The sequence below is a fragment of the Kitasatospora sp. NPDC049285 genome, from assembly GCF_040678815.1.
Classification (GTDB): domain Bacteria; phylum Actinomycetota; class Actinomycetes; order Streptomycetales; family Streptomycetaceae; genus Kitasatospora.
Genome location: NZ_JBFAQR010000026.1, coordinates 1 through 90,698 on the forward strand (window position 1 = coordinate 1; position 90,698 = coordinate 90,698).

General features: G+C 72.6%; 82 protein-coding genes, 2 tRNA genes, 1 other RNA gene, 1 pseudogene and 1 riboswitch. Of the genes and pseudogenes, 21 read left to right on the forward strand and 65 right to left on the reverse strand.

The window, feature by feature from the left end:
- The 5 genes from AB0K51_RS18340 to AB0K51_RS18360 form a co-directional block, all read right to left on the reverse strand.
- Positions 1-485: ATP-binding cassette domain-containing protein (locus AB0K51_RS18340; RefSeq protein ID WP_363456115.1), on the reverse strand; the 485-nt coding region annotated here is incomplete at its 3' end.
- Between the two features lie 30 nt (positions 486-515).
- A complete protein-coding gene (locus AB0K51_RS18345) occupies positions 516-1,343 on the reverse strand; it encodes an ABC-2 family transporter protein (RefSeq protein WP_363456118.1) in 828 nt (275 codons plus the stop codon).
- Positions 1,336-2,142, reverse strand: a complete 807-nt coding sequence (locus AB0K51_RS18350) for an ABC-2 family transporter protein (protein WP_363456120.1) — start codon at positions 2,140-2,142, stop codon at positions 1,336-1,338. Before AB0K51_RS18350 ends, AB0K51_RS18345 begins: the two co-directional genes overlap by 8 nt.
- Before the next feature lie 171 nt (positions 2,143-2,313).
- Positions 2,314-2,616, reverse strand: coding sequence for a co-chaperone GroES (locus AB0K51_RS18355; protein WP_363456325.1), 303 nt, complete (start codon positions 2,614-2,616; stop codon positions 2,314-2,316).
- Positions 2,617-2,791: 175 nt separating this feature from the next.
- Positions 2,792-3,142 carry a DUF3618 domain-containing protein gene (locus tag AB0K51_RS18360; RefSeq protein WP_363456123.1) on the reverse strand — a complete coding sequence of 117 codons (351 nt, stop codon included), beginning with the start codon at positions 3,140-3,142 and terminating at the stop codon, positions 2,792-2,794.
- 138 nt (positions 3,143-3,280) lie between these two features.
- Between AB0K51_RS18360 and bcp the strand changes: the two genes are divergently transcribed.
- On the forward strand, positions 3,281-3,754 hold the full coding sequence (gene bcp / locus AB0K51_RS18365; RefSeq protein ID WP_363456126.1) for a thioredoxin-dependent thiol peroxidase: 474 nt from the start codon (positions 3,281-3,283) through the stop codon (positions 3,752-3,754).
- A gap of 73 nt (positions 3,755-3,827) precedes the next feature.
- Here the strand turns inward: bcp and AB0K51_RS18370 are convergent, their stop codons facing one another.
- Together AB0K51_RS18370 and AB0K51_RS18375 are read right to left on the reverse strand one after the other, a co-directional pair.
- Positions 3,828-6,242 carry a chitinase C-terminal domain-containing protein gene (locus AB0K51_RS18370; protein ID WP_363456328.1) on the reverse strand — a complete coding sequence of 805 codons (2,415 nt, stop codon included), beginning with the start codon at positions 6,240-6,242 and terminating at the stop codon, positions 3,828-3,830.
- A 256-nt stretch (positions 6,243-6,498) separates the two neighbouring features.
- Positions 6,499-8,844: a glycosyl hydrolase family 18 protein gene (locus tag AB0K51_RS18375; protein WP_363456129.1), complete on the reverse strand. Its 2,346-nt coding sequence runs from the start codon at positions 8,842-8,844 to the stop codon at positions 6,499-6,501.
- Between the two features lie 215 nt (positions 8,845-9,059).
- Here AB0K51_RS18375 and AB0K51_RS18380 point away from each other — a divergent pair.
- A tRNA-Leu gene (locus tag AB0K51_RS18380) sits at positions 9,060-9,143 on the forward strand.
- Between the two features lie 71 nt (positions 9,144-9,214).
- On the opposite strand, the gene rdgB is transcribed toward AB0K51_RS18380, so the two are convergent.
- From rdgB to AB0K51_RS18400, 4 genes are all read right to left on the reverse strand, one after another.
- Positions 9,215-9,820 carry an RdgB/HAM1 family non-canonical purine NTP pyrophosphatase gene (gene rdgB / locus AB0K51_RS18385; RefSeq protein ID WP_363456131.1) on the reverse strand — a complete coding sequence of 202 codons (606 nt, stop codon included), beginning with the start codon at positions 9,818-9,820 and terminating at the stop codon, positions 9,215-9,217.
- Between the two features lie 62 nt (positions 9,821-9,882).
- Positions 9,883-10,278 carry a hypothetical protein gene (locus AB0K51_RS18390; RefSeq protein WP_363456134.1) on the reverse strand — a complete coding sequence of 132 codons (396 nt, stop codon included), beginning with the start codon at positions 10,276-10,278 and terminating at the stop codon, positions 9,883-9,885.
- A gap of 133 nt (positions 10,279-10,411) precedes the next feature.
- Complete coding sequence (gene rph, locus AB0K51_RS18395) at positions 10,412-11,137, reverse strand: ribonuclease PH (RefSeq protein ID WP_363456137.1); 726 nt, start codon at positions 11,135-11,137, stop codon at positions 10,412-10,414.
- Positions 11,138-11,229: 92 nt separating this feature from the next.
- On the reverse strand, positions 11,230-11,463 hold the full coding sequence (locus AB0K51_RS18400; RefSeq protein ID WP_363456140.1) for a PTS glucose/sucrose transporter subunit IIB: 234 nt from the start codon (positions 11,461-11,463) through the stop codon (positions 11,230-11,232).
- A 370-nt stretch (positions 11,464-11,833) separates the two neighbouring features.
- Here AB0K51_RS18400 and AB0K51_RS18405 point away from each other — a divergent pair, with 370 nt between their 5' ends.
- The gene (locus AB0K51_RS18405) at positions 11,834-13,126 is read left to right on the forward strand and encodes a PTS transporter subunit EIIC (RefSeq protein ID WP_363456142.1); all 1,293 of its coding nucleotides are present in this window, start codon (positions 11,834-11,836) and stop codon (positions 13,124-13,126) included.
- Positions 13,127-13,372: 246 nt separating this feature from the next.
- Positions 13,373-14,620, forward strand: a complete 1,248-nt coding sequence (locus AB0K51_RS18410) for a PTS transporter subunit EIIC (RefSeq protein ID WP_363456145.1) — start codon at positions 13,373-13,375, stop codon at positions 14,618-14,620.
- A gap of 7 nt (positions 14,621-14,627) precedes the next feature.
- Here AB0K51_RS18410 and AB0K51_RS18415 read toward each other — a convergent pair whose 3' ends face one another.
- Positions 14,628-15,575, reverse strand: coding sequence for a helix-turn-helix transcriptional regulator (locus tag AB0K51_RS18415; RefSeq protein WP_363456148.1), 948 nt, complete (start codon positions 15,573-15,575; stop codon positions 14,628-14,630).
- 140 nt (positions 15,576-15,715) lie between these two features.
- On the opposite strand from AB0K51_RS18415, the gene AB0K51_RS18420 reads away from it, so the two are divergent.
- Complete coding sequence (locus AB0K51_RS18420; protein WP_363456151.1) at positions 15,716-16,630, forward strand: branched-chain amino acid transaminase; 915 nt, start codon at positions 15,716-15,718, stop codon at positions 16,628-16,630.
- Here AB0K51_RS18420 and AB0K51_RS18425 read toward each other — a convergent pair.
- The 9 genes from AB0K51_RS18425 to clpS all read right to left on the reverse strand — a co-directional run bounded on the left by AB0K51_RS18425 (position 16,618) and on the right by clpS (position 22,519).
- Positions 16,618-17,370, reverse strand: coding sequence for an MBL fold metallo-hydrolase (locus AB0K51_RS18425; protein ID WP_363456153.1), 753 nt, complete (start codon positions 17,368-17,370; stop codon positions 16,618-16,620). The two genes, AB0K51_RS18420 and AB0K51_RS18425, sit on opposite strands and share 13 nt — an antisense overlap.
- A gap of 162 nt (positions 17,371-17,532) precedes the next feature.
- The gene (locus AB0K51_RS18430) at positions 17,533-17,721 is read right to left on the reverse strand and encodes a MerR family transcriptional regulator (RefSeq protein ID WP_363456156.1); all 189 of its coding nucleotides are present in this window, start codon (positions 17,719-17,721) and stop codon (positions 17,533-17,535) included.
- Positions 17,722-17,960: 239 nt separating this feature from the next.
- Entirely contained in the window at positions 17,961-18,929 is a 969-nt protein-coding gene (locus AB0K51_RS18435) for a cysteine synthase (protein ID WP_363456159.1), read from the reverse strand.
- Positions 18,929-19,207 carry a MoaD/ThiS family protein gene (locus AB0K51_RS18440; protein WP_363456162.1) on the reverse strand — a complete coding sequence of 93 codons (279 nt, stop codon included), beginning with the start codon at positions 19,205-19,207 and terminating at the stop codon, positions 18,929-18,931. Before AB0K51_RS18440 ends, AB0K51_RS18435 begins: the two co-directional genes overlap by 1 nt.
- Positions 19,208-19,313: 106 nt before the next feature.
- Positions 19,314-19,427 (reverse strand): putative leader peptide, encoded by a 114-nt coding sequence (locus AB0K51_RS18445; RefSeq protein ID WP_324606789.1) that lies wholly within the window; start codon positions 19,425-19,427, stop codon positions 19,314-19,316.
- Positions 19,428-19,568: 141 nt separating this feature from the next.
- The gene (locus AB0K51_RS18450) at positions 19,569-20,000 is read right to left on the reverse strand and encodes a M67 family metallopeptidase (RefSeq protein WP_363456165.1); all 432 of its coding nucleotides are present in this window, start codon (positions 19,998-20,000) and stop codon (positions 19,569-19,571) included.
- A gap of 21 nt (positions 20,001-20,021) precedes the next feature.
- Positions 20,022-21,479: an amino acid permease gene (locus AB0K51_RS18455; protein ID WP_363456168.1), complete on the reverse strand. Its 1,458-nt coding sequence runs from the start codon at positions 21,477-21,479 to the stop codon at positions 20,022-20,024.
- A 127-nt stretch (positions 21,480-21,606) separates the two neighbouring features.
- On the reverse strand, positions 21,607-22,182 hold the full coding sequence (locus tag AB0K51_RS18460) for a DUF2017 domain-containing protein (RefSeq protein ID WP_363456170.1): 576 nt from the start codon (positions 22,180-22,182) through the stop codon (positions 21,607-21,609).
- Positions 22,183-22,225: 43 nt separating this feature from the next.
- Complete coding sequence (gene clpS, locus AB0K51_RS18465) at positions 22,226-22,519, reverse strand: ATP-dependent Clp protease adapter ClpS (RefSeq protein WP_363456173.1); 294 nt, start codon at positions 22,517-22,519, stop codon at positions 22,226-22,228.
- A 128-nt stretch (positions 22,520-22,647) separates the two neighbouring features.
- Here clpS and AB0K51_RS18470 point away from each other — a divergent pair, with 128 nt between their 5' ends.
- Positions 22,648-23,961 carry a nicotinate phosphoribosyltransferase gene (locus AB0K51_RS18470; RefSeq protein ID WP_363456176.1) on the forward strand — a complete coding sequence of 438 codons (1,314 nt, stop codon included), beginning with the start codon at positions 22,648-22,650 and terminating at the stop codon, positions 23,959-23,961.
- A 139-nt stretch (positions 23,962-24,100) separates the two neighbouring features.
- Positions 24,101-24,697, forward strand: a complete 597-nt coding sequence (locus AB0K51_RS18475; protein ID WP_363456179.1) for an isochorismatase family protein — start codon at positions 24,101-24,103, stop codon at positions 24,695-24,697.
- Positions 24,698-24,740: 43 nt separating this feature from the next.
- Here AB0K51_RS18475 and AB0K51_RS18480 read toward each other — a convergent pair whose 3' ends face one another.
- A complete protein-coding gene (locus AB0K51_RS18480) occupies positions 24,741-25,766 on the reverse strand; it encodes a type IV toxin-antitoxin system AbiEi family antitoxin domain-containing protein (protein WP_363456181.1) in 1,026 nt (341 codons plus the stop codon).
- A gap of 317 nt (positions 25,767-26,083) precedes the next feature.
- Here AB0K51_RS18480 and AB0K51_RS18485 point away from each other — a divergent pair, with 317 nt between their 5' ends.
- The gene (locus AB0K51_RS18485; protein ID WP_363456184.1) at positions 26,084-26,593 is read left to right on the forward strand and encodes a hypothetical protein; all 510 of its coding nucleotides are present in this window, start codon (positions 26,084-26,086) and stop codon (positions 26,591-26,593) included.
- Positions 26,594-26,645: 52 nt separating this feature from the next.
- Here AB0K51_RS18485 and AB0K51_RS18490 read toward each other — a convergent pair whose 3' ends face one another.
- On the reverse strand, positions 26,646-27,926 hold the full coding sequence (locus AB0K51_RS18490; protein WP_363456187.1) for a cation diffusion facilitator family transporter: 1,281 nt from the start codon (positions 27,924-27,926) through the stop codon (positions 26,646-26,648).
- A gap of 240 nt (positions 27,927-28,166) precedes the next feature.
- Between AB0K51_RS18490 and AB0K51_RS18495 the strand changes: the two genes are divergently transcribed.
- Positions 28,167-28,616, forward strand: a complete 450-nt coding sequence (locus AB0K51_RS18495; RefSeq protein ID WP_363456190.1) for a hypothetical protein — start codon at positions 28,167-28,169, stop codon at positions 28,614-28,616.
- Between the two features lie 306 nt (positions 28,617-28,922).
- Positions 28,923-30,017, forward strand: coding sequence for a DUF2332 domain-containing protein (locus AB0K51_RS18500; RefSeq protein ID WP_363456193.1), 1,095 nt, complete (start codon positions 28,923-28,925; stop codon positions 30,015-30,017).
- Positions 30,018-30,024: 7 nt separating this feature from the next.
- Here the strand turns inward: AB0K51_RS18500 and AB0K51_RS18505 are convergent, their stop codons facing one another.
- From AB0K51_RS18505 to AB0K51_RS18535, 7 genes are all read right to left on the reverse strand, one after another.
- A complete protein-coding gene (locus tag AB0K51_RS18505) occupies positions 30,025-30,573 on the reverse strand; it encodes a DinB family protein (RefSeq protein WP_363456196.1) in 549 nt (182 codons plus the stop codon).
- Positions 30,574-30,602: 29 nt separating this feature from the next.
- Positions 30,603-30,917 (reverse strand): hypothetical protein, encoded by a 315-nt coding sequence (locus AB0K51_RS18510; RefSeq protein WP_363456199.1) that lies wholly within the window; start codon positions 30,915-30,917, stop codon positions 30,603-30,605.
- A gap of 277 nt (positions 30,918-31,194) precedes the next feature.
- On the reverse strand, positions 31,195-32,565 hold the full coding sequence (mycP, locus tag AB0K51_RS18515) for a type VII secretion-associated serine protease mycosin (RefSeq protein WP_363456202.1): 1,371 nt from the start codon (positions 32,563-32,565) through the stop codon (positions 31,195-31,197).
- A 201-nt stretch (positions 32,566-32,766) separates the two neighbouring features.
- Positions 32,767-34,173 carry a S8 family serine peptidase gene (locus AB0K51_RS18520; RefSeq protein WP_363456205.1) on the reverse strand — a complete coding sequence of 469 codons (1,407 nt, stop codon included), beginning with the start codon at positions 34,171-34,173 and terminating at the stop codon, positions 32,767-32,769.
- Positions 34,174-34,264: 91 nt separating this feature from the next.
- Positions 34,265-35,695 (reverse strand): hypothetical protein, encoded by a 1,431-nt coding sequence (locus tag AB0K51_RS18525; protein ID WP_363456208.1) that lies wholly within the window; start codon positions 35,693-35,695, stop codon positions 34,265-34,267.
- 64 nt (positions 35,696-35,759) lie between these two features.
- A complete protein-coding gene (locus AB0K51_RS18530) occupies positions 35,760-36,233 on the reverse strand; it encodes a hypothetical protein (protein WP_363456211.1) in 474 nt (157 codons plus the stop codon).
- 125 nt (positions 36,234-36,358) lie between these two features.
- Entirely contained in the window at positions 36,359-37,048 is a 690-nt protein-coding gene (locus AB0K51_RS18535) for an endonuclease V (RefSeq protein ID WP_363456214.1), read from the reverse strand.
- A gap of 371 nt (positions 37,049-37,419) precedes the next feature.
- Between AB0K51_RS18535 and AB0K51_RS18540 the strand changes: the two genes are divergently transcribed.
- The gene (locus AB0K51_RS18540; protein WP_363456217.1) at positions 37,420-37,779 is read left to right on the forward strand and encodes a hypothetical protein; all 360 of its coding nucleotides are present in this window, start codon (positions 37,420-37,422) and stop codon (positions 37,777-37,779) included.
- Between the two features lie 185 nt (positions 37,780-37,964).
- Here the strand turns inward: AB0K51_RS18540 and AB0K51_RS18545 are convergent, their stop codons facing one another.
- Both AB0K51_RS18545 and AB0K51_RS18550 read right to left on the reverse strand, forming a co-directional pair.
- Complete coding sequence (locus AB0K51_RS18545) at positions 37,965-38,642, reverse strand: RDD family protein (protein ID WP_363456220.1); 678 nt, start codon at positions 38,640-38,642, stop codon at positions 37,965-37,967.
- Between the two features lie 121 nt (positions 38,643-38,763).
- Positions 38,764-40,698, reverse strand: coding sequence for an RDD family protein (locus tag AB0K51_RS18550; RefSeq protein ID WP_363456223.1), 1,935 nt, complete (start codon positions 40,696-40,698; stop codon positions 38,764-38,766).
- A 311-nt stretch (positions 40,699-41,009) separates the two neighbouring features.
- Between AB0K51_RS18550 and AB0K51_RS18555 the strand changes: the two genes are divergently transcribed.
- Entirely contained in the window at positions 41,010-41,429 is a 420-nt protein-coding gene (locus tag AB0K51_RS18555) for an SsgA family sporulation/cell division regulator (RefSeq protein WP_363456226.1), read from the forward strand.
- Between the two features lie 37 nt (positions 41,430-41,466).
- Here AB0K51_RS18555 and AB0K51_RS18560 read toward each other — a convergent pair whose 3' ends face one another.
- The 4 genes from AB0K51_RS18560 to AB0K51_RS18575 all read right to left on the reverse strand — a co-directional run bounded on the left by AB0K51_RS18560 (position 41,467) and on the right by AB0K51_RS18575 (position 46,855).
- Positions 41,467-42,879 (reverse strand): glycosyltransferase 87 family protein, encoded by a 1,413-nt coding sequence (locus AB0K51_RS18560; RefSeq protein WP_363456229.1) that lies wholly within the window; start codon positions 42,877-42,879, stop codon positions 41,467-41,469.
- A gap of 144 nt (positions 42,880-43,023) precedes the next feature.
- Entirely contained in the window at positions 43,024-44,571 is a 1,548-nt protein-coding gene (locus tag AB0K51_RS18565; RefSeq protein ID WP_363456232.1) for a cellulose binding domain-containing protein, read from the reverse strand.
- Between the two features lie 188 nt (positions 44,572-44,759).
- Positions 44,760-46,133, reverse strand: coding sequence for a HAMP domain-containing sensor histidine kinase (locus AB0K51_RS18570; RefSeq protein ID WP_363456330.1), 1,374 nt, complete (start codon positions 46,131-46,133; stop codon positions 44,760-44,762).
- 17 nt (positions 46,134-46,150) lie between these two features.
- The gene (locus tag AB0K51_RS18575) at positions 46,151-46,855 is read right to left on the reverse strand and encodes a response regulator transcription factor (protein ID WP_363456235.1); all 705 of its coding nucleotides are present in this window, start codon (positions 46,853-46,855) and stop codon (positions 46,151-46,153) included.
- A 178-nt stretch (positions 46,856-47,033) separates the two neighbouring features.
- Here AB0K51_RS18575 and AB0K51_RS18580 point away from each other — a divergent pair, with 178 nt between their 5' ends.
- From AB0K51_RS18580 to AB0K51_RS18590, 3 genes are all read left to right on the forward strand, one after another.
- Positions 47,034-47,555, forward strand: a complete 522-nt coding sequence (locus tag AB0K51_RS18580; protein WP_363456238.1) for a hypothetical protein — start codon at positions 47,034-47,036, stop codon at positions 47,553-47,555.
- 63 nt (positions 47,556-47,618) lie between these two features.
- Entirely contained in the window at positions 47,619-48,101 is a 483-nt protein-coding gene (locus tag AB0K51_RS18585; protein ID WP_363456241.1) for an Lrp/AsnC family transcriptional regulator, read from the forward strand.
- Positions 48,102-48,288: 187 nt separating this feature from the next.
- The gene (locus AB0K51_RS18590; RefSeq protein ID WP_363456244.1) at positions 48,289-49,047 is read left to right on the forward strand and encodes a helix-turn-helix domain-containing protein; all 759 of its coding nucleotides are present in this window, start codon (positions 48,289-48,291) and stop codon (positions 49,045-49,047) included.
- A gap of 113 nt (positions 49,048-49,160) precedes the next feature.
- On the opposite strand, the gene AB0K51_RS18595 is transcribed toward AB0K51_RS18590, so the two are convergent.
- From AB0K51_RS18595 to AB0K51_RS18605, 3 genes are all read right to left on the reverse strand, one after another.
- Positions 49,161-49,985, reverse strand: a complete 825-nt coding sequence (locus AB0K51_RS18595) for a hypothetical protein (protein ID WP_363456247.1) — start codon at positions 49,983-49,985, stop codon at positions 49,161-49,163.
- Positions 49,986-50,033: 48 nt separating this feature from the next.
- Entirely contained in the window at positions 50,034-50,684 is a 651-nt protein-coding gene (locus AB0K51_RS18600; protein ID WP_363456250.1) for a helix-turn-helix domain-containing protein, read from the reverse strand.
- Between the two features lie 384 nt (positions 50,685-51,068).
- Complete coding sequence (locus AB0K51_RS18605; protein WP_363456333.1) at positions 51,069-52,892, reverse strand: DEAD/DEAH box helicase; 1,824 nt, start codon at positions 52,890-52,892, stop codon at positions 51,069-51,071.
- 418 nt (positions 52,893-53,310) lie between these two features.
- On the opposite strand from AB0K51_RS18605, the gene AB0K51_RS18610 reads away from it, so the two are divergent.
- The gene (locus tag AB0K51_RS18610; protein ID WP_363456253.1) at positions 53,311-53,805 is read left to right on the forward strand and encodes an SsgA family sporulation/cell division regulator; all 495 of its coding nucleotides are present in this window, start codon (positions 53,311-53,313) and stop codon (positions 53,803-53,805) included.
- 21 nt (positions 53,806-53,826) lie between these two features.
- Here AB0K51_RS18610 and AB0K51_RS18615 read toward each other — a convergent pair whose 3' ends face one another.
- Both AB0K51_RS18615 and AB0K51_RS18620 read right to left on the reverse strand, forming a co-directional pair.
- The gene (locus AB0K51_RS18615; protein ID WP_363456336.1) at positions 53,827-54,441 is read right to left on the reverse strand and encodes a class F sortase; all 615 of its coding nucleotides are present in this window, start codon (positions 54,439-54,441) and stop codon (positions 53,827-53,829) included.
- Between the two features lie 231 nt (positions 54,442-54,672).
- Positions 54,673-57,243: a phosphatidylglycerol lysyltransferase domain-containing protein gene (locus AB0K51_RS18620; RefSeq protein WP_363456256.1), complete on the reverse strand. Its 2,571-nt coding sequence runs from the start codon at positions 57,241-57,243 to the stop codon at positions 54,673-54,675.
- Between the two features lie 303 nt (positions 57,244-57,546).
- On the opposite strand from AB0K51_RS18620, the gene AB0K51_RS18625 reads away from it, so the two are divergent.
- Positions 57,547-58,839 (forward strand): hypothetical protein, encoded by a 1,293-nt coding sequence (locus tag AB0K51_RS18625; RefSeq protein ID WP_363456259.1) that lies wholly within the window; start codon positions 57,547-57,549, stop codon positions 58,837-58,839.
- A gap of 7 nt (positions 58,840-58,846) precedes the next feature.
- Here the strand turns inward: AB0K51_RS18625 and AB0K51_RS18630 are convergent, their stop codons facing one another.
- Complete coding sequence (locus AB0K51_RS18630; protein ID WP_363456262.1) at positions 58,847-60,334, reverse strand: MFS transporter; 1,488 nt, start codon at positions 60,332-60,334, stop codon at positions 58,847-58,849.
- A gap of 95 nt (positions 60,335-60,429) precedes the next feature.
- Entirely contained in the window at positions 60,430-60,744 is a 315-nt protein-coding gene (locus AB0K51_RS18635; RefSeq protein ID WP_363456265.1) for an SMR family transporter, read from the reverse strand.
- A 34-nt stretch (positions 60,745-60,778) separates the two neighbouring features.
- Positions 60,779-60,844, reverse strand: a riboswitch (guanidine-III (ykkC-III) riboswitch).
- A 256-nt stretch (positions 60,845-61,100) separates the two neighbouring features.
- On the opposite strand from AB0K51_RS18635, the gene AB0K51_RS18640 reads away from it, so the two are divergent.
- Positions 61,101-61,172, forward strand: a tRNA-Cys gene (locus AB0K51_RS18640).
- Positions 61,173-61,343: 171 nt separating this feature from the next.
- A complete protein-coding gene (locus tag AB0K51_RS18645) occupies positions 61,344-62,093 on the forward strand; it encodes a DUF427 domain-containing protein (protein WP_363456268.1) in 750 nt (249 codons plus the stop codon).
- A gap of 114 nt (positions 62,094-62,207) precedes the next feature.
- On the opposite strand, the gene AB0K51_RS18650 is transcribed toward AB0K51_RS18645, so the two are convergent.
- From AB0K51_RS18650 to AB0K51_RS18690, 9 genes and pseudogenes are all read right to left on the reverse strand, one after another.
- Entirely contained in the window at positions 62,208-63,701 is a 1,494-nt protein-coding gene (locus AB0K51_RS18650) for a WXG100 family type VII secretion target (protein ID WP_363456271.1), read from the reverse strand.
- Between the two features lie 10 nt (positions 63,702-63,711).
- Positions 63,712-64,032 (reverse strand): hypothetical protein, encoded by a 321-nt coding sequence (locus AB0K51_RS18655; protein ID WP_363456274.1) that lies wholly within the window; start codon positions 64,030-64,032, stop codon positions 63,712-63,714.
- A 117-nt stretch (positions 64,033-64,149) separates the two neighbouring features.
- Complete coding sequence (locus AB0K51_RS18660) at positions 64,150-65,532, reverse strand: S8 family serine peptidase (RefSeq protein WP_363456277.1); 1,383 nt, start codon at positions 65,530-65,532, stop codon at positions 64,150-64,152.
- A gap of 158 nt (positions 65,533-65,690) precedes the next feature.
- Positions 65,691-68,015, reverse strand: a complete 2,325-nt coding sequence (locus AB0K51_RS18665) for a xanthine dehydrogenase family protein molybdopterin-binding subunit (RefSeq protein ID WP_363456279.1) — start codon at positions 68,013-68,015, stop codon at positions 65,691-65,693.
- Positions 68,016-68,626: 611 nt separating this feature from the next.
- Positions 68,627-69,091 (reverse strand): annotated as a pseudogene (locus tag AB0K51_RS18670) ((2Fe-2S)-binding protein); the annotation flags it as partial.
- A gap of 53 nt (positions 69,092-69,144) precedes the next feature.
- Entirely contained in the window at positions 69,145-70,041 is an 897-nt protein-coding gene (locus tag AB0K51_RS18675) for an FAD binding domain-containing protein (RefSeq protein WP_363456282.1), read from the reverse strand.
- Positions 70,042-70,259: 218 nt separating this feature from the next.
- Positions 70,260-71,897 carry a beta-N-acetylhexosaminidase gene (locus tag AB0K51_RS18680; protein ID WP_363456285.1) on the reverse strand — a complete coding sequence of 546 codons (1,638 nt, stop codon included), beginning with the start codon at positions 71,895-71,897 and terminating at the stop codon, positions 70,260-70,262.
- A gap of 71 nt (positions 71,898-71,968) precedes the next feature.
- The gene (locus AB0K51_RS18685) at positions 71,969-72,244 is read right to left on the reverse strand and encodes a DUF3039 domain-containing protein (RefSeq protein ID WP_363456287.1); all 276 of its coding nucleotides are present in this window, start codon (positions 72,242-72,244) and stop codon (positions 71,969-71,971) included.
- 71 nt (positions 72,245-72,315) lie between these two features.
- On the reverse strand, positions 72,316-72,894 hold the full coding sequence (locus tag AB0K51_RS18690; protein ID WP_363456338.1) for a YqgE/AlgH family protein: 579 nt from the start codon (positions 72,892-72,894) through the stop codon (positions 72,316-72,318).
- Positions 72,895-73,111: 217 nt separating this feature from the next.
- On the opposite strand from AB0K51_RS18690, the gene murA reads away from it, so the two are divergent.
- Complete coding sequence (gene murA / locus AB0K51_RS18695; RefSeq protein ID WP_363456290.1) at positions 73,112-74,467, forward strand: UDP-N-acetylglucosamine 1-carboxyvinyltransferase; 1,356 nt, start codon at positions 73,112-73,114, stop codon at positions 74,465-74,467.
- 72 nt (positions 74,468-74,539) lie between these two features.
- Here the strand turns inward: murA and AB0K51_RS18700 are convergent, their stop codons facing one another.
- The 11 genes from AB0K51_RS18700 to ftsE all read right to left on the reverse strand — a co-directional run bounded on the left by AB0K51_RS18700 (position 74,540) and on the right by ftsE (position 87,683).
- The gene (locus AB0K51_RS18700) at positions 74,540-74,821 is read right to left on the reverse strand and encodes an HU family DNA-binding protein (RefSeq protein ID WP_014136004.1); all 282 of its coding nucleotides are present in this window, start codon (positions 74,819-74,821) and stop codon (positions 74,540-74,542) included.
- Between the two features lie 443 nt (positions 74,822-75,264).
- Positions 75,265-76,740 carry an NAD-dependent malic enzyme gene (locus tag AB0K51_RS18705; RefSeq protein WP_363456293.1) on the reverse strand — a complete coding sequence of 492 codons (1,476 nt, stop codon included), beginning with the start codon at positions 76,738-76,740 and terminating at the stop codon, positions 75,265-75,267.
- A 325-nt stretch (positions 76,741-77,065) separates the two neighbouring features.
- Entirely contained in the window at positions 77,066-79,372 is a 2,307-nt protein-coding gene (locus AB0K51_RS18710; protein ID WP_363456296.1) for a UvrD-helicase domain-containing protein, read from the reverse strand.
- A 224-nt stretch (positions 79,373-79,596) separates the two neighbouring features.
- Positions 79,597-80,754, reverse strand: coding sequence for a uroporphyrinogen-III synthase (locus AB0K51_RS18715; protein ID WP_363456299.1), 1,158 nt, complete (start codon positions 80,752-80,754; stop codon positions 79,597-79,599).
- Between the two features lie 213 nt (positions 80,755-80,967).
- Entirely contained in the window at positions 80,968-82,338 is a 1,371-nt protein-coding gene (locus tag AB0K51_RS18720) for a nitrate/nitrite transporter (RefSeq protein ID WP_363456302.1), read from the reverse strand.
- A gap of 187 nt (positions 82,339-82,525) precedes the next feature.
- Positions 82,526-82,908: a transfer-messenger RNA gene (gene ssrA, locus AB0K51_RS18725) on the reverse strand.
- 103 nt (positions 82,909-83,011) lie between these two features.
- Positions 83,012-84,274, reverse strand: coding sequence for an alpha/beta hydrolase-fold protein (locus AB0K51_RS18730; RefSeq protein WP_363456305.1), 1,263 nt, complete (start codon positions 84,272-84,274; stop codon positions 83,012-83,014).
- Positions 84,275-84,353: 79 nt separating this feature from the next.
- Positions 84,354-84,830 carry an SsrA-binding protein SmpB gene (gene smpB / locus AB0K51_RS18735; RefSeq protein WP_363456308.1) on the reverse strand — a complete coding sequence of 159 codons (477 nt, stop codon included), beginning with the start codon at positions 84,828-84,830 and terminating at the stop codon, positions 84,354-84,356.
- Positions 84,831-84,918: 88 nt separating this feature from the next.
- Positions 84,919-86,022, reverse strand: coding sequence for a S41 family peptidase (locus AB0K51_RS18740; RefSeq protein WP_363456311.1), 1,104 nt, complete (start codon positions 86,020-86,022; stop codon positions 84,919-84,921).
- A 51-nt stretch (positions 86,023-86,073) separates the two neighbouring features.
- A complete protein-coding gene (ftsX, locus tag AB0K51_RS18745; RefSeq protein ID WP_363456314.1) occupies positions 86,074-86,982 on the reverse strand; it encodes a permease-like cell division protein FtsX in 909 nt (302 codons plus the stop codon).
- An 11-nt stretch (positions 86,983-86,993) separates the two neighbouring features.
- The gene (gene ftsE, locus AB0K51_RS18750; RefSeq protein WP_363456316.1) at positions 86,994-87,683 is read right to left on the reverse strand and encodes a cell division ATP-binding protein FtsE; all 690 of its coding nucleotides are present in this window, start codon (positions 87,681-87,683) and stop codon (positions 86,994-86,996) included.
- A 263-nt stretch (positions 87,684-87,946) separates the two neighbouring features.
- Between ftsE and AB0K51_RS18755 the strand changes: the two genes are divergently transcribed.
- Positions 87,947-88,135, forward strand: a complete 189-nt coding sequence (locus AB0K51_RS18755; protein ID WP_363456319.1) for a hypothetical protein — start codon at positions 87,947-87,949, stop codon at positions 88,133-88,135.
- A 161-nt stretch (positions 88,136-88,296) separates the two neighbouring features.
- Here the strand turns inward: AB0K51_RS18755 and prfB are convergent, their stop codons facing one another.
- Positions 88,297-89,400, reverse strand: coding sequence for a peptide chain release factor 2 (gene prfB, locus AB0K51_RS18760; protein WP_363456322.1), 1,104 nt, complete (start codon positions 89,398-89,400; stop codon positions 88,297-88,299).
- A gap of 34 nt (positions 89,401-89,434) precedes the next feature.
- Positions 89,435-90,691: a serine/threonine-protein kinase gene (locus tag AB0K51_RS18765; protein WP_363456341.1), complete on the reverse strand. Its 1,257-nt coding sequence runs from the start codon at positions 90,689-90,691 to the stop codon at positions 89,435-89,437.
- Positions 90,692-90,698: the final 7 nt, after the last annotated feature.

The window sequence follows — 90,698 nt, forward strand, 5'->3', positions numbered from 1 at the left end:
GCCGCGGCCAGGTCGCCGCGCATCCGCTGGCCGAGCGAGAGCTGCCGCACCGGGGTGTCCAACAGGTGCCCCAGGTCGAGCAGTTCGACGCACCGGTCGAGGTTGGCCCGGTACCGGGCGTCCGGCACCCGGTAGATCCGCCTGGCCAGTTCGTAGCTGTCGCGCAGTGGCAGGTCCCACCACAGGGTGGTGCGCTGCCCGAAGACCACGCCGATCCGCCGGGCCAGCGCGGCCCGCTTCGCCGCCGGGTCGACCCCGGCGACCCGCAGCCGACCGCCGCTGGGCACCAGGATGCCGGTGAGCATCTTCACCGTGGTGGACTTGCCCGCGCCGTTGGGCCCGATGTAGCCGACGCACTCGCCTTCCTCGACCCGGAAGCTGAGCCCGTCGACGGCCCGCACCTCGCGCTTCTCCCGCCGCCAGCGCCCGGCCCTGGCCCGCACCGTGAAGGTGCGCCGGACGTCCTCGACCTCGATCACCGCCATGGCAGTTCCCTTCTGACGATCCGTCACTTCTCAGCTTCCGGTGGAGCGGTAGGCGCGCAGCCCGGTCCGCCAGGCCAGGCCGGCGGCGAGCACGCAGACCAGCGCGGCCAGCGGCGAGGCGTACTGGAACGCCGCGGGCAGGCCGAGCGGGTCGGGGCGGCCCAGCACGTGCAGCGCGGGCAGCCAGTTGACGAAGGCCAACGGGATGCCGAACACGGTGCCGGCCACCAGTTCGCGGGTGAACACGGTCGGCGGGTACTGCAGCATCGTCGCCCCGCCGTAGGTGACGGAGTTCTGCAGTTCAGCGGCGTCGCCCCACCAGAACTGCACGGTGGAGCAGCCGACGATCACCGCCGAGAGGATCACCGAGCCGCACAGCAGCATCGCCGGCACCATCAGCACCCGGTCCCAGGTCCACCGGACGTCCAGCGCGGCGAGCGACCAGCCGAGTACCGCGAGGGCCTGCACCAGTCGGCCGATCCGGCGCAACGAGAAGCGCTCGGCCGCGAGTTGGGCCAGCGCGGGGGCGGGCCGGATCAGCACCGTGTCCAGCATCCCGGTGCGCACCCGCTCGCCGAGCGCACCGACCGAGCCGACCACGGTGTTGGCCACCCCGAGCGCGGTGCACGAGGTGCCGTACAGGAAGGCGGTCTCCGGCAGGCTCCAGCCCGCGAGTTGGCGGGTCTGGTGGAACATCAGCAGCAGGACGGCGAAGTCCAGGAAGGTGATCAGCGCGTTGGCCGCCAGCGTCAGCGCGAACGAGGTCCGGTAGGCGAGCGCGGCGCGGGCCCACATCGCGGCGATCAGCCACCACGAGCGGACCGCCCAACCGGCGCGCCCGGCGAAGGAGTCAGCCACCCTGCACCACCACCCGGCGCACCGCCAGCGCCTGTACCGCCCGTCCGAGCGCCAGCAGCGCGACCGCCCAGGCCAGTTGGAACCCGTACAGGCCGAGCAGGGCGACCCCCGTACGCCGCTCCTGCAGCACGTCGGCAGGCAGCTGCACCAGCGCGGCGAACGGCAGTACCCGCGCCAACTCGCCCAGCAGGCCGGGGAAGAGCGCGAGCGGCAGCAGCGTGCCGGAGAAGAACATCGCCGCCACCATCATCGCCGCCCGCACCCCCTCGGCGTCGTGCAGCCAGAAGCCGGTCAGCGACACCAGGAACCGCAGCCCGAAACTCACCACCACCGCCAGCAGCACCGACAGCAGGAACTCCGCCCACACCAGCGGCCGCTGCGGCAGCCGCAGGTCGAACAGCGCCGTCCCGGCGAGCAGCGGCACCGCCCCGCGGGTCACCAGTTGGAACCCGGCCCGCCCCAGGTCCGAGGCCAGCCACCAGCCCTGGAAGTCCACCGGCCGGTACAGGTCGATCGCGATGTCCCCGCTGCGGAACCGCGCCTGCACGTCGTCCTGGAACCCGCCGCCCCACACCGCCACCGTCACCAGCAGCCCCTGGCTGATCCAGATGTACGTCACCGCCTGCCCCGCGTCGTACCCGCCCAGGCCCGGTCTGGCCTGCCACAACGCGAGGAACGTGAACGTCAGGATCACCCCGAACACCGAGTTGGTGACCACCCCCGCCACCGTCGCCGCCCGATACGTCGAATACCGCCGAAACGCCCCCCGGGCCACCGCCCCGTACACCCCGCCGCCCATGCATTGTCTCCTTGTCGACAATCCTCAGGGCACACGCCGACAGCCCCGACCCCCAGCACCCCGGGGGGTACCGGGCCGAGGCCCTCGATCCGCATGCAGTTGTCCCCCCAAGGTATTCCCGCGCCCCGGGGCCCCGCACCCCCTTTTGCCGCGGACCCCGGACCGGTCCCGCTACAGGTACAGCCCGGTCGACCCCTCCAGGTCGCCGAACCGGCCCGCCGCCACCGCGTGCAGGTCGCGTTCGCGCAGCAGCACGTACGTCGCCCCGCGCACCTCGACCTCCAGCTTGTCCTCCGGGTCGTAGAGCACCCGGTCGCCGGGCTCCACGGAGCGGACGCTCTGCCCGACGGCGACCGCCTCCGCCCAGGTGCAGCGGCGGGAGAGTTCGGCGGTGGCGGGGATCAGGATGCCGCCGGTGGAGCGGCGCTCGCCCTCACCCGCCTCGGTCTTCACCAGGACCCGGTCGTGCAGCATCCGAATCGGAAGCTTCTCCCCGAGCCGGTCGTGCCGCCGCGCGCCCTCGTCGTTGGCGTCTGCCGTGCCCTGCTTCTCGTTCTCACTCACTCCTCGACCGTACCGGGCGCAGCCCCGTACACGACGAACGGGGCCCTGGGCGACACACCCGGACCCCGTGGCCGTCGCGCACGCCTCAGCGCCGGCGCCGCCGCGCGGAGGCGACCAGCAGCACCACGCCGACCCCGACCAGCGCGACCGGCACGATCCGCTCGGGCCGCGGCCGCCCCTTCTCGTCGACGAACCGCGACTTCACCTGCTCGACGGCCCCGCTCGCGGCGACGTACGCCTGCCCGGCCTTCTGCTCGACCGAGGCGAGCAGCCTGGCCTTGGTCTGGGCGGCGACGGTCGCCGGGTGGACGCGCATGGCGAGCTCGTCGAGGGTGCCCGCGAGCCGCTCCCTGGTGCCGGCGATGTCCGCCTCGATCTGGGCCGCCGTCCGCGCCGACGTGTCCCTGCTGCTCGCTGCCACTTGAGGCCACCCCATCTCTGTTACCGCCAGGTACTTCTTCTTCGACCGACAGTCTGTCAGCTCGGCGCCGAGCGCGCGCAGTACCACCCACCAACGGAGGTAGGTTGGCAGGGAGCACGACCACCCGCACCGGCCACGAGGAGAAGCACCACCGTGAGCGACCGCCTGCAGGCGGGCGACACCGCCCCCGCCTTCACCCTGCCCGACGCCGACGGCAACGAGGTGTCGCTCGCCGACCACCTCGGCCGCAAGGTGATCGTCTACTTCTACCCGGCGGCGCTGACCCCGGGCTGCACCAAGCAGGCCTGCGACTTCACCGACAACCTGGAGGTGTTCGCGGGCGCCGGCTACGACGTGATCGGCATCTCGCCGGACAAGCCGGAGAAGCTGGGCAAGTTCCGCGAGACCGAGCACCTGAAGGTGACGCTGCTCTCCGACCCGGACCACAAGGCGCTGGAGGCGTACGGCGCGTTCGGCGAGAAGACCAACTACGGCCGCACCTACCAGGGCGTGATCCGCTCCACGGTGATCGTGGACGAGCAGGGCAAGGTCGAGCGGGCGCTGTACAACGTCCGCGCCACCGGCCACGTCGCGAAGCTGCTGAAGGACCTGAAGGTCGGTCAGTAGTACGGGCGCGACGCAGCGGTGGCGGCCGACCCCCCGACCGGGTCGACCGCCACCGCCGTCTATGGCCTCAGGGTCAGCAGGCCCCGAGGTCGGACCACACGCCCCACGCGCCGCTCAGCGACGGGTCCTCGTTGGTGGTCCACCACTTGTTCTGCCAGTAGTGGCCCTTCCAGGACACCTTGGTGGTGGTGGCGTACACCGCGGAGGCGCTCCAGCTCGGCGCACCCGAGCAGCTGCCGGTCGAGGCCGACGCGGACGGCGAGGCCGACTGCGAGACCGAGCCCGACGGCGACGCGGACTGCGAGGGCGAGGCGGAGGTGGACGCCGACGCGGACGGCGAGGCCGACTGCGACGGGGACGCGGAGGTGGACGCGGACACCGACGCGGACGGCGAGGCGGTGCCCGCGGTGGTGCCGCGGGTGAAGTCGCCGGTGATGCCGTACAGCGTGCCGCCGACGTTCACGGTCCAGTTGGACGGGGTCGACACCGGCAGGTAGTAGACGAAGTCGACGTCCACCGCGGCGCCCGGCGCCAGCGACTGCCAGGACGGCAGCTTCAGCGAGACGCGGTTGTAGGTGCCCTTCAGGCCGCCGACGTTCGAACCGGTGTTGTCCGAGCGGACGATGGAGGAGTTGAAGCCCGACTGGTCGTGCGCGTTGTTGGGCGCGGAGACCGAGTAGTCGAACTGGAACTCGCTGCCGCCCGGCAGGGTCACCGTCGAGTTGTTGACGATGTGGATCTTCGGGTTGATCGGGTAGTTGTTGTCGCCCAGCTGGAAGTTGGTGAACGACACGTCGATCGGCAGGGTCTGGGCCGGCAGCGCGATGGTGGAGCGGGTCGCACCGTAGGCCGAGGCCGACTTGAACTTGTCGTACAGCAGCGAGGTCATGGTGTTGCCCGGGACGTACTCGCCCTTGCCGCCGTTGGCGGTGGCGTCCCACTTGTAGTCGCCGGCCAGCTCCCAGATCATCGCGCCGCCGACGCCCTGGTTGACCAGGTAGTCCGCCTTGGCCGCGATGGACTGGTCGTCCTCGGTGGAGAGGAAGACCTTCTTGTTCGCGTTCCACAGCCACGACGCGACCAGCGAGGAGCTGTAGTTGTGGCTGTAGCTGCCGTTCAGCGCGGTGTCGGTGACGCCGTACTTGCCCAGGTAGTCCGGCAGGACGCCGGCCTCCAGGTTCTTGGCGTGCCACATCGGGTTGGAGCCGGCGGGCGACTCCTTGCCGTTGGTGTCCAGGTCGTGCCACAGGTTGTCGATGCCGACGGCGCCGTCACCGCAGGTGGTGAGGCCGGAGCCGGCCGGGCAGCTGGTCGTGGAGGCGGTGCCCCACAGGCCGTTGGTGCCGCCGGTGACGTTCTTGAAGCCGCGGGAGTAGTACGGCACGCCGAGGTTGATCCGGCCGGCCGGCATCGCGCCGCGGAAGTAGTGGTACGCCCAGTCGCCGTTCAGGTAGCCGATCCCGCCGTACTGCGAGGTGCCGTACACGTTGGCGGCCTTGAGCTCGGCGTCGTTGCCGTCGTCGAACAGCGAGGCGTTCGGGCCGACGTACTGGTTCCACGCGCCGTGCAGGTCGTACGACATGATGTTGACGTAGTCCAGGTACTGGGTGACCTGGAAGGTCTCCATGCCGCGCAGCAGGTAGCCCGAGGACGGGGCGGCGACCGACAGCAGGTAGTACTTGCCGTCGGCGGCGGAGGCCCGGTCGAGCTTCTCGCGCATGGTCTTCATCAGCGCCGCGTAGCCCTTCATCAGCGAGCCGCGCTTGGCGTTGCTGATGGAGTAGTCGAGCGGGTTGCCCGCGTCCTTCATCGAGGTCGGGTACTCGTAGTCGAGGTCGACGCCGTTGAAGCCGTACTTCTTGATGAAGGTGACGGCCGAGTCCGCGAAGGTGTTGATGCCGGCCTGGTTGACCGAGCCGTCCGCGTTCACGGTCATCGAGTAGAAGCCGCCCGAGCCGACCCGGCTGCCCGAGTCGTCGAAGTAGCCGCCGGTCTCGGCCCAACCGCCCACAGAGACCATGGTCTTGACGTTCGGGTACTGCTTCTTGAACTTGCTCAGCAGGTTGAAGTGGCCCTTGTAGGAGAACGAGGGGTCCATCTCCGCGCCGGCCACGCCGGGGAAGGTCATCCCGGTGGCGGCGTTGTCCGCGCTGTCGGTGCCCACCGAGATGGTGTTGTCACCGGCGACGTGCGCGAACGCGTAGTTGAGGTGGGTGACCTTGTCCCAGGGGATGTTGTTCACCAGGTAGGCGGGCGTGCCGTCCTTGCCGGTGCGCCAGCCGGTGAAGTAGCCGATGACGCGCCGCTGGTGGTCGGCGCCCATCTGCTCGCGGCCCGCGGCGTCGTAGACGTTGCAGTACGGCACGTCGACGCCGGGCGTGGTGTACATCCCGTCGGGGCGACAGGCCTGGTTGTCGACGGCGGCGGCGGACGGCGCGACACCCAGGGTGCCCATCAGCAGGCCCGCCAGGCCCGCCGCGGCCGTCACCGCGAACGCCGCCTTGCGGGCGGTCCTCGGACGGCGCGCAGCGGTGGGACGCTGCTCCGTCGTGGTTCGGATCAACACTCGGTCCTCCGGGAGAGAGTGTCGTGCGCATGCCTGTGGGGGGCTCACGCATGTGGGGGAAGTTGCGCCGAACTTAGAAGGTCTGGACCATTGCCGTCAACAGGTCTGTACCAACTGAATGGCGAAGGCCGAGCCGTCCGCACTCGGACGACCCGGCCTTCCCTAGCGGAATCTGACGCTACTTCATGCTTGCGGTCATCGCGTTGACCAGCGTGCCGGACGGGTCGTCGGCCTCCAGCGAGTAGGCGAAGATGCCGCCGAGGCCCTTGCCGGTGGCGTAGGAGCCGCGGGCCGCGATCGCCTGCGGGGTGTCACCGGTCCACAGGGTGGTGCCGTCGTAGATCCACGAGCTCTGCGTGGTGGCGTCCCAGTGCACCGAGGCGCCGCTGGTCTTGCCGGCCGCCGCCAGCTCCTTCCAGAACGCCACGCCGGCGGTCTGGCTGGTGCCCTGCGCGGCGGAGGGGCCGGTCGCGCTCTGGTACAGGCCGTTGGTCGATCCGGCCGGCACCCCGGTCCAGCCGCGCAGGTAGAACGGCACGCCCACGACCAGCTTGGACGCCGGGAAGCCGCCCTTGATGCCGTACGCCGCCGCGCCGTTGAGGTAGGCGTTCACCGCGTTGTCGACCGTGTACTTCTGGGTGCCGGGGGCGACGACCTTGCTCGGGTCGTTCGGGCTGTCGTACAGCGGGTCCTGCAGGTTCGTCGGACCGGTGGCGTCCCACGCGCCGTGCATGTCGTAGGACATCACGTTGCCGTAGTCCAGGTACTTGCCGATCTGGTCGGTCTGCAGCAGCGCGATCTTGTCCTGGCCGCTCGGCAGCGCCGAGGTGAGCAGGTACTTCTTGCCCAGGGTGGCGCCGTAGGCGTCCAGCTGGTTGCGGAACTCGGCCAGCAGCGCGGTGTAGTTGGCGGTGTCGGCGGCCGAGGTGTGGTTGCCGGTGTGCCCGCCGGCCGAGGCCGGGTACTCCCAGTCGATGTCGATGCCGTCGAAGATGCCCGCGGCCGAGCCGACCCCGCCGGCCGCGTCGCCCTGGACGCTGGGCAGGTTGCCCTTGATGAACATGTCCAGGCAGGAGGAGACCAGCTTCTTGCGCGAGGCGTCGGTGGCCGCCGCGTCGGAGAAGTACTTGGAGTAGGTCCAGCCGCCCAGCGACATGGTGATCTTCAGGTTCGGGTACTTCGCCTTCAGCTCGCGGAGCTGGTTGAAGTTGCCCTTCAGCGGCTGGGTCCAGGCGTCGGTGGTGCCGTCCACCGCGATGTCGGCGGTGTAGCCCTTCTGGTAGTCCGCGAAGGCGTCGCCCGCGCCGTCGCCGGCGTTCGGGTTGTTGTCGTTGGTGTCCGCGGCCTTGATGGTCTCGAAGCAGGTCAGGTTGGCCGGGTCGATGTTGGCGAAGGCGTAGGTCATGGTGTTCAGCCCGGCCGCCGCGCCGGAGGCCGCCATGCTGGACGGGTAGTACTTGTTCCCGTAGATGCCCCACTGCGAGAAGTACGCCGACTTCAGCGCCCCGGTGCGGGCCGCCCCGGTGGTCACCGTGACCGGCGCGGACAGCCCGCTGCTGTGCCCGTCCTTGTCGTAGCCCTGCACCGCGAAGGTGTACGCGGTGTTCGGCAGCAGCGAGGAGACGGTCACCGAGGTGCCCATCGAGGTCGCGGTCTGGTTGGCGCCCGAGAAGATCCGGTAGACCGCGCTGTTGCCGTTCTGCGCGTTGTCGGCGGAGGCGTTCCACTTCAGCGTGACCGCGGTGCCCGAGACGGTCGCGGTCAGCCCCGTCGGGGTGGTCACCACGCCGTCCCCGCCCGGGGTCGGCGAACCGCTGGCGCTGGCCGTCGGCGAGGCGCTGGTGCTCGGGCTCGCGGAGGCGGACGTCGAGGGCGAGGCGGAGGCGGACGGCGAGGCGGAGGCGGTGGCCGAGGCCGAGGGGCTCGCGGAGGTCGAACTCGCGCTCGCGGACGGGCTGCTGGAAGTCGCGCCGCCGGGCCCGGTGAGCGTGAGGTCGTCCGCGTAGTAGGTGCCCTGCCCGTACCAGCCGTGGGTGTAGACGGTCACCGAGGTGGTCGAGGCGCCGGTGGTGAAGGTGGTGCCGAGGCTCGCCCAGTTGGCGTTGGAGCCCCAGGTCGAGGTGTCGGTGGTCCCGGTGCCGGTGACGCCCAGGTAGGTGTAGTTGCCCTTCAGCCAACCGCTCAGGCTGTACGTGGTGTTGGGGCTGACCGCGACGGTCTGCGAGCACTGCGCGGTGTCGGACGCCGAGGCCGCCGCCTGCAGCGCCTTGCTGCCGCCGTGCGGGGCGGTGGCGGTGATCGAGCCGAGGCCGCCGGAGCAGTTCCAGCCGGCCAGCGTGCCGGTCTCGAAGTCGCCGTTGCCCAGCAGGTTGACGGTGGCGGCGGAGGAGGCGCCGCCGATCACGGTGACCAGTCCGGCGGCGCCCGCCACCAGGGCGGTCGCGGTGGCCAGCGCGGTGCCGGCCCGCAGCGGTCGGCGGCCGGATCGGGCGACGGGGTGCGCGGCTGTGGCGCGTTCGGGCATGGGTCGCTCCAGGGTGCTCCGCGCCCGGCAGGGGGACCGGGCGACGTGGGGGAACGCGGATCGGCGCGAAGTTATGTGGTCTGAACCACATGCGTCAATAGGTCTGTACCAATCCTTGACCAAGCCCCGGTGCACCCCGCCGGCCGCCCGACGCCGCCCGAAAGAGTGGTGCAACGGCGCACGGGGGCCAAGTAGCATGACGGGAGTCGGTGCCGGCGGTCTTGGCGGAATTGGCAGACGCCCGGGTTTTAGGTGCCCGTGAGAGAAATCTCGTGAGGGTTCGAGTCCCTCAGGCCGCACCTGGTACGAACGCCGCAGGGCCCGCCCGGGAGTCATCCCGGGCGGGCCCTGCGGCGTTCCTGACGGCGGCTCAGCCGAGCAGCTCGGCCACCACCGGGGCGAGCGCCCGGAACGCCTGGCCGCGGTGGCTGATCGCGTTCTTCTCGGCGGCGGTCAACTCGGCGCAGGTCCGGCTCTCGCCGAGCGGCTGCAGGATCGGGTCGTAGCCGAAGCCGCCGTCCCCGGCGGGCGCGGTGCGCAGCGTTCCGGGCAGCCGGCCCTCCACCACCCGCTCGGTGCCGTCCGGCAGCGCGAGCGCCGCGGCGCAGGCGAAGGAGGCGGCGCGGTGCTCGGGGGCGATGTCGCCGAGCTGGGCGAGCAGCAGCTCCAGGTTGGCCCGGTCGTCGCCGTGCTTGCCGGCCCAGCGCGCGGAGAAGATGCCCGGCGCCCCGCCGAGCACGTCCACGCACAGCCCGGAGTCGTCGGCGACGGCGGGCAGTCCGGTGGCGCGGGCCAGCGCGTGCGCCTTGAGCAGCGCGTTCTCGGCGAAGGTCACCCCGGTCTCGGGCACGTCCGGCACCTCGGGAAAGGCGTCCGCCCCGACCAGCTCGACCTCCAGTCCGGCCGCGCCGAGGATGTCGCGCAGCTCGGCGACCTTGTGCTGGTTGCGGGTGGCGAGAACGAGTCGCTTGGTCATGGCCCCAGCCTAGTGACCCGCCGGCCCGCCGACCGACCTGCCGGGACCGGCGACCCGTCAGGTCAGCCGGTGCACAGCTTGCTCAGCCGCCCGGCGGCGCTGCCCAGCGGTCCGAGGTCGGGCACCTGGTTGTTGTCGATGGCGGTCTGCACCTTGGCGACCTGGCTCTGCATGTCGCCGACCGCCTTGGTCAGGTCGGCGTCCGAGGAGTTGCGCCCGAGCTGGTCCAGGTCGGTCTTCAGCTGCTGCAGCGCCCGCCCGGCCGCGGCCGGGTCCTGCTGGGCGTTGTTGTAGGCCGACCCGACCTGGGTGATGTCCGAGGAGATCCGCACCGCCGTGTTGGCGCAGTCCACCGCCTTCTGCGCGGCGGAGCAGCTGACCGCACTCAGTGGCAGGACCAGCACCAGCGCCGCGGCGGCGAGCGCGGTGGAGCGGTGGATGCTGAGCGCCTGGTGCATCGGCGAATCCTCCGGGAGGGGGTGCGGGTTCTCAGCGAACGTTAAGGTCTGCCCGTACGCCCTGTACAGCACGTACGGGCATCCCTTTGGACAACTGACGGCCGTTCAGCCCATCCCGGTTCCCGCCCTGGCGTTACGCCTCCAGCGCCTTGCGCTGGATCTCGTCGAGCTCGGCGCAGCCCAGGGTGCCGAGGTCGAGCAGCTGGTTGAGCAGGTCGCGGTCGAAGGGGGCGCCCTCGGCGGTGCCCTGGACCTCGACGAAGCGCCCGTCGGAGGTGCAGACGATGTTCATGTCGGTCTCGGCGCGGACGTCCTCCTCGTACTGGAGGTCGAGCATCGGCACGCCGCCGATGATGCCCACGCTGACCGCGCTGACGCCGCCGGTGATCGGCTGGCCCTTGGCCCGCAGCAGCTTCTTCTCGCGCGCCCAGGAGACCGCGTCGACCAGCGCCACGTAGGCGCCGGTGATCGCCGCGGTGCGGGTGCCGCCGTCGGCCTGCAGCACGTCGCAGTCGAGCACGATGGTGTTCTCGGCGAGCGCCCGGTGGTCGACCACGGCGCGCAGCGAACGGCCGATCAGCCGGCTGATCTCGTGGGTGCGGCCGCCGATCTTGCCGCGCACCGACTCGCGGTCGCCGCGGGTGTTGGTGGAACGCGGGAGCATGGCGTACTCGGCGGTCACCCAGCCCTCGCCGCTGCCCTTGCGCCAGCGCGGGACGCCCTCGGTGACGCTCGCGGTGCAGAGCACCTTGGTGTCGCCGTAGGAGACCAGGACGGAGCCTTCGGCGTGCTTGCTCCACCCGCGTTCGATGGTGACGGGGCGGAGCTGGTCGGGGGTGCGGCCGTCGATGCGTGACATGCGACCGAGCGTATCGGGTCCCCGACGTGCCGCGGCCCGCCTCCCGCGGGTGCGGGGGCGGGCCGGGCGGTACGGCGAGCCGGCGACTCAGCTCACATCATGTCCTCGATCTCGGCGGCGATCGGGTCGGCGTCGGTGCCGATGACGACCTGGATCGCCGTGCCCATCTTCACCACACCGTGGGCACCCGCCGCCTTCAGAGCGGCCTCGTCCACCTTGCTGGCGTCATGGACCTCGGTGCGCAGCCGGGTGATGCAGCCCTCCACCTCGTCGATGTTCTCGATTCCGCCGAGACCGGCGACGATCTTCTCTGCCTTGGTGGCCATGGTGTTTCTCCCTCTGTCTCGGCGCTTCGGCGGTCGGTCGCCTGGTGCCGTACTGCGGTGTGCGGTGGTACCGGCCGGAGGTGACACGGCATCAGTCTGCCGCGCCGTCCGACGGCGCGACCAGCATCACCCGTTTCCGACCGATATGCCACGTTAGTCCACTTTCGGACCAGCTCCGCGCGCGGCCGCCGTCCCGCCACCCGGAGGATGACGATCATCGGGATCTCGAACCGGCGGCTCCGCATTCGCCCGGAAGTGGTCTACACCAATTCTAGGTGTACCCGCACAACGCGGCGCGGTCCGCCGTTGTTCCTGGCCGACGCACGGACGAACCCCTAAGACCGACGGGCACGGCAGCGGAGGGCCGACGATGAGTTCACCAGGCGCCACGGCGCATCAGTCCACGTGGTGGCACACCTTCTACGGCGGCCTGCAGAAGATGGGCCGCAGCCTCCAGCTGCCGGTCGCCGTCCTGCCCGCCGCCGGCCTCCTGACCCGCTTCGGCCAGGACGACATCTTCGGCAAGGACGGCCTCGGCTGGAACAAGGTCGCCGCAGCGATCGCCGCCGCCGGCGGCGCGCTGCTCAACCCGGCGCTCGGCCTGCCGCTGCTGTTCTGCATCGGCGTGGCGATCGGCATGGCCAAGAAGGCCGACGGCTCCACCGCGCTCGCCGCGGTGGCCGGCTTCCTGGTCTACTACGGCGTCCTGCACGCCTTCCCGAAGGCCTGCCCGCCCCCCTCGGTCCTCGAGGGCACGGCCTGCGTCGACTTCACCGCCAAGACGGTGGAGTCGGCCGCCTTCCAGAATCCCGGCGTACTCGGCGGCATCTCGATGGGCCTCTTCTCGGCCTGGCTGTGGGTGCGCTACCACCGGGTCAAGCTGGTCGACTGGCTGGGCTTCTTCAACGGCCGCCGCCTGGTCCCGATGATCACCGCACTGGTCGGCCTGCTGTTCGGCTCGCTGATGGTGTGGATCTGGCAGCCCATCGGCGACGGGCTGGAGCACTTCTCCAAGTCGCTCTCCGACCTGGGCTCCCTCGGCTCCGGCATCTTCGGCGTCGCCAACCGTGCCCTGCTGCTGATCGGCATGCACCAGCTGCTGAACACCTTCGTCTGGTTCCAGTTCGGCACCTACACCAACGCCGCCACCGGCAAGACCGCCACCGGCGACATCGGCCGCTTCCTGGCCGGCGACCCGACGGCCGGCCAGTTCCTCTCCGGCTTCTTCCCGATCATGATGTTCGCGCTCCCCGCCGCCGCCATGGCCATCGCGGCCTGCGCCAAGCCGCACCGGCGCAAGGAGATCTACGGCCTGATGACCTCGGTCGCCCTGACCTCCTTCGTCACCGGCGTCACCGAACCCGTCGAGTACTCCTTCGCCTACGTGGCCCCCCTGCTGTACGGGATCCACGCCCTGCTCACCGGCGCCTCGATGGCGATCACCTGGGGGCTCGGCGTCCACGACGGCTTCAGTTTCTCGGCCGGTCTGATCGACTACGTCATCAACTGGAACCTGGCCACGAAACCCTGGCTGATCATCCCGATCGGCCTGTGTTTCGCGGTGGTCTACTACGTGCTCTTCCGCTTCGTCATCGTCAAATTCGACCTGAAGACACCGGGTCGCGAGGACGACGACGAGGTCGAGGACGTCACCAAGGCCTGAGCCCGCAGCTCAGCGGTGCCGCACCCCCCGCGCCGGGGGGTGCGGCATTTGTTGCTCCGGATGGCGAAAGGCGGGTCCACGGCGTTAATTGAGGGATCGTCAACCGGGCCAAGGTTTCGATTCCGTAGCGCTTGTCCCCGGCGAACCTTAAGAGGGTTCCGGTGGCTGTTCGACGCGTGCTAGAAAAACTCACGAGGCCATCAGTGGTCTAGACCAGGATCGCGCTGCCGTGAGGACCCACCCCGAATGAGTACGACTGCGCAGGCACCCGTCGCGGCACCGGGCGGACGGGAGTGGCGCTCCCGGGTCTTCCAGCCACTGCAGAAGGTCGGGCGCAGCCTGCAGCTCCCGATCGCCGTGCTGCCCGCGGCCGGCATCCTGCTGCGGCTCGGCCAGGACGACGTCTTCGGCTCCGAGGGCCTGGGCTGGACCAAGGTCGCCGAGGTGTTCGCCGCCTCCGGGCACGCGGTCTTCGACTGGATGCCGCTGCTGTTCTGCGTCGGCATCGCGATCGGCTTCGCGAAGAAGGCCGACGGCTCCACCGCGCTGGCCGCGCTGGTCGGCTTCCTGACGTACCACCAGGTGCTCACCGCCTTCCCCAAGACGCCCTACCAGGTGCTGCCCGGCCACGACGTGGAGGCCACCTACCAGGACCCGGGCGTGCTCGGCGGGCTGGTGGTCGGGCTGCTGGCCGCCGTGCTGTGGCAGCGCCTGCACCGCACCCGGCTGGTGGACTGGCTGGGCTTCTTCAACGGGCGGCGGCTGGTGCCGATCGTCATGGCCTTCGTCGGCACCGGGCTGGGCATCTTCTTCGGGCTGTGCTGGGGTCCGATCGGCTCGGCCGTGGACGGCTTCAGCAACTGGGTGATCGGGCTCGGCGCGCTCGGCTCCGGGATCTTCGGGCTGGCCAACCGGGCCCTGCTGCCGTTCGGCATGCACCAGTTCGTCAACACCTTCTTCTGGCAGCAGGCCGGCAGCTTCACCGACTCGGCCGGCAAGCTGGTCCACGGCGACCAGAACCGCTTCTTCCAACTCGACCCCAGCGCGGGCCAGTTCATGTCCGGCTTCTTCCCGGTCATGATGTTCGGCCTGCCCGCCGCGGCCCTCGCCATCGCCCACTGCGCCCGCCCGGAACGGCGCCGCGCCGTGCTCGGCATGATGTTCTCCCTCGCCCTCACCTCCTTCGCCACCGGCATCACCGAACCGATCGAGTTCGCCTTCCTCTTCATCGCCCCGGTCCTGTACGGCATCCACGCCCTGCTGACCGCCGCCTCCATGGTGGTCACCTGGGCGCTCGGCGTGCACCACGGCTTCACCTTCTCCGCCGGCGTGATCGACTACGTCCTCAACTGGCGCTACGCGACGCACCCCTGGCTGATCATCCCGATCGGCCTGGTGTTCGCGGCGGTCTACTACACGGTGTTCAGATTCGTGATCATCCGCTTCGACCTGAAGACACCGGGCCGCGAGGAGGACGGGTTCGAGGACGGCTGAGCGCTCCTCAGATCCAGCCCAGCCTGGTGGCGTGGACGCCCGCCTGGAAGCGGGACTGGGCGCCGAGGGCGGTGGTGAGGTCGGCGACCAGGCGGCGGACGGTGCGGTCGGAGATCTCGAGCTTGCGGCCGATGGCCTGGTCGGTGAGGCCGGCGGCGAGCAGGCGGAGCACCTCGCGGTGGCGGTCGTCGGGGGTGGTGCGGCCGAGCAGCTCCGGGGGGACCCAGGACGCGGCCCAGAAGTGCTCGAAGAGCTCGCGGACTACGCTCACCACGGCGCGGTCGCGGACCACCACCGCCGCTGTGCCCAGCGGCTCGCCGGGCGCGGGCAGCACCGCGAGGCCGGCGTCGACCACGATCAGCCACAGCGGCAGCGTGTGCGCGACCCGGATGCTGGCGCCGGCCGCGGTGAGCTGCTGGACGTGGGCGAGTACCGCGGCCTGGTGCAGCGCGGCGGCCGGGTAGATGGTGCGCAGCGCGACCCGGTGGGCCAGGGCGATCCGCTCGCGGGCGAGCTTCTCGGCCAGGCCGCTCTCGGACTGGTCCTGGCCGGGCCGCAGCGAGAGCGCCTCGCTGCGGGCGGCGCGGGCGGCGTCCTCCAGCAGTGCGGCGATCCGGTCGGCGCCGCGGACCAGCTCGTGGGCGGTGCCGGTGTGCAGCGGCAGGTAGCGGGTGTGCAGCCGCTCGATCCGGTCGCGGGTGCTGCGGGCCTCGCCGAGCAGCGTGTCGATGCGGTGGTCGGAGTCGGCGAGCAGGTGGCGGACGGCGGTGTCGACCGAGACGGGCGCCACGCCGCTCGCGGTGCGGGTGGTCTGCTGGAGCAGTCCGAGGGTCCGCAGCTCGCCCAGCGCTTCGGTGAACTCCCGCTCTCCGCAGCCGAGTTCCTCACGCAGGGAGTCCAGCGCGCGGCCGGGATCGGCGAGCAGGCGGGCATACAGGGCGGTGCTGGTCTCCACGGCGGCGACCCTATGCCCGCGCCCGGGGGTCGGACGGCGGTTTCCAGCATCCGAGACGGGTGCTCCGGTGGCGGCCATGGCCTGATCCGGCGCCGCCGGGGCCCTTCGCCGGGCGGACCCGGCTGCGCAGGATGGGCGGCATGGCGATTCCCGAGGCTTCCGTGATCTGGTTCGACGGCGCGCTGGTGCCCTGGCACGAGGCGCGCGTCCACGTGCTCACCCATGGACTGCACTACGGCACCGGGGTGTTGGAAGGCACCCGGGTGTTCGAGACCGCCGACGGGCCGGCGGTGTTCCGACTCGCGGAGCACATGCTCCGGATGGCCCGCAGCGCCCGCATGCTGCGCATCGAACTGCCGTACTCCGTCGATGAGTTGTGCGCGGCGACGGTGGCACTGGTGCGGGCCAACGGCCACCGGGCGTGCTACCTGCGGCACCTGGCGTTCCTGGGCTACGGGTCGATGGGGCTGGACATGCGCCACTCCCCCACCAGCGTGGCCATCACCTCCTGGGAGTGGCCGGACTACCTGGGCGGGCGCGGGCTGCGACTGATGACCAGCAGTTGGCGGCGCAACGACCCCAACTCGGTCCCCCCGGCGGCGAAGGGCACCGGCCCGTACCTCAACTCGGCGCTGGCCCGGCGGGAGGCCACCGACGCGGGCTACGACGAGGCGCTGCTGCTGGCCACCGACGGCTCGGTCAGCGAGTGCAGCTCGGAGAACGTCTTCGCGGTGCGCGACGGCGTGCTGCGCACGCCCCCGGCGAGCGCGGGCGCGCTGGAGGGGATCACCCAGTCCACGGTGCTGACGCTGGCCCGGGACCTGGGCGTGGAGGTGCGGGTGGAGAGCCTGCTGCGCTCGGACCTGTACGCGGCGGACGAGGTGTTCATCTCCGGCACGGCCGCCGGGGTGGTCCCGGTCGCCTCCCTGGACGACCGTGAACTACCGTCGGCGGAGGGCGAGTTGACCAGGAAGCTGGCGGAGGCGTACCGGGCCGCGGTGAGCGGGGAGGACGTGCGGTACCGGCACTGGCTGACGCCGGTTCACAGCTCGTAGACGGCTCCGGCGACCGCCAGGTCCACCGGTCCGGGGAACGCCTCGGCGGCGTCCTCGCGGTTGCGCTGCCGGTCGGTCCACGGCGGGATGTGGGTGAGCACCAGGTGCTTGGCCCCGGCCGCGGCGGCGTGCTCGCCGGCCTGCCGGCCGTTGAGGTGGATCGAGTCGAAGCTCTCCTTGCCCTCGGTGTAAGCCGCCTCGCAGAGGAACAGGTCGGTGCCGCGGGCGAGTTCGACCAGGTCCGGGCAGATCCCGGTGTCCCCGGAGTAGACCAGGCTGCGGCCGCCGTGCTCGATCCGGAAGCCGTACGCCTCGCAGTCCAGGTGGTTGACCCGGACGGCGGTGACGGTCAGCGGGCCGAGTTTCAGGCGGGCGCCGTCGGCGAGGTCGCGGAAGTCGAAGACCTCGGTCATCCCGGGTTCCGCGGGCATGTCGTAGGCGCGGGCGAGGCGCTCGGCGGTGCCGGTCGGGCCGTACACCGGCACCGGATCGGGGCAGCCCTCGACCCGGTAGTTGCGGGCCACCCAGTAGGCGCACAGGTCGATGCAGTGGTCCGCGTGCAGGTGGCTGAGCAGGACCGCGTCCACGTCGTACAGCCCGGTGTACTTCTGCAGCGCGCCGAGCGCGCCGTTGCCGAGGTCGACCACCAGGCGGTAGCCGTCCGCCTCCACCAGATAGCTGGAGCAGGGGGAGTCCACGGACGGGAAGCTCCCCGAGCACCCCACCACGGTCAGTTTCATGCCGAGCCCTTCCCGCCCCGTCGGGCCATCGTCCGCGGCCGTCCGCGCCGCCGGCGGGGCGGAGCGGGGTCTTTGACTGTCGAGGGTAAGGGCCGGGCGGCACTTTGCCCCCTCTCCCGTGCCGGGCTGTGGGCGGAATCACCAGGACGGGGCGGGCCCCCGTCAGCGGCGGCCGGGGCGGCCGCGGGCCCACTCCCGGATGGTGTCGGCGTACCAGCGCGGGTGCCCGGCGGAGTCCACCCGGTCCGGTTCGGGCAGCAGTCCGTGCCGCTTGTAGTTGCGGACGGTCTCGGCCTGCACGTTGATGTGCCGGGCGATCTCGACGTACGACCAGAGCTCTCGGCCGGGCATGCGCCCACCTCCGGGATGACGGCGAACCAGTGGAGCGCTGCCAGCCTCGCCCGGCCGCCCGCGGCGGTCGGCACCCGACCGGGGTCGGTGGCCGATCGGTGACGAAGCGGTCACCGGGAACGGACAAAGACCGGAGTGTCACACCGGGCCGATGATCCGACCATCATGGCGCTGAGCTGCCGAAACGACGGCGGCGCGGCACCCCGGGTGGGGTGCCGCGCCGCCGTGTCGACGGACCGTCAGGCCCAGAGCTGGCCGTGCAGGGCCTCGACCGCCGCCTCGGTGGACTCGGCGGTGTAGATGCCGGTGGACAGGTACTTCCAGCCGCCGTCGGCGACCACGAAGACCACGTCCGCCCGCTCGCCGGCCTGGGCGGCCTTGCGGCCCACCCCGATCGCGGCGTGCAGGATCGCCCCGGTGGAGACGCCCGCGAAGATGCCCTCCTGCTGGAGCAGGTCCCGGGTACGGGTCACCGCGTCGGCCGAGCCGACCGAGAACCGGGTGGTCAGCACCTCGGCGTCGTACAGCTCCGGTACGAAGCCCTCGTCGAGGTTGCGCAGGCCGTACACCAGGTCGTCGTAGCGCGGCTCGGCGGCGACCACCTGCACGCCGGGGACCTTCTCGCGCAGGTAGCGGCCGACGCCCATCAGGGTGCCGGTGGTGCCCAGGCCCGCCACGAAGTGGGTGACGGTGGGCAGGTCGGCGAGGATCTCCGGGCCGGTGGTCGCGTAGTGCGCGCCCGCGTTGTCCGGGTTGCCGTACTGGTAGAGCATCACCCAGTCCGGGTGCTCGGCGGCGATCTCCTTGGCGATCCGCACCGCGGTGTTGGAGCCGCCCGCGGCCGGCGAGGAGATGATCTCCGCGCCCCACATCCGCAGCAGTTCGCGGCGCTCCTCGCTGGTGTTCTCCGGCATCACGCAGACCATCCGGTAGCCCTTGAGCTTGGCCGCCATCGCCAGCGAGATCCCGGTGTTCCCGCTGGTGGGCTCCAGGATGGTGCAACCGGGGGTGAGCCGGCCGGCCGCCTCCGCCCGCTCGATCATGTGCAGCGCCGGCCGGTCCTTGATCGACCCGGTCGGGTTGCGGTCCTCCAGCTTCGCCCAGAGCGAGACCAGGCCGTCCGCGTTGCCGGGGATCGCCGCGGACAGCCGCGGCAGCCGCACCAGCGGGGTGTTGCCGACGGCTTCGAGCGGGCTGTCGTAGCGCATTACTTCATACCGCCGGCCACGGCGGGGAGGATCGTGATGCTGTCGCCGTCGGCCACGGAGGTGGACACGCCGTCCAGGAACCGGACGTCCTCGTCGTTCAGGTAGACGTTGACGAAGCGGCGCAGCTCGCCGCCCTCGAGCAGGCGGGCGGCCAGGCCGGGGTGGCGGGCGTCGAGGTCGGTGAAGAGCTCCCCGAGGTTGGCGCCGGTGCCGTCGACGGCCTTGGCGCCGTCGGTGTAGCTGCGGAGGATGGTCGGGATGCGGACCTCGATGGCCATGACTGCGCTCCTGTGGGAGTGAATTCGGGGGCCGGGCCGGCGTGGGCGCGGCAGGAGGGAACGGCCCCGGGACGCGGGGCCGGAGTTCGGGCGGGTCGTTGCCGCGTCAGCGCGCGGCGGTGCCGGGACAGATCGCGCTGGCGAGCCGGCACAGGTCGACGTGCAGGCGCGCCACGAGGCGGATGCCTGGGGCCTGGTTGCTCACATCGACGGAACGCATGGACGCATCGTATCGATTCCCGCCCCCGCAGTGACAGCTCCGTCTCGCCATCCGGTCGTCTGCGTTCCAGGGAATGAGAAGACGGGCCCGGCCGCCGCGCGGGGCGCGGTGCGGACGGGCCCGTCCCCGGGCGGCTCCGGCTCAGGCCTGGTAGGCCTCGACCACCTCGACGTCTTCCTCCGTGATCACGCCGTCCACGATGCGGAACGAGCGGAACTGGTAGGGGTCGTCCGCGCCGGTGCCCTCGGCGGTGGAGACCAGCACGTAGTGGGCGAACGGCTCGGAGGCGTAGCTCACGTCGGTGCGGGACGGGTACGCCTCGGTGGCGGTGTGCGAGTGGTAGATCACCACCGGCTCCTCGTCCCGGTCGTCCATCTCGCGGTAGAGCTTCAGCAGGTCACCGGAGTCGAACTCGTAGAAGGTGGGCGAGCGGGCCGCGTTGAGCATCGGAACGAACCGCTCGGGCCGGCCGCTGCCGGCCGGTCCGGCGACCACGCCGCACGCCTCGTCGGGGTGGTCCTCGCGGGCGTGGGCGACGATCCGGTCGCGCAGTTCTCGGGTGATGGTCAGCATGCGGGCCAGGATAGCGAGCGGCTATCCGCGGCTTCCGGCGTGGCGGTGCGGGTCCGGGGCGCCGTCCAGGGCGGACGGGGCGCGGCGCTTGAGCACCGCGTAGCCGATCACCAGGCACAGCGCCCAGCCGGGGAAGACGTACAGCGAGATGCGGGCGTTCTCGTCGAAGGCGATCAGGACCGCGACCAGGACCAGGAAGGCCAGCGCCAGCCGGCTGCGCAGCGGGCCGCCGGGGGCGCGGAAGCTCGGGGCCGGCAGGCGTCCGCTGGTCCAGGCGGCGCGGTAGCGCAGCTGGCTGGCCAGGATGACGCCCCAGGTCCACAGGCCGCAAACGGTGGCGATCGAGGTGATGTACTGGAACGCCCGCTCGGGGACGAGGTAGTTGAGCACCACCCCGGCGCCCATCAGCAGGCAGGACAGGGTGATCGCGGCGGCTGGCGTGCGCCGCCCGTTGAGGCGGGTGAGCCGGCCGGGGGCCTGGCCGCGCAGGGCCAGGTCGCGCAGCATCCGGCCGGTGGAGTACATCCCGGAGTTGCAGGAGGAGAGCGCCGCGGTGAGCACCACGAAGTTGATGATCCCGGCCGCGGCGGGGATGCCGATCTTGCCGAATGCGGCGACGAACGGGCTGACCCCGGGCTGGAACTCGGTCCACGGCACCAGCGACAGGATGATCACCAGCGCGCCGACGTAGAACAGCGCGATCCGCAGCGGCAGGGTGTTGATCGCCCGCGGCAGGGTCTTCTCCGGGTTCTCGCTCTCGCCGGCGGTGACGCCCACCAACTCCACGCCCAGGTAGGCGAACATGACGATCTGAAGGGTCATCACGGTGGCGCCGACGCCCTGCGGGAAGAAGCCGCCCCGGTCCCACAGGTGGCTGACCGAGGCGGTGTCCCCGGCGTCCGAGAAGCCCAGGGTGAGCACGCCGACGCCGATCAGGATCATCCCGATGATCGCGGTGACCTTGACCATGGAGAACCAGAACTCGATCTCGCCGAACAGCTTCACCGAGATCAGGTTGGCCGCGTACAGCAGCACCAGGAACACCAGCGCGGTCAGCCACTGCGGGATGTCCGGCGCCCAGAACCGCACGTAGACCGCGGCGGCGGTGGTCTCGGCCATGCCGGTGACCACCCAGAAGAGCCAGTACGTCCAGCCGGTGACGAACCCGGCGAACGGGCCGAGGAACTCCCGGGCGTACTCGGCGAAGCTGCCGGAGACCGGCCGGTAGGTGAGCAGTTCGCCGAGCGCCCGCATGATCACGAAGATCACCACGCCGGCCACCGCGTAACTGAGGATCAGGCTCGGCCCGGCCTTGGAGATCGCGGTCCCCGCGCCCAGGAACAGGCCGGTGCCGATCGCGCCGCCGATCGCGATCATCTGGATCTGACGGCTGCCCAGACCGCGCTGGTAGCCCTCCTCCTGCGCGTTCCCGACCGCGGTGGTCGCCTCGTCGTACGCCCGCTCTGTCTGTTCTGCCATCGCCCTCGCCTCACTGTCCGGCCAAGGGCAGCAGTGAACCACGCACACCGGAGATAACGGGGCGAATCTGAGCGTTCTCTGAGGAAACGGACAATATGAACGCGGGCGGCGGAGGGCCGGGCCGGCGTCAGTCCGTCATCGACTCCAGCAGGCTCTCCTGCATCGCGCCGAGCCACAGGTAGGCGATCACCAGCGGCTTGCGCGGGTCCTCCTCGGGCAGCTGGTACAGGCCCTCCTCGTCGTCCTCGGCGACCTCCAGCCGGGAGCCGAGGGTGAGCCGCAGGTCGTTGAGCGCGCCCAGCCAGCGCGGGCACTGCGCCGGCTCCAGCTTGACCACGCCGCCCTCGCCGGCCAGCCCGTCCAGCGACCGGACCACGGCCAGCGCGTCCTCGCGCTTGCGGGCCCGCAGGTCGAGCTCGGTGTAGCGGCGGAACTCTGCGGACATCTCGGCGGTCTGCGCGTCCTCGGCGGCGCCGGGGCCGCCGTACGCGTCCGGGAACAGCCGGAGCAGGGCGGGGTCGGCGGGCGCCTCGCTGGGGCCCTCGGCGAACAGCGCGGCCAGCGGGTCGGTGCTCTCCCCGCCCGGCGGCGGGCCGATCAGCTCCAGCATCTGCACCTCGAGCGAGCGCAGGATGGAGCACTCCACCTCGTCCAGCGCGATCGCCGCGCCGCCGCTTCCGGTGCTTTCGAACAAACCGGCCATGGGTTTCGGATCAGTCCCTCGTGGATCGGTGGATGACGGGCCGTCAGTCGTGCTGGAGGGTGGCCCACAGGCCGTAGCCGTGCATCGCCTGCACGTCCCGCTCCATCTCCTCGCGGGTGCCGCTGGAGACCACCGCCCGCCCCTTGGTGTGCACGTCCATCATGAGCTTGCGGGCCTTGTCCTTCGGGTACCCGAAGTACGCCTGGAAGACGTGCTGCACGTAACTCATCAGGTTGACCGGGTCGTTGTGGACGATGGTCACCCACGGAGTGTCCGGCTCGGTGACCGGGACCCCCTCCGTCTCCGGGCGCTCGATCTCCACCGGCGCGACACTCACAGGCTGCCTCTCCTCGTCGACTCGGTTTCCCTCCCCATGCTTCCATCCGAGGGACGGCGGAGCGAATCAGGGTCGACCCGGCGCGAGAAATCGTCAAACTGACGCTAAGTGGTAGTAGCATCATCCCCATGGACGCCATCACCGCGCACCGCAGCTCCGCGCTGCTCACCGACCGCTACGAGCTCACCATGCTGCAGGCCGCGCTGCGCAGCGGCGCCGCCCATCGCCGATCGGTCTTCGAGGTCTTCACCCGCCGCCTGCCCGACGGGCGCCGCTACGGCGTGGTCGCGGGCACCGGCCGGGTGCTGGACGCCATCGAGGACTTCCGCTTCACCACCCCGCAACTCGACTGGCTGGCCGACCAGAAGGTGGTGGAGGACGACACCCTGCGCTTCCTCGCCGACTACCGGTTCACCGGCGACGTCCACGGCTACCCCGAGGGCGAGGTGTACTTCCCCGGCTCGCCGCTGCTCACCGTGGAGGGCAGCTTCGCCGAGGCGGTGATCCTGGAGACGGTGATCCTGTCGATCCTCAACTTCGACTCGGCGATCGCCGCCGCGGCCTCCCGGATGACCGCCGCCGCCGGGGACCGGCCGGTGATCGAGATGGGCGCCCGGCGCGCCCACGAGCAGGCCGCGGTCGCCGCCGCCCGGGCCGCCTACCTGGCGGGCTTCGCCGCCACCTCGGACCTTCAGGCCGGCTTCACCTACGGCATCCCCACCACCGGCACCGCCGCGCACGCCTTCACCCTGCTGCACGACACCGAGAAGGACGCCTTCACCGCCCAGATCGAGTCGATGGGCCGCTCCACCACCCTGCTGGTGGACACCTACGACCTGGCCGAGGCGGTCCGCACCGCGGTCGAGGTGGCCGGCCCCGACCTCGGCGCGGTCCGGATCGACTCCGGCGACCTGACCCTGCTCGCCCACCGGGTGCGCCGCCAGCTCGACGAGCTCGGCGCCACCGGGACGAAGATCATCGTCACCTCGGACCTGGACGAGTACGCCATCGCCGCGCTCGCCGCCGCCCCCGTCGACGGCTACGGGGTGGGCACCAGCCTGGTCACCGGCAGCGGCCACCCGACCTGCGCGATGGTCTACAAGCTGGTCGCCCGCGAGTCGGTGCCCGGCGGCGAGCTGGTGCCGGTCGCCAAGCGCTCGGCCGGCGGCAAGACCAGCGTCGGCGGACGCAAGTGGGCGGCCCGTCGGCCCGACGCGGACGGCGTCGCGGACACCGAGATCGTCGGCACCGGCCCGGTGCCCGCCGAACTGGAGCCGCACCTGGTGCACGTGCCGCTGATCCAGGGCGGCGAGGTGGTCGGCCGCGAACCGCTGGACGCCGCCCGCGAGCGCCACCGCCGGGCCCGCGCCGCGCTCCCGCTGTCGGCCACCCAGCTCTCCCGCGGCGAGCCGGTCCTGACCACCGAGCGTCACACCGGCTGAGCCGCGGCGCGGACCCTTCCGCCGTCGCACGCCACTGCCTAGAGTGCCAAGCGCCACCGCTTCCGGGGCCGGTCCCGGAGCACCACCCGCCGACGCGGCCGCCTCGGGCCGCACCCCATCCCAACGAGAGAAGCCAGCCATGCACCGGGCCCTGATCGTCGTCGACGTGCAGAACGACTTCTGCGAGGGCGGCAGCCTTCCCGTCGCCGGCGGCGCCGAGGTCGCGGCCGCGATCACCGACCTGATCGCCGACTCCGCTCCCGGCTACGCCCACATCGTCGCCACCCGCGACCACCACATCGACCCCGGCCCGCACTTCGCCGCCGAGCCCGACTACGTCTCCAGCTGGCCCGTGCACTGCGTGGCGGGCACCGAGGGCGTGGGCTTCCACCCCAACTTCGCCCCCTCGGTCACCTCCGGCGCCGTCGAGGCGGTCTTCTCCAAGGGCGCGCACGCCGCCGCCTACAGCGGCTTCGAGGGCCTCGACGAGCACGGCGGCACCCTCGCCGCCTGGCTGCGCGAACGCGGCGTCACCGACGTCGACGTGGTGGGCATCGCCACCGACCACTGCGTCCGGGCCACCGCCCTGGACGCCGCCCGCGAGGGCTTCGGCACCCGCGTCCTGCTCGACCTGACCGCCGGCGTCGCGCCCGCCACCACCGCCACCGCCCTGGACGACCTGCGCGCCGCGGGCGTGGAGCTGACCGGCGCCCCGGTGGTCCGCACCACCGGCTGACCCTCCGCCAGGTCCACCTGACCGACCGTCACTCTGTCGGCGGTCAGCGCTCGGTGACCACCAGCTCCACCACGTCCTCGCCGCCGCGCTCGTACGCCTCGGCCAACTCGCCACCGACCACGTCTCGTTCGGCGGCGAGCCGGGCCGAGGAGACGTACACCACGCGCACCCCCAGGTACTCCATCCGGTGCTGGCCGCCGCGCACCCAGGCCGCCTCGCCCTCGCTGACGCAGCGCAGCTCGGAGTCCACCTCGACCGCCACCGCGGCCTCCGGCCAGTACAGGTCGGGCACCGCGATGTACGTGCCGCCGCGCATCCGCAGCTCGGGGCCGGCCAGCGGGGCGGGCAGGCCCTGCTCGGCGGCCAGCCCGGCCAGCTTCGCGAACGCCGACTCCCGCCGCGCGGCGAGGAGTTCGTCCACCGCGGCGCGCACCCGGGGCTCCTCCAGCAGGCCGGCGTCGGCGAGTTCGCCAATCAGCTCGGCGGCCGCGCAGCCGCCCTCCCGCTCCACCGCCTCGCGCAGCACCGCGCGCAGCAGGCCGGGGCCGACCAGTCCGGTCTCGAAGGCACCCTGCTCGGTCCACTCGCGGATCGCGTCGGCCACCGCGCGGGCGACCGGCGCGCAGGCCAGGCCGTGCACCGACCGGGCCACCAACTCCCGTTCGGTGCGCCGGATCCGCACCGGCCCGGAGTCCCGCAGCCGGCGCTGCCGGGGCACCAGCACCTCGACCCCGAGCACCGCGGGCAGCCGCGGCATCGACACGAAGCCGTACAGCGCCAGGGCCGCCGCGCCGGTGATCACCGCGCCCTCCCGGCCGCCCTCCTCCCGGCCGTTCTGCGCCGCGTACAGCAGCGCCGCCCACATCCGCTGCTCCGGGGTGGGTGAGCCGTCCTGCAGCAGGTAGACCCGTGGCAGCAGCCGCTGCCACGGACCGCCGCTCCGGCAGTGTTCGCTCACCATGCGGGCCGGCACGCCCCGGGCGCGCAACTGACTGGCCGTCACCACGTTCTGCTGGCGGCGGGCGAGTTCCTCGAGCGAGGCGGGTTGCGGGGGAATCTGGTAGTTCATGCCGTCAACACTCCCCCGCACCACCGACAGTCGACTCCTGACCTGACGAGCTGTTACCCAACCGTCGTCAAACCGGGACTGCTCCGCACTAAAGTCCCCATATCCTCACCCATTCGGCGGATAGGACGTTCACTCCGTTGCCGGATTAGATCGGACTTGTTTTCTACTATCCGATTTTCATTGGATCGCCACAGCATCACGACTCTTCCCACACCAGGACGCTGACCTGCGCGTCCTGACCGACCGTGATCGAGCCCACACGGTTGGATACCGCCCCGGCTACACCGGGGCACCCCCGAATTGCCTAACATCGGCTCATGCCCCGCGACGAGTCATCCGCCCAGCGCGCCGCCCGACTGCGCCTCGGCCGCCTGCCCGGCTACGTCCGCCAACCCGATCCCGCCCGGCGCGGCGGCGACGAGGGCCGCGCGTACAAGAAGGGCTGGGAGGTGCGTTTCACGGCGCGCAGCGAGGAAGAGATAGCCGAGATCCGCGACCTGGTGACCGCCGCCGGGTTCGCCCCGGCCCGGCCGTTCTTCAAGGGCCACCAACTGATCCAGCCCGTGTACGGGATCGCCGCCGTGCAGGCCTACCTGGCCGCGCGCGAGGCGGTCGACGAACTCCCACTGCGCCCCGGACCGGACTCGGGCATCCCCCGCCAGGAACGCCGCTCCCCCGAGACGGTGGCCTCGGCCGCCCTCGCGGCGGAGGCCGCGGCGGCGAGCGCGGCGGCGCACGCGGCTGCGGGTGGGGCGGCCGGTGCGAGTGCTGGTGCTGGTGCCGCGCAGGGCGGAGTCGGGTCGGCCGGGCGGGCCTTCGGGGCCTGAAGGACCGCCCGGGCGACCACATATGACGCCTGGTCAGTCAGCTGATGGCGCGTCAGGCGCCGAGGTGCGCGGGTCGGCCCTCGGCCGGGACGTGGTCGATGTGCACGGTGGCGGCGAGCAGGCGGGGGACGGCGCGGATCAGCGCCCGTTCCGCGGCCACCGCCACCTGGTGGCCGGCCACCACCGTCAGCGTGTGGTCGACCACGACCTCCGCCTCGGCGCGCAGCGCATGGCCGATCCAGCGCATCCGCACCGCGCCGACCCCGCGCACCCCGTCCACCGCGGCGAGTTCGCGCTCCGCGGCGTCCACCAGGGCCGGGTCGACGGCGTCCATCAGCCGTCGGCCCACCTCGCGCACCGAGGTCCGCAGCACCGCCAGGATCGCCACCGTGATCAGCAGCCCCACGACCGGGTCGGCGAGCCGCCAGCCCAGGGCGCTGCCGCCCGCGCCGAACAGCACCGCCAGCGAGGTCAGCCCGTCGGTGCGGGCGTGCAGACCGTCCGCGACCAGTGCCGCCGAGCCGATCCGCCGCCCGGTGGTGATCCGGTACCGGGCCACCCACTCGTTGCCGACGCAGCCGATCAGCGCCCCGCCGGCCACCGCCCACAGGTGCTCCACCGGTCGCGGATGCAGCAGCCGGTCCACCGCCGTCCAGCCGGCCAGCAGCGAGGAGGCGGCCACCGCCACCACCACCGCGACGCCCGCCAGGTCCTCCGCCCGGCCGTAGCCGTAGGTGTAGCTCCGGTTGGCGGCGCGCCGGCCGAGCAGGAACGCCACGCCCAGCGGCACCGCGGTCAGCGCGTCGGCCACGTTGTGCACGGTGTCGCCGAGCAGCGCCACCGAGCCGGACAGTGCGGTGATCACCGCCTGCACGGCGGCGGTGGCGCCCAGCACCAGCAGCGAGACCCACAGCGTGCGCAGCCCGGCGGCGGAGGACTCCATCGCCGGGTCCACCCGGTCCGCGGCGTCGTGGGAGTGCGGGCGCAACAGGTGCGCGAGCCGGTGGGCCAGCCTGCGGGCGCGGGTCCGGCCGTGCGGGTGGTCGGTGTGATGGTGCTCGGTGTGATGGTGCTCGGTGCGATGGTGCTCGGCGTGGTGGTGATCGCCGTGCCGGGAGTCGGTATGGTCGCCGTGGTGATGGTCGGGGCCGTCTTGACGGTGGCCGTGGCTGTTCTCGTGGGGGTCCTGGCCGGTGCCGCCGTGCGGGTGGTGGTGGCCGTGGTGCTCGTGGCCGTGCCGGTGCTGCCGGTCGGATGTGTGATGGTGGTCATGCCCGTGGCCCGGGATTCGCTCTGGAAGGTGAGTCCCGTCGCCGTGTCCGCGTTCACCCATGGGGCTCACAGTGGCACACCAACTGCCCTGCAGCCACTGCCGATCTACCATGTCTGACCAGGTGCGACGTGCTCGCAGCTGCGCCCCGGGAGCGATGACTGCTGACGGGGCGTCACACAACGGCCGGAATACGGTCCGGTGCCGGGCATCTCAGCAGACTTGTCACCCACAGCACCTGCCCGAGGGCCTAGAGTGAGCGCTGACGCTCCCCGTCCGGACCCAGATCGAGAGGCAGCTGATGTGACTGACCGTCATATCCCGGCCGCAGACTCGGCATCCGTCGATTGGTCCACCGAACTTCCGCACGTCTCCGTCGAGTTCGCCGCCTTCTGCGAACTGCACGAGCCCCGGTACCTGAGCTACGCCCGAGTCTGGTTCCGCGAGCCCGGTGCCGCCCACCGGGTGGTCCGGCTCGCCCTGCACGCGTTGGCCGCCGTCTGGCCGACCGTCCTGGAGAGCCCCAACCCCGCTGCCGCGGCCTGGCAGATCCTCCGCGACACCGTCACCGAGCAGCACGCCCTGGTCGGCGGCGAGGACCTGCGTCCCGGCGGCGACGACGAGGACCTGGCGATCCTGCACTACGTGGTCGGCCTGGCCACGCCCGAGATCGCCGACGTGGTGGGCGGCGACACCGCCAACATCACCAGCCAGCTCCGCCACACCCACCGCCGCCGCACCGCCGACTGGTGAGCACGGGCCTCCGACGCCGCCGTGGCGGCCGCGTGGCGGACGGTGCGGGTGTGGCCGCGCCACCCCGCGTGCGGGGCCGCCACACGCGCCCCTGAGCCCGTTCCCCGCCCCTCGCGTGCCTCCGCGCGCAGCGTCCGGGCGAACGACGTCGCGGGCGGGGCCGATGGGGGTGGAGAGGGGTGGGTGGCGGGGCAGCCGGAGCAGGCGGGCGGGGCGCCCGTGAGGGGAATCACCCCGTGGGGCGCTACCGCGGCATGGCGCTCCGGCGAAAGATGATCTCCAGTCGATTGAGGACGGAGACCCCGTATGCCGCTCGACCACGCCGTCGCCATGTTTCGGCACCAGGCCGAAGCCTGCGCCGAACTGGGCTCGCCGCTGTCCGCCGCCCTGCTGCGCCGCGCCGCCGAGGACCTGGCCGAGGCCGGCCCCTGCGCCGAGGCGATCGCCGGACACGAGGACGCCCCCGGACCGGCCGCCATCGCCCTGCGCCTGCTCGGCGCCGTCCACGCCCTGGTGCTCTCCGGCCGGGCGCCCGCCCTCGCCGTCCACTACCCGAGCGCCGGCGGCCGGTTCGACCCCGCCGACCCGGACGCGCCCTGGCCCGCGTTCCGCGCCACCGTGGCCGCCGAACTGCCCTGGATCCGCGACTGGTTGACCCGGCCCCCGCAGACCAACGAGGTCGGCCGGGCCAATCTGCTGCTGGCCGGCCTGACCTGGGCCCAGCGCGAACTGTCCACCGGCCCGCTGCCGGTCCGGCTGTTCGAGCTCGGCTCCAGCGCCGGGCTCAACCTCCTGGCCGAGCAGTTCCGTTGCGCCTCCCCCGGGTTCTCCTACGGCCCCGCGGACTCCCCCGTCCTGCTCGCCGACGCCTGGCGCGGCGACCCGCCGCCGTGGCTGCCGGACGCCCCGCTCCAGCAGGTGGTCGAACGCCGCGGCTGCGACCCGACCCCGATCGACCCCCGCTCCGCGGCCGGCTCCCTCGCCCTGCGCGCCTACGTCTGGGCCGACCAACTCCCGCGCCTGTCACGGCTGGACGGTGCCCTGCAGCTGGCCGCCGGCACCCCCGCCCCCGTCGCACCGCTCGGCGCCGCCGCGTTCCTGCGCGAGGTCGAGGTCGCCGAGGGGACGCTGACCGTGGTCTGGCACTCGGTCATGCGGCAGTACGTCCCGGCGGACGAATGGCAGTCCGTGGAGGGCGAGTTGGCGCGCCTGGCCACCGCGGCCGGGCCGTCCGCTCCGTTCGTCCACCTCGCCCTGGAGCCCCGCCGGGTCGGCGCCGAGCACCGCTTCCTGCTCACCGCCCGGCTGGGCGCCGGGCGGGAGCGGGTGCTGGCGGAGTCGGTGCCGCACGGGCTGCCGGCCTGGACGCTCGCCGCGTCCGACCCCGCTTTCGAACTCTGAGGAGTCGTCAGTTCGCCTTGGCGGCCTGGTGCTTGATGCCGGTGACGTCGTGCAGGTGGTGCACCGGGTCGTGGATCAGGTAGCGCGAGAAGGACTCCACGGTGAACCGGGCGCCGTCGCTGCGGGTGCCGGTGCGCTGCCACTGCGGACCCTCGACCGCCTCGAAGGACCTCGCCAACTGCTCCGCGGCCTCGGCGAGTTCGACCGCGACCCGGGCCGGGTCCTGCTCGCCGTAGCGCTCCGCCACGGCCGTCTCGTCCTGGTCCCAGTTGGCAAAGGTCGGGTCGTCCTCACCGAGTACCAGCGCCAGCCGCTGGTCGAACAGCCGGAACACGTCGCGGACGTGGCACGCGTACTCGAGGTCCGACCAGGTATCCGGGCCGGGCCGCTCGCGCAGCTGCGCGGGATCGGCGGCGAGGATCTCCGTCCAGGACGCCGCGTTGGCGCGGATCATGCCCGCGACCTCGAGGTACGGCACCGCCTGGGCATCCAGGCCGCAGTCGGCGCAGGAGCGTTCGAGGACCCAGGTCCAGTCCTTGGTGTCAGGAGTGATCATGCGTCCAGGATGGCGCGGCGGCCACCCCCTCACCAGGGGCGCAACCGCCAGCGGTCATCGAGATCCCGCCAGCGGGCGCCCGCGTGGGCTGCCTGCCCGTGGGCATCCGCGCGGGCCATTCGCCCGTGGGCGTCCGCGTGGGCCGGGCGGCACTGGACGTCCGAGGCGAACCGCTCCTGCTGCGGCAACCCGTCGAACGCGGCCTCCCGGTCGCAGGTGTGGCAGTCGCCCACCGCGACCAGGGGGCCGGAGGCGGTGTCGTGCCGGTCGGCCTCGATCGTGGGCAGCGCTCCGACATCCGCGAGGCGGCTCAGTCGAGCTACCCCGCCGAGTTGATCTTGCACACCATCGAGGTCGGCACGAGCCCCGGCAGCAGCGACCCCAACATCTTCGAACACACCGCCGCCTGCTCGGCGTTCTGCGGCCCGTCCGCAGCCGCCGACGGCCCCGCCCCCGCAACCCCCGCCACCGCGACCAGTACTCCCACCACGGCAATCTTCCAACGCATCATGACGAACGACCCTCCAGGTATCCGACGACTCCTCAGCCATCTCCTACCTGACCGGCCGCCCCCACACGAGCAACCGCCCCCATCCGTGAGCGTGTCGCCACCGCGCCACCTCACCGCTGGTACGGATTCCCCCCGCCCGGCGGGTACGCCTGCGGCTGACCGTAGGGCTGTTGCTGCTGGAACTGACCGTAGGGCTGTTGCTGCTGGGGCTGACCGTAGGGCTGCGGGGGCTGGGGCTGACCGGGTGGCTGAGGCCGGCCGTACGGCTGTGGGTGCGGGCCGTGGTGCGGCGGGTATCCGTACGTGGGCCCGTCCGGTCGGCGGGCGCCGCCGGGTGCGGTGGACCGGCGCCGGCGTCCGGACCGCACCGCCAACACCACCACGACGACCACGACGACCAGGCCCAGACCTGCGCCGGCCACCACGAGCAGCTTGTTGCCGACGTTGCCGGAGCCGTCCTGACTCGACGCGGCCGCCTGACCCCCGCCCGGGGTCGGTGCCGCCGGGTCGACCGAAGCGGTCGCGTGGCCCGCCGCCTTCGGGTTCGGCTCCGGACGGCCGAGCAGCGGGTTCTCCTTCGGCCCGTTGTCCACCACCGGGTTCGCCGCGAGGGCGGCGGCCGGCGAGACGATCCCGTAGCCGAACCTGTCATTGGGGAACGGCCCCTTGCCGTCCGGCTGCACCGCGCTCTTGATCATGCGGTTGACGACCTGACCCGCCGACAGGTTCGGGTACTTCGACCGCACCAACGCCGCGACCGCGGACACGTAGGCCGCCGAGTCGGAGGTCCCGGTAGCCGTCGCGTAGCTGGAGTTCGAGGTCGTGGACGCGGTGTAGATGTCCACCCCGGGTGCGACGACCGTCAGCTGCTTCCCGCCGACCGACTTCTGCCAGACCTCGCCGTTCCGGTCCACCGCCCCCACCACGAGCACGCCGGGGAATCCCGCCGGATAGTCGATCCCCGACCCCGGCCGGTCGCCGTCGTTCCCCGACGCGGCCACCAGGACGACCTCCTTCTCGACCGCGTACGCCACTGCCCCGCGAAGCTTCTCGTTCGTCCCGTCGACCCCGCCGAAGGACATGTTGACCACCTTCGCCCCGTGGTCGACCGCGTAGCGGATCGCGTCGGCGATCTGGTTGGAGTCGAAGCTGCCGTCCCGGTCCCCGGACTGCGTCATCACCTTGACCGGCATGATCTTGGCCTTGGGCGCCAACCCCATCACCCCCGCCCGGTCGCCGTGCCCCCGGCCCGCGATGTCAGCGGCGATCCCCGTGCCATGACCGATGCTGTCGACCCGCGGGTCCCCGCCGCCCGAGACGTCCGTCCCCTGCACGACCTGACCCGCCAGATCCTGGTGCTCGGCCACGCCCGAGTCGATCACCGCGACCGTCACCCCGGCACCCTGGCTGATCGGCCAGACCCGGTCCTGCACGCCGTAGTTCCGCAACACCCACTGCCCGTCACGGATCTGATCCGCCAAGGCGATTCCCCCACCGCCGCCCGCCCACACCAACGCCCCCGCCACCAACACGGCCGCGCCCCGCACCACTCTCCCGCTCACTCGCGGACCCCCGTCCCCTAGTCATCCGACTGCCCGTGCTGCCGCGGCCCCCCGGGCAACGAACGGTCCCCCGGCCGGGGCCCATGTCGCCCAGTCCGAGGGACCGCTCCAACTCACCGTTCAGTGCTGGTAAGGATTCCCACCCGCGGGCGGCGCCTGCGGCGGGTACTGCTGCTGCGGGTACGGCTGCTGCTGCGGATACCCGCCACCCTGCGGCTGCCCGTACACCTGCTGCGCCTGCTGCGGCGGATACCCACCCCCGTACCCCGGCCCCTGCGCCCCCCCACCAGGCGGGTTGGGCCCACCCCCGTTGCGGTTCCGCGAGCGGCGGATGAGGACGATGATCACGACGACGACCACGAGAGCGAGGACGCCGCCGACCACGGCGATCACCGTGACACTGCTGCTGGAGGAACTGCTGGCTCCGTTGGACGTCCCACTACTCGGGGCAGGGTTGCCGGTGCCGGCCGTGGCGGAGGAGGACGCACCCTGAGTCGCGCCACTCCCTGGCGACTCGGCTCGGGCCAGCAGCGGGTTCTCCTTCGGCCCGTTGTCCACCGCGGGGTTCGCGGCAAGCGAGGACCCGGGCGACGCAATCCCGTAGCCGAACTTGCTGTTCGGGAACGGCCCCTTCCCTTCGGGCTGCGCCGCACTCTTGATCATCCGGTTGATGACCTGACCGGCCGACAGGTTCGGATACTTGGACCGAACGAGGGCGGCGATCGCCGAGACATAGGCCGCCGAATCGGACGTGCCGTTGGCAACTGCGTAGCTGGAGGTCGACTTCGACGACACGGTGTAGATGTCAACGCCCGGAGCGACAAGCGTGACCTGATCGCCGGTCACCGAGCGCGGCCAGAGGTCACCGTTCCTGTCGATCGCTCCGACGACCACGACGCCGGGGAATGCCGCGGGATAGCCGATCTTCACATTGGGCTGGTCGCCGTCGTTCCCGGAGGCCGCGACCAGCACGACGTCCTTCTGGATCGCGTAGTTGACGGTCTCACGAAGGTTCTTGTTCGTCCCGTCCGTTCCGGCGAACGACATGTTGACGACCTTCGCTCCGTGGTCCACCGCGTAACGGATCGCGGCGGCAACGGCGTTGGCGTCGAAGCTGCCTTCCTTCTCGCCCGACTGGGTGTTGACCTTGAGCGGCATGATCTTGGCCTTGGGAGCCAAGCCGATGATTCCGGCGTGATCGCCGTGTCCTCGGCCGGCGATGTCCACCGCAATGCCAGTGCCGTGGTCGATCGTGTCGACTCTGGGGTCTCCCCCGCTCGGGAACTCGGCGCCCTGAACAACCTGTCCGGCAAGGTCCTGATGCTCGGCAACGCCGGAATCGATCACTGCCACGGTGACGTTCTCACCCTGGCTGACGGGCCAGACCCGCGAGTCGACGGCGTAATTCTGCAGAACCCACTGGCCGTCACGGATCTGATCCGCCGAAGCGGGTCCGGCGCTCATGCCCCACACCAGGGCCCCCGCGGCGAGCGCGGCCAGACCGCGCACGGATCGGCTGGTCGTCAAGCCTTGTCACCCCACTCGTTGAAGCGGCCGCCCGCAGACCCTGGGATCTGCGGACGGCCGGGTCATGTTCGACTGTTCTCGTGGCCGAAGGTCATTCCACCACGTTCGGATTGACCTGGTCCCCGGACGCCCACGTTTCCTCATCTTCGACGAGGTAGTCGGGACGGTCCTTGCCCTTCTTCTTGTCCTTCTTGCCGGCCTGGCCGTGCCCTGCGGCACCCTGGCCCTGTCCGGCACCGCCCTGCCCCGGACCGCCGGCCTGGCCGGCCCCGGCGCCCTGGCCCGGACGGCTGCGTCCGATGCCCGAACCGCCCTCGGTGAAGGAACGTCCGCCCGCAGTGCTCCGGGTGGACTCGCCGATGACACCGCCGGCCTTGCTGGTCAGGCTGCCACCGGAGCGACCCCCTGCACCGCTGCCGCCCGCGCCGCCGGCACCGGCACCACCGGCTCCGCCGCCGATTCCGCCCGGACCGTTGGCGCCGCCCATGCCGCCGGCGCCGAAGGCGCCGGACTTCGAGGCGTTGCTACCGGTGAAGCCGGCCCGGTTGCTGCCGATGCCGGAGCCGCCGAGCATGCCTTCCTCGCCACGGCCGATCAGACCACCCGGACCGATGTTGGGTGCCGTCCCAAGGCCTCCGCCGCCGTTGATACCGCGGCCGCCGCCGATACCGCTGGTACCACCGATGGTCGAGGTGGTACCTGGGCCGCCCGTACCGCCATGAATCCCGTCGATGCCGGTGCTGGGCCCCTTGGGCTGCGGCACGGGGTTGGCCGTGCCGCCCGAGATGCCGGGGTCGGCGGGCCGGATCACCGCAGGCTTGGGAGCCTGCGGGGCACGGTTGCTCGACGACCCGGTGTTCTTGGACGCCCCAGAGGGAGCGATCGACTGACCGGCGTTCACGAGGCCTAGGCCGCCTCCCACGATCAACGCGCTGATCGCGTCGGCACCCGAGTTGTCCGGCGGCGGAAGCTGCTGCTTGTCGTCCAGATATCCCCGCGGCGGCGGGGGCGGCGGGGGCGGCGGCTTCAGATAGGAGGTCGCGCTCCGGTAGCTGGCCGCTAGGGTCTCCATGACGCCCACAGCCTTGGCCTTGCGCGAGTCAGCGACGGAGGTCCGGGTGTCCTCGTTGTCGACACCCACCGCGCTCTGCGCGGTATCGCTGATCGCGTCGCCCGCCTTGTCCCAGAAGCTCGGCTCCTCGGGCATGTTGCGCTTCGCGGTGTCGATCGCTTCCGACATCATCTGCAGCACGTTCGCAGCGTCATTGGCGTACGCCGCTGCGTTGTTGACCGTGTCGGACAGATTGATCATCCGCGCGTGGAACGTGTCGCTGGTACTGCCCTGCCACGACGCGGTGGCGTCCGACGCCGCGGTGTTCAAAGCAGAGTGGATCTGCTTGAGCGTGTCGGTCGCGCGACGCCACGGATCGGCGGCCGACATGACCCCGCCGGAGTCCATGGACTGCACCATGTTGCGCAGGTCGCCGTGACTGTAGGCGTGAAAGTTGGTGAAGTCGTTCACAGATGGCTCCCCTCCAGCCGACCCGTGGGGCGGTCCTCGCCCAGGCTGCTGTTCGTCCGGTTCGTCACCATGTCGGGTGCGGCTCTCCGCTACCGGCCGGCGAGCTGTTCCCGGCAGGCGGCCGCGAGTCCTGCGGCACTCCGGACCGCGAACGTGAACCGGCAGACGAGGTCGTGCGGAGGGTGGGCGCGCCACCGACCGACCAACCGTCACTGTCCAGCTTCATCTGCCGAACAGTTCCGTGCTCCTGCTCCTCGTAGTTCGTCGCGGTCCGCTCAGCCCGCTGCTGGACCTCGTCGATCGCGGCCTGAAGCCCGTCCAGAACCTGCTTCAGTGTGTCCCGCATCTCGCCGTACTTCGCGTGCAGCGCCTCTGCCTCCGCGAAGTTGCCGAACGCCGACGAGCCCACGGATGTCATGCCGTGGACCTTCGAGCCGCCTGCGCCGTCTTCGAACTCCTTGAGCAGGCCGCGGACTTGCGCGGCGAACGCCCGGAGGCTGTCGACCTCGACGCGGTAGCCGTTGCCACCTGTGCTCACGTTCTTGTACCTCCCCCGTACCTGCTGCCCGCTTGACCGCCGGGGCCGGAAGGAAAGTTGGCCCCAATCCATATGTCTAACACATGCCACGGCTCGTCAAAACGCTGCCTGGTGGCGGAAGTCGGTCAGGTGTGGAGTGCGGTGGCGGCGAGGGCCCGGCGGCAGAGGGAGTCGGCGCGGCGGGTGGTTTCGGGGAGGCGGTAGGAAGGGGTGAGCGCGAGGGTGACGGCGGTGGCTTGGGGGAGGCCGATGCGGTGGCCGGTGGAGAGGAAGACGGGCTTGACGCCCTGGCGGGTGCGGAGGGCGCGGCCGACGGTTTCGGGGCCGTCGAGGAGGGGGGTCCAGTCGCCGCGGTTCGGGCCGGGCGGGTCGTGGTGGAAGGTGAAGGGGGTCTTGGCGACGCCGATGGTGGGGAGGCCGGTGTGGACGCCGAGGTGGCTGGCGAGGCCGAAGCGGCGGGGGTGGGCGAGGCCGTAACCGTCGCAGACGATGAGGTCGGGGGTGCGGGTGAGGCGGGAGAGCGCGTCGAGGACGGCGGGGAGTTCGCGGAAGGCCAGCAGGCCGGGGAGGTAGGGGAAGGCGACCCGGCCGACGGCGGTGGCCTGTTCGACGACGTCGAGGGTGGCGTAGTCGAGGAGGACGGCGGCGGCCGCGACGACGTCGCGTTCGTCGTCGTAGGCGACGTCGACGCCGGCGATCAGGGTGCCGGGGCGGCGCGGGGGTTCGGGGCCTTCGGGGTCGACCAGGGGGCGCAGGCGGTGTTGTTCGGCGCGGGCGGCGTCTGCGGTGGTCGGCCAGTCGGGGGGAACGGTCACGGTGGCTCCGGGTCACGTCGGCGGCGGGTCGCGGGTCACGGGTCGCGGGTTACGGGTTACGGGTCGCAGGTCACGGGTCGCAGGTCAAGGCATGCGAGCGGGCGGGCCCGCTCGCGCACCGGTCCACGCTATCGAGTGGCGGCGTTGCGTCCCATAAGCACGTCGGGGGTGACGGTGGCGGGCGCGTGAGCCCGTGCGCCCCCCGTGCCCCCGCATATGCCAACTCCCAACGGTTAGGCTGTACTTACCGGACCGCGACGGGCTGCACCCGCCCAACGGCCCGCCCGACGACCGGGCCCGGATCACTGTCCGGGAGCCCGCGCCGCCGCCGCATCGCCGAACCGTCCGCTCCGCGTGAAGGGTTGACTGCCATGGCCCGCGCTCGCCGGTCCACCGCCCCATCCGCTGCTTCACGATCCGTCAACTTCACGCCGAGCGCCGGACAGCTGGCGCTCGGCACGCTGATCACGGCCGCCGCGGCGGTGGCCCTGCTGGCCGTCTCCGGGGAGACCGGGGTGTGGCAGGTCGCGGTGCTGTGCGGCTTCGCGGTGGCGCTGGGGACGCTGGTCACCGCGCTGGTCTCCTCCTCGCCGCGCCGCGACGAGCCCGCGACCGCGCCGGCACCAGCGGCGGGGCAGGTTCCCCCGTCCGGGCAGGTGCCGACGGCCGCGCCGGAACTCCCGGTCCGCACGGCGTTGCCGCAGCCGGAGTACGCCCGCCAGTCCCGGTAGCGAGCGCGGCGGGCGGCGTCCGACCGGGGACGGAGAACTCCCGGGCGCGCGGCAGGTCGACCGCTGCCGAGTGCCCGGGGCCCAGCGACCAGTGACCGGTGACCGGTGACGCATCAGCGACCGATGACGCGCCGGCCTCCGACGACGGGCCAGGGGCCGGTGACGGGCCAGGGCCCGACGACGTGTCAGGCGGTGGAGACCACCACGGTCTTCGCCGCCTTGTCGTGCACGCACTGGCGGTAGGGCTTGTCGAAGACGCCGAACAGGCCGTCGACCGGCCACCACAGGCCGCCGCAGCAGATCAGCGCGGGGACGACGAAGGTGGCGGCGCGGGTCCAGGCGGCGCCGGGGGTGGGCTCGGAGCCGTCGGCGAGCATCGCGACCCGGACCTTCATCACCTTCTTGCCGAGGGTCTGGCCGTCCCGGCTGAACATCACGCCCTCGTAGACCAGGAAGAGCAGGTAGCCGAGCCAGGCCGAACCGACCCAGCCGTCCTGCTTGCCGAAGTTCGCGAACGGCAGCAGCACCACGATCGCCACCGCCTGCACCATCACCCAGTCCATCACCTTGGCCACGATCCGCGCGCCCCAGCCACCGAGCGCCGGCATCCCGGGCACCGGCCCGGGGCCCGGCGCGCCGTAGGGCGAGCCGGACGGGTCGCCGGGGGGCGGGGTCTGCCCGGGCGGCGGACCGTACCCGGGCGGCGGGTTGTCGTACGGGGAGCCCGAACCGGCCGGGGTACCGTACTGACCGCCGTAGCCGGGCGGCGTCTCGTACGGGCTGCCCGCCGACGGGGGCTGCTTGTCGAACGAGGGCCTGGCGCCCTCCTCCGGCTCGGTGCCGTTGGGTTCCTGGGTGCTCATGCCCCGAGTAGAACACCGTGAATACTACGATGTTGGGACATTTGCGTCGTTTCGGCCCCTTTGGGTTCGTTTCACGACCCGCACCTGCCCTGACGACTCGTCAACCTGCGCTGACGCCAGGTCAGCCGGCCCGGACCACCCGGGTCCGGGCCGCGCGGTCGTGCCAGCCGCGCCGGGCGGAACGGTCCAGCAGCGGGGCGAGCAGACCGATCAGCACGACGGTGCCGAGGCAGCGCACCAGCCAGCGCAGCAGCGAACGGCCGACACCCGGCGGACGCGTACCGCCGGCCGCGACCACCCGGACCCGGGCCAGCCGCTTGCCGAAGGTCTGGCCGGTGCGGGCGGTCGGCAGCACCTGGTAGAGCAGCCCGAACAGCAGCAGCACCCCGAGCAGGGCGCCGAGGCGGCCGAGCACCACCTGGTCCAGCAGCAGGACCTGGGACTGGTGGCCGGTCATCCTGGCGGCCAGTTCGGCCCGTTCGACCTTCCGCTGCAGGTGCTCGATCGCCGGACCGGCCACCGGCACCGCGACGGCCGCCGCAACCACCGTGGTCACCGCCCCGTCCAGCAGCCACGCCAACGCCCGCGCCCCGAGCGCCGCGGGCACCGGGGCGGCACTCCCCCGCCGCGCTCCGGACGTGGAGCCGGGGGTGGGTCGGGTGGCGGAGCCGGTCGAGGGCTTCGACGGCGTACGGCGCGGGCGCTCAGCGGCGGACGAAGCGGCGGACGAAGCAGCGGGCGCGGGAGCGGGGGCGGGGGCGGGAGCAGCGGCAGGGGCGGTTTCGGGCTCGGGGCAGCGCGGCGGACGGACCCGTTCGCTGGTGACGTGCGCCGCGCGGGGTGCCGCGGCGGACGGCTGCTGCGACGGTTCTGCTGACGGTTCGTCAGCGGCGGTCGGCGACTCGACGCCCCACGAGACCCAGCGCGGTGCGTCGCCGGTCTCCATCAGCCCGCGCTGCGCCCGCGGATCGGCCCGCCATCCGGAGTCGGCGGACGGCTGCGGCTCCGGAAGCGACACCGGGAGCCGATCGGGCAGCGGCTCGTGCAGCGGCGCCGGACCGGCGGCCAGGCCGACCGAGTCGGGCCTGGCGGGGTCCGGTCCGGCCGCACCGTGCCAGGGCGTCCCGCCGAGCGGCTGTGCGGGCCGCGGCGCGAGCTCCTCGACGGGCGACTCGGCGCGCGACCCGGAGGGCTTCGCGAATGGCGACTCGAACGGCGACTCGAACGGCGCAAGCTCCTCGCCGAGGGTGAACGCGAACACGGCGGGCGACGCCGGCCCGGTTGCCGGCGCGGCCTCGGCGTGCGGCTGCATGTCCCCGTACGGCCCGGCGTCGGCCGGCGGCATCGCATCGCCGCCGAGCAGTCCGGCGTCGGCGTAGGGCGCCGGACTCCCGAGCAGTCCGCCGCCGGGGTACGGCTGAGCGCCGTCGTGGAGCCCTGAGTCGTGCAACCCCGAGTCGCGCAGCCCTGAGTCGTGCAGCCCGGTGTCGCTGCGGGGTGCGCTCGGCGCGAGTTCCAGCGGGCGGGCGGCGGCCTCGACCTCGCGGGCGGAGCGGAGGGCGGCAGCGGTCGCCCAGGACTCCGGGGTGGTGACCGGTTGGAGTCCGTTGCCGGCCACGGCCCAGGGCGCGGGTTCGACCGGGCGCAGCTGCTCGGATCCGGTGCGCGGGCGGAGCTCCAGGTCGCGGGGCGGCTGTAGCGGGTCCACCGGCGGCGTGCCGGGGGCGGACGCGCTCGCCGCCATGGTGAAGGCCGCGCCGGCGCCGGTCTCGTCGAGGTAGACCGGCCCGGTCTCGGTCAGCGCGGGCGCCGGGGCGGCGACGCCGGGCGGGGTGAGGTACGGCGGGGGGCTGAGGTGGCGGGCGACGAAGCGCGGGGGTTCCAGCAGCTCGCCGGGGGCGGGGGCGGCCCGGCTGGTGCCGGGGACCCAGGCGTGGCCGCCCCAGTAGCGGACGAAGCCGGGGACCGAGGGGTCGGGGTAGTAGCCGGGTCGGCCGGCCTCGCCGGGTGCGGACGCGCCGAGGGTGGTGCCACCTGGGGAGGGCCGGTCCGTCATTGCGTCTTCCTTCGTACCGGCACCGCGGCGAGCAGGCGTGCGGATGTGCGTGGGGGAGCCGCGGGCGGAGAGTCGCCGGGCAGTCACAAAGGGTAGTACCTGGACGGACCTCGTCCCCCGGGTTCACCGGAAGTCGTGGAACTCGCCGTACCCGCCAGGTCCGCGGGGGCGCGCATCCGGCCCCGTGGGGAACAACCGGGGCGGTGCGGGAAAAGTTCTGTGCGAACCCGTGTAAGAGTGCGCGGCCCTCCCCCTCTCTCCGGGTGCGGGGGCCGAACGGCGGCCCCGCGGTGCGAGGAGGGTGAGCGGTCATGGCCGGACAGTCGACGGGCGTGGTGGAGCAGGAACTGGAACTGGAACTGGTGCTGTCGCCGGAGCGCAGCGTCCCGGTGCCGGCCCGGCTGTCGTACGGGAGTCACGACCCGTTCGCGGTGTACGTGGCGTTCCACCTGGACAGCGGGACGCCGGTGACCTGGGTGTTCGCCCGGGAGCTGCTGGTGGAGGGGACGTTCCGCCCGTGCGGGCAGGGGGACGTGCGGATCTGGCCGACCCGGTCGGGGCGACGCAGCGTACTGTGCATGGCGCTGAGCTCGCCGGCCGGCGACGCGCTGCTGGAGGCGCCGCTGGCGACGGTGGCGGCCTGGCTGGAGCGGGCGCACCGGCTGGTGCCGCCGGGTGCGGAGCTGGAGGCGCTGGACCTGGACGGTTCGCTCGCCGAGCTGCTGGCGTGAGGGGCGCGGCGGAGCGGACTGCGGCGGAGCGGACTGTTCAGCGGGCCGCGGGGGCCTTCTGGGCACCGGCGCTGCCGAGCCCGTCCGGGCCGGGGCGCTGCGCGGGGACGCGCACCAGCGGGGCGCCGGCGGCGATCCGCCGGGAGCGGACCCGGAGCGCGGCGACCGCGAGGAAGCACAGGCCGAGCAGCGGGTAGACCGAGGCGGGGAGCTGGTGCAGGGCGGGCAGGTGCTGGTCGAGGTCGCCCTTGTGCGGGACGACCCACATGCCGAAGGAGAGGAAGCCGAGCACGGTCAGGGCGAGGATCGGCCGCCAGCGCAGGTGCCGGACGGCGGCCGGGCGGGAGCGCTCGTGGGCGGCCTCGGCGGCGAGCAGCACCAGCATCGGCACGCACCACACCCAGTGGTGGGTCCAGCTGATCGGGGAGATCAGGACGGCGGTGACCAGGGCGGCGCAGACGCTCCAGGCCTCGGCGCGCGGCGACCAGCGGGCGCTGCGGTGCGCCCAGGCGGCGATGGCGAGTCCGGCGACGGCGACGGCGGCGGCCAGCGCGGTGGCGGGCAGGCCGGGGTTCTCGGCGTGCAGCAGGCGGGCGACCATGCCGCGCAGTGACTGGTTGTCGACGATGACGGTCTTGCCGACCCGGGTGGAGTCGAACAGGTAGGTGGTCCAGAAGCCGCGGGTGGCGTCCGGCAGCACCAGGGCGCCGATCAGGAAGGTGCCGAGGAAGGTCGCACCGGCGACGAACGCGGCCCGAACCCGGCCGGTGATCAGCAGGTAGACGGCGAACAGGCCGGGGGTGAGCTTGATGCCCGCGGCCAGGCCGATCGCCAGGCCCTTGGTGCGGGCGCTGTCGGGGCGGGTGAGGTCCCACAGGATCAGGCAGGCCAGCGCGAGGTTGATCTGGCCGTAGCGGAGCGTGGTGAAGACCGGTTCCAGCCAGACACCCAGTCCGGTGATCAGGACCACGCCGATCGGCCGCACCTCGCGGCGGGGCCAGCCGACCAGCTTGAAGGACAGGTGGGCGAGCAGCGCGAGCAGCGCGAGGTTTCCGGCGGTGACGGCGATCCGCAGGAACGGGACGCCGAACCAGGTGGTCGGCACGAACAGCATCGCGGCGAACGGCGGGTAGGTGGCGGGCAGGTCCCACTCGGTGACCCGGATCGCGTAGAGGTCGCGGCCGTGGGCGACGGCGGCGCCCTCCGCCCGGTAGACGATCATGTCGACCATCGAGGTGCCGACGAAGTGCCGCACCGTGGCGTACGCGACCAGCGAGAGTGCGGCGAGCGCGGTGGCGGCGAGCAGCGGGCGGCGGGGGGCGGCGCGCAGGGCGGCGGCGAGGTCGGCGAGCAGCCGGGCGGGGGCGGTGAGCGGGCGGCGCCAGGCGGGTACGGGGGGCTGCGGGTCGCGCCCGGGGGGCGTCGTCCGGTCCGCTTGCACCGTGGTCACTGTCTCGCTCCGTCCGCCGTCGGCCCCCGTGGGCCAGCAGCCGACACTACCGGACCTGCCCGGATGCGCCACTGCGCGCGGTTGCCCCGGGCTCCCCTCCTCGGGCCCGGGGCAACGGCGCGCGGTGGCGGCCGACGTGCGGGGTCAGCCGGTGTAGGCGGCGAAGGCCTTGGTGAAGGCGAGCGGCTGCTGGTCGATGCTGGAGCAGGTGGCGTCGGCGTAGCCCTTGGCGCCGCCGGGGCAGGCCTTGTCGCGGGTGCCGGACCACATGGCCAGCCAGGCGAGGTGCTTGCCGCGGGCGAAGTCGGCGAGCTGGGTGGCGTCGGCGACGGTGAAGACCTCGGTGGCGACGTCGTTGACGCCGATCATCGGGGTGACCGCGGTCTTGGCCCAGGCGGTGGCGTCGTCGACGCCGAGGACGGACTTGAGCTGGGCCTGGGTGGCGGTGGCCGCGGCGATCGCGTAGGTGCCCATCCGGCCCTGGGGGTTGGGGGCGACGCCGTCGCCGAAGTCCATCGCCATGATGTTGACCGCGCCGAGCTGGACGCCCGCGGCCTTGGCGCCGGCGACCAGGTTGACGCCGTCCTGAGTGAGGCCGGTGGGCAGCGCGGGCAGGGTGAAGGAGACGTCCAGCGGGCGGCCCTTGGCGGCGGCGGTCTGCTGGAGCTGGGCGATGGCCTGGGCGCGGCGGGTGTTGGCGGCGGTGTCGGCGATCGCGCCGCCCTCGATGTCGAAGTCGAGCTTGGTGAGGCCGTAGGCGTCGATCGCCTTCTGGTAGGCGGCGGCCAGGTCGGCGGTGGAGGTGCAGGCGAGGGCGAGTTCGCTGCCGTTGGCGCCGCCGAAGGAGACCCGGACGTCGCCGCCCTTGGCCCGCAGGGCGCCGATCTGGGCGGCGACGGCGTCCGAGCCGAGGTCGGTGACGCCGCCCCACTTGGGGGTGCAGCCGCCGCCGGAGACCACGAAGGCGAGGGTGAAGTTCTTGACGCCGGTGGCGTTCGCGGTGCCGAGCAGGTCGTAGGCCGGGTAGAGCGAGGTGTCGATGTACGGCGCGAAGCGGGCGGTGCCGGCCGGGACGACGGTGCTGGTCGGTGTCGGGGTGGGGGTGGGCGCCGGGGTGGTGGGCTTGGCGCTGCTGGGGGCGGCGGTCGGCTTGGTGGCGCTGGGGCTGGGCGTGGGGGCCGGGGTCGGGGTCGCCGTGGTGGGGCGGCCGGACGGGGTGGGCGCGGGGCCGGTGCCGCCGGTGCAGGCGGTGTCGTTGATCCGGCAGTTGCCGGGTTCGGCCTGGGCGGCGCCGGCGGCCTGGACCACGAAGCCGACGTCGACGGTGTTGCCGGGCGCGAGGGAGCGGTTCCAGCTCTCCGGCTTCACGGTGACGTGCCGTCCGCTGACGGTGTAGGAGGCGTTCCACAGCGAGGAGATGCTCGCGCCGGCCGGGAGGTCGAAGCTGAGCGTCCAGTCCTGGATGGTGCCGGAGGTGGAGTTGGCGACCAGGTACTGGCCGGTGTAGCCGGACTCCCAGACGCTGGTGCGGCTGTAGGCCGCGCCGAGCGCGGCGGCGTCCGCGGACTGGGCGAGCACCGCGATCCCGGCGGCGGCCAGCACGGCGACCGTCGCGGCGCCGGCCACCAGGGGCTTGCGGCGCGGACGGCGGCGGTGGCCGGCGGATCGGGTCGGCTGGCTGCTGCTGGTCATGCTTCGGCTACCTCCGCGCAGTGGGTGAGCCGGGGACTCGCACCCGGCCGCCGTTGACGCTAGCCGTCGGCGGTGGCCGGATTTCGTCTGCTGAGGCAGCGGTAGTGGCCGCTTAGGCCGTACTTAAGGAAAAGGTCCGACACCTCGCTGCATCCCCCGCGGCGGCAGCGTTCGGCGGCGGCATCCGGTCAGTTCCGGCGGGTCGGGCGGCCGGGGCGGCGGCGCTGCTGCCGCGGCAGTTGGACCTCGGTGCGGGTGTTGAGCCGCAGTTGGATCTCGGCGCCGCCGAGGACGGCCGAGCGGCCGAGGGCGAGGTCGCCGCCGGTGGCCTCGGCGAGCTTGCGGACGATGTCCAGGCCGAGGCCTGTGGAGCCCTCGCCGCCGTGGCCCGCGCCGCGCCGGATGGCGGCGTCGGGGTCGGTGAAGCCGGGGCCGCCGTCGCCGACCAGGACGATCACCGAGTGCTCGGTCGCCAACAGGTCGACGGCGAAGGCGGTGCCGACGGCGGTGTGCCGGAAGACGTTGCCGAGCAGCGCGTCGACGGCCGCGGCCAGGTCGCCGCGCTGCACGGGGACGGGGACGGGCCGCTCGTCGCCGGCCAGTTGCCAGGGGCGGCCCTCGTCCTCGGCGAGCGCGGACCAGAAGGCGACGCGCTCGCGGATCACCTCGACGGCGTCGCAGCCGAGCGCGACCGCCGGGGCGTCGACCGGGTCGCGGCGGGCGGAGCGGATGATCTGGTCGACCTCGCGCTCCAGTTGGGCGACGGCGTGCCGGGTGGCGTCGGCGGCGTCGCCGTCGCCGAGCGAGGCGGCGTTGAGGCGCAGCACGGTGAGCGGGGTGCGCAGCCGGTGCGAGAGGTCGGCGGCGAGTTCGCGTTCGGCGGCGAGCAGGTGGACCACCCGGTCGGCCATCGCGTTGAAGGCCTGCGCGGCTTCGCGCAGTTCCTCGGGGGCGCCGGCGGCCTCGCGTCCGTCGACCGGCACCCGGACGGTGAGGTTGCCGGAGCCGAGCGAACGGGCGGCGGCGGCCAGCCGGCGGGCGGAGCGGACGATCCGGGTGCCCATCCGGTCGGCGACCGCGACGGAGACCGCGACCAGCGCGAGGGCGACGCCGGAGAGCACCAGCCATGCGGTGCCGACGCCGCGGGACAGGTCGGCGTCGGGCACGAACACCTCGACCACGGCGACCCGTCCGTTGTCGACGGCGACCGGCTGGAGCAGCGCGTAGCCGCCGGGGGCGCGGACGGTGCCGGCCCGGCCCTGCTGCTCGGCGGTGCTGAGGCCGTCCTGGTCGACCCGGGCGGTGCCGACCACCGGTCCGGCGGGCAGGTGGACGGCGAGGCGTTCCTGGGCGCCGGCGTCGGTGGAGGCCAGGGCGCGGGCGATGGCGTCCTGGTCGGTGGTGATGGCGAGGGCCGGGCCGAGCGCGGCGGCCTGGCGTTCGGCGGCGGTGAACGCCCGGTCGCGGGCGGTCTGCTGGACCATCAGGCCGAGCGGGATGAGGAACGCCAGGGCGACCATCATGGTGCCGGCGATGGCGGCCTTGATCAGCGCCCAGCGCAGTGAGCTGAGGATCCGGCTCACGTCGTGCACCCGCCCGGCCCGATCGGTGCCTCCAGTCGCACTCCGACGCCGCGGACGGTGTGCAGGTAGCGCGGGTTGGAAGCGGTTTCGCCGAGCTTGCGGCGCAGCCAGGAGAGGTGGACGTCGATGGTCTGGTCGCCGCCGTAGGTCTGCCGCCAGACCTCGGCGAGGATCTCCTTGCGCGGGACGACCACGCCGGGCCGGCCGGCCAGGAAGGCCAGCAGGTCGAACTCACGGCGGGTCAGGTCGAGCCGGCGGCCGTCGAGCAGGGCCTCGCGGCGCTGCGGGTCGATGGTCAGGCCGCCGACCCGCAGGACCTGGGGGGCCGTCAGGGCGCCGCCGCCGAGCCGGCGCAGGACGGCGGCCATCCGGGCGGTGAGGTGTTCCCCGGAGAAAGGTTTCACCAGATAGTCGTCTGCGCCGTCGTTGAGCAGCCGGACGATCTCCGCCTCGTCGTCCCGGGCGGTGGAGATGATCACCGGGACGTTGGTCAGGCCGCGGATCATCTTCAGCGCCTCGCTGCCGTCCAGGTCGGGCAGCCCGAGGTCCAGCACGACCAGGTCGCAGCCGACCTGGGCGACCTCGCGCAACGCCTCCAGCGCGGTGCCGACGGAACGTACGGCGTGGCCGCAGTCGGACAGATGGCGGATCAGGGCGGAACGTACGAAAGGGTCGTCCTCGACCACGAGCACTGTTGCCATGGGGCTGCACGGTACGCCATCACGGCGAACTGGTCTGTACCTCGGGTGGTTTAGGCCACTGGAAGACGGGCAGGTCCAGTCGCTTTCCGGCGCGCTTGCACCCTTTTTCCGCAAGGTTTCTGAGGAATGTCCGGGCCACTGACCTGGTCGTGACCTTCGTACGGCAGGATGTCCCGCGATGCGGAGCGGACTGGTAAAACTCGGCGCCTGGACGGCGGCCACCGGGGCGGCGGTGGCGCTGTCCTGGCTCGGCGTGCACGCGGTGCTGGCGGACACGGTGTTCGACGAGCCGGTGGCGGTGCCGCTGCCGACGGCGGGCACCGCGCAGACCCGGGACGCGCCGCCGCCGACGCTCGCCCCGGCCACCTCCGCGGCCGCCGACGCCACCACCGCGGCGCCGAGCCCCGACCCGGACCCCGACCCGACGCCGTCCGCGCCGAGCCGGACCCCGGCCGTGAAGCGCTCGCCGAGCCCGACCACCTCGGTGCACAGCTACCTGGTGCCGGGCGGCCGGGTGGCGCTCGACCTCCGGGCCACCGAGGCCGAGTTGGTGTCGGCGACCCCGGAGACCGGCTGGGGGATGCAGGTCTGGCACGGCGACCAGTGGATGCGGATCGACTTCTCCAAGGACGGCCGCACGTCCTCGGTCTTCGTCACCTGGAACGGCCACCCGCCGGACGTGCAGACCGTCCCGGGCTGACGGACGGCGCCGTGCGACCGCACAATGTCGGTCGAACGCCCGCCCAGTGAACGGAGCCCCGCCGTGTCCTCGCACCCCGACGCCATCGACGCGCTGGACGGCAGGCTGATCCGGCTGCTCACCGAGGAGCCGCGGATCGGGGTGCTGGAGTGCTCGCGCCGGCTGCAGGTGGCCCGCGGCACCGTGCAGGCGCGGCTGGACCGGCTGCAGGCGCGCGGGGTGATCGGCGGCTTCGGCCCGCAGGTCGACCCGGCGGCGCTCGGCTACCCGGTGACCGCCTTCGCCACGCTGGAGATCTCCCAGGGCCAGGGCGCGGACGTCCGGGCGCACCTGGCGGCGGTGCCGGAGGTGCTGGAACTGCACACCATCACCGGCCACGGCGACATGCTGGTGCGGATCGTCGCGCGCTCCAACGCGGACCTGCAGCGGGTGATCGACCGGGTGGTGGGCTTCGACGGGATCGTCCGGGCGTCCACCGCGATCGCGCTGGAGAACCCGGTGCCGTACCGGATCCTGCCGCTGGTGGCGCAGGCCACCGGGGCCTGACCGCAGACCGATTCCGGCGTTTCGGGCGTGTCTACCGTCGCCGGGCGAATATTGGCATATGCCTCTTGCTCGTGCACGCAAAGATCCCAGCCATGAGCATACGGACCGCACTCACTGAGTGCCCGCCAGCTGTCCATGCGTCAACCCGGCGGTCCCGCAAGGCCGTTCGGACCACCGAGGTGGTCCGATGAGCCGGATCACCGACGCCCCCACCCTGATCGCCTCCGCGCAGCGCGCGCTGCGCCTGCTGGAGGCCGCCGCCCGCTACCCGGCGGGCGCCACCGCCAAGCAGCTCGCCCGGGACACCGGGCTGGCCCTCGGCACCACCTACCACCTGCTGCGCACCCTGGTCCACGACGAGTACCTGGAGCGTCGTCAGGGCCTGTACCGGACGGGGCCCGCGGTCTCCGGACTCACCCGGGAGGAGAGTCCGGAGGCCGGCCGGTCCCGGCTGGACGGGCTGCTCGGCCGGCTCGCCCACGAGCTGTCCGCGGCCGTCCACTTCGCCTGGTACAAGGAGGGCGAGATCGACCTGGTCGCCGCCGCCGCGGCCCCCGGCGCACCCACCGCCGACCCGCGGCACTTCCGGGCCGGGGCGCACGCCCACGCGGCCGGCAAGACCCTGCTGGCCCTGATGTCCGCCGAGGAGCGCCGGGCCCACCTGGCCCGTTACCCGATGGTGCCGTTCACCCCGTACACCCTGCGGGAACCGGCCCACCTCCCGCTGCTGCCCCGGCAGGGACCGCAGCGGGCCGCGCCGATCACCCAGTACCAGGAGTACGCGATGGGGCTGGCCGGGGCGGCGGTGCCGATCGTGCTGGGCAGCGGGCTCGCCGCGGTGGCGGTGGGACTGCCGATGACGCAGGCGCACCGGTTACCGCAGATCGCCGCCCAACTGCGCACCAGGGTCGGTGACGACCTGGTGACCGCCGCCTTCGGACTGTAGGACCCCGCCGTACCGAGGGGTGACGCACTCGACGGCCGGGCGCACGGGGGTGCCACGCCCGGCCCGTTGCCCCGACGACCGTCGGGACGGCCGCCGTCGGCCGCGGACGACCGTCAGCAGTGCGCGACCGCGCCGCCGCTGTTCAGCGCGCCGAGCGCGGCGATCGAGTCGGCGAGGGTGTCCACCGGCACCAGCTGCAGTCCCGCCGGGGTGTTCACCTTGGCCTGGGCGCACTCGCCGCGCGGCACCAGGAACACCGTCGCGCCGTCCCGGGCCGCCGCCTGGGTCTTCAGCGGGACGCCGCCGACCTCGCCGACCCGCCCGTCCGCGTCCACCGTCCCGGTGCCGGCCACGATCCTGCCGCCGGTCAGGTCCCCGCCCTTGCCGTCGCCCGCCAGCTTGTCCACGATGCCCAGCGCCAGCATCTGCCCCGCGCTCGGGCCGCCGATGTCGCCGAGGTCGATGACCACCTTCACCTGCGCGGGCGAGAGGTGCAGGTAGCCGAGCGCGGCCAGCGTGGCACTGTCCTGGGACTCGGTCATCTGCTGCTCCGTCACCTGCTGCGCCTTGTCCGGGTCGCTCTGCGGGTAGACCTGCTCGGTGGGGACGACCGCCTGCTTGGGGTCGGTCCACGCCAGCAGCGAGTCCCACAGGCTGTTGCGCTCGCCCGGGTTGGTGGCCGAGATGGTGACCGCCCGCAGCTGCCCCGTGGTGGCGCGCACCGGGGCACCGGTGATGGTGATCACCTGGCGGCCCTGGTACTGGCCCAGCGTGTCCGCGGTGACGCCGGGCGACTCCAGCGTGTACGGCAGCGGGACGAACGCGGCCACCGCGAACAGCGCCACCACCGGCAGGGCGCACAGCGTCAGCGCACGGGTCTTCGGGGAGATCGCCGAGGGCCGCTTCGCGACCGGGGGCTGCTGCTTGGTTTCGGACACACCGGCATCCAAACACACCGCGGGCGCCGCCGAGGACGCCCAGTCGGATCAGCGCAGCGCGTCGGCGACCTCGGTGGCCGCCTCCACCACGCGCGGGCCGACCCGCTCCGGGACCAGGCCGTTGAGCATCACCACGCCGACGCTGCCCTCGATGCCGCTCAGCCCGAGCAGGGCCGCCGCGGCACCGCTGGCCCCGGACTGCTCCTCCGCACGGGTGATCACGAAACCCTGGTCGGGACGGCGCTGGCCGGGGAAGGCGCGGGCCTCCAGGATCGCCCGGCCGGCCGCGCTCTCGCTGAGCGGGTGGCGCAGGCCGGTGCGGTAGGCGACGTGGAAGTCGGTCCAGGTCGGCTCGACCACGGCGACGGCCAGCGCCTCGTTGCCGTCCACCAGGGTCAGGTGGGCGGTGGCGCCGAGGTCCTCGGCGAGCGAGCGCAGCGCGGGCAGCGCCGCCTCGCGCAGCAGCGGGTGGACCCGGTGGGCGAGCCGCAGCACGCCGAGGCCGACCCGGGCCCGGCCGCCGATGTCGCGGCGCACCAGGCCGTGCTGCTCCAGGGTGGCCAGCAGCCGGTAGACGACGGTGCGGTTCACGGCCAGCCGGGCGGCCAGCTCGGTCACCGTCAGCCCGCGCTCGGAATCGGCGAGCAGTTTCAGTACCCGGACACCCCTGTCCAGGGTCTGGGAGGTCTCAGCAGTCACGACGCGCCTGGTCCTTTCCGCGGCGAGGCCGACCCTACGACACAACTGCCGTGGGACGAACCGGATTTGAGCGCGCGCAGGGGGGTGTCCGCGCGGGAGTCCGCGCCTCGGCGACGTCGACAAGGGCACAGAGCTCCGCGGCACTCTCCCGGGCTACGGGGTGGGGCCCGATCGAGTGTGGGGAGACGCTAGTGAACCGGGGGTGTACAGCGGAAGTGGTTGTCCAAAATCCGATCTGTTTCGACGCGTTTTCGAGATGTGATACAGGACAAAACCACCCATTTACCCGGCCCTGAACCGCGCACCAGTTCGAGAGTGTTCCGGAGTCCGGACACCGGCTCCCGGGCTGGCCGAGAAGTGACGGTTCTTCAGGGGCGCCGGGTCTCAGCCCTGGGTCGCCCACTCCCGGATCCGGCCGATCCGCGCCTTCAGCTGGTTGGCGGTGGCCTGCGCGGTGAGCGGGCCGCCGCACTGCCGGCGCAGCTCGTTGTGGATGGTGCCGTGCGGCTGGTCGGTGCGGTGGTGCCAGGCGGCGACCAGCGCGTTCAGCTCCTTGCGCAGCTCCCGCAGCTCCTGGTGGGTGACCACCGGCCGCTCCTCGGCGGGCAGCTCCAGCAGGTCGGCCTCCTCGGCGGGCTTGGCCTTGGAGCGCTGGATCTGGCGGTGCTGGCGTTTCTGCAGCAGCATCTGCACCTGGTCCGGCTCCAGCAGGCCCGGGATGCCGAGGTAGTCCTCCTCCTCCTCGCTGCCCGGGTGCGCCTGCATGCCGAACTCCATGGCGTTGTACAGCACCCGGTCGAAGACCGCGTCGCTGCCCAGCGCCTCGTAGGAGAACTCCTCGGTGCCGCCGTCCGCCTCGTCCTTGGTCTTCTCGGCCTCGGCGAGCAGCCGGTCCTCCTCGTCGAAGAGGCCCTCGCCCTCCTTCTTCGGGCGGTCCAGCACGTGGTCGCGCTGCAGCTCCATCTCGTTGGCGAAGCCGAGCAGCATCGGGATGGTCGGCAGGAAGACCGAGGCGGTCTCGCCGCGCTTGCGGGCACGCACGAAGCGGCCGACGGCCTGGGCGAAGAACAGCGGGGTGGAGATCGAGGTGGCGTACACGCCGACGCACAGCCGCGGCACGTCGACGCCCTCGGACACCATGCGCACCGCGACCATCCAGCGCGAGGTGCCCTCGGCGAAGTCGGAGATCCGCTTGGACGCCTCGGCCTCGTCGGAGAGCACCAGCGTGACCTTCTCGCCGGAGATCTCGCGCAGCAGCTTGGCGTAGGCGCGGGCCACCGTCTGGTCGGTGGCGATCACCAGGCCGCCGGCGTCCGGGATGGCCTTGCGGACCTCGGACAGCCGCCGGTCGGCCGCCTGCAGCACGGCCGGGATCCACTCGCCCTGCGGGGCCAGCGCGGTGCGCCAGGCCTGGGCGATCAGGTCCTTGGTCATCGGCTCGCCGAGCCGCGCCTCCAGCTCGTCGCCGGCCTTGGTGCGCCAGCGCATGTTGCCCGAGTAGCTGAGGAAGATCACCGGGCGGACCACGTGGTCGGAGAGCGCGTGCCCGTAGCCGTAGGTGTAGTCGGCGACCGACTTGCGGATGCCGTCGCCGCCCGCCTCGTACTGGACGAACGGGATCGGGTTGGTGTCCGAGCGGAACGGCGTGCCGGTCAGGGCGAGCCGCCGGGTGGCGGGCTCGAAGGCCTCGAAGCAGGCCTCGCCCCAGGACTTCGAGTCACCGGCGTGGTGGATCTCGTCCAGGATCACCAGCGTCTTGCGGGCCTCGGTCCGGTTGCGGTGCAGCATCGGGTTCACCCCGACGCCCGCGTAGGTCACCACGATGCCCTGGTAGTCCTTGGACAGCGGGCCCGAGGAGTACGCCGGGTCCAGCCGGATCCCTATCCGGGCGGCGGCCTCGGCCCACTGCTTCTTCAGGTGCTCGGTGGGCGCGACCACGGTGATCTGCTGCACAAGGTGGTTGTGCAGCAGGTACGAGGCCAGGGTCAGCGCGAAGGTGGTCTTGCCGGCGCCCGGGGTGGCGACCGCCAGGAAGTCCCGCGGCTGGCTCTCGATGTACCGGTCCAGCGCACCCTGCTGCCAGGCCCGCAGCTTGCCCGCGGTACCCCAGGGGGCACGGCCCGGGAAGGCCGGGGAGAGGTGGGTGGCGGCGGACGTCCCGGCGGGCCGGGGATGGGCGGCGTCCGCGTGCGAGAACAGCGGGGACATCGAGGAGGAGGCGGCGGTAGTCACGGTCTCCGAACAGGGTCGTCGCAGGTCAGAGCCGGTATTCGGCCCCGATCCCGCGGTCGGCGGGCAGGCGTGGAACCCGCCCAGCCTAGCCCGTCCCCGCAGCCGGACGGGGGCCACGGCACGCCCCTGTGGCGCGCGTCCCATTCCGGCTGACCACCCGTCAGCGCCTCGCCACCGCGACCGCGCCGGGCGACAACTCGTTCGACCCGCCGCCGCGGACCGCCGCCTCCCCGTCCGCCTCGGACCCACCCCGACGCCCGCCCGGCCGAGCATGACGCAGATCACATCAGGAAGTCCGGAAACGGGCGTAATCACTTCGTCCACTTTCGACTCTTCAGTAGCAGGAGTCGGCACCGGCCACTCCCGCATTCGCACGCCCCCGGAAGGAAACGCCGTGTACGCAGTGCCCGCGGTGGTCGAGCACACCACCCACGCCCGTCTGATCGTCACGACCCACCGCACCGCCCGGCTCCGGGTGACCCTGCGCTACCGGTCGGACGATCCGCTGGCGGTCGCCATGCTGTTCCCGGCCGAGTACGCCCTGGACGCCGTGGACACCGACCCGCTCGAACCCTTCGACGCACTCGAACCCGCCGACGGCCCGGTGCTCGACGGGCCCCCGCCACCCGCCGAGATCACCTGGGTGTTCGCCCGCCACCTGCTCGCCACCGGCCTGGACCTGCCCAGCGGCGAGGGCGACGTGCACATCCGCCCGGCACTCGGCGGGCGCACCATGGTCGAACTGCGTTCCCCCGGGGGCGTCGCCCTGCTCCAGTTCGACGGCGAGGCGCTGCGCCGCTTCCTGTGGAGCAGCTACCTCACCGTGCCGGAGGGCCAGGAGCTACGGCACCTGGACGCCGACCGGGCGCTCGCCGAACTGCTCGCCTGACCGCCGGGCCGCCAGCGCACGTCAGTCCTTCCCGGTGCGCACCAGGTGCGCGTAGACCACCACGTTGCCGTCGTACCCGCCCCCATGGGTGTACGAGCCTCCGCAGGTGATCAGCCGCAGCTGGGAGTCCGGGGTCGCCGAGTACACCTTGGCGTCCGGGAAGTCCTGCTTCGGGTAGACCTCGACGCCGTCCACCTGGAACCAGGCGGTGGCCCGGTCGGCCCGGGCGATCTCCAGCTGGTCGCCGCGGCGCAGCGCGCCCAGCCGGTAGAACACCGCCGGGCCGTGCGCGTTGTCCACGTGCCCGGCCAGGATCGCCGCCCCGCTGGAGCCCGGCGCGGCGCCGTCCCGGTACCACCCCGCCAGGTTCCGGTCGGCGTCCGGCGGCGGCTGCAGCCGGCCCTGCGCGTCCAGCGCCAGCCGGGCCACCGGGGCGTCCACCCCCAGCACCGGGATCCGGATCCGCACCGGCGGCGAGGGCGGCAACGGCGGGACGACCGGCCCCACCGGCGTCCCGTCGTACGCCTGCGCGATGCCCGGCGCGGGCGGCAGCGCCCCCAGCCCGCCGTTCAGCAACCAGGCCCCCAGGACGATCGCACCCCCCGCCGCCACCGCCCCCGACCACCGCCCGCCCACCACACCACCTCCCGCCCGCCCACCGACCACGACCCGCCCAGTCAACCCACGCCCACCACCCCCAGCACCCCCGCAAGCCCCTCCGGGTGACACCCCCTCAGCCAAGCGACCCGCCCGCCGCGCGCAGCACACGGCCTCCGGCCGGAAGGCGGGAAGCACGACCGTCCGGCCCGGCGCCCCGCGAAGCTCATCGCAAGCTCCTCCCGCCGCGCGCAGCGCGCGTTGCGGGTGTCAGTCGCGGAGCTCCCCCAGCGTGGTGCGGCGGCCGCGGAGGCGGGGGCGGGTCAGGAAGCCCTCGGCCAGGGCGTTGGCGAGGCCGATCGCGGGGAGTTCGGAGGGCTTGTCGTAGAGCACGAAGCGCGGCTCCCAGCTGGGCCGGTAGCGGGCGTTGGCCCGGTAGAGGGATTCCAGCTGCCACCAGCGGGAGAGGAAGCGGAGCACCCCCCGCCACAGTCTCAGGACCGGCCCGGCGCCCAGGCGTTCCTCGAAGACCTCGCGGAACATCGCGAAGTTCAGCGAGACCCGGGCCACCCCGGCCAGCGGCTCCGCCCCTTCGCGGGCGCGTTCGAGCAGCTCGGCGACGGTGTGCTCGACCAGGCCGTGGTCGGACTCCCGGTCGCGTCGCATCAGGTCGAGCGACAGCCCGTCGGACCCCCAGGGGACGAAGGAGAGCAGCGCGGCGGTGCGGCCGTTCTCGTCTCGGCACTCGGCCATCAGGCAGTCGCCGTCGGCGGGGTCGGCGAGCCGGCCGAGGGCCATCGAGAAGCCGCGATCGGTGCGGCCGTGCCGCCACGCGTCGGCGAGCCGGACCAGCGCGGTGAACTCGTCGGGCGGGATGTCGCGGTGACGGCGGATCACCACCTGGTACCCGGCCCGGGCGACCCGGCGGCTGGTCTGGCGCAGGCCGCGCATGTCCCGCCCGGCCAGCGTGAAGCCGGCGGTGTCGACCACCGCCTCGTCGCCGAGGTGCAGGGCGCGCAGGCCGGCCACCCGGGCGTAGACGGTGCCGCCCTGCTCGCCGGCGCCGGTGACGGCGGGGATCCAGGCGTGCGCGCGGGCCTGCCGGTGCCAGTCCTCGATCGCCTGCGGCCAGGCCTCGGGGTCGCCGAGCGGGTCGCCGGAGGCCAGCGCCACGCCGTTGACCACCCGGTAGGCGACGGCGGCCTTGCCGCTCTGCGACCAGACGACCGACTTGTCGCGGCGCAGCGCGAAGTAGCCGAGCGAGTCGCGGCCGCCCTGCCGGGCGAGCAGCTGACGCAGTCTCAGCTCGTCCTCGGGGCTCTGCTGGTCCGTGCCGCGCGGGGAGCGCAGCAGGATCCGCAGGGTGAGCAGCAGCAGCGCCGTGCCGAGCAGGTTGACGGCGACGTCGATCCAGCGCGGCACGTCGACGTCGCTGAGTTGGACGACCCCCGAGAGGGTGACCAGGCGCAGCAGTACGTAGCCGACGGCCTCGCCCCAGCTCGGGACGCCGTCGGCGTGGCTGAGCCGGACGGCGAGTGCGCCGAGGAAGGTGAGTGCGGCGCCGCCGAGCAGCAGGACGGCGGCGGCGAGCGACAGGTTGCCGCGCCCGCCGCGGACCCGGAAGGCGGCGCGGCCCAGCCACAGGACGACCAGCAGGGCCAGGGTGACCGCGGTGGAGACCCAGTTGAACGGGTGGGCGCGGTACTCGGGGAAGCCCAGTGCGAGGGCGTAGACGGCGACGTGCAGTGCGGTCAGCGCGAGCGCGGTCAGCCAGGCGGCGCGCTTGCGGCGGCGCAGCATCACGGCGAGCAGCCCGGCCAGCAGTGCGGTGGTGAAGCCGGAGGTGACCAGGACCGGGGTGAAGTACTCGCCGCGGTTGGCCCGGTCGACCTGTTCGCGGAACGGCACCACGACCGCGCCGACCAGGTTGAGCAGGGTGGCGATCCGCAGGTACCACTGGGCGACCTCGGCGCAGCGCAGCCGCCAGCCGGGGACGGGGAGTTCGACCGCGGGCTCGGGCGCCGGGGCCGGCACGGGTTCGGCGACCGGGACGGCGACGGGCGGCGCCGCGGCGTCGACTCCGGCGTCGGGCCGGCCGGCACCGGTGTCGGGGCTGCCGGCCACCAGGTCGTAGGCGGCGGTCTTGGCGGCGACCAGCCGGCGGTGGATGCGGTCCTCGCGGCGTTCGGCGCGGGCCATCCGGCGCGGCCGCGAGCGGTAGCGCCAGCGCGCCCACGGGCTGCCGGGGCGGGCCAGCCGGACGGCCCCGACCAGGGCGACCGGCCACAGCATGATGCCGAGCAGCCCGGTCCAGGTCTTGCCCTTGAGCAGGCTGACCACCACCAGGGCGAACAGCACCGCCGCCCCGGCCAGGGTGGGGCCGTCCGGGTGGGAGATGAAGCCGCCGAGCGGGAGTTCGCCGATCAGCAGCAGGCCGATCACCGCCACCGCCAGCACCACCGCGTCCACCGAGGTACGGCCCTGCTCGCTCCAGTAGACGTCCTTCAGGTGCAGCACCAGGGCGAACTCGTCCAGCACCAGGCCGCACCCGACGCCGAAGCCGAAGCCCAGCAGGTTCCACCAGGCGCCGCCGTCGCCCCGGATGGCGAACGCCGACACGCCGCAGATCAGCAGCAGCGCCTGCCCGAACACCACGTGGTGGATGTGCAGGCCGCCGGGGGTGACGTTCCCCGGCCACCAGCGGACCTGCGCCCGGATCATCCGGGTGGAGAAGCGGATGGACAGGAACGACAGGACCAGACCGAGCAGCAGCAGGAACAGCGGCTCCCGGCCGGTCTCCACGATCCGTTGCCGGTAGGCGTCGAGAAGCGACTGCCACATGGGCGGGTGGGACCTCCGTGTCGGGGTGGCGGGCGGTGGACGGGTCCGGGGCGGTGGTGCCATCTGACGCCAGGTCAACTGCCTGACGCCAGCGCCGCTCCGTACACCGTGCGCCGAACAGGTGAGCGTGTGGCCTGCCGCTCCCCCGGTCATCCGTACACCTGGCCGTGATTACCGGCGTGCCGCCCCGACCCGTGCCATGCTGAGCCGGACTCCCCCGGACGACGCATCACTCATTTCATCTGATGGACCGTCCCTCCGGCCGGTTGACTTCGCTTACTCCCTGGTGAACGGATGTGAGACATGGACGCCCTGTCCCGCAGGACGCTGCTGGCCGCCGGTGCCGCGACCGCCGCCTCGCTGGCCGCCGGATGCTCCGGCGCCAAGGGGAGCGGGGGTGAGCAGGCCGGCCCGCCCGCCCAGGCCGACGGACTGTCGGCCAGCGGCAGCCCGAGCGCCGTCCCCAAGCCGCCGGCCGCGCTGATCGGCGACGGCTCCACCTCCGACACCGGCCCGCAGCCCGGCCAGCCGAAGGCCGAACCGCTGGAACCCGGGCAGCGCCCGCCGCAGTTCGTGGTCTTCTCATGGGACGGCGCCGGCGAGCTGGACAACAAGCTGTTCAGCCGGTTCCGGCAGCTCGCCAAGGACCACAACGCCTCGATGACGTTCTTCCTCAGCGGCATCTACACCCTGCCGGAGTCGAAGAAGTCGATGTACCGCCCGCCGCAGCACCCGGTCGGCGCCTCCGACATCGGCTACCTGGCGGACAATCACGTCCGCGACACCATCGAGCAGATCAGCGCGGCCTGGCTGGAGGGCCACGAGATCGGCACCCACTTCAACGGCCACTTCTGCGGCCCGACCGGCGGCGGCCGCTGGTCGGCCGAGGACTGGGACAGCGAGATCCAGCAGGCGATGGACTTCGTCATGAACTGGAAGACCAACACCGGCATCACCGACCTGCCCGCGCTGCCCTTCGACTACCGCAAGGAGCTGATCGGCGGCCGCACCCCCTGCTTGGAGGGCCAGCGCGGACTGCTGCCGACCGCCGCCAAGCGCAACTGGAAGTACGACTCCTCCGGCCCCGGCGGGCTGCAGGTCTGGCCGCAGAAGTTCGCCGGCGGCCAGCTGTGGGACATGCCGCTGCAGTCCATCCCGTTCCCCGGGCACAGCTTCCAGGTGCTCTCGATGGACTACAACATCATGTACAACCAGTCCGGCAACAACACCAAGGCCGACCCGGGCCAGCACGGCTTCTGGCAGACCCAGGCCCGCGACTCCTACCTCAACGGCTTCAACCGCGCCTACAACTCCAACCGCGCGCCGTTCATCATCGGCAACCACTTCGAGCAGTGGAACGGCGGCATCTACATGAACGCCGTCGAGGAGACCCTGAAGCAGATCGCCGACAAGCCCGAGGTCCGGATGGTCTCCTTCCGCCAACTGGTCGAGTGGCTGGAGGTCCAGGACCCGGCGGTGCTGCGCAAGCTCCAGGCGCTCGCCCCCGGCGAGTCCCCGATGGGCGGCTGGAACGGCTACCTCGGCGGCGCGGGCACCAGCGCCTCCGCCCCCGCCTCCGCGGCCGCGAAGGTCTGACCCGCCCTCAGGCGGCGCTCCCCGCGCGGGGCGCCGCCGCCCGGCCGGAGAGCAGCGCGCCGAGCAGCGCGACCCCCGCCATCACCAGGAAGATCACCGCGAACGGCCCGGCCGGCACCGGGCCGTCCTGCGTTCCCGCCACCACCGCGCCGCCACCGCCGAGCGCGGCGAACAGCACCCCGGCGAGGCCGATCAGCAGCACGTTGCCGAGCGCGTCGCTCAGTTGCAGCGCCGCCGAGTTCAGACCGGTCTCCTCCGGCGCGGACAGCTTCATCATCAGCACGCTGATGCTGGCCACCGCCATCCCCATGCCGACGCCGCCGACCGCCCAGCAGGCCGCCGTCACCCAGGTCGGCACCGCCGGGACCAGCACCAGCGCCGCCCCGCCGATCGCCACCGCGGTCATGACGAAGCCCAGCCGGATCATCGTCTCGCGGTGCCGCTCCGCTCCCGGCCGGCCCTGCAGCCAGGAGCCCAGCGCCCAGGACAGCCCGCCGCTGGTCAGCGTCAGCCCCGCCATGGTCGGCGACAGGTGCCGCTGCGTCACCATCATCAGCGGGATGAACGCCTCCGCCGCGAAGAACGCCCCCGCCGCCACGCCGCGCAGCACGATCACCGTCGGCAGCCCGCGCGCCGCCCGCAGCGCCCCGCGCGGCAGCAGCCGCACCACGGCGGGCAGCAGCAGCCCGGCCCCCGCCAGCGCCGGCAGCAGCGCGACCACGTCCAGCCGCTGACCCGCGTACTGCAGCAACCCGGCGCCCACCGCGGCCATCGCCGCGTCCCGGGTGCGTCGGCGGTCGAACGGCTGCGGGTCGAGCGGCGGCTGCTCGCGCTCCGACCGGCTCAGCGCCGGACCCATCACGGCCAGCGGCAGCAGCACCAGGACCGGCACCGCCAGGAACACCCAGCGCCAGCCCAGGTGCTGGGTGACCGCGCCGGAGATCACCGGACCGAGGATCGAGGGCAGCACCCAGGCGGCCGAGAACGCCGCGAACACCGACGGCCGCAGCCGCTCCGGGAACGCCCGGCCGACCACCACGTACAGCGCCACGATCACCAGCCCGCCGCCCAGGCCCTGGATCGCCCGGCCCGCCACGAACAGCCACATGTTGGCGGCCGTCCCCGCGACCACCAGCCCCGCGGCGAACACCGCGATCCCGGTGAACAGCGGCGCCAGCGGCCCGCGCCGGTCGCTCCACTGGCCCGACACCACGAGGGCGAACAAGGTGCTGGTGAAGTACCCGGAGAACGCGAAGGCGTACAGCGCGATGCCGTCCAGCTCCCGCGCCGCCACCGGCATCGCGGTGTTCACCGCGGTCGCCTCGAAGGCCAGCAGCAGCACCACCGAGACGATGCCCAGGGTCAGCGCCCGGTACGGGCCGCTGAGCACCCCGCCGGTCCCGTCGTCGGCCCCGCCGCCGGCTGCGTGGTCGGCTCCGTGGTCGGGACGTGTCGCGGGCGGGAGGCCGGGCTGTGTCTCGGAGGTGGTGGTCATTCCCACATGGTAAGTGCCGACCTGCCGATTTACTCCTGACCTGCGGTCGGATCGGAAGCTCCGCTTCCGGACCTAGGACCCGCCGGCCGGCGGACTCAGTGCAGCACCTTGAGCCCGACCACCCCGGCCAGGATCAGCACCAGACAGGTGATCCGCGCCGCGCTCGCCGCATCGCCCAGCGCCGCCATCCCGTACAGCGCGGTGCCGATCGCACCGATCCCCACCCAGACCGCGTAACCCGTGCCCAGCGGGATCGACCGCATCGCGTACGCCAGTCCGCCCATCGAGAGCACCAGCGCCACCGCGAACACCACGGTCGGCACCAGTCGCGAGAACCCCTTGGTCGCGTCCAGCGCGACCGCCCACACGGTCTCCAGCAACCCCGCGACGATCAGAACCACCCAGGCCATGACGACGGACTCCTCCGCAGTAGTCGAAACACCTACCGCGCCGTCTTGTCCCACCGGGTACGTCGCACCTCGTCCGGGGCGGACCGCTCACGGCCCGCCACGCCTTCGACCGTAGCACAGCCGCGACACACGGAATTCATATACGGATATTGACGCCACCCCCACCGGCACCCCTATGATGAATTCACCAACGCAGGCAGAGCGACGACAGGAGTCGGCAATGAACAGGAAGACGGTGGCCCTCGCAGCGCCCCGCACCTGCGCCTCCTGTCCCTGCCGGATGCGTTCCTGTTGTTGCGCCTGATCCGCAACGACCTTCGCCACCAGGCGTTCTGACGCCTCGTCGGCTCCCCCACGGCCGTGTGCCCGAGTGGTTCAGGGGACCGCCTGCAAAGCGGTTTACACGGGTTCGAATCCCGTCATGGCCTCTTCCGGAACACCGGGTGCGACATTCCCGCCGAATGTCGCGCCCGGTGCATTCCGCTGCCCTCGGGCGATTCGGCGCATTCCTGTCGCCTTTCCCCGGGCCTTTCCGTGCGCCTTTCTCAGCACCTTCCCCGCCCCGAAATTACCGTGCGCCGCCGCGCGTTGTCCCCGGTATGACCTCCAGCGATCGAACCGCCCCCGCGCCGCGGATCGAACCCTGCGGCAAGCGGATCCGCACGTACCTCGGCGGACTGGCCGTGGCCGACACCACCCGGGCCCTGATGGTCTGGGAGCACGACCGGTACCCCGTCTACTACATTCCGGTCGCCGACGTGCGTACCGACCTGCTCACCGCCACCGACCGGATCTCCCGACGCCCGCTGCTCGGCGATGCCCGGGTCCTCACCCTCACCGTGGGCGGGCACACCGCGGAGCACGCCGTCCGGCAGTACCCGGACTCCCCCGTCGAGGCGATCCGCGACCACCTGCGCTTCAACTGGGCGGCGATGGACGCCTGGTACGAGGAGGACGAGCAGGTCTTCACCCACGCCCGCGACCCGTACACCCGGATCGACATCCTGCCGTCCTCGCGCACCGTCCGGATCGAGCTCGACGGCACGCTGCTCGCGCTCTCCCGCTCCCCCCGCCTGCTCTTCGAGACCGGCCTGCCCACCCGCTACTACCTGCCGCCGACCGACCTGGTGCTCCCGCTGTTCACCACGAGCGACCGGATCACCCACTGCCCCTACAAGGGCACCGCGACCTACCTCTCCGCCCAGGTCGGCGACACCCTGCACCAGGACCTCGCCTGGTCGTACCCCACTCCACTGCCCGAGTCCCAGAAGATCGCCGGCCTGGTCGCCTTCTACGACGAACGCGTCGACGTCTTCGTCGACGACGTCCGGCAGCCCCGGCCGAGCTGACCACCACGGCCGGGCCGCGAGCCTCTCGGAACACAACGCGGCGCGGGCGCCGGTCCCCGGTCCTCTCGGATCCGGGGCGCCGACGCCCGCGCCTTGTTGCTGCTCCTACCGGTACTACTCGATGACCGGCGGGTTGGCGGTCCCGCCGCGCCAGGTCTCCTCGTCCTCGATCAGGTAGTCGGGACGGTGACCCTCGCCCTTCTTCTTGCGGCCGCCGGAACCCGAACCCGGGGCGCCGTGCATGCCGCCCGCACCGGCCTGGCCGTTGCCACGGCCCTTGCCGATGCCCGAACCGCCCTGGGTGAAGGACCGGCCACCGGCACCGCCCTTGGCGTTGCCGACCGTGCCACCGGCCTTGCGGACCAGGCCGCTGTTCTTGCCGCCGCCCTTCGAGCCCGCGCCACCGCCGCCGCCCATGCCGCCACCGTGCATGGCGCCCATGCCGCCGGCCCCGGCCGCACCCTTGCCGGCCGCGGAACCCGCGCCACCGGCACCGGCCGCACCACCGGCCCGGCCACCGGCCGCGCCACCGGCACCGCCGGCGCCCGAGAGCCCGCCGCCGCCGACCCGACCGCCACCGGCGCCGCCGGCCGGCACGAAGCCGCCACCGCCGCCGAGGCCCGGCACGTAACCGCCGCCGCCACCGCCGCCGCCCGAGAGGCCGCCGCCACCGCCGCCGCCAGGCCCGGGAATCGTCCCCGGCCCACCCGGCATCCCGATCCCCGGCCCACCGGGCCCCGTCGGAGTACCCGTCAACGGCGGCAACCCGGTGATCTCAGTCCCCGGCGGCTGCACCGGCGGAGCGATCACCGGCCCACCCGGCGGAACGATCGGCCCACCCGGAGGCTGAACCGGCCCCGTCGGATGCCAAGGCGTCGGCTTCGGCCCATCCGGCGGCCCCGGCACCACCTGCTGCGGCGGCGTCTGCTGAGGCGGCCCCTCCGGGTACTTCGGCATCGGCATCGACGGCGGAGTGTGCCCGGGCGGAGGGACGGGGTTGGTCGGCGCCGGTGGGAACGGCTTCGACGAGTCGACCGGCTTCTCGCTCGGCGGGTGATCGAGGTAGTCCGCCGCCTGGATGTACTGCGGGCCGAGGTGCTCCATCACGCCGATCGCGTACTGGTGGGCGACCTCGGTGGCCGAGAGGTCGTGCGCGTTCTTGTTGACCGCGTCGATCCGGTTCATCCCGGAGGCGATGTCGCGCTTGAAGCCCTCGTCGGACGAGGCGAAGCCGTCGCTGAGCGTCTTGCCCACCCGGTCCCAGAAGTCCGGGACCTTGATCGAGGACATGGTGGACTTGGTCTGCTGCAGCGCCGTGGCGGCGTAGTTCATCGCCACCGAGGTGTTCTGCGCGTGCGCGGCGGTGTTGACCAGGCTCTCCTGGATCTGCCCGCCCTTCTGCGCGAAGCCCTGGGCGGCGGCGCCGTCCCAGTGCGTGGTCGCGTGCTGGACCGCCGCTTGGAGGTCGGCAGCGACCTGGGTCAGCTCCTGGTGGACGCTCACCCAGTGCTGGCCGACCTCCCGGATCCGGTCCGGGCTCGAGTGCTGGACCATGTCCTTGAGCGGGATCAGGTCGTAGCGGTCGAACGGAGTCTTTCCCGATGCCATGTCAGACCCCCTACGCCTGAATCTGGTTCATGGTCGCCTGCCCGTCGGTCTCCCGGCCGTTGTACCGGTCGGTGACCAGCTGGGTCTTGTCCCCGTACTCGTTGATCAAGGCGTCCAGATCGGAGATGGTCTGGGTCAGGAACACCTGCATCTTCCCGTGCGCCTCGAAGAGCGCATGGGCCTCGACGAAGTCGCCGCCGAAGGCGTCCCTGGTGATGTCGGTCTTGTACTTGGTGTTGGTCCCGCAGGTACTGATGTTCTGCTGGAGGGCCCGCAGCCGCTTGACGACTGCCTCCAGCTCTGCTGGGTTGACGCGGTATCCCTCGGACACGAGGCCCTCTCCCCCTGGAGTGTCGAAACTTCCCCGTGGTAACGCTCTGGTTGGTGGCCTTACCGTTCAGTTAGAGCGTTCGATCCTATCGCGTTTGAGCGGTGTACTGACACGCTCTCAACGCGATTGATTGCCGTCCTGGTAAGGATTCTGATAGGGCGTCTGCTGCGGCGGGTACCCGGGCGGCGGAGCCTGCTGGCCGTACGGCGGCATCGGAGGCTGCTGACCATAGGGTTGCTGCTGCGGCTGGGCCGGCGGCCAGCCCTGCTGCGCACCGTACGGAGCGGGACCGCCCGGCTGGCCGGGAACGGCCTGGGCGCGGTTGCGCTTGCGGCTGCTGGCCACCGCGATCGCGATGATGACGATGAAGAGCACCACTACGACTGCGGCGATGCCCAGGATCAGCGGAAGGCTGGACCCGGACGACGAGCCCTTGATCGCCGGCAGCGGGTCCGGGTCTCCCAGGCCCGACCCCGGGTCGGCGCTGCCCGCGCCCGTTCCCGCGGTCGCGCCGGCGGACGGGCTGGAGCCCGTGGCCGCACCCGCGAGCGGGCCCTGGGCGGAGCCCGCCGGGATGTCCATGGTCAGCGCCTCGTAGGCGCGGACGATCCCGTAGCCGTAGTGCGTGTCCGGCAGCTTGCCTGCGCCCGCCGGAGCCTTGGCCGACTTCACCAGCCGGTTCGCCACCTGACCCGCCGTCAGGTTCGGGAACTTCGCCCGCACCAGGGCAGCCGTGGCGGAGACGTAGGCGGTGGCGTCCGACGTGCCGTCCGCCATGCAGTACTGGCTCGACGAACAGGGCCCGGCGTGCACGATGTCCACACCCGGGGCCGACAGCATGATCTCCGGCCCGGAGTTCGACTTGTCCCAGGACTTGAGGTCCTTGTTCACCGCCCCGACCGCGATGACGCCCGGCGTGTTCGCAGGCGACTCGACCGGCCCGCCGTCGTTGCCGGCTCCCGCCACCACGACCACGTTGTGGCTGACGGCGTAGGACACGGCGTCGGCCATCTTCGGGTTGTCGGCACCGGACAGCGAGATGTTGATGACGCCGGCACCGTGGTCCACCGCCCACTTGATGCCTTCCGGCACCGCGTCGCCGCCGGCCGCCGAGTCCTTGTAGACGGGGATGATCTTCGCGCCGGGTGCGAGACCCAGCACGCCCTCGTTGCTCCCGTGGCCGCGGCCGGCGATCAGGCTGGCCATACCGGTCCCGTGCGGGTCGGTGGGCTTCCGCTCATGGTCGCCGCCGCTCGGGTCGTAGCCGGGCAGCACCTGACCGACGAGGTCCGGGAAGGTCGGGTCCACGCCCTCGTCGATGACGGCGACCTTGATGCCGTCGCCCTTCGTCACCGACCACACCTTGTCGAGGTTGAAGTACTGGTTCGCCCACTGCCCGTCCCGCACCTGGTCCGCCGAGGCGGTCGGCAGGCCTGCGAGCAGGAAGCCTGCGGTCAGTGTGGCCGCGCCGAGCACGCGCGTGAGTCTGGTCAGCGTCATCAGTACCCCGTCAGTCGATTGACAGCCCGTTCGTTCTCGCAGTGCCCCCCGGAACGCAGGACCGTCCGATCGTATCGCCCGATCCGGGTGTGCGCGCAGAGGCCCGGGAGTCGGCCCACGGGGATTTCGTGGACGTACGGCGGCTCGGTGACGGGGGGTCAGGCGGCGGGGACGGTGGCGTCTTCCGGGGGGATGGGGAGGCGGCCGACGGGGAGGCCGGTGGCGGCGCGGACCGCTGCGGCGATCGCGGCGGGGGCGACGACGGCGGGGACGGCGCTGACGGCCTTGGCGCCGAAGGTGGCGACGACGTCGCGTTCCTCGAGGAGGGCGGCGATGCGGATGTCGGGGGTGTCGAGGGCGGTGGGGAGGCGGTAGCCGGTGAGGGAGGGGTTGAGCAGGACGCCGTTGTCGGTGCGCAGGTCCTCGAGCAGGGCGAGGCCGACGCCCTGGGCGACGGCTGCTTCGATGCGGTCCTCGATCTGGCGGGGGTTGAGCGCGCGGCCGACGTCCTGCGCGACGGTGACGTCGACGACCCGGACGGCGCCGAGTTCGATGTCGACGTCGACGACGGCGCGCATCGCGCAGAAGGCGATGGAGACGAAGGCGTCGCCCTGGCCGGTCTCGGGGTCGAGGGGTTCGGTGGGGTGCGGGCGGCACTGGGCGGTGGCCCAGAGTTCGCGGCCTTCGAGCGCCTCACTGACCGGCATGCCGAGCACACCGTCGTACGAGCTGATCTTCCCGTCGGTGATGGTGAGGAGCTCGACGGACATGCCGAAGTCGGCGGCGATCGGCTGCAGCATCTGGTGACGGACCATCAGCGCGGCGCGTTCGACCGCGCCGCCGGAGACCCAGGTGTGCCGGCCACGGGCGGCGGGGCCGGCGGCGGACTGGTCGCTGTCGACGGGCGCGATGTAGACCTCGCTGACGCCGAGCACGGACTGGACGATCTGCCGGGCGAGGGTGGCGAAGCCCTGGCCGGAGTCGACGGCGGCGCAGATGACGGTGGCGTGGTCGCCGCTGACCCGGACGGTGGCGGTGGCCACCTCGTCCTCGCCCTCGGCACCGAGCATGTGGACCATGCCGACGGCGTAGCCGATGCCGCGGCGCACCGCGGTGGGGTCGCCGGCGCCGCCGGGTCCGCCGGGCAGCAGCCAGTCGGCCTCGGGGTCGTCGACCGGGAGCGCGGGCAGCGGGGAGTCGGAGACGGCGTCGAGCAGGGCGGCGACGGGGGCGGGGCAGGTGACGGCCTGTCCGGTGGGCAGCGGGTCACCGGTGGCCATCGCGTTGCGGCGCCGGATCTCCACCGGGTCGACGCCGATCTGCTTGGCCAGCTGGTCGAGTTGGGACTCGTAGGCGAAGCAGGTCTGCAGCGCGCCCTCGCCGCGCATCCGGCCGGCCGGCGGGTTGTTGGTGCGCACCGCCCAGGCGTCGACGAAGACGTTGGGGCAGGTGTAGGGGCCGACCGAGAAGGCGACGGCGGCGGCCAGCGCCTCGGCGGAGACGTCGGCGTAGGCGCCGCCGTCGAGCAGGATCTGCGCCTCGACCTTGACCAGCCGGCCCTCGGCGTCGGCGTGGTGCCGGTAGCGCAGCAGGGCGGGGTGGCGGGAGGTGTGCGCCTGGAAGGACTCGGCGCGGGTGAGGGCCATCTTGACCGGGCGGCCGGTGCGCAGCGCGAGCAGTGCGAGGGTGACCTGGAAGGAGAGGTCCTCGCGGTCGCTGGTGGCGCCGGGGACGCCGGTGACGACCAGGCGGACCCGGTCGGGGTCGAGGCCGAGGCAGGCGGCGGTGCGGTCGCGGTCGCCGTGCGGGTCGGTGGAGGACAGGTGCAGCTCGACGCCGCCGTCGGGGCGGGGCACGGCGAGTCCGGCCTCGGCGCCGATCGGGGCGGGGTCCTGCCGACCGACCTGGTAGAGGCCCTCGACGACGATCTCGCCGATCGCGTCGGGGTCGCCGGTGCGCAGCGGCAGGTGGCGGAAGAGGTTGCCGTCGGGGTGCAGCGGCGGGGCGTGGAAGGACGCCTCGGGGTCGGTGACGGGCTCCAGCGGCTCGTACTCGACGACGATGGCGGCGGCGGCCAGCCGGGCGGTGTCGGGGTGGTCGGCGGCGACGGCGGCGACCGGTTCGCCGTGGTGGCGGACCACGGTGGCGGCGAGCACGGGGCGGTCGGCGGCGATCGGGCCGGCGGGCGCGCCGTCGGGGGTGCCGTCCGGGCCGGGCGGCAGGTCGGCGGCGGTGACCACGGCGTGCACGCCGGGGACGGCCAGTGCGGCGGAGGTGTCGACCGAGACGATCCGGGCGTGCGGGTGCGGGGAGCGCAGCACCGCGCCCCACAGCAGGCCCTCGGCCCACAGGTCGGCGGCGTACGGGTAGATGCCGAGCGCCTTGGGCAGTGCGTCGGTGCGCAGCGGGGAGCTGCCGAGGCCGAAGGGTTCGCCGGATTCCGCGGGGGCGGCCGCCGGGAGCTGCTCGGTGGCGGAGGTCATGCGTTCTCGTCCTCGGGGAGCCGGATGCCGTGGGCGGGGGTGGCGTCGTAGCCGCCGGGGTAGCCGGTGCGCGGGTCGAACCCGGCGCCGTTGGTGTCGTACACGGTGCCGTCGTACGCCCCGGCGTCGAGCACCGCGCCGGTGCCGCGGCCGTCGTAGCCGCCGGGGTAGGCGGTGCCGTGCGGCGGGGTCGGCAGGTACGGGGTGCCGTGCGCGGGGGTGCCGGGGTGGGCGTCGGCGGCGGTGCCGTGCGCGGGGGTGGGCTCGTAGCCGGAGGCGGGGTAGCCCTGGTAGCCGGGGTCGGCGAAGCCGGCCGGGACGGGGGTGCCGTGCGGCGGGGTGGGCGGGTAGGCGTAGCCGCCGGTGCGGTGGGTGGCGTCGAGGTGCTCGCCCTGCTGCTGATGGGGGATCAGCTGGTCGGCCTCGTGCCAGAGTTCGGAGTCCGCGTAGAGCGGGAGTTCGCCGGCCAGTGCGAGGTCGGCGAGCGACTGCTCGGTGGCGACGGCGGCGCCGCTCCGCGGGTGGGCGCCCTCGTCCGCGCCGTCGGCGGCGGCCTTGGCCTTGGCGGCCGCGGCGGCCTGTTCGGCGGCGGTGAGCTCGGCCTCGAGTTCGGCCTCGCGGGCGTCGGCGACGTTCTGCACGGCGGCGAGCACGCCGCGGTAGCCGGTGCAGCGGCACAGGTTCCCGCACAGGGCCTGCCGGGCCTCGACCTCGCTGGGCCGGTGGTTGCGCTGCAGCAGGTCGTGCACGGCCATGGCCAGGCCGGGGGTGCAGTAGCCGCACTGGACGGCGCCGGAGTCGGCGAGCGCCTGCTGGACGTCACTGGCGCCGCCCGCGCCGGACAGGCCCTCGACGGTGCCGATCTCGCTGTCGGCGGCGAGCGCGGCGGGCACCAGGCAGCCGGCCACCAGTTGCCCGTCGACCTGCACCGAGCAGGCGCCGCACTCGCCCTGTTCGCAGCCGTCCTTGGCGCCGGCCAGGCCGAGGCGCTCGCGCAGCACGTACAGCAGGCTCTCGCCGATCCAGGCGTCGGTGACGGGGCGTTCCACGCCGTTGACCCGCAGCGTGTAGGAGGCCGTGGGCCGCACGTCGCCGGCCAGCATCCCGCCGTGGTGGTGCAGTTCGTCCGTCACTTCAGCGCCCTTCCCAGTGCCCGGCGGGCCAGCACGCTTACGGTACGCCGGAGCCGGGCCGCTGCCGAGCCCGCCCCCTCGCCGAGCGCCCCGCCCTCGGGGACGCAGGCACCGGCCACGTACTCGCCGAACGCGGCGAGCGCGGCCGGGTCGATCAGCACCGCGCCGTCCTGGCCGCGGGCGTCCCAGTCGATGCAGCCGGCCACCCAGCTCTCCGCCTCCAGCGGGCGCAGCGGGACGGGCGCGACCGCGCCGACCGCGCAGCGCACGCCGCGGCGGGCCGGGTCGAGGACCAGGGCGACCGAGGCGGCGGCGCGGGCGGGGCCGCTGCGGCCGGTGGACTTCAGGAAGACCTGCGGGGCGTGCAGCAGCGGGACCCGGACCCAGGTGAGCAGTTCGCCGGGGCGCAGCGGGTCGAGTCCGGTGAGCAGGTGGCTGATCGGGACCTCGCGGACGGCGCCGGCCCGGGCCAGGGTGGCGGTGGCCTCCAGGGCGGCGAGCACCGGGAGGGTGTCGCCGGCCGGGGCGGCGGTGGCGATGTTGCCGCCGAGGGTGCCGACGTTGCGGACCTGCGGGGGTCCGGCGGTGCGCGCGGCGTCGGCGAGGGCCGGGATCAGCGCGGCGAAGTCGGGACGGTCCATCCGGGCGTGGGTGAGGCCGGCGCCGAGCACGGCGGTGCCGCCGTCCTCGTAGCGCCAGCCGCGCAGTTCGGTGATCCGGCCGAGGCCGATCAGCGCGGCGGGCCGTAGCCGCCCGGCGTTGACCGCCTCCATCAAGTCGGTGGCACCCGCCACCGGCACCGCCCCCGGGGTGGCGGCCAGGGCTTCGACCGCCTCGTCGACCGAGGCCGGCAGCATGATCGTCCGGTTCACCAGGTTTCCACCGTGCTCCATTTGCAGTGCGGCCCCGCCCGTAGGGTACGGGCGATCGGTGTGGGTTGGGCAACTCTGGCACACAAAGGCCGCTGATCACTTCCCCGGCTGCGGACAGGACCGAACAACTCGGGACAACTCCGGACGCGTCCGCGACCAAGCCGTTGTACGTGTGATCGGTTGTTCACCTGATCATGACGTGGGGGCCGCGCCCGGAGTTCCGACGTGCTACCGCCCGGTCACGGTGCGGTGTGCGGGCCGGACGGCCCGGGCGCCCCGTCCAGCGGGCGGCCGACGATGCCGGGCTTGCGCTGCCAGGGGCGGGGGCCGTCGGGGCGGCGGTACTCGACGCCCAGGGCCTCGAGGCGGCGGTAGTGGGTGTCCATGCGCTGCTCGAAGCCGCTCCAGTCGCGTTCGGCGGGGGTGCGCGGCAGGTCGGACCAGGCGACCTCGGCGAACGCGGCGAGCCGCGGGAACGCCTTGTAGTCGACGTCGCGGGCATCGTTCATGAACTCGGTCCAGATGTTCGCCTGGGTGCCGATGACGTGCACGGCGGCGGCCTCGTCGAGCTGCGGCGGGACCGGCTCGAACCGGTAGACGTCCTCCAGGCTGCGCACCCAGCCGACCGGGACCGGCTCCTCCTCGCCGCCGGCCTGCCGGTGGTCGAGGTAGACGTGCTGCTCGGGGCACATCACCACGTCGTGCCCGGCCCGCGCGGCGGCGATCCCGCCCTCGTAGCCGCGCCAGGAGGAGACCGCCGCGCCGGGCGCCAGCCCGCCCTCGAGGATCTCGTCCCAGCCGATCAGCCGGCGCCCGCGCTCGGCCAGCCAGCGGTCGAAGTGCCGGATGACGTGGCTCTGCAGCTCGAACTCGTCCTTCAGGCCGAGTTCGGCGATCCGGGCCTGGGCGGCGGGGCTGGCCTTCCACTGGTCCTTGGGGCACTCGTCGCCGCCGAGGTGGACGAAGGTGGAGGGGAAGATCTCCAGCACCTCCTCCAGCACGTGCTCGTAGAAGCGCAGCGTGGCGTCGGAGGCGTTGAGGATGTTCTCGCTCACGCCCCAGTCGGTCCAGGTGCCGAGCGCGGCGGTGTCCACCACGTCGGTGTTGCCGAGCTCGGGGTAGGCGGCGATGGCGGCCTGGTTGTGGCCGGGCAGGTCGACCTCGGGGACGACGGTGATGTGCCGGGCGGCCGCGTAGGCGACGATCTCCCGCAGGTCGTCCTGGGTGTAGTAGCCGCCGTGCGGCTGGTCGTCGTGGCGTCCGCCGGCCCGGTAGCCGACCATCGAGCGCTCGCGCCAGGACGCGGTCTCGGTGAGCTTCGGGTAGCGCCGGACCTCGATCCGCCAGCCCTGGTCGTCGGTCAGGTGGAAGTGGAAGACGTTCAGCTTGTGCGCGGCCAGCTGGTCGATGAACCGCAGCACCCCGGCCACCGGCATGAAGTGCCGGGAGACGTCCAGCAGCGCCCCGCGCCAGCCGAACCGCGGCGCGTCGGCGATCTCCACCGCCGGCACCGTCCACACCGCGCCGGGCAGCGGGGCGCGGCGGTAGGCGGCGGGACCGAGCAGCTGGCGCAGGGTCTGCGCGGCGTGCGAGAGGCCCGCGGCCGCGCCGCCGGTGAGCCGGACGGACCCGGCGTCGGCGGTCAGCCGGTACTCCTCGGCGGCGAGCTCCGGGTCGAGGGCGAGCACCAGCTCGGCGGCCTGCCCCGCGGGCGCCGCGTCGAGGTCGAACCCGGTGGCGGCGGACAGCTCGGCGCGCAGTCGGCGGGCCACCCCCTCGGCGCCGGGCGCGGCGGCGATCCGGGAGCCGGCGTGCAGGACGAAGGGATCGCCGCCGGGTCGGGCCTGGACGTGCTTCGGGGCAGGGATGAGGTCCATGCGCCTCATCCTGCCCCGATTATCCAGATTGGCATAGACCACTGCGGAGAAGTCTCCGCAGGTCGCCGCCGTCACTTCTGCTTGTCGTCCCCAGCGGGGTTGTTCAGCCCGTCGAAGATCTCCTTGCACATCGGGCAGACCGGGTACTTCTTCGGGTCGCGGCCGGGCACCCAGACCTTGCCGCACAGCGCCACCACGGGGGACCCGGAGAGCGCGCTCTCCATGATCTTGTCCTTCTGGACGTAGTGGGCGAAGCGCTCGTGGTCGCCGTCCCCGTGCGACGTCTGCGGGACGGGCTCGACCAGGGTGCCGGTGCCGAGGCCGCGCTCGGGCTCAAGAGTGCTCATGAGTGCCAAGTCTATGGGCGTCGCCCGGAACCGGGCCACCACTCGGACGCACCGCGCACGGGAGCGGACGGTCAGTTCAGCGTGGGGTCGTCCGGGTAGGTGGCGAGCATCGCCAGCGGCCCGCGCTGGCGGCGCAGCACCGCCCGCCACAGCCCGTCCGGGTCGAGACAGCAGACGTCGCCCACCTCGCAGTCGACGGGGTGCCAGGCGCCCTCGGCGATCTCCTGCTCCAGCTGGCCGGGCGACCAGCCGGCGTACCCGGCGAACACCCGCAGTCCCCCGAGCTCCCCGGCCAGCACCTCCGGCGGCGCCTCCAGGTCGACCAGTCCGATCGCCCCGTGCACCCGCCGCCAGCCCAGCGGCCCCGGCTGGTCGTCCTCGCCGGGCACCACCGCCAGTGCCAGCGCCGAGTCGAGCGCCACCGGGCCGCCCTGGAAGACCACCGCGGGCTGCCCGGTGAGCTGCCCCCAGCCGTCCAGCACGGCGGACACGTCGACCGGGGTGGGCCGGTTCAGCACCACCCCGAGCGCGCCCTGCGGGTCGTGGTCGAGCAGCAGGACGACGGACCTGGCGAAGTTCGGGTCGGTCAGCAGGGGCGTCGCCACCAGCAGCCGGCCGGTGAGCGAGGATGCCGCTTTCATGCCTGCAATGATGCCCCGGACAGCGCCGATCGGGGCGACGGACACGGAACCCGGCGAGCCACTCCGATGGCCCAATGACGGTGCCGCGCCGCACCCCTTACAGCATGATCACCAATAGGGCACACGGGAACCAATCGCCCACCCTCTACCATCTATGGGTGGTGAAGAGCTCTTCCCTTCGCCCCGCAGCCGAAAACCTCCTCTGCGCACCCGGATTGCGAGAACGATGACCGACGACGTCCTGCTGGTCCACGGCGGAAACCCGCTCGAAGGCGAGATCCAGATCCGCGGCGCCAAGAACCTGGTCCCCAAGGCCATGGTCGCCGCACTGCTCGGCCAGGGCCCCAGCAGACTGCGCAGCGTGCCGGACATCCGGGACGTCAAGGTCGTCCGCGGCCTGCTGCAGCTGCACGGGGTGACCGTACGCACCGGCGACGAGGAGGGGGAGCTGATCCTCGACCCGTCGCACGTGGAGAGCGCCAACGTCGCGGACATCGACGCGCACGCCGGCTCCTCCCGCATCCCGATCCTGTTCTGCGGCCCGCTGCTGCACCGCCTCGGCCACGCCTTCATCCCGGGCCTGGGCGGCTGCGACATCGGCGGCCGGCCGGTCGACTTCCACTTCGAGGTGCTGCGCCAGTTCGGCGCCACCATCGAGAAGCACCCGCAGGGCACCTACCTGGTCGCCACCCAGCGGCTGCGCGGCACCAAGATCGAGCTGCCCTACCCCTCGGTCGGCGCGACCGAGCAGGTGCTGCTCACCGCGGTGCTCGCCGAGGGCGTCACCGAGCTGCGCAACGCGGCCGTCGAGCCGGAGATCGTCGACCTGATCTGCGTGCTGCAGAAGATGGGCGCGATCATCGCCATGGGCACCGACCGCACCATCCTGATCACCGGCGTCGACGAGCTGGACGGCTACACCCACCGGGCGCTGCCGGACCGCCTGGAGGCCGCCTCGTGGGCCTGCGCGGCGCTGGCCACCAAGGGCGACATCTACGTCCGCGGGGCCGAGCAGATCCCGATGATGACCTTCCTGAACACCTTCCGGAAGGTCGGCGGCGCCTACGAGATCGACGACGAGGGCATCCGCTTCTGGCACCCGGGCGGCGAGCTCAAGGCGATCGCCCTGGAGACCGACGTCCACCCGGGCTTCCAGACCGACTGGCAGCAGCCACTGGTGGTCGCGCTGACCCAGGCGAACGGCCTGTCCATCGTCCACGAGACGGTGTACGAGTCGCGGCTGGGCTTCACCGGGGCGCTGAACCAGATGGGCGCGCACATCCAGCTGTACCGCGAGTGCCTGGGCGGCACCCCGTGCCGGTTCGGGGCGCGCAACTTCAAGCACTCCGCGGTGGTCTCCGGCCCGTCCAAGCTGATCGGCTCCGAGCTGGTCATCCCGGACCTGCGCGGCGGCTTCTCGTACCTGATCGCGGCGCTGGCCGCCGAGGGCACCTCCACGGTGCACGGCATCGACCTGATCAACCGCGGCTACGAGAACTTCATGGACAAGCTGCGCGACCTGGGCGCGCACATCGAGCTGCCGTCGGGCACCGAGGTGACCGAGGTCCAGCTGACCGCCTGAAGGGCCTGAGAACGCCAGTGGCCGGCCTCCCCGAGGGGAGGCCGGCCACTTCGGCGTTTCAGCGGCGAGGGGTCACTTGCCCTTCGCGGCTTCCTTCAGCTTCGAACCGGCGCTGACCTTGACGCTGAAGCCCTCGGCGATCTGGATCGGCTCACCGGTCTGCGGGTTGCGGGCGGTGCGGGCGGCACGCAGGGTGCGCTCGAAGGTCAGGAAGCCGGGAATGGTGACCTTCTCGTCGCCCTTGGCGACGACCTCGCCGGTGATCTCGGCGAAGGCGGCCAGCACGGCGTCGGCGTCCTTGCGGGTCACCTCGGCGCGCTCGGCCAGCGCGGCCACCAGCTCACTGCGGTTCATGTGTACTCCTGTGGTCTGTTGCTCTGCCGTACGCGGAGGCCGAGGGGCCGGTCCGCGCGACGGTGCTCGTTCAGGCGAGGGGTGGTCAGGGGCCGGCCTCGCACCGCGAAGCGCCGCAAACTGCCCGCCTGGGTACGAATCCTGCCCCGACCGGCACTGAGAAAGCCAATCGGGCACCGGCGTGATTGACCCGAACAGCGCCCGCCGGACAGAGGTATGACGCTCCGTCGGCTCCGGAGGTACCGGGGCGGGCGGCGGTCGAGGCGACACGCCGTGGCACAACTGGGGACGTACCGTACTTGTCGGACACGCCTCCCCGTCGCAGGGCTACCGTACGCCCTGGCACCGACAAGCCCAAACACGCCCCTTGCCCTTGTGTCGCAAGGGATCCGGCACGTTCGACGCAATCCGGGCGCGCGGGGCGCGCCCGGTGCGCCGCGGGCTCAGAGCTGAACGGCCGGGAAAGCCGCGGTGTCGAGCGTTCCGACGATGCCCGGGGTGGGCTTCGCGGGGGCCGCCTCGGCGCCGCCACGGGCCGCCACGGCGGCGTCCCGGACGGCCGCGGCGACGGTCTTGGCGACACCCGGGTGGAAGACGCTCGGAATGATGTAGTTCGGGTTCCGCTCGTCGTCGCCGACCGTGGTGGCCAGCGCCCGGGCGGCGGCCAGCATCATCTCGGTGTCCACGCTGCTGCTCTGGGCGTCCAGCAGGCCGCGGAAGACACCCGGGAAGACCAGCACGTTGTTGATCTGGTTGGGGAAGTCGCTGCGGCCGGTGGCGACCACCGCGGCGGTCTGCCGGGCCACCGCCGGGTCGACCTCCGGGTCGGGGTTGGCCAGCGCGAAGACGATGGCGTCCTTGGCCATGGTGGCCAGGTCGTCGCCGTCCAGCACGTTCGGGGCGGAGACGCCGATGAAGACGTCGGCGTCGGCCACCGCCTCCTTGAGGGTGCCGGTGCGGCCCGAGCGGTTGGTGTTCTCGGCGATCCAGCGCAGGTTGTCGTTCAGGTCGTCGCGGCCCAGGTGGACCACGCCGCGCACGTCCGCCACGGTGGCGTGCTCCACGCCGGCCGCCATCAGCAGCTTGAGGATCGCGGTGCCCGCCGCGCCGGCGCCGCTCATCACCACCCGGATCTCGGTGATGTCCTTGCCGACCACCTTCAGCGCGTTGGTCAGCGCCGCCAGCACCACGATCGCGGTGCCGTGCTGGTCGTCGTGGAAGACCGGGATGTCCAGGGCCTCGCGCAGCCGGGCCTCGATCTCGAAGCAGCGCGGCGCGGAGATGTCCTCCAGGTTGATGCCGGCGAAGCCCGGGGCGATCGCCTTCACGATGGCGACGATCTCGTCGGCGTCCTGGGTGTCCAGGCAGAGCGGCCAGGCGTCGATCCCGGCGAACCGCTTGAACAGCGCCGCCTTGCCCTCCATCACCGGCAGCGCGGCCTTCGGGCCGATGTTGCCCAGGCCCAGCACCGCCGAGCCGTCGGTGACCACGGCGACCGAGTTGCGCTTGATGGTCAGGCGGCGGGCGTCCTCGGGGTTCTCGGCGATCGCCAGGCAGACCCGGGCCACACCCGGGGTGTAGATCATGCTGAGGTCGTCGCGGTTGCGGATCGGCAGCTTGGAGGACATCTCGATCTTGCCGCCGAGGTGCATCAGGAACGTACGGTCGGAGACCTTGCCGATGCTGACCCCGTCGATCGTCCGGAGCTTCTCGACGATCTCCTGGCCGTGCGCGACCGAGGCGGCCGCCACGGTCACGTCGATCCGCAGCGACTCCAGGCCCGAGGCGGTGACGTCGAGACCGGTGACCGAACCGCCGGACGACTCGACGGCGGTGGTGATCGAGCTCACGGCGTTGCCGGTGGCGGGCACCTCCAGCCGGACAGTGATCGAGTTCGAGACACTGGGCACCGTCGCCATCGACGTCCTTCTTCCTGAATCAACAAAGTGTTGAAGTTCCATGCCGCTCGGCATGCTAGACCTCGATCGTCGCACTCACCAAGCGGTTGCCAGAAATAACGTTCATAGAGTGTGCGGACCCGACAAACCCCCCATCCGCAGCCGGAGGCCTCCTTGCCCGTCGGCGCGGATGCGTTACATTGGAACGGCACCGGCTCGATCCAAGCCCCCGGGCCCAACCTTCGTCCCTTCGAGGGACCACTTGCCGCGAGGCGAGCATGGCGGGTCGGTGTTCAACGTGGCGAAGGCCCTCCACCTCATGGTGGAGGGCCTTCGTGCTGCCCGGCTACTTCAGCAGTGCGGGGACGCCCGCGGCGTCCGGCAGGTCGTCCGGGCCGGAGAGCACGGTCAGCCGCTGGGTGGCGCGGGTGAGCGCCACGTACAGCACCCGCAGGCCCGCCTCCGACTCCCCCGCGATCCCGGTCGGGTCGGCCACCACCGTGGCGTCGTACTCCAGGCCCTTCGCCTCCAGGCTGCCCAGCGCCACCACCCGCTCGCCCAGGCCCTCGGTCCAGGCCGCCGCCTCGGCGCGGCGGTCCATCGGGACCACCACCGCCACGGTGCCGTCCACCTCCCCCAGCAGCCGCACCAGCTCCGCCCGGGCCGCCGCGCCGAACGCCGCCGCGCCCGCCTCGCGGACCGCCGCGAACCGCGGCCGCACGCCGGTGGCCCGCACCGCGCTCGGCGACGGGGTGCCCGGTGCGGCCAGCGCCAGCACCTTCGCCGCCACCTCGGCGATCTCCGCCGGGTTGCGGTAGTTCACCGTGAGCGTGTGCCGGCGGCGCGGCTTGCCCGCCAGCACCTCGTCCAGCGCCGCCTGCGCCTCCTGCGGGAACGGCCAGGAGGACTGCGCCGGATCACCGACGATCGTCCAGGTCGCCATCCGCGAGCGGCGGCCGATCATCCGCCACTGCATCGGGGTGAGGTCCTGCGCCTCGTCCACGATCACGTGCGCGTACTCGCGGCGCTCCTCCGGCACCCGCTCGCGCTGCCGGTAGGCCCGCTCGCCGTACGTGGTGACCTCGTCCAGGCCGGTCAGCATGTCGACCGCGTCGACCTCCCGCACCTTCGGGCGGGCCGGCTCGCCGAGCAGCACCTGCAGCTCGTCCACCAGCGCCACGTCGTGCGCCGACAGCTCGCCGGCGCCCTTCGCGTCCAGGTGCCGCCAGGAGCCGGCCAGCAGCCGGGCCTCCTCCGGGGTGACGGCGCGGCGGGCGATCCGGTTGGTGTGCCGGTGCTGCCGGAGCGTCGCCAGCACCTGCCGCGGCGTCAGGGCCGGCCACCAGGCGTCCAGGAAGTCCAGGAACGGCGCCTCGTCCGAGACGTACTCGTCGAAGGACTCCCGCTCCTCCTGCCGCTGCTCGCGGTCCGCGTAGCTGACCGGCTTCGGCAGGTCGCGCACGGCCTCCGACCACAGCGCGTCCAGCAGCAGCCGGCGCGCCCTGGGCCGCAGCAGGTTCAGCGGCGTGCCGCCGCCGCCCACCACGTTGCCGCGCACCGCCTTCAGCCGGCCCGCGTCCAGCCGCAGCACCCGCCCGCGGGCGAACACCTTCAGCTCGGTCGGCGCGCCCAGCTCCAGGGCGCCCCGGGCGGCCCGGCGCAGCAGCTGCACCATCCGCGCCGAACCCTTGATCCGGGACACCTCCGGGCTGTCGTAGCGCCCCGCCTCGATGCCGTCCACCAGCGAGCCCACCGCGCGGATCGCCACCTGGCCCTCCTCGCCCAGCGACGGCAGCACGCCCTCGGTGTACGAGACCAGCAGCGGCGTCGGGCTGACCACCAGGATGCCGCCCGCGTACCGGCGCCGGTCCTGGTACAGCAGGAACGCGGCGCGGTGCAGCGCCACCGCCGTCTTCCCGGTGCCCGGGCCGCCGGTGACCAGGGTGGCCCCCGCCGCGGCGGCGCGGATCACCTCGTCCTGCTCCTTCTGGATCGACGAGACGATGTCGCGCATGCTGTGGCTGCGCGCCCGCCCCAGCGAGGCCATCAACGCGCCGTCGCCGACCACCGCCAGCTCCGCGCCGTCCAACGTCGGGGCGAGGTCCGGACGCAGCAGGTCGTCCTCGACGCCGATCACCTTCCGCCCCTTCGAGCGGATCACCCGGCGCCGGATCACCCGGCCCGGCTCCAGCGGCGTCGACCGGTAGAACGGCGCCGCGGCCGGCGCCCGCCAGTCGATCACCAGTGGGCCGAACTCGGCGTCGAGCACGCCGAGCCGCCCGATGTGCAGCGTCTCCGCCACCTCCGGGTCGTCCGGGTCGAGCGGGGTCTGCGAGGGGATCCCGTGCTCCTCCGGCGCATCGGCCTGCTGCAGGTCGATGCGGCCGAACAGGAAGTCCTCGAACTCGTTGTTCAACCGCTGCAGATGGGCCCCCGCCCGGTACACCTGGGCATCCCGCTCGGCGAGTGCGCCGGGCGTCCCGACCTGCACCCGCTTGGCGGCGTCCTCGAGGATGTACTCCGCCTCGGCCAGCTTCTCCTCCAGCCGTCGGTACACGGTGTCGAGATGCTGCTGCTCACCGGCGATCTCGCGGTCGCGGATCGTGTCGGTGTCGAGGTCGGTCTGCTGCTGGGTCGAGCCGTGCGCGCCCAAGGAGCCCCCTGCGGTACGGAGAAAAGGCGGACGGACGATCTTACGTGATAGCGGGAGTGGGCAGCACCTGGGGGCTCGGGGAACTGCGAGGCGAGTGTCTGGTGGTCTCGGGCCGGCTGTGCGTCCTGGAGACCTCTATGCGCCCAGACCTCGCAGCGCCCCGAAATTCTCGCCGCCACGCACCCCCGCCGTTCCCCGGGCCCCTGGACAGTGCAACTTCATCGTCAGTGATCAAGCGTCAGGCGGTAGCCGCGTTTCACGACGGTGGTGATCAGGCGGGGGGTGCCGAGGGCCTGGCGGAGGCGGGTCATGGCGGTTTCGACGGCGTGTTCGTCCTCGCCGCTGCCGGGGAGGGCACGGAGGAGGTCGGCGCGGGGGACGACCCAGCCGGGCCGGCGGGCGAGGGTGCGCAGGAGGGCCATGCCGGCGGGCGGGACGGGGCGGAGTTCGCCGTCGACGAGGGCGGCCTGGCCGCGCAGTTCGAGGGTGTGGCCGGCCACGGCGAGGCTGCGGGCGCGTTCGGGGAGGGCGGCGGTGAGGGTCTGGACCATGGCGCCGAGGCGCATCCGCTCGGGCCAGACGGTGGGGATGTCGTGTGCCTCGAGCGGGGCGGCGGTGACCGGGCCGACGCAGACCGCCAGGACGTCGCGGCGCAGCGCGTGCAGCAGTTCCTCGCTGCGGCCGCGTTCGGCGGCGCGGTTGAGCAGGCTGATCGCGGCGGGCGCGGAGGTGAAGGTGACGGCGTCCAGCGCGCCCGCGCAGGTGGCGTCGAGGAGCCGGTCGAGCGGGGCGGGGTCGACGGGCGGCAGCCAGCGGTAGACGGGGACCTCGATCACCTCGGCGCCGGCGGCGCGGAGGGACTCGACGAAGCCGGGCAGCGGTGCGCCGTGGAGCTGGACGGCGATCCGGCGGCCCTCCACGCCCTGGTCGAGGAGGTGGGCGAGGACCTCGACGGAGGACTCGGTCGCGGCGGAGAAGGACTCGCGCAGTCCGCCGGCGCGGATCGCACCCTTGGCCTTGGGGCCGCGGGCGAGGACGGAGGCCTGGCCGAGGGCGGCGCGCAGGGCCTCGCCGAGGTCCCAGCCGTCCGCGGCCTCCAGCCAGCCGCGGAAGCCGATGCCGGTGGTGGCGACCGCGAGGTCCGGCGGGTCGGTGATCAGGGCGTGGGTGGCGGCGAGCAGCTCGGTGTCGTCGGCGAGCGGGACGATGCGCAGGGCGGGGGCGCGCAGGACGGCGGCGCCGCGGCGCTGGAGCAGGGCGGCGAGTTCGTCGGCGCGGCGGGCGGCGGTGATGCCGACGGTCCACCCGGAGAGCGGGCCGGCGGCGGGCGGGTCGGCCTCGGCCGGATCGGGCGGCGGCTGACGGCGGGTCGGGTCGGCCATGCGAGACGTCCTTCGGAGCGGTCCGCCCCTACCGGGCCGGGGGCCGGCGGGGACAGGGGTGCTACCCGCGGGAAGTGTCCTGGCTAGGGACCGCGGGCGGCTGTCGGGTGGGTGGCGACCATGGTGTCCGGTCGTGGTGACGCCCCCGGGTCGCCTCGATTACCTCCGTGTTTCACGGCAGGTCGGAGCGGCGTCCGGGGGCGTGACGGCGGGTCAGACCCTGGCCAGTGCCGGGGTGTCGGCGGTCTGCCGGGCGCCCTCGGGGCGGCGGAGGTAGACGGCCCAGGTGAGGACGAAGCAGACGGCGTAGGCGGCGAGGAAGGAGACGAAGGCGGGGGTGCCGGACTTCACGGCGAGGAAGGACTGCCGGAAGGCGAGGTTGATGAAGAGCCCGCCGAGGGCGCCGACCGCGCCGATCACACCGATCGCGGCGCCGGACATCTTGCGCGACCAGGCGGCGGCGTCCTCCGCGCTGTCGCCGGCCGCGATCCGGTCCTGCGCCTTGGCGTCGAAGATGCCCGGGATCATCTTGTACGTGGAGCCGTTGCCGAGTCCGGCGAGTGCGAACAGGGCGATGAAGCCGGTGAGGAAGACGGGCAGCGAGCGGATCGACGAGGCGTAGGTGACCACGCTCGCGGCGGCGGCCATCGCGGCGAAGTTCCACAGGGTGATCCGGGCGCCGCCGAACCGGTCGGCGAGCTTTCCGCCGAGCGGGCGGATCACCGAGCCCAGCAGCGGGCCGAGGAAGGTGAGTTGGGCGGCCTGTAGGGGGGTGCGGCCGAACTGGGTCTGCAGCACCAGGCCGAAGGCGAAGGAGAAGCCGATGAACGAGCCGAAGGTGCCGACGTAGAGCACCGACATCAGCCAGGTGTGCTTCTCCCGGACGATCGCGGCGAGCGAGCCGGTGTCGGCCTTCATCGGCGCCAGGTTGTCCATGAACAGCGCGGCGCACAGCGCGGCGAGCACGATCAGCGGCAGGTAGATGCCGAGCACCACCCGCGGGTGGCCGGCCCCGGCCCAGGCGATCACGCCCAGCGCGACCAGCTGGATCACCGGCACGCCGATGTTCCCGCCGCCGGCGTTCAGGCCGAGCGCCCACCCCTTGAGCCGGGCCGGGTAGAAGGCGTTGATGTTGGTCATCGAGGAGGCGAAGTTGCCGCCGCCGAAGCCGGTGAGCGCCGCGACCAGCAGGAACGTGGTGTACGAGGTCCCGGGGTGCATCACGTACGCGGCGGCCAGCGCCGGGAGGAGCAGCAGCAGCGCGGAGACCACGGTCCAGTTGCGGCCGCCGAACCGGGCCACCGCCACGGTGTAGGGGATCCGGACGAAGGAGCCCACCAGGGTGGGCATCGCGACCAGGAAGAACTTGCCGGCCGCGTCGATGTGGAAGTCCTTGCCCATGAAGAGCACCATCACCGACCACAGGCTCCAGATCGAGAAGCCGATGTGCTCGGAGAGGACCGAGAAGGCGAGGTTGCGCCGCGCGGTCCGGCGGCCGGTGCGCTCCCAGAATTCGGCGTCCTCCGGATCCCACTGCTGAATCCAGCGCCCGCCCGTTCTGCCCTGCGTGGTGGTCCCGTCCATGGGGTGCTCCTTCGCCTTCCGGTGCCCTGTGCTACCGACGCTAGGAGCCCACGATTTCGTCTTCGTTGTGCGGTGTGAAGGGTGCGGAACCGTCCTCTCACCCGGCGGGGCACCGCCGTGTGAGGCGGGCCGGGGAAGCACGAGAGCCGCCCTCCGGGTGGAGGACGGCTCTGCGATGCACATGGGGTGGTGGAGATGCCGGGAATCGAACCCGGGTCCAGTGGAGTGGATTCAGGACTTCTCCGAGCGCAGTCCGCTGTGATTTTCTCGGCCCTGGCGGTCACGCGGACAAGCCGCCAACAGGCCCAGCCACTGTTAGATTTTCCCGCCACCCCCGCGGCCGGGGTGGAAGGTTGAGTTCCCTAGATTATGCCAGGATCCGGGTCGGGAACGCCCCGGGCTGACACCCACTTCACTTTCGCTGATCAGGCAGCGAGAGCGAAGGACTGCTGGGAATCGCGCTTAGAGTTGGCGATTATTTTTTTGCGACAGATGGTTAACGAGATCATTGCCGCATTCCTCGGCTCGCTTCTCCTGTTTCGACTAACACTGTCGAAACCGATCATCCCCATGTTGATTTGACAAACAGCTCCGGAGGGCACGGGGCCCTCCGGCTGATGCGTTGCCATAGTACTCGGCTCGTGCGTCAAGGGTCCAGCGCATTAAGCACCGGTCAACCGGTGGTGCCGCGCAGCCCGAGCTCCTGGACCAGCCAGGGCAGCGCCTGCTTGAACGCGAAGGCGCCGAACTGCCAGTCGTGGCCGCCGGGGTGGATCTCGACCTTGGTGGCCAGGCCGGCCGCCCGGGCCGCCCGGTCGAGCTCCTTGGCGTTGGCGATGTGGCCCGCCTCGCTGTCGGCGGCCATGAAGAGACCCGACGAGGCCGAGTAGTCGTGCTTCTTGGCGCCGAGCACGGTCAGCGGGTCGTGAGCGGCCCAGGCCGCGGCGTCGCCGCCGTAGAGCTGCGCGATGGTGTTCTGCTTGTTGCCCATGTTCGGGCCGACGTCGCCGGAGATGCCGACGAAGTGGCCGAACACGTCGGGGTGGACCACCGCCAGGTCAACGGCGCAGGTGCCGCCCATGGACCAGCCGGCCACCGCCCACGAGCGCGGGCCCGAGGCGGTGCCGAAGGTCTTCGCGACGAACGGCGGGATGTCCTTGGTCAGATGGTCCTCGGCCTTGCCTCCGGCGCCGTTGACGCACTCGGTGTCCGCCTTGAAGCCGCCCGTGGCGTCCACGAAGACCATGACCGGCGCGAAGCCGTCATGGTCGGCGGCGTAGGCGTCGGCGGTCTTCGTCGCGTCACCGGCCCTGACCCAGTTGCTCGGAGCCATGAACTGGCCACCGATCATCTCCACGACCGGCAACTTGGGGCGGGTCTTGCTCCGGAACCAGGCCGGGGGAAGGTAGACCAGCTCCTGCCGGTGCTGGAACCCGCTGGGGACGGCCGGGATGTCGACCGCGACCACGCGGCCCTCGGTGGCCTTCCCGACGGTGGTGAGGGCCTGGTCCAGCGTCATCTGCTGCGGCACCGGGGCACCCGCGAAGTCCGCCAGCGCATCGTTCACGTTCGGGTAGTAACCGGTCGACGTGTTCAGCGCGTTGGCGGCGCAGACCACCGCGAGCGCGGCCGCCACCGGGACGGCGGCCATGTTCCACCAGCGGGCGTGGCGCAGACCCAGCGCCAACGTGCCGGGCGCCAGCAGGGCGCAGCAGATCCAGAACCACAGGCCGATCGGCAGCGGGTCCTGGATGTCGGCGAACGCGGCGACCAGGGCGGCGGCGAGCGCGGTGACGAGAATCGCCCCGGCCACCGCCCACGGCAGCCGCTTGCGCAGCCACGACCGGTCGAGCCTCCAGGCCGACGCGACCACCGCCGCCAGGGCGAGTATGCGCAGGGTCCAGGGCAGCCAGCCGCTCAGCAGTGAGAAGTCCACCCGGAGATCGTACGTAAGGCCCAACTCTCCGTGTGCAACCGGGATGAACCCATTACCTGACGGTACGCCAGGTAAAGGCTCAGCTCTGGCGGCGGCGGGCGGCGGCGACCGCGCGGGCGGACTCCATCTTGTCCTGGCGCTCGCGGAGCGTCTGGCGCTTGTCGTAGAGCTTCTTGCCGACCGCGAGGGCGAGTTCGAGCTTGGCGCGGCCGTCCTTGAAGTACAGCGACAGCGGGACCAGCGTGTGGCCGGTCTCCTTGGCCTTGGACTCGATCTTGCGGATCTCCATCTTGTGCAGCAGCAGCTTGCGCTTGCGGCGCGCCGAGTGGTTGGTCCAGGTGCCCTGGGCGTACTCGGGGATGAAGACGTTGTCGATCCAGGCCTCGCCGCCCTGGATGTACGCGTAGCCGTCGACCAGGTTGGCCCGGCCCTCGCGGAGCGACTTGACCTCGGTTCCGGTGAGCACCATGCCGCACTCGTAGGTGTCGAGGATGGTGTACTCGTGCCGCGCCTTCTTGTTCTGCGCGACCAGCTTCTTGCCCGTTTCCTTTGCCATAGCTCCGCCATTCTCGCACCTCGGGGGCCGCGGGGTCAGCCCCTTTACCGGCGGGCCGGGTGCGGGCCGGGTGCGGGCCGCGTGGTGATCAGGTGCGGGTGCGCAGTCCGTCCAGCACCTTGAGGGCGAGCGGGGCGGCGTCGTCGTCGGCCGGGGCGGGCACGTCGGGCTGCAGGCCGGTGCCTTCCGGGGAGTGGCCGGCCGGGGTCTGGTAGCGGCCGACGGTGAGTTCCAGCACCGAGCCGTCGGCGAGCCGGCTGGGCTGCTGGACGCTGCCCTTGCCGAAGGTGCGGGTGCCGACCAGGACGGCCCGGCAGCGGTCCTGCAGGGCGCCGGCCAGGAGTTCGGCGGCGCTCATGGTGCCGCCGTCGACCAGCACCACCAGCGGGACCGCCGTGTCGCCGCCGGGTGCGGCGGCCAACTCCCGGTGCTCGCCGTGGACCTGGTAGCTGGCGACGGGTCCGCCGTCCAGGAAGACCGAGGCGGTGGCCACCGCCTCCTCGACCAGGCCGCCGGAGTTGCCGCGCAGGTCGAGCACCACGCCCTGGGCACCGGCCGCGGCGGCCCGGACCTGGTCGGCGACGCCCTCGGTGAAGGCGTGCACGGCGATCTGCGCGACGCCCGGCCGCGGGTGCGCCACCTCGACCTCGCGGGTGGCCAGTTCGGTCCGGGTGAGGGTGAGTTCGCGCACCGGCCCGGCCGAGCCCTGCACCGCCAGCGCCACCGGGGTGCCGGCCGGGCCGCCGCGCAGCCGGGCCACCACCTCGGTGACCGGCAGCTGTTCGGCCGCCACGCCGTCCACCCGGACCAGCCGGTCCCCCGCCTCGATGCCGGCCCTGGCGGCCGGCGAGCCGGGCAGCACCTCGGCCACCTCGGTCGTCCCGCCGCCCGCGCGGTCCACGCTGAGGCCGACGCCCGGGTAGCGGCCGCCGGTGAAGTCCCGGTACTGCTGCGGGCTCAGGTAGGCGGCCCAGCGGTCGCCGCTCTCCCCCACCAGCCGCTGCGCCTGCTGCGGGCTCAGGTCGGCCCCGCTGAGGTCGTGCGACGCGGGGCGCGCGGCGTCGGACGACGACGGGGCCTGGGGAGAGCCGATCGGCTCTCCCCAGGCCCCGGACGCGGCGCCGGCGAACAGCACGGCCCCGAACACCAGGCCGAGCGTCATCCCCTGGCGTACCCGCGGTGCTGTCGGCATGCTCTGGAGTGTAGGCGGCGATCCGCGCACACCGGTAGAACCGACGGTGCGTCAGACCTTCAGGTACTTGCGGAGGGTGAAGAAGGCGGCGATGCCGGCCATCCCCATGCCGACCACCACGAGCAGCGGGATGACCGCCAACACCGAGGACAGGCCGATGAAGTGGATGAACATGACCTTCTTCTGCAGCCAGCCCTGGACGAAGAAGTGCCCGCCCACCAGCAGCGTCGACGCCAGCGCCGCGCCGAGCAGAGCGGCGAACGCGGCCTCCGCGATGAACGGCATCTGCACGTAGAAGTTGGAGGCGCCGACCAGGCGCATGATGCCGGTCTCGCGCCGGCGGCTGAACGCGGACACCCGGACGGTGTTCACGATCAGCAGCAGCGCCACGAAGAGCATCAGCACCATGATCACGAAGGCGGCCGTCTGCAGGCCTCTGAGCAGGCCGAACAGGTTCTCCAGGATCTTCCGCTGGTCCTCGACCGACTTGACGCCCGGCTTGCCCGCGAAGGCGCTCTGCATCACGTCGAACTTGGTCGGGTCGACCAGCTTGACCCGCCAGGACTGCGGCATCGCGTCCGCGCCGACCGCGGCCAGCAGCGGGTTGTCCGGGTTGGTCTGCTTGAAGCGCTGGTACGCCTCCTGCGAGGACTCGAACGTCGAGGTCTGGACGAGGCCGTTCATCTTGTCCAGGTCGGCCTTGACCTGCTTGACCTGGTCGTCGGTGGCCGCACCCGCCGCGCACTGCGGCGACGTCTTGTCCGCCTTGGTGCAGAAGTAGATGCTGACCTCGACCTTGTCGTACCAGTAGTCCTTCATGGAGTTGACCTGGTCGCGGACCAGCAGCGAGGCACCGGCGAGGGCGAGCGACAGCGCGACGCTGACCACGACGGCGATGGTCATGGTCAGGTTGCGGCGGAGACCGACGCCGATCTCCGACAGAACGAACTGGGCGCGCATGCTTCTCTTCTCTAGCTCTGGTAGCCGTAGACGCCGCGGGCCTGGTCGCGGACGAGGAGGCCCTTGTCGAGCTCGATGACGCGCTTGCGCATCTGGTCGACGATGGCCTGGTCGTGGGTGGCCATCAGCACGGTGGTACCGGTCCGGTTGATCCGGTCGAGCAGCTTCATGATGCCGACCGAGTTCTGCGGGTCGAGGTTTCCGGTGGGCTCGTCGGCGATCAGCAGCATCGGCCGGTTCACGAAGGCGCGGGCGATGGCCACGCGCTGCTGCTCACCACCGGAGAGCTCGCCGGGCATCCGCTCTTCCTTGCCGCCGAGACCGACCAGGTCGAGCACCTCGGGCACCACCTTGTTGATGGCGCTCTTCGGCTTGCCGATGACCTCCAGGGCGAACGCCACGTTCTGCCCGACGGTCTTGTTGGGCAGCAGGCGGAAGTCCTGGAAGACCGTGCCCAGCTGGCGGCGCATGTGCGGCACCTTCCAGTTGGACAGCTTGCCGAGGTCCTTGCCCAGCACGTGCACCGAACCGGTGGACGGCCGCTCCTCGCGAAGGCACAGGCGCAGGAACGTCGACTTGCCCGAGCCGGACGAGCCGACCAGGAAGACGAACTCGCCCTTCTCGATCTCCAGCGAGACGTTGTCCAGGGCCGGACGGTTCTGCTTGGGATAGGTCTTGGAGACGTTGTCGAATCTGATCACGGCTGCATCACGGGGGCCATCCTAGGTGGATCGAGGGCAGTGACCTTACGCGATGCCGATACGCACCCGCAGTCAACAGACGCCTACTGACCGTGGTTTCATCAGGTGCCGTTCCGTTCCGGACCGGAAATTGCGAGTTACGTCACAGATCGGTAACCCTCCCTCTCCAGGGGCCACGGGGTTCGGAACCTGGCAGAGTGGAGAGAGTAGTCGGAACCGAAGCCGCCTCCGGCACGTTGGCTATGCAGCAAGGAGGAGATCGCATGACCTGCGACCAACTGGTGTGCGCCAACTGCAACGGCCGCGTGATCGACGGCCGGTGCCCCGTCTGCCGCGCCAACCGCGCCCGCCTGCAGGCCGAGCAGCACGGGCCGTTCGCCGCGCTCAACCCGGCGATGCTGCTGGCCGTGCTGTTCGCCGCGGTACTGGCCCTGGCCCTGCTACTGCGCTGACCCGAGACCCACAGGCACGGGAAGGGCCCCTCCGCCACCGGCGGAGGGGCCCTTCTTCACGCTTCTACGGCGATCAGCTCTCGCGCTGCTTGCGCCACCGGATGCCGGCCTCGATGCTGCGTTGATTGTTCATCTCGGCCGGCCTCCTCACGTCGCGGCGATCAGCTTTCCCGCTGCTTGCGCCAGCGGATGCCGGCCTCGATGAAGCCGTCGATGTCGCCGTCCAGCACGCCCTGCGGGTTGCCGACCTCGTGCTCGGTGCGCAGGTCCTTGACCATCTGGTACGGGTGCAGGACGTAGGACCGCATCTGGTTGCCCCAGGAGCTGCCGCTGTCCTTGAGCGCGTCCATCGCCGCGCGCTCCTCCTGGCGGCGCCGCTCCAGCAGCTTGGCCTGGAGGACGTTCATCGCCGAGGCCTTGTTCTGGATCTGCGAGCGCTCGTTCTGGCAGGAGACCACGATGCCGGTGGGCAGGTGGGTGATGCGCACCGCGGAGTCGGTGGTGTTGACGCCCTGGCCGCCGGGGCCGGAGGCGCGGTAGACGTCGATGCGCAGCTCGCCCTCGTCGATGTCGACGTGGTCGGACGTCTCGACGACGGGGAGCACCTCGACGCCGGCGAAGGAGGTCTGCCGGCGGCCCTGGTTGTCGAACGGGGAGATGCGCACCAGGCGGTGCGTGCCCTGCTCGACGGAGAGGGTGCCGTAGGCGTAGGGAGCCTTGACGGTGAAGGTCGCGGACTTGATGCCGGCCTCTTCGGCGTACGAGGTGTCGTAGACCTCGGTCGGGTAGCCGTGCCGCTCGGCCCAGCGCAGGTACATGCGCATCAGCTGCTCGGCGAAGTCGGCGGCGTCGACGCCGCCCGCCTCGGCGCGGATGTTGACCAGGGCCTCGCGGGAGTCGTACTCGCCGGAGAGCAGGGTGCGCACCTCCAGCTCCTCGACGGCCTTCTTGACCGACTCGAGTTCGGCCTCGGCCTCGGCGCGGGTGTCCGCGTCGTCCTCGGCCTCGGCCAGCTCGAACAGGACGCCCAGGTCCTCGACGCGGCTGCGCAGGGCCTCGACCCGGCGCAGTTCGCCCTGCAGGAAGGAGAGTCGGGAGGTGACCTTCTGCGCGTTCGCGACGTCGTCCCACAGAGTGGGGACGGCTGCCTCCTCCTCCAGGGTTGCGATGTCGGCGCGGATCTTGTCCAGGTCGACGACTGCCTCGATCGACGACATGGTCGTGTCGAGGTTCTTGAGCTCTTCGGAAGGATCGACGGCTGCCACGCCTCAAGGGTAATGGCTCGCCGGGGGGGCTCGGCTACAACCCGGGCGGCCGGGCGGCGGCGGGGGCCGCGGCGCGGGCCCCGGCGGGGTGTCCGGGGGGCTCGGCGGCGAACGCCGTCCAGGCCGCGGCGGCACCGGCCAGCAGCAGGACCACGGCGAGCAGCACGGCCAGGGTGCGGCGGCGGCGGATCAGCTGGGCGCGGGTGCGCCGGTGGCTCGCGGGCTGGGTGCGCTGGGCCCGGGACTCGGCGGCGTAGGAGGCGAGTTCCTGGGCGGACGGGCGGCGCAGGCTGGTGTGGGTGTCCCGGGTGGAGTCGGGGGTGGGGCCCGGCACCAGCGGGACGGCCGGGCCGCGGCGGCGGCGGTGGGTGCCGCGGCCGGCGTCCACCTCGGCGTAGACCGCCTCGGCGGGGGTGAGCACCTCTTCGGGGGCGGTCCGCTGGGCGGGTACCGCGAGCGGTCCGAGGCCGGCCAGTTCGGGGATCAACTGGCGCAGCCGGGAGGCGAGTTCGGCGGCCCGTAGCCGGGAGGCGGGGGCCTTGGCGAGGCACTCGGAGATGATCCGCCACAGGCCGTCGGGCATCCCCTCGACCGGCGGGACGTTCTCGGTGACGTGCCGGCGCAGCACCGCGCCGGTGTGGCCGCCGCCGAACGGCGTGGCGCCGGTGAGCAGTTCGTACAGCACGGTGGCCAGCGCGTAGATGTCGACGGCGGCGCGCGGCTCGAGGCCCTCGATGATCTCGGGCGCGAGGTAGTCGGGGGTGCCGATGATCCGGGTGGCCCGGGTGCGGCGGGGGGCGTCGACCAGCCGGGCGATGCCGAAGTCGGTGAGCTTGGCGCGCGGTGCGCCGCCGGGGCCCGCCGGGGCGGCCAGGTCGAGCAGCACGTTCTCCGGCTTGACGTCGCGGTGCACGATGCCGGCGGCGTGCGCGGCGGCCAGGCCGTCGGCCACGTCGGCGATCACCGAGGCGGCGACCAGCGGGGTGAGCACGCCCTCGCGCTCCAGCCGGGTGCGCAGGTCGCTGCCCTGGACCAGGTCCATCACCAGTGCGAGGTCGCTGCCGTCCACCACCATGTCGTGGACGCCGACCACGTTGGGGTGGTCGAGGCCGGTCAGGGCGGAGCGCTCCTGGACGAACCGGCCGACCAGCACCTGGTCGGCGGCGAGGTCCTCGCGCAGCAGCTTGACGGCCACCGGACCGTCCGGGCCCTCGCCGAGCCACACGGTGCCGGCCGAGCCGCGGCCGATCACCTGGTGGACCGTGTACCGGCTGCCGATCTTGCGTGCCAATGCTGCT

Excerpts from the sequence above, each read along its gene's own strand:
- AB0K51_RS18350 (WP_363456120.1), bottom strand. The coding sequence starts at position 2,142 with ATGGGCGGCGGGGTGTACGGGGCGGTGGCCCGGGGGGCGTTTCGGCGG.
- AB0K51_RS18355 (WP_363456325.1), bottom strand. The coding sequence starts at position 2,616 with ATGCTGCACGACCGGGTCCTGGTGAAGACCGAGGCGGGTGAGGGCGAG.
- AB0K51_RS18360 (WP_363456123.1), bottom strand. The coding sequence starts at position 3,142 with ATGGGGTGGCCTCAAGTGGCAGCGAGCAGCAGGGACACGTCGGCGCGG.
- AB0K51_RS18375 (WP_363456129.1), bottom strand. The coding sequence starts at position 8,844 with ATGCCCGAACGCGCCACAGCCGCGCACCCCGTCGCCCGATCCGGCCGC.
- rdgB (WP_363456131.1), bottom strand. The coding sequence starts at position 9,820 with ATGACCAAGCGACTCGTTCTCGCCACCCGCAACCAGCACAAGGTCGCC.
- AB0K51_RS18390 (WP_363456134.1), bottom strand. The coding sequence starts at position 10,278 with ATGCACCAGGCGCTCAGCATCCACCGCTCCACCGCGCTCGCCGCCGCG.
- rph (WP_363456137.1), bottom strand. The coding sequence starts at position 11,137 with ATGTCACGCATCGACGGCCGCACCCCCGACCAGCTCCGCCCCGTCACC.
- AB0K51_RS18400 (WP_363456140.1), bottom strand. The coding sequence starts at position 11,463 with ATGGCCACCAAGGCAGAGAAGATCGTCGCCGGTCTCGGCGGAATCGAG.
- AB0K51_RS18405 (WP_363456142.1), top strand. The coding sequence starts at position 11,834 with ATGAGTTCACCAGGCGCCACGGCGCATCAGTCCACGTGGTGGCACACC.
- AB0K51_RS18410 (WP_363456145.1), top strand. The coding sequence starts at position 13,373 with ATGAGTACGACTGCGCAGGCACCCGTCGCGGCACCGGGCGGACGGGAG.
- AB0K51_RS18420 (WP_363456151.1), top strand. The coding sequence starts at position 15,716 with ATGGCGATTCCCGAGGCTTCCGTGATCTGGTTCGACGGCGCGCTGGTG.
- AB0K51_RS18425 (WP_363456153.1), bottom strand. The coding sequence starts at position 17,370 with ATGAAACTGACCGTGGTGGGGTGCTCGGGGAGCTTCCCGTCCGTGGAC.
- AB0K51_RS18430 (WP_363456156.1), bottom strand. The coding sequence starts at position 17,721 with ATGCCCGGCCGAGAGCTCTGGTCGTACGTCGAGATCGCCCGGCACATC.
- AB0K51_RS18435 (WP_363456159.1), bottom strand. The coding sequence starts at position 18,929 with ATGCGCTACGACAGCCCGCTCGAAGCCGTCGGCAACACCCCGCTGGTG.
- AB0K51_RS18440 (WP_363456162.1), bottom strand. The coding sequence starts at position 19,207 with ATGGCCATCGAGGTCCGCATCCCGACCATCCTCCGCAGCTACACCGAC.
- AB0K51_RS18445 (WP_324606789.1), bottom strand. The coding sequence starts at position 19,427 with ATGCGTTCCGTCGATGTGAGCAACCAGGCCCCAGGCATCCGCCTCGTG.
- AB0K51_RS18450 (WP_363456165.1), bottom strand. The coding sequence starts at position 20,000 with ATGCTGACCATCACCCGAGAACTGCGCGACCGGATCGTCGCCCACGCC.
- AB0K51_RS18455 (WP_363456168.1), bottom strand. The coding sequence starts at position 21,479 with ATGGCAGAACAGACAGAGCGGGCGTACGACGAGGCGACCACCGCGGTC.
- AB0K51_RS18460 (WP_363456170.1), bottom strand. The coding sequence starts at position 22,182 with ATGGCCGGTTTGTTCGAAAGCACCGGAAGCGGCGGCGCGGCGATCGCG.
- AB0K51_RS18470 (WP_363456176.1), top strand. The coding sequence starts at position 22,648 with ATGGACGCCATCACCGCGCACCGCAGCTCCGCGCTGCTCACCGACCGC.
- AB0K51_RS18475 (WP_363456179.1), top strand. The coding sequence starts at position 24,101 with ATGCACCGGGCCCTGATCGTCGTCGACGTGCAGAACGACTTCTGCGAG.
- AB0K51_RS18480 (WP_363456181.1), bottom strand. The coding sequence starts at position 25,766 with ATGAACTACCAGATTCCCCCGCAACCCGCCTCGCTCGAGGAACTCGCC.
- AB0K51_RS18485 (WP_363456184.1), top strand. The coding sequence starts at position 26,084 with ATGCCCCGCGACGAGTCATCCGCCCAGCGCGCCGCCCGACTGCGCCTC.
- AB0K51_RS18490 (WP_363456187.1), bottom strand. The coding sequence starts at position 27,926 with ATGGGTGAACGCGGACACGGCGACGGGACTCACCTTCCAGAGCGAATC.
- AB0K51_RS18500 (WP_363456193.1), top strand. The coding sequence starts at position 28,923 with ATGCCGCTCGACCACGCCGTCGCCATGTTTCGGCACCAGGCCGAAGCC.
- AB0K51_RS18505 (WP_363456196.1), bottom strand. The coding sequence starts at position 30,573 with ATGATCACTCCTGACACCAAGGACTGGACCTGGGTCCTCGAACGCTCC.
- AB0K51_RS18540 (WP_363456217.1), top strand. The coding sequence starts at position 37,420 with ATGGCCCGCGCTCGCCGGTCCACCGCCCCATCCGCTGCTTCACGATCC.
- AB0K51_RS18545 (WP_363456220.1), bottom strand. The coding sequence starts at position 38,642 with ATGAGCACCCAGGAACCCAACGGCACCGAGCCGGAGGAGGGCGCCAGG.
- AB0K51_RS18550 (WP_363456223.1), bottom strand. The coding sequence starts at position 40,698 with ATGACGGACCGGCCCTCCCCAGGTGGCACCACCCTCGGCGCGTCCGCA.
- AB0K51_RS18555 (WP_363456226.1), top strand. The coding sequence starts at position 41,010 with ATGGCCGGACAGTCGACGGGCGTGGTGGAGCAGGAACTGGAACTGGAA.
- AB0K51_RS18565 (WP_363456232.1), bottom strand. The coding sequence starts at position 44,571 with ATGACCAGCAGCAGCCAGCCGACCCGATCCGCCGGCCACCGCCGCCGT.
- AB0K51_RS18575 (WP_363456235.1), bottom strand. The coding sequence starts at position 46,855 with ATGGCAACAGTGCTCGTGGTCGAGGACGACCCTTTCGTACGTTCCGCC.
- AB0K51_RS18580 (WP_363456238.1), top strand. The coding sequence starts at position 47,034 with ATGCGGAGCGGACTGGTAAAACTCGGCGCCTGGACGGCGGCCACCGGG.
- AB0K51_RS18590 (WP_363456244.1), top strand. The coding sequence starts at position 48,289 with ATGAGCCGGATCACCGACGCCCCCACCCTGATCGCCTCCGCGCAGCGC.
- AB0K51_RS18605 (WP_363456333.1), bottom strand. The coding sequence starts at position 52,892 with ATGTCCCCGCTGTTCTCGCACGCGGACGCCGCCCATCCCCGGCCCGCC.
- AB0K51_RS18620 (WP_363456256.1), bottom strand. The coding sequence starts at position 57,243 with ATGTGGCAGTCGCTTCTCGACGCCTACCGGCAACGGATCGTGGAGACC.
- AB0K51_RS18625 (WP_363456259.1), top strand. The coding sequence starts at position 57,547 with ATGGACGCCCTGTCCCGCAGGACGCTGCTGGCCGCCGGTGCCGCGACC.
- AB0K51_RS18630 (WP_363456262.1), bottom strand. The coding sequence starts at position 60,334 with ATGACCACCACCTCCGAGACACAGCCCGGCCTCCCGCCCGCGACACGT.
- AB0K51_RS18635 (WP_363456265.1), bottom strand. The coding sequence starts at position 60,744 with ATGGCCTGGGTGGTTCTGATCGTCGCGGGGTTGCTGGAGACCGTGTGG.
- AB0K51_RS18645 (WP_363456268.1), top strand. The coding sequence starts at position 61,344 with ATGACCTCCAGCGATCGAACCGCCCCCGCGCCGCGGATCGAACCCTGC.
- AB0K51_RS18650 (WP_363456271.1), bottom strand. The coding sequence starts at position 63,701 with ATGGCATCGGGAAAGACTCCGTTCGACCGCTACGACCTGATCCCGCTC.
- AB0K51_RS18660 (WP_363456277.1), bottom strand. The coding sequence starts at position 65,532 with ATGACGCTGACCAGACTCACGCGCGTGCTCGGCGCGGCCACACTGACC.
- AB0K51_RS18665 (WP_363456279.1), bottom strand. The coding sequence starts at position 68,015 with ATGACCTCCGCCACCGAGCAGCTCCCGGCGGCCGCCCCCGCGGAATCC.
- AB0K51_RS18675 (WP_363456282.1), bottom strand. The coding sequence starts at position 70,041 with ATGGAGCACGGTGGAAACCTGGTGAACCGGACGATCATGCTGCCGGCC.
- AB0K51_RS18680 (WP_363456285.1), bottom strand. The coding sequence starts at position 71,897 with ATGGACCTCATCCCTGCCCCGAAGCACGTCCAGGCCCGACCCGGCGGC.
- AB0K51_RS18685 (WP_363456287.1), bottom strand. The coding sequence starts at position 72,244 with ATGAGCACTCTTGAGCCCGAGCGCGGCCTCGGCACCGGCACCCTGGTC.
- murA (WP_363456290.1), top strand. The coding sequence starts at position 73,112 with ATGACCGACGACGTCCTGCTGGTCCACGGCGGAAACCCGCTCGAAGGC.
- AB0K51_RS18700 (WP_014136004.1), bottom strand. The coding sequence starts at position 74,821 with ATGAACCGCAGTGAGCTGGTGGCCGCGCTGGCCGAGCGCGCCGAGGTG.
- AB0K51_RS18705 (WP_363456293.1), bottom strand. The coding sequence starts at position 76,740 with ATGGCGACGGTGCCCAGTGTCTCGAACTCGATCACTGTCCGGCTGGAG.
- AB0K51_RS18715 (WP_363456299.1), bottom strand. The coding sequence starts at position 80,754 with ATGGCCGACCCGACCCGCCGTCAGCCGCCGCCCGATCCGGCCGAGGCC.
- AB0K51_RS18720 (WP_363456302.1), bottom strand. The coding sequence starts at position 82,338 with ATGGACGGGACCACCACGCAGGGCAGAACGGGCGGGCGCTGGATTCAG.
- smpB (WP_363456308.1), bottom strand. The coding sequence starts at position 84,830 with ATGGCAAAGGAAACGGGCAAGAAGCTGGTCGCGCAGAACAAGAAGGCG.
- AB0K51_RS18740 (WP_363456311.1), bottom strand. The coding sequence starts at position 86,022 with ATGCCGACAGCACCGCGGGTACGCCAGGGGATGACGCTCGGCCTGGTG.
- ftsX (WP_363456314.1), bottom strand. The coding sequence starts at position 86,982 with ATGCGCGCCCAGTTCGTTCTGTCGGAGATCGGCGTCGGTCTCCGCCGC.
- AB0K51_RS18755 (WP_363456319.1), top strand. The coding sequence starts at position 87,947 with ATGACCTGCGACCAACTGGTGTGCGCCAACTGCAACGGCCGCGTGATC.